The sequence below is a fragment of the Pseudocolwellia agarivorans genome (genome assembly GCF_002000085.1).
GTDB classification, from domain to species: Bacteria; Pseudomonadota; Gammaproteobacteria; order Enterobacterales; family Alteromonadaceae; genus Pseudocolwellia; species Pseudocolwellia agarivorans.
The window spans coordinates 1-115,343 of the sequence record NZ_MUZU01000012.1; the positions used below are offsets into that span (position 1 = coordinate 1).

Genomic DNA, 115,343 nt, shown 5'->3' on the forward strand with positions numbered 1-115,343 from the left:
GAGCGGTTAAATGCTGTTACTGTAAATCCTTTACTTGCCATATTAAGGATCAAGTTTTCGCCCATAACTGCTAGGCCAACAACACCTATATCTGATTTTGCTTTCATTAAATTGCACTCACTATGTCTGTTTATTTAAATGTGTTCTATTTAGAGTTAACACCCACTTATCTTATAACATGATAACACACGAAAGTTGTCAATATGAAGTGCCTATAAAAATTTAGTATTACCCAAATAAATTTAATTGTGGCTGTTGAAAGATATAGAGATATTGCAAAGAGGTGTGACGATGATGCCAAAAAAATAAAAAAAGCCGATACCTACGGGAGAAGTACCGACTTAAAAAGACGCGCTTAACGTTTAAAGCCAGACTCTTCTAAATAAAACGCTTTTAAATATTGTTTCCATTGAGCGAAAGTTGTTATTTCTTTCGCCTTTTCCCAGCCGTAACCTGCATAATAAGTTACCTGCCCTTTATTATCAGTTTTGGTGATGGCAAGGACATGACCAACATCTTTTTGGCCTAAACTAGGAATAAGCTTATATTCATCTACGCGTTTAGGATCAAGCACTACACCAGTACCTAAACCAGAACCTTCAATCTCTTCCCACGTAGATACTGTACCTGTCAGTTTATCCCAATTAGCAATAGCGGCTTCATCATGAGTAGTTAAACCAACGCTAATAGGTAAATTAATAGCTAACTCGCCATTTTTCCAAAAAGTAGATGTTGCTTTAAATACTCTCTGCCCTAATTTTATTTCTATTTCTTTCTTTTCTTGGTATTCAACATCAGCAATGACACGTTTATACGATAGTACAAAACGTGTTTTTTCTGGTGACTGCTCAAGAATTTCCCATTGTGTATAAGTTTCTAACGGTTCACGCTTTCCGTTTAACCATAATGCAGAACTACCACAACCGGCAGATGAACCAACATGATAGTTATCCAGCCCCTCTCCCCAGTCTTTGTGATAAGTCATATCTTGCTCTAACGCTTGTTTATACCACTTATTAACAATAGGCGTTTTAACACGTTTTAACCAGCAATCAACTCCAGCATTTTCGGCAAATTCTCTAGCAAAGGGTCCATAGGCACGAAAGGCAACTAAATCATTTTCCCAAGCAAAGTCATCATTACGTTCAGGTACATAACGGGCAAAAGTTGCGACTTTATTCGCTTCGATAACAGTTTCTATATTTTGCTCAGAACTGTTGTTTTGTGTCGTTGAATTATCCATTAAACCACAAGCTGACAATGTGCTAACAACAGTGGCTAGGATAAAAGTATTTTTTAAATTACTCATTTTGATCTCGCTTTATTTTTAATATAAACCAAAAGCTTTTGGTAAAAATTCGCTAATTGCAGGAATATAGGTAACTAGCATTAGTGCTATAAACATCGCTATATATAAAGGCACCATAGGTTTAATAATTTTATCAATGGTGGTATTCCCAACAGAACAACCCACAAAGAGTACGGCACCAACAGGAGGGGAACACAAACCTATAGAAAGGTTTAACACCATCATTATGCCAAAGTGTAGAGGCGACATACCTAGACTTTCAGCAACAGGTAAAAATATAGGGGTAAATATTAATACGGCTGGAGTCATGTCCATAAAAGCACCAACAATAATCAATATTAAATTAATAATTAATAAAATAATTAAAGGGTTTTCACTGATTGTCATTAACGTTTTGCTGATAATTTCAGGTATGTTTTCATAAGACAACATCCATGACATGGCAGAAGAGGCCGCGATAAGTAATAAAACAATTGCAGATATTTCACCTGCTTTAAGCAGTATTTCTTTAAGTTCACCTACTTTAACTTCTTTATAGACAAGTACCGCTAAAATTAAAGAATAGAAAACAGCAATAGCACCCGCTTCTGTAGCTGTAAAAATACCACCTAAAATCCCACCAATAATAATAAAAATCAACATTAGGCTTGGTACTGCAGCAACAACCTTTTTAACAACAAAAGATAAAGGTAACCGAGCTTCCGTAGGAAAACCTTTTTTTATGGCATAGCCCGCGCACACAATCATAAGTAGCGAAGCTAATAGTAAACCTGGTAAATACCCAGCAACAAATAATGCAGAAACAGATACACCGCCACTAGCAATAGCATAAATAATTAATATATTACTTGGTGGAATAATCATGCCGGTTGTTGAAGCACAGGCCGTAACCGCCGTTGCAAAATTTCGGTCGTACCCCTTTTTTTCCATTTCAGGAATAATAAAGCTACCAATAGCACTTGTTGTAGCAACAGCTGAACCAGAAATACTCCCAAACAAGGTACAAGACATAACATTAACTAAGGCTAAACCACCAGGCAACATACCAATAAGAGCCATAGCGCAATCAATAAGTTTTCGGGCAACGCCACCCCGCCCCATCAGTAATCCCGAAAGAACAAATAACGGTATAGCTAATAAAGCAAAACTGTCTAGTCCTCCAACCATGCGTTGAGAGATTGTTGTTGTTGCAGGAATAAAATCAATACTAAATAGCATTGCAACGGCTGTAGATATACCAATACAAAAGCTAATGGGTACATTGAGTATGAGTAAAAGAAAAAAAACTAAAATTAAGATTAAGCCACTAAATTCCATACTTTATTCTCCTACAGCTTTAGGTGAAATAAACTGTTCATTTTTAATAAAAAAGAGTTTTTCTAAAGCTGTTGTACAAAAAATAATTCCAGTTAATGGCATAACACTATAAACATAAGCCATTTTAACGCCTAAAACAGCAGAGAGCTGAACAGGATCTAATGTTGTAGTAACAAGATTAACACCACCCACAACGAGTACAGTTAATGAAAACAAAAACACCATAAGATGAACAAAACGCGCTAAATAAGCCTGCTTTTGAGCACTAAGTTTACGAGCTAAAATATCTAAACTTAGGTGTGAGTTTTGTTGATAACAATAAGTTGACCCTAATAAACCTAGCCAAATCAGCAAAAATCGAGATATTTCGCCAGACCCCGAACTAGGAGACAAAAGCACATAACGAGAAAACACTTGCCACAACACAGTTGCGACAATAGAAACCATTAAGATAACAACCAAATAGCTTATTGCTTTGGTAAACCAACTATTTAAATTTTTCATTGTTTAGCCTTAATACGCATTAGGTACTGACCTACGATTGAATCTTTATAAGCATCATGCAAATGAGCTACCGCATCCATAAAAGGTTTTTTATCTGGATAATGTACATTTAAACCAGACTTTTTCATTTCCGCTAAAGCATAGTTTTCAGCTTCTAACCATAATGTTTTTTGTTTTTGCACGGCATCTGTCATGGCCAACTTTAACCAGTGTTGTTCTTGATCAGATAAGTGACTAAAAATATGCTGGCTGATAACCATTACATCGGGAATAGAAGTATGTTCATTAAGAGAGAAATTTTTACACACTTCATAATGTCGGGCAGAGTAAAAACTTGGAGGATTGTTTTCAGCACCATCAACCACCCCTTGCTGTAAAGCAGCATATAGCTCGCCCCAACTGATAGGTGTTGCAGCGCCACCAAAGGCATCAATCATTTTAACGGCATTTTGGCTATTCATAACACGTATCTTTAAGCCCTTAACATCTTCAGGGCTACGTATCATTTTATCGCACGAGTAAAAACTACGGCTACCTGCGTCAAAATACCCTAAACCATACAGTTTTGCGGGTTGTAATGAATGTAATATGTCTTCGCCGATATCGCTTTCTAATATATTCCAACGATGTTCTCTACTAGAAAAAACATAAGGCAAACCAAACAAACGCATATCGTCAACAAAACTTTCTAAAGTAGCAGCAGAGACTTTTGTCATAGCTAAACTACCGATTTGAAGTAACTCAACGAGTTCACGTTCTGAACCTAAAGTACCGTTGGGGTATAGCTTAAGACTCATTTCACCATGAGAATAATGTGCTAATCTTTCTGACATAAACTCTAATGCTTTATGTACAGAATGCTTAGTATCTAATGTATGTCCTACTCGTAGTACCGTTTTGCTGCTTTTATTATCACAACCAACAAGTAACACGGTAAAAATTATTACGGCAACTTTTACATACCTAATAAATACCATAACGATAAATTCCCCATATTCGTTTTTTATTAGTTATTTTATTTGTGTTCTATTTTTATAATTTTATTTTTATTTCGAGCTTTAAAACTCAAAGTGAGTTGATGTTTAAATGCCTAAACTAAACATCAACTCAATACAAGCCGTTACTATTAACGAAGTTCAGACGCTTGATACTTATCCATATCATTGTAATCTAGGTTTTCACCTGCCATTCCCCAAATAAATGAGTAATTTGAGGTACCTGAACCACAATGGATTGACCAAGCTGGAGAAATCATCACTTGTTCATTACCTGCCCAAATAACGCGTGTTTGTTTTGGTTCACCCATAAAATGAGCAACAGCTTGATCTTCTTTTACTTCAAAATAAAGATAAGCTTCCATACGACGGTCATGTTGATGCGCAGGCATAGTATTCCAAACACTCCCCGGTTTAAGAGAAGTAAGCCCCATTTGTAGCTGACAAGTATCAACAACACCCTGAACGATTAATTGTGCAATTGTTCTTTCGTTAGATGTTTCTTGTGAACCCATATGTAAAACATTAGCATCAGCCATTGTGATTTTTTTAGTCGGAAATGATTTAAATGCTTGCGCTGAATTTAGATAAAAACGTGCAGGGGCTTTAGCATCAACACTTTTAAAAGTAACTTCTTTAGTGCCTGAACCAATATATAAGGCCTCTTTGTGTCCTATACTATATTCTTGGCCATCAACAATAATAATACCAGCCTGACCAATATTAACAGCACCTAATTCACGACGAGATAAAAAGGTTTCACTCTTTAGAGGATCAATAGAGTCTAAAGTAAGCGCTTGATCTGTAGGTACAGCACCACCAATAATATAACGATCGTAGTGGGTGTAAATTAAGTTTATTTTATTATCTTCAAATAAATTATCACCAACAAAAGCTTCGCGTAATTCTTCAGTATTGAAGTTTTTAGCTTCGTTTGGCCCAATGGCATAGCGTGTTTCAAATTGAATAGTCATAAAAAATACCTTATAAGTTAACGGGCTAACCAGCCGCCATCGACAGCCAAAATATGGCCATTTACGTAATCACTCGCTTGAGTGGATAAGAAAATTGCAGCACCAACCAATTGCTCTGGTTCGCCCCACTCTCCTGCAGGAATACGCGCTTGAATTTGTTGATTGCGCTCAGGGTTGTCTTGTAGTGCTTGCGTGTTATCGGTCCTAAAATAACCAGGAGCAATTGCATTTACTTGAATGTTTTGACCTGCCCATTCATTAGCTAACGCACGCGTAATACCTGCTACAGCATGTTTACTTGCTGTGTACGCAGGAACAGTCATACCGCCTGAGTAAGAAAGCATTGAAGCAATATTGATGATTTTTCCGTAACCATTTTTAATCATTTCTCTACCGATCAATTGGCTTAATTGGAAAACTGAGTTGACATTAACATCAATAACTTTTTTAAACTCATTCATAGGGTAGTCAGTTGCTGGGAAACGTGAAATTGTGCCGCCATTGTTAATTAAAACATCAACTTGGCCAGTAATAGCTAAAGCATCTTTAGCTAATTTTTCCACTTGTTCTTCACTCGATAAGTCTGCTGCTAAATCAAAAGCGGTACCATTTGCTTCTTTAATAAGCTTTAATGTTTTATCTGTCCCGCCAAGTTTTGAACTTGCACAAATCACCGTAGCTCCAGCTTTTGCCAAGCCAACAGCAAGTGCTTGACCTAAACCACGGCTTGCGCCTGTAACCAAGGCTGTTTTACCTTGTAACGAAAAAAGTTGGTTTTGCATTACATTCCTATTTAAATATCAATAATTCACGATAACATCATGTTATCATACAAGGTGACAATTATGAATACATATTTATAATCAACATGTTTTTTCACTTTAGCCATTGTTATATAAAGAATTAAAAACATACACGTAGATAAGGAGATAATTAATTTCATACTTTACTCTTGTCAATATAAGTTTTTAACTTATACTTGTATGACGTCATATACAGTATATAAGAATACATAAAATGGCTCTATTAATAACTACATATAATCGTTTTAAGGGGATCTCATGTCTTTAGCAAAAACACTGTCTAAGCTCAGTGTATGTTTTTTAGTATTTAGCACGGTATCTTGCGCTACAACGCAAAAGGCAACAATTAGTAGTAACTTAGATAAGCAATCTGTTTATCAAGCAATGACTAAAGTTACTGATTGGCAAATGGCTAAATTTAACAATAAAACTTATTTATTTGAGGGCTATGACAAAGGCGCCCATATGGCACCTACAGACGAAAGTAGTCATCCTCAAGGTTGGGTTTATGCTTCATACTATGTAGGTATGGCTCGTATGGCAGAGTTAGCAAGCTCAAAAGGTAACGACAAGTACTCTGAACAACTGCTTGATATTGCTAAACATGGTAAGTATTTATTCGCACCAAGAATTTATAACGCCGACGACTACGCGATTGGCCAATTATATTTAGACTTATATAAAAAATACCCTAACGAAGAAATGTTAACGCCCCTTAAAGTTATTTTTGAAATAATTTTACAAACGCCTTCAACAACCACGTTAACTTATGAAGATGTAACTCAGACTTCAGTTCACGATGGCAAATTACTACAAGATGAATTTGGTAACAGAAAATTCCAACTACGTCCGTGTAAAAACAGATGGTGTTGGGCAGATGCCCTATTTATGGGTCCTCCAGTATGGATTAATTTAAGTAAAGTAACGGGTGATTCACGTTATTTAGAATTTGCTGATAAAGAATTATGGGAAACTGTTAATTTACTATGGGATGACAAAGATCACTTATTTTTCCGTGACTCTCGCTTTTTCGACAAAAGAGAAGCAAACGGTGAAAAAGTTATTTGGGCTCGAGGTGTTGGTTGGGTAGCTGCAGGACTAGCACGTATTCTTGAGCACTTCCCTGAAGATCATCCTAGCCGAGCTAAATATGAAGATATTTTCCGTAAAATGATGACACGTTTGGCACAAGCTCAACAACCAGATGGTTTATGGCGTCCTTCAGTACTAGATCCAAAAACTCAGCCATTTAAAGAAACAAGTGGTACCGGCCTAATGGCATTTGCTTTTGCATCAGGTATTAATCAAGGCATATTAGATAAAAAAACCTTTATGCCGGTAGTAACAAAAGCTTGGTCAGCGCTTGTTGATGCAGTGCAACCTAGTGGAAAATTAGGTTGGGTTCAACAAATTGGTGATTCACCAGACAATGTTTCCGCTGAAGATACCCAAATATATGCAACAGGTGCCTTTTTGTTAACTGGTAGCGAGCTGTACAAATTGTCGAAGTAACACATCAATCATTCGACTTAGATAGCTGAACAGCAGTTCAGCTATCTTCATTTATTCTTCGTTAGTTACACCCATTCTACTTTTATAATCACTAATAAACTGTCATTTATTATTTCTAAATGATTATCTATCTTATTAAAAACATCTCGCTAAAATTAATTCCTATAGACACGCTTTGTTAATGTAAATAACAATCTTTAAGTACGTGTTTACCAGCCAGATAAATTACTCTATTTCCTTTCTATAACAGCAAGCATTATAAGGTGTTAGTTGGCGCTAATAGCTATTATTAACAAGCAATAATAAACAGAGAGTTAATGAGGTTTATATAAATAAGTGATGAATGATGAGATATATACCCGTTATCATTCAAGATGGAGGTTTCAGTGGGAACTAAAAACAATTTAGGCACAGATTTCACGTTCCAAACAAAATCTAAGGTCTACATCCATGTAGAAACCTGACTAAAGTTAATAACGAAGCATAAATTGTTTTTAGGCCCATCGAAGAAGCGCTTGAGCAAAATCACTTCATCAACAACGCTTTTTATAAGGGAGTAACCATTATTACAAAGCGTTGCCTTGAATTGATATCGCTCTGTTAAATAACTAAGTTAGCTTCATAAATGAGTGTTATTGAGCCTTAATAGCATAAAGTGTTCCATAAAGCGGGGGCTGTTCAGAATAAGCACCAATACTATATTTTAGAATAGTATAAACCGTATTTGGGTTATCGTATTTAGGTCCGGTATTTCTTAAGTCGCTGATATTCTTATACAGCATATTTGCATCGCCTGCTGGTGAATGAATACTTGCATTACCCGCAGCAAAAACAGCCCAGCCGTTATGGCTTGCATTATGTCTATGCCATTCAGGGATACGAATAACATTATTCTCAACTAAGTTATGACCTAAATCACCTTGATGAAAATTCACATCAACTTCTAAATTATTGTTATACACCACAACATATTTTGCTCCCATTTCAATAGCAAGATGACGTATACGCTTAATAGTATTACCCGTTACTAAAAGGTATTGGCCTCGCATATCAAAATAGGCATTACCCCGACCACCTTTGTTGTAGGCTCGGTCAACAAAATTGTTACGGAAAGTTAAATGTGTTGTTGTTTTTTCTGTGAGAATGGGATCGGTGCCCGACTCTAAAAGTTTACAATTATCAACCCAAGAATCAGATGTTGTGCCCGACATTTTGATTAAACCTACGTATAAATCGTCTCGGTCAACATCGTTATTCATAACACCCTGAACCCATTTATCGCTATAACCCGTATTATCTTTGGGTTCTAAATTCGGCACAAGGTAAAACATAGTTAAATCTTCTACCCCTGCATTTTTAATATCATGCATTACTATTCCATAACGCTTTGATGCCCAACCTTCCCATTTTTGACGAAAATTAATATTAATCACCACATCTTTAGGGTTGCCAGTTTCACCTCTAAGAATAATATTAGACTTTAAATACACAGGACTATTCAGGGTATAAGTGCCCGCTTTTAAAATAACAACGCCATTTTTTACCTTATCAATAGCTGCTTGTATATTATCGGTACCTGGACTTATTGTTGCTGCAACAGGTGTCGAATGACGCAAAGGGATACCGCCACGAACGCCCGCCTTTGCCCACTCAACCATATCGGGATAGAGAGGATCGACCTTAGATTCATCAAACACTAAACCGGGGTCACCGTAACGAATATCAGTTAATTGCTCTTTGATTAAATTGTCATTTTGTGCGTTAACACTAAAAGACAAATTAAGTACAAGTATTGGAATAAGTAATTTAAAAACGTACATCTCTCGTTTCTTCCTATCTATATTTTAAGTGAATAAAGCACAGCGCCAGTATAGGCACAGACTTATGTTTTAAATGCTATTTATCTAATAATGCCAATAACTTACCTAAGTAATTTTGAAAATGTATAAATTTAAATTAACCCAATGGATATTTTACTACTCTTTTGGCTGCCCCTACCTAATGAGTAAAGCAAGTAATTAAATACCTTTCAATTCGTCAATGACTAAAATTTACACATCCCTTTAATTAAATGACTAACAAGTATTTATGTTTTAGCATAAAAGAAGTAAGCTTATATGATAACGTATAAGTGTCAACTCAATTAATAAGATTAAAGCACTACCTAAACAGTGACCTAATGACTTAACTATGAGGTAACAATGAAAAAAAATATAACGATCAGCTTCACTTGTCTGTTAGCCAGTTTGTTATTTTGTGCCGCTGCATTTTCGTCAAACAACATAATCATAAAAAATACAAAATTTGACATCGCATATAAATCATTAAGCACACTGAATTGGCAATTAGTCTTTGAAGATATAGGTACAGGTAATTGGCAAGAAAATTGGGGACTCGATGGTTTAAAAGCTAAGGTCGACAATAGCCCAAACGGTATGACAATTTCAGCCGGCCCTAAGTGGCAAGATGATACTCACCATGCCACTTTATGGACTAAAAAAAGCTTTAACGGCGATATCAAAATTGAGTATAACTTTACCCGTTTAGATCACAACAATCGTGGCGTTAATATTCTTTATGTTCAAGCAACAGGACGAGATATTGGCCCTTACAAAAAAGATATTTTTGCTTGGTCTAAGCTTCGTGAAGTACCAGTTATGCGTTACTACATAAATAATATGCACCTTTATCATTTAAGCTATGCGGCATTTAGGATTGATAATAATGATGAGTCTACTGATTATTTAAAATCACGCCGCTATATGCCACAAGATACAAAGAGCTTCCCTCGTACCGGTTTTGGGCCAACATTTGCCAAAACCGGTTTTTTTAAACCCGGAGTTTTACATCATATTACTTACATAAAAAAAGGGACTGATGTTTATTTTCATGTGGTTAATCCCGAACAAAGCAAAACATTCTATTTTGATGGCTCAAGCCTCCCAAGCATTGAAGAAGGCCCTATTGGTCTTCGTTTGATGTATACCCGCAGTTCTTTATTTAAAAATTTCCGTGTAAGCGAATTAAAAGATCAAACGGTTAAGCAATCAAGTGCGCAAGATAAACCTTAACTAAAACAAATGATTTGTTATAAAATTTAAGATAGGACACCATAATGATTAGCATCACAAGTAGAAATAAACCTCACGGGAGTATGTGCAGGCTCACCTTTGCGTTAACTTTTAGTACCTTAATTATCACTGGCTGCTCAAAAGAAGCGGAGCTGAAACCACAACTCCCAGCAAATGTTCAAGCCAACATATCAGTGAAGAAAAAGCCTAACCTGCTTTATATTTTTCCAGACCAGCTACGCCTCTATTCAATGGGATTATGGAACCAATCAGGTTATGACAAAGTACTAAGAACTAAAGGCGACCCCGTTTATACGCCAGCAATTGATCAATTAGCTAAAGAAAGCGTCGTATTTACGCAAGTAGTAAGCAATCATCCCGTTTGTAGCCCTCATAGAGCTATGCTGATGTCGGGTATGTGGCCAAGTCAAAATGGTGTTGAAGATTTAAATACCAAAGTAAACCGTACGCAAGGTCTTCGTGAAGACATAACCACTTTTACTGACGTACTTAATGATGCCGGTTACGATACCGCTTACGTTGGCAAAGTACATTGGCAACGTATTCGTAAAGTATTTGATAAAGATGGAAATTATGTAGGGAGTGAAGAGGCTCCTGGTGGCTACGTCCCTAACCCATTTGATAATTATATTCCCCCAGGAACAGGTAGACGCGGAAACGAGTATTGGTTCCAATCTATTGGCGATATTCACAACAACAACAAAACTTACTCTTCTGAGCCTGAGCTAGTAGGTGGTCATAAAGATGGTGACTTTCACAATCCTCATCAATTTTCTGTAGATGTAGAAGCCGATGTTATTGTTAAATACTTAAAAAACGAGAATGGTGAACGTGATCCTAACAAACCATTCAGTATAGTTTGGGCGCCAAATCCTCCTCATAATCCTTATTCAAGTATTGAAGATACTAAAGCCTCAGTTTATGAGCAGTACTATAAAGGTTTACCTGCAGATGAGTTATTAGTTCGAGATAATGTTAAAGCAAATAAATCAAGTAGTGTTCTACCATGGAATGGTGATTCTAGAGCGATTGCCAACACACCACAAGCTGAAACAGCCGTGCCTATTTATCTCTCCCATGTTACCGCCGTCGATCAACAAGTAGCAAAAGTACTACAAGCATTAGAATCTGCTGGAGAAGCTGAAAACACCATCATTGTATATACCACTGACCACGGTGAAATGATGGGCAGCCAAAATTTAATGGCGAAAAACTATATGTACGAAGAGAGTTTTCGTGTGCCATTCATCCTAAAAGCACCAAGTATTGAACACAGAATTGATGACTTAATGTTAAGCACAGTAGACATTATGCCTACCCTACTCTCTTTAATGGGCTTAGCCGATAAAATTCCAAATGCCGTAGCAGGAACTGATTATTCAGCGGGTGTTAAAACAGGTCAATACAATCAAAAACCAGCCTCTGCCTTATACCTGAATATGAGCCGAAAAGGTGTACGTACTGACCGTTACAGCTATGTAGTGATCAAAACAGGTGAAACAGAGCTATACGACAACATCAAAGACCCCTACCAATTGCAAAGCTTGTTGCCAAGTGACATTCCAGAAAAAGACTACATATTTCTTAAAGAACAGTTGGGTTATTGGCTAACTGAAGCGCAAGACAATTGGGCTGAGCAACGCAAGCATCCGCAGTTGATTAGTTACCCAAGCAGTTAATTTTAATTAAAGTGGATAAGCGCTACAGCTTTATGTTGTAGCGCTAGCTAAAAATAGAGCCAACGACAGGTAGAACAATATCTTGAAATCAAATTATAAAACGTTATTTAATACCCTAATAACAGCCGCTTTTTTTTTAATAACACCTATTTCTATCGCTGAAACTAAATATGGCAATTATCTTGATTCAAGAATTGGTGATGTTAATAACCAAACCTTTGACGCCTTACTTTATTACCCGGATAAAGAGTGGCTTTACGACTTTGATACACCAACGCCATTTACTGGTATCGCTATAGATTCAGGCAGCATAGAAAGCAGCTCAGATTATTACATGTCGGCCCCTCAATCTATGCGATGGAATACATCACAAGGCGCTTCACTCACCCTAAATGTTAACATCAATCTAAAAAAATCGTGGCCAACACACTACTACTTAACGGCAGGTGTTTTTCAAGCTGATATTCCTACAGGAAAAAACAAACGAGCATTTAAAATAGAACTATTGTCTGCAAACAATTCAGTTATCGCTTCACGCAATATATATATGCACAGAGGTGGGTGGAATATTCTCTGTTCTAATTTGAAATTTTCATCAAATCAAACAGTTGATAAAATAAAGATAACCCAAATCCAAGGAACCTCAGGTGCCGTTTTACTAGATAACGTAATGATCAGTGCATTTCAAAACAGCAATGATGTTTTCATGAGTAATGGCACAGTTGAAGTTGAAAACCCTGAACTGACCATGGACAAAGCTAAAAATTATCCGGCAACCACATTAACTAAAGCACAAAAAAAAGCTTTTTTAACCATCGCCGAAAAGGTTATTCCATTCCCCAAAAAAGTGTCAAAAATTTCTATTCCAAAACTTAAAGAATACATAGCACTACATGCATTTTATAACATAAAAACTAAAGGAGATTACGCAAGCGGTGTAAATCCTTTGTACTATTGGCGAAGTGTTACTAAAAAGGAGTCCGATCCATTTATTCATTACACGCAAAATCAATTGCTGTGTAAAAAAATGAAAGAAATAGGAAAGGCTTGGTATCAAACAAGAGATAAAAAACAAAAGGCTGTATTAGCAAGAATAATAACTGACTTTGTTCGCCTTGCAGTTACTTTTGGCGATATGCCTAATCCTTGGTACAACGGACGTGGCTTTGCTGATGGCGTGTATTACGCCAAAGACCTACTGGAAGAAGCGGGTCTGCTCGATCGTATAACAACGCTTATTATGCAGCAATATGGCGTAGACCAAGTATTATTTAATGAACAACGCTGGGACAATCCGCTGGCATTAAAAGGAAAACATGGGCCTGAATTCTTTTGGCAAGGCACTGCAGACCATTTAAATACCACCTCAAAAAGCATGATCTTAAGTATTTTAACTGCGGCCGATACGTCTGAAAAAGCACGAAATTTAACACGTTTTAAAAGTTGGATGGACAATATTGTATTAAGTTATTCACCCAGTGTAGAAGGCACATTAAAACCCGATGGTTCTTGGTATCACCACTGGGGTAACCGTTACGATAACTATGGCTGGGTCGCTGGTTGGCGAGGTGCTACCGAATTAGTATGGTGGATGAGCCATACCCCGTTTGCCGTTGATAAAACAACAAAAGCGCGTATGAACCACATGGCAGATATCCACTTTGCCGTTATGGATAAGCAAGGCCATAACGGCCCGCAAGATAAAATGCATAAAGTACCTTCTGACGGTTTTATGAACTTAGCTATGGCCGGTTCTCCCGATGGACTCGAAGAGATTGATCCTATTCCAGCAAGCTATTGGTTAGCCTACCCGCAAGAACCTTCGTACTCAAAAAATAAAAAATGGGTTAAGCAAATAAAAGCAAAAGGTATTAAACCCGCAGCTATAAAAGATACAACCCTCACTCTAAGTTACGAATCAGCTATTTATCACAGAACAGGTGATTGGCAGGTATTTACCCGAGGGATTTCTAAAAAACACTACCATACCCAGTACCAGCGCAATGGCTATTTATTTTATAACATTGGCGGACTTTCTCTCGTAAAAGAAGGTGAAGCATCAGGAATGCAACGTTATTACGGCGCCCCACTTTTACAGCGTCATGGTGACGATTTAGATAATATTACCGCTGGTTATAATTTTAGTAGAGCACCAGGAGTAACCTCTGTCATTTCAAATTATAACGATCTAAAACAGCTTTATTATCAAAGAGGAACGTCTGATTTTGTTGGCGGCACATCAATGACCAACGATATAGCGGTGTTTATACAAGAATTTGATGCAAATAAAAACGACAAATATGCAAGTACCGTTGCATCAGGGTTACGCTTCAAAAAATCATATTTCATTTTTGGTAATGACATTGTTTTATTAGCCAGTGGCATATCAAATAATGGTAGCAATACCGATGTAGAAACAGGTTTACTGCAAGAAGCTACAAAAACCGATAAAAATGAATTTACCTTTGCTAATAACCTTACAACAACGGCAACATCTTATAATGAAAACTACTCATCAAGCGATGTGCCTTGGATGTTTAACAACTCTTTAAATATTGGCGTATACCTATTACCAGATCAAAACTTTACATTATTTAAAGGTTCACAAACCTTTGGCCCGTTAACTGGCAATATTATTAGTACTTACTTAACTCATTCAGAACAGGAAAAAGGTTGGTACGAATATATTCTACGTGTAAATACCAATCAAAGCGGTATGCAGCAATTAGCCGTCTCCATGAAAGAAGATGAACCTGAATATAAAGTACTTCAACGTGATGAAAATGCGCATATTGTTCGTAGTAAACAGTATTCTTCAACCGCCTACGCTATCTTTAATAGTAGCAACTTAGAACTTCCGCAAGGAATACTAAAAAGTATTGATAAGCCTGCGGTACTCATAGTAAATAAAAAGAAACATGATGTTAGCTTATCTGTTTCTTACCCCGACAAGCGAATTGATGAAACAGACACTAATCCATTAGGTTGGAGTTTAGCAACAGATATAACTATAGTACTAGAAGGTGAATTAAGTTTGATTAATTCGCAGCAAAAGAACGTTTCTGTTGTAGCTGATTCAATTAATAAAACCACAACCGTTATAACTACAGTTAAGGATGGATTGCCGTTAAATATAAACCTTAAGAATATGTAATATAAAGGTAATAAAATCTAACAGGCAATAATAAGTATTTTACGGCCTGTTACGTTTTTAATTATAAGAGGCACTAATAACTTCTTATATAGTTTTATCAGTAACCGTGTTCATTGAAAAACCGAACGACACACCATAAACATTATAAATTCAATCAGTTAAAGTAGTTTTACATGGTAAAAACTATTAATGATTTTCAGCAATATCTGTTTTTATTCTTTTACAGTACAACAGGTAAATAACAAGCTTATTAGTATAAAACCTTTATTTGAACACTCCTTTATTATTGTCTTAAAAGCAATAGTCATTCGTATTTAACCCCATATATAAGCTTATTAAAACCAGTAATAATAACTCTACTTTAAACAAAGGTGATTTAATTACTTTACGGTAATTAAACAAAATTTTCACAATAATAATGGAGAACTTACTTATGATTATTTTGCACGGTTTTTCCGCTAGCAACTACTACAACCTAGTGAAGCATGTACTTTTATATAAAGAGCTGCCATTTCAAGAAAACCTTCTTTATGGTGGTAGTGATGAGTTACTGACGATAAGCCCTGCTGGCAAAGTGCCCGTTATTACAACAGCTGAAGGTCTTTACCTTTCAGAGTCGAGTGTTATTTGTGATTTTATCGAAGAAACTTACCCTGCCACTCCGCTATATCCTGAAAATGCGGGAGAACGTGCAGTAGTTCGTCAAATAATGAAAGTAGCAGAACTTTATTTTGAACTGCCAAGTAGACGATTTATACCGTATGTGTTTTCAGGGACTGAAGTTCCCGAATCAATTAAAGCTGAAGTTCGCCAAGTATTAACCCGTGGTGTTACTGCCTTAAATCGCTTATGTAAGTTTTCACCTTGGGTTGCAGGTGAACAATTCACCATGGCCGACATCTACGTTTATCACGTAAATACCATTGTTAACGCTTTTGGCTCTAGTCAACTTGAATGGGATGTACTTGCAGAGATATCAGGAATGAAAGAGTGGAATGATTCAATGAGTCAATCAGCTATCGCCCAAAGAGTAGAGGCAGATCGTGTGGCAAATATGCCCGAGTTTATCCAAAAAGTGAAAGCTCAAATTCAAGCAGCACATGCTAAATAACATCTAGCTATAAAAAAATTACAGCCAATACAATAACGTTATTGGTTCAAAAAATTAAATTATTTGCAGGAGCAAAAATTATGACAAATACAAATATACAACTTACTTCAACAATCAGCGAAGACAATAAACTAACACTTGCCCTACAAAACATCGAAATGCCACAACCTGGTGTCGATGAAGTTGTAGTTCGCATTGAAGCTGCACCATTAAACCCGTCTGATTTAGGCGTTATGTTCAGCGCTGCAGATATGACAACAGCTGTGCAATCAGGCACTGAGCAAAGCCCAGTCATTACTGCAAATGTTCCAGAAAAATTTATGCCAGCACTTAAAACGCGTGTTGGTAAAGCGACACCCGTAGGTAATGAAGGCGCAGGAACGGTTATAGCAGCAGGCTCATCGCCAGCCGCACAAGCATTGATGGGCAAAACTGTGGCTGTAATTGGCGGTGGATCGTATCGTAAATTTATATGTGCCAATGTACAAAACTGTTTAGAATTAAAAGCAGGCACTACAGCTAAAGAAGGTGCTTCCTCTTTTGTTAACCCACTTACCGCATTAGCCATGGTTGAAACAATGCGTTCTGAAGGTCATAAAGCGATTATTCATGCGGCAGCGGCATCTAACCTTGGCCAAATGTTAAATCGTATTTGTATTGCTGATGGCATCGATTTAATTAACATTGTACGTAAACCTGAACAAGAAACCTTGTTACGTGATATGGGCGCTAAATATGTTATTAATTCAAGTAGCGAATCTTTCCTTGCTGATTTAACAACAGCGATTATTGAAACAGGTGCAACGATTGCCTTTGATCCTATTGGTGGCGGCCAGTTAACCAGCGATATTCTTAATTGTATGGAAGTTGCTGCTGCGCGTGATATGAAAGAGCACAGTGTTTATGGCTCTGATACTTTCAAACAGGTTTACATTTATGGCGCACTAAACCGTGGCCCTATTACACTAAATCGTAACTTCGGTTTTGCTTGGGCTGTTAGTGGATTCTTATTATTCAATGCGCTAGGCAAGTTAGGTGCTGAAACAGTAATGACAATGCGTAAACGTGTTGCAGATGAAATTACCACTACCTTTGCTAGCCACTACACACATGAAGTGTCATTAGCTGAGGTATTACAATTACAATATATAGCTGATTATTCTAAACAGGCGACAGGTGAAAAGTACTTAATTAAACCTCAAGCTTAATTCATCTTAAACATACGTAAAAATAGCAGTTTATTAACGGCTTAATTTTAAAATAGATAAAGCAGATACTCATTCGGTATCTGCTTTTGTTATTTTCAGGTTCTGGAGTAATTAACTTGAGCTAACTATTCTGCTTCCTCTTTTTTAATAGCATAAAATGTTCCATGAATTGGCGGCTTTTCAGAGTAAGCGCCAATGCTATATTTTAATACGGCATACACTACATTTGGATCAGAATATTTAGCTCCCTCGCCTCTTAAATCTGTTATGTTTTTATAGAGCATATTTTCACTGCTCGCTGGTTGGTGTTGGCGCGAGTTACCCGTTGCAAAAACTTTCCAATTGTTATGATTAGCATCTGCTCTATGCCATTCAGGTACTCTAATGGTATTGTTTTCAACCAAATTATGGCCTAAATCCCCTTGATGAAAATTAACATCAACTTCAATATGGTTGTTAGTTACCACCACGTATTTAGCGCCCATTTCAATAGCAAGATGACGTATGCGTTTAATGATATTGCCTGTTACTAAAATATATTGGCCTCGCATATCAAAGTAAGCATTTCCTCGTCCACCTTTGTTGTAAGCTCGATCAACAAAATTGTCACGAAAGGTTAAATGCGTTGTAGTTTTTTCAGTGAGTATTGGATCAGTGCCTGACTCCAACAATCTACAATTATCAACCCAAGAATCAGATGTAGTGCCCGACATTTTGATTAAGCCTACGTATAAGTCGTCTCGGTCAACATCGTTATTCATAACCCCTTGAACCCACTTATCGCTATAACCCGTATTATCTTTGGGTTCTAAATTAGGTACGAGGTAAAACAAGGTTACATCTTCTATTCCAGCACTTTTAACGTCATGCATCACTAAACCATAACGTTTTGACGCCCAACCTTCCCATTTTTGACGAAAATTAATATTAATCATCACATCGTTAGGGTTACCTGTTTCACCTCTAAGGATAATATTAGACTTTAAATACACAGGAGTATTCAGGGTATAAGTACCCGCTTTTAAAATAATAACGCCTGCGCTTTTTACGTTATCAATAGCTGCTTGAATATTATCAGTACCTGGGCGGATTGTTTTTACGATAGGGGTTGTATGACGTAAAGGAATCCCTCCCCTTACGCCCGCTTTTGCCCATTCGACCATATCTGGGTAACGAGGGTCAGCCCTAGCTTCATCAAATACCCAACCAGGATCGCCTAGTTGAGTATTCTTTAAAGGGTGTTTAACTACGTTTTCACTGTGCGCATTTCCACTAAAAAACAAGTTAAGTATTAGTGCTAATGAGGGGGCTAAAAGAAGTAATTTAAGCATGTGCATTTGGTGTATTCCCGTTTGTTATGCCCGTGATGACATAAGAATGTTCATCACGGACACATAAATTATCGTTGGTGGGTAGCATGTTAATTTATTTAATGAGCAACCTTAGACAACAAAACTTCCGCCGTTAAACCATCTTTACAATCAAATTCAATAACAGTTTCAGTTGAATTAGCTTTGATAATTTTGGCTTGCTTTTGCTTAACGGTTTCAATTTCTTTTAACTGCTGATCAATTTTCCATTGACCACGTAAAGTCAGGCGAATTTGAGTGGTTCGGCTTGGCCAGAAAAACCATTCGCGATTATAAATAGATAACTCAACGCGACTGCCATCAGGCATTAAATCGTCTTGCCCGTCATAAATATTTAAATCTGGATCAGCAACCGATAACTGTAACCCCTTGTTCGTTTCTTTTACGATAAAAGTGGCCGGTCTGTTTACCTTACTTACCACACCTTGGGGTAATTTGCCCTGCCCATTAAATACCGCATAAGCTGTCGTTGAGCTTTTAGGTGACTCAACAATATGAGCATTTTTATCTTGTTGTAGTACACGGTAAGGAAGCTGATTATTTTGAACTTTCATGCCATTTGTAAAGCGCTTCATATCAGCAGGAGTACTACTCGGCATAACCACATATTCATAGTTAGCGTTATTAGGTTTTACGCCATGATCGAATAACAAGGTAGTAAAGTTACCTTTTACTGTTTGTAGGTTTTTATAATCAGGATTGGCTTGCTCTGTACGTTGCATAACAAGCTGAGTGCCATTAGGTATTTGTGGAATGTAATATCCAGTATTACGACTATCAACTATCCACAAAGGCTCACTGTCTGATATTGCTTTAGTATAAGGAAAGGTTTTTTCATCAAGTAGGTTAGAAGTCAATTTACCTATATTTTTTCCTTTACTATTACCTTTAAGAAAAGGGTTTTGCAAAATAGTGGTTTCTACTGCATGTTGAGCTATATCACTTTTAATATTTGATCCTATCGCAACAATAAAGTCTTTAAATAAAAAGTAAGATTTAATACCCGTGAAACCTTGCAAGCCAAACATGTCATGGCCTTTAAAAGGAAAGGTAAATACGGCGTTGCCCTGAGTAGATTCAGCGCCACCCACAAAAGCTTGGTCTGAGAACGGGTATTCGCCACCTTCGTCTTTAACTTGACCTGGCTGTGTTTGAATTTGCTCGTAAGGTACATTAACTGAGGTAACTCCAGGCCAACGGTGCCAATCGTAACCTTTATGCCACGTTGATTTATTATCCGCTTGTGTACTGTCTAAATGATCGGGATAAGAAACATCTAAATAGCCATAGCCAATAAATGTTGGATAAGCAAACCAACCCCAGCTTTCATAAGGATAAACATATTTACTGTGACCACGCACAGTCGCCATCCAGTTGTCATTATCTCTAAGCGTAGCTAATGCGCTATAAGGTAAAATGCGACTAGGAGCATAGTTATAATCACCAATATCCCCTGCTTGCTTAAGTTTATTTAACCAGTATTTATCAAACGAATTAGTGCTTTTTTTATTGTTATAAAGGTTTTGATATAAGCCTGCCATTTCAGCATCAAATGTTGGCGCACTAAGGGCAATTAACGCGGGTAAATCATACATAGTTGAAGCAAAAGTATAATTAGTAAAGCGTGTATTAGTAAAAGCTTTTCCACCTATATATTCCTTCGTAAACAAGGTATCAAATAGCGTATTGGTAATTTTTCTCATTCGCCAAAAAGCTGCTTCTTTTGCTTCAAAAGGCGTGTCATTCAATAAATACAATACGGCAGCTGCAGCTTTAACAGCTCTACCACCATAGCCTTGTGAATGTCCGCCATGATGGAAAGTAAGTCCATCAGGCTTAAATACTTCATCAAGCGCGGGTGCATAAGCCGTTGTAATATTTGAAAAGTAGGATGAGTAATGTTCTAAATCACGAATTTTTTCAGGTGAGTTTTTCATGGCTAATGCCATATATAAACGAGGCAGTAAAAAACCTTGAGTATCATCAGCATCTGCAGCCTTTCTGCCTTCAACGCCGTAAACAACATCTTCACGGTAAACTTGCCCAAAACCATAAAACCATTTCATGGTGGCTATCGCTTGTTCTAAACGCTCGTGTCTTGCAAGAACATCGCGCATCAATAAGAATGCTGGACCTATTTCTCTAATCTCATAAGCATAATGGTGAACCCAGCCAAGTCCAGCACCTTCTGCAAAACCTTGTTCAATGCCATAATCAAATAAATCAATAAACATGTTTTCTAGTTTAGCTTTATCGTTTTTAGAGGATGAAGCCCTATAATGTTTAGCAATGTCTATCAATAAATTATTAAAGTCCCAGCGCCATTCCATTACACTTTTATTCAGCTTTTTACCTAAACCTGTTTCAACAAAAAACTCGGGGAAAAGGCTCGTTTTCACCAAAGGCTTACCATAAATTTGGTCACCTTCGCGTGTAATTTCAAATTCATTGAATTTTTTGGTAATAGACGAAATAGACTTTTTAGCAAATGCTTTTCTTTCGTAATTAGGAAATATAAATTCTTCTGTTTTGTCAGTTAAGCCATTCACTTGCGCTAAACGGTTTTTAGTTAATTCTTTTAATTGAAACGAAGGTTTGTAGCCATGGAACATCATCATTTTATGATCATAGTTTGAAACTAATCTTTCATGAGGATCAAGGTTAGGTAATTGAGGGTTTGGGCCAACCGTTTTAGGATTCATGGGGACGGATAAGCCTACAGTATCAAAATAGAAAACCCCCTTTCCTGTAGATGGTGCTCGAATTGTTAGGGTGTCCATATCAGGATGAGGAACACCTTGCATGTCGCCTCGATCATAGTTGATAGCAACAGTACGCCAGCCAGTAAAACCTAATTGCAGATCAAACTCTACGTCAACGTCATTACCACGGCCAAATTCTAAGCTTAGCCGTTGAGTAGTTGCTTTTTCATTATATATCCACATGAAAAAGCCTCTTGGTGTTTCCAGTACTTTTTTAGCGTCGTAAGTACTGTGGCCCGCTTTTAAATACTTAAAGCGGCCAGTAGATGGAACTTTAGAGAGATCTTTAGGTTTTCTATAACCGATAGGTGTACGAACCGTAATGGCATCATTTCCTTGCCAATCCCATTTTAAAGCATATTTGCCATGCTTCATGCGCTTACTATCAAGTTGAAGGCCAGCACCAGTAGCAGACCAATAATTAGGGAGCCCTTCTTCAAAGCTTTCCATAACCTTAATAGGGTATTCTACGATGTTTTCAGATTCAGCATTACTTTTAGCCGCTGTTATACCGACCGCTAATATAAACCAAACCAGTCTATTGAAAATACGTTTCATCTACTTAACCTTTTGATTTTCAGCTACAGCATCAAACTATCTTACATCAGATATAAGATAAGATAGTTTAAAGCTGAAGTTTACTATGCAATTTAAAACACTAATAACCACGAGGTTTTCGCTATGCACCTTTTAAAATATTATCGAAATCTTTTAAAAATTCGTTAATTATCGATTCATCATCTTGAGATAAAGCAAAGTTCGGCTTACGACAATAATCGTCGGTAATAATGCCGCGTTTGTGTAATATGGTTTTCTCAACTTGAATAATATATTCACAACTTTCCATCCAAGGACGAATATATTCTAAAAGACGCTGATGTAAACTGTTTGCAGCCTCATGATCTCCAGCTATCCATAGCTTATAAATGCTCATATATACTTCGGTAAATGAACAACCGGGCATAACCCCTTTTCCACCCACAGAAAGCACATCTGTCATGTATAAACCTGCATACCCATTAAGTATTACCGCATCAGGCAATAACGTTAACAACGCTTGTATGTATTCAACAGGAGGATTGCACTCAATTTTAAATACCGCATTAGGAAATTCTTTCGATATTTCCGCTAGCTGTTCTGCAGGAATAGGCACGCCTGTTTCAGTTGGTGCATATTGCACTAAAACTGGAACATCAACCGCCTGTAATACTGCACAGATATGTTCTTTTACCTGAGCATTATCAGGTTTTAAGAAAAACGGCGGTAAAAGCATTAAGCAATCAGCACCTGCTTCTTGATAAATTTTTGCTTGTTTAACCGCAAGTTCTGTTGAATGTTCAGTCACTGAAATGCATCGATACATATTTTTATCCGCTAACGTGCTAATAAAAATATCCGTTAACTGCGCTTTTTCAGCATCGTTAAGTTTATAAAACTCACTAGCGATACCGAATAACGTAACACCATAACAACCTGTGGTTATCAGGTGTTCAAGCATAGTTTTAAAACTATTTAAATCAACATTGCCTTCTGCAGTAAAAGGCATTGCAGCAATAGGATTAATACCAAAAATATCTTGAGGTTTTTTTACCTGTGTTTTTAAATTAGTGTTCATAGATCATCCTCTCTATTAAGTTAACACTGCACCTTCGGCTGCTGACGCGGCACGGTCACGGTAAATATCTAAAAACCCTCTAGGGACTTCTTTTCTTACAGGTTTCCATAATTTTTTACGCTCTTCTAGTACAGCATCTTCAACATGTAAGGTTAATTCACGTGTCTCAATATCAATACTAATTTCATCACCTGCTTCAATAAGTGCAATCATGCCGCAATCCGCAGCTTCAGGTGATAAATGACCAACAAATAAGCCCCTATTTGAACCAGAAAAACGTCCATCTGTTATTAATGCGCAATGGTCAGATAAGCCCATCCCTTCTAAATATTTCATTGGCTCATACATTTCAGGCATACCCGGTCCGCCTTTTGGCCCTTCATAACGAAGAACTAATACACTACCTTTAGCAATATTACCTTCCATAATTGCTGCAACCGCTTCATCTTCTGAATCAAAAGTCACCGCTGGACCACTAAATTTAAACATGTGTTCAGGTACAGCAGCAGGTTTAATTACTGCCCCCAGTTTAGCTAAGTTACCACGTAGTATTGCTACACCACCTTCAGCATTAAACACATCAGATAATGGACGAATAACTTCACGTCTTGTTGAGTCTGCAACGGTATTTAATGTTTCTTCTTTGGTACCAGCAACAGTTAAGGCATTTAGTCTAAGTAATGGTCTTAGTTCGCGCTCAACCGCCGCTATCCCACCTGCTTCGTGGAAATCGATCATGTCGTATTCTGACGCCGGATAAATGGAAGCAATAGTTGGAATCTTGCGACTGATTTCATCAAACGTTTGTAATGATAATTTACCTAATCCAGCTTCATGATGTAGTGCTTGTAAATGTAAAATAGCATTAGTTGAACCACCCGTAGCAACTAGCAAACAAATAGCGTTATAAATAGAGTCGCTGTTTATAATTTGACGTGCTGTTATACCTCTATGGGTTAAATCAACAATCTTCTTACCTGTTGCATAAGCAATCGCCATGCGGTCTTTAGAAATAGCCGGTACGGTTGCACTTTCAGGTAGCATCATGCCTAAAGTTTCAGCCAAACAACACATAGTATTTGCGGTTCCGTACATGGTACAAGACCCTGGACCTGGTTCAGCAATATCTTCAATTTTACGAAATTCTTCTTCGTCAATTAAGCCACGTTTTTTCCAACCAATAGCTTCAGAAACAATATTCCCATCCCAATGTTTTCCTTTATATTCAGCAGGATACATTGGACCACCATTCACCATGATTGCTGGAATATCTAAACGCGCAGCAGCCATTAACATAGCCGGTACAATTTTGTCACACGAGCCAGCTAAAACAATCGCATCAAAATTATGAGCACGTGTCATAACTTCAATAGAAGCTGTGATCACTTCACGAGCAGCTAAAACGAAACGCATACCTAAATGACCCGCAGCAATACCGTCACATGGTGCTATAGTACCAAAAGACATAGCAACACCACCGGCCGCCTCAATACCTTTAATAACGTTAGCCGTTACATCATTTAAATTAACATGGCCAGCTGTTGCATTGGTGTAACTGTTTACCACCGCAATAACAGGCTTACGTAATTGTGAATCTGTGTGTCCCATCGATTTATATAAAGCGCGTTTTAATGCTCCGCTATCGCCTTTTAAAATGTCGTTATGGTGAGATTGAGCGCCGCAACCGCCACCGCAAGAATTACAATTACTCATGTGTTTTTCCTTAGAAATGATGTATCAAAATGATGTATGGGCTGACCGTTAAATGGCAGCTCACAAATATAGCCATGACCAAACTGAGATGACTTAAGTCCTTCTGCAGCTGTGGTTATAAATAACTGATCAAGATTTTCACCAATAAAACAGCAACTCGTTACTTGAAGCTCTGGTAGGTGAATAATATCGGTTATCGTTTTATCTTGAAGCGAGTATCGAACCACTTGGCTCGCGCCCCATTGTGCCGACCAAAGTCCGCCTTGTTTATCTAGGCAACCGCCATCAGGGAAAACACCTTCAGGCGTTGATACCCAATGTTGTCGAGTTAATTTTTTATTATTCGTTGTGCTGTTTTCTAATAAACCGTGCTCAAGTGTGCAATGCTCAATCTGATTATTTAATGAATCAGCAAAAAAGAACTTACTATCATCAATAAAGGCAAAAAGATTAGGCACCAAAATATTACTTTCAAGGCACTGTAACCTGCCATCAAAAGCGTAAAGTGAACCGTTATTATTTCTCGCCTCATTATCCATAGTGCCAAAAAACAAGTGTCCTTGAGGTGAAATGCCGCCGTCATTAGCGCGATTCGAAATCCCTTCATGGTCAGGAAAAGGTTGCACACAATCAATTTTATGGCTGTTAATATTAATCAGCACAATACCGAAACCTGCTAGACCTATTAATACTTCTGGATCGTTAGTTTCTGCAATAAAACTAACCTTGGCACTCAGTGTTATTTGCTTAAACGCTTGCTCGGATTGATGACTCAATGATTGATAACTAAATAGCTGTTGTTCTTCTATATCTAACCAAAAAAGTGTCGATGTAGCTTTATGCCATAAAGGGGATTCCCCTAAAGAGCAGTGTGTATCAAATTTTTTAATAGCGTGGTAATTATTCATCAGCCATCACTGCGCTGCGACCACCATCAATCACAATAGTCGTACCGGCAATAAACGAAGCTTTATCGCTGACTAAAAATAAACAAAGTTCCGCAACATCTTGCGGTTTACCAATATAACCAACGGGATGTTGAGCAATAGTTTTATTTCGAATTGCTTCAGGATCATCATGGCTATCAAACCAATCTTGATTGCCTTCTGTATCAATAAAACCAGGTGCAATACCTACGGTTCTAAAATCTCTACCCCAATCTAAAGTCATACTTTGAACTAAACCTACTAATGCATGTTTACTGATACTATAAGGTGCACAACCCGGTAAGCTATTAAAAGCATGATTGGATGTCATTACCAAAAAAACGCCCTTGCTAACGGTTAATGCATGACGAGAAGCTTTGGCTAAACACCAATGAGAACGAAGATTAAGATCAAAATTCTTATTCCAATCATCTAATGAACAATCGACACCAGAAAACACATTTTTGCCTGCATTAGAAACAACAGCATCTAACCGCCCAAACGCTTCTTGCGTGTAATTAACTAGCTGCTCTATTTCTTCAAGGTTGCACATATTACATTGACGATAAAAGTATTGATCCGGATAACGTGCTTGAAATGATGAGCTGTCAATTGCACTAAAAGGTCTTTGCCCACAACCAACAACGATGTAACCCTGAGCTAAAAAAGCTTCAGCTATAGCAAGGCCTATGCCTTGACTAGTACCTGTGATCAAAGCCACTTTTTGTTTAGTACTCATTATATTTATATCCTCGTTATGATGGTGTTTTTAACCATCATCATAATAAATCAGTTTTTATTGGTTAATTAGCCGTATTCATCTGCTCAGAAGCATTCTGCCAAGATGCAACATACTCTTTGGCCGTTAACGTTATTTGCTCACTAGATATTCCCGGTCGATAAAGACCTGACCCCAAACCAAAGCCATTAGCACCTGCACTCAAGTACCCTTTCATTTGCTCTGCATCTGCAGAAATCCCGCCTACAGGGATGCACATAATATTAGCAGGTAATACAGCACGTAATGCTTTAACAACTGACGGAGTAAGCATTTCACCCGGAAATAATTTAACAATTTCTGCACCTGCATCAATCGCTGAAAACGCTTCAGTTACCGTCATAGCGCCGGGCATAACAACACAACCAGCATTAACCGCTTTATTAATAATAGCGGGATTAGTATTAGGTGTAACAATAAGACGAGCGCCTGTTTCAATAACGTCATCAAGTTGTTTCATACTCGTTACTGTGCCAGCCCCTACCCAAGCTTTATCACCAAAAGTATCAACAAGTTTAGTAATACTCACTAATGCATCGGGGCTATTTAAAGGAACTTCTATAAACCGATACCCTTCATTAAATAAAGTTTGTGCGATAGAAATCACTTCATCAGGCTTAACACCACGTAAAATTGCAACCAAAGGTAATGATTTAAATGCAACTTGGTAATTTAATGATTCAGTTGTCATAGGAGATCCTTGTGATAAATTTGAAAAACTTTTTCCATACCTGCCAAGAAACATTGATCTGAATCTACTGAAATGGCGTTATGTTCTAAAATATTTAGTGCCTTAACATAAAGTTCAGATAACTTATTATCTCCAACAATATAGACCGTACTGGTAAAGGTTAAATCAGCTAACTCATTGCCAATTAATATGCCTGAAAGATACGAGAGCACTAAACTCTCTGGCACTTTATGAAATAAAGCCTGCGTTCTGGCCATAAACAAAGCATGACTTAATGACATTGAGTGGCCAGCCATTACGCCACTTGAAAAAACTTTAAAATCAATATCTTGAGTTTGCGTAACTAAATTCCGACCTAATATAGAATATTCACTTAATAAGGCGTAAAGCTCGCCAGTCATATAAGTACGTACACTTGTTAACTCATTAGTCTGCCATTGAACATGTTTACTATGTGTACCAGGAAAAATAGCATCAAACTCATTTAAGTTAAGTTTAGCTGCCAGGCCAAATGCTTGAACTTCTTCTCCACGCATAACATCCTGACGATCATGAATATCGTTATGGCAAACACCTGGAATAATAAGCACTTTATTACCTCTAGACAGAGAAAAAAGAGTGCAACCTGTAGATAATGTTTGAATATTTAACGGCGTATTTACATAAGGAACTTCTTTCCAGCCATTTTTTGACCCCACCATACCAGCCATTAATACAGGCACTTGACTATGCTTTTCAAACCAAGGCATCAATAAATCAACCAACACCTGTTCAAAGCCTTCAGCGGCTATACTTATAAAGCCTTTTTCAGCATAAATTCGGTCAATAACTGCGCCGTTTTCCCCAATTAAATGAGCCCGAAAGTTTGTTGTTCCCCAATCTACAGAGATCCAATTAACAGCCATTAACCACCCTTGTATTACTTAAATCCACACCTTGTATTACAAGATATATTTATCGCAAAATAAAGTCAATATTTAAAAAGACAAGTGTATTTAACATATGAGTCGCAGCATGTTACTGAGAACTTTTTTATATTTTCTATCTGTTTGTTTTATATTATTTAAATTTCAAAAAGATGAAGGTTTTTAGTATAAAAAGTGTTAAGGGGAAGATTAAAAATAGATGGGAAATAAATAACATTCGATAAGTAATACCGAAAGTTATTAACGTGATTTATACAATATAGCTCTGTGGATGAAGGTAAAAAACAAATAAGGATAATAACCCAATCGATTTTATTAACGACTAGGTAGTTAAACAACTCAACCTATATGTGGAATATAATTAGGTTCCGTTTCTTGCCTTTTACGAATAGCATTTAATACAATAACTCTTGTCTGCTCTTTGGCTTCATCTGGTTGGCGTAAACGTATAGTTTCCATCAACTTAATGTGATCAGCAATTGCAGGCATACTTTCTGGCAAGTTTTCATCCATTGTACGATTAAAAGATAATATTAACCCTTTAGAAAGTACGTCACCAATAGCTATCATAAAAGGATTATGAGATGCGATTAATAACGCCCGGTGAAATTTAATATCGCCTTGATTAAATAAGCCTCGGTCTCCTTGCTCAACCCCCTTTTGCATTTCATTACAGGCTTCTTCCATATGAAGCAGGTCTATAGCTGTTGCATTGAGTGCGGCTAGTGCTGAAGTATTTGGTTCAAAAATAAGACGTGCGGCCATTAAATGAGAAGTGTCATTATGATTTACTTCTATGTTACTAAGCCAGCCAAGAATGTCATGGTCGAGCCAATTCCACGTTTCACTCGCGTTAACAATACTCCCTTTTTTAGGCATAATAGTGACCATTTTTTTAGCTGATAAAGCTTGTAAAGCACTACGAACAGTTGTACGTGACAACTTGAAACTTTTAGCTAGCTCGTTTTCACTGGGTAAAAGAGTTCTCTCTTTGTATTCTGAGCTGAGTATTTTTTTAGCAAGTATCTCTGTTAAATTGGCGGTCGCTGTTTTTGTTTCCATATAAACTTATGCAAAAGAATGAATATCAGTTAAGGAGGCTACCTTGATGTTAAGGCAAGTGCAATATGTAACGTTACTATTTAACCTCAACTCGAGATAAGCAAAGTTACTTAAAAAGCTATTTTTACGCCTAACTTCGTTGAATTTCTATCTAATAGCCCGCTATTAGATAGAAAAAATCGCCTTGGTTATACACAAAAACATCAATGTTGAGAGACTAATATAACTTAGGAGAGTAACGATACATATTAAGATTTGAATAAATAAAGCTTTTAATTCGCTAACATTCATTAACCCGAATTTAGGTTATTTAACTAATTAGCTATATCAATTTAAAATACCAAAAATAACAAGAATCTTATTCAATAAACAATAAAGTTATTGTTTGAGCTCATATTGTTAGTTAAAGCTCATAGGGTATAAAGTGCCATGTTCAGGCTTTTCTGATCGTTGATTAACTTCATTAAAGGTAATAACTTCATATAGCACGTCTGATAAAGGGATATTATTATACCCAGAACGTTTATGACCCGTCACATTCTTATAGATGAGGTTATTAGGTCCGGGGGCTTGATGTGTATCAGCTCCACCCGTTGATAAATTATGCCATTTATGAACGAAAGGGATTTTTATTGAGTTTTGTTCAATTAAGTTAAAACCCAAATCAGCGTTATGAAAATTAACGTCTACTTCAAACTCGTTTTGATATAGCACATTATATTTAGCTTCTTGCTGCAGTGCTACGTGCCTAATTTTTCTAACTCGCTCTTTCGTTACTAAAATATATTGACCTCGGATATCATAATAACAATTCCCTTCTCCCCCTTTGTTATAACAACGATACACATCATTGTATCTTAAAGTTAGGTGTCTTGTATTCGTGCCAATCCAAACGGGATCGGTACCAGATTCAAGTATTACAGTGTCTTGCATCCAAGCATTTTTTGTTGAACCGTCGAATTTTACTAATCCAACATACAAACTATCATCTGATATAGGGTTTACTCTATCAGGATTTATCACATTCAATTTTTGTTCATTTCTAAATGGCCAAGCTTCATTAGCGATGGATTCTCCTTCTTCATTATAATTATAACGATCTACTGGCTGATAAGTACCTGCTGAATCCTTTACCTGGTATTTAATTGTTAAATTTTCGATACCGGTGTTTTCTACATTATCGAAATTAAAGGCGAATATTTTACGTTGCCCGTTTTCTTTCCATTTATGATTTAAACGCACAATAATAATCGTATTATTTTTATCTTCACCACGCAAAACAATACCTGATCTCATATTTAATGGTTGATCAAGATAATGAGTACCGCTTTCAACTAAAACAAAAGCGTACTTTTTATTTTCAGGAATAGTAGCATTATCAATTTTACCTTGAAGTGCGTTTATGTCGGTATCAGACACAAATTTTGTAGCCACTTTAACCAAGGACTCGCTGCATGGTATTCCACCTTCTACACCAGCCAATTTCCACATAGATATAGATGAAAAACGAGTATCATTTTTTGTAGGATCATAAACCCAATTAGGATCACCTATACGGTTAGCATCAACGCAGGCATTGGTACTTACAGGCGTTTCTACAGGCGTTTCTACAGGCGTTTCTACAGGCGTTTCTACAGGCGTTTCTACAGGCGTTTCTACAGGCGTTTCTACAGGCGTTTCTACAGGCGAATTTTGCACTGAATTCGTTTGACAACCAGTAAAAAAAATTGATAAAAAGCTAATAAGTAAAGTTGATTTTTTAATATTATTCATAGCAACTCTTATATAATTCAATAGGATAAATAAAAATATCAGTGTAGTAACAAGGTTAATCATTCAATCAAAATATAATATTTATTAAATAACAGCTGAAAAATTAACGATTAAATTAATTTGATATTTGACAAAAGATGGGGGATAAAACACACAGAAATTAAAAAGCCCCTCTTATACCAAGAGGGGCTGTGTGTTAATTAAACTTCATTGGATACAAAGTTCCATGTGCTGGCGTTGCCGATACTTGGTTAACATCATCAAACGTAATAACTTTATAAACAGAACCCCACCAAGGTACATTGTTTTTACCTGCTCTTTTGTGGTCAGTAGAGTTTTTATACGTTGTGTTATTAGGTCCTGGAGGTTGGTGTTGAGCTGCTGCACCTGTAGATATATTATTCCAAAAATGTACATGCGGTAATTTAATTGAGTTACCTTCAATCAAGTTATAACCTAAATCTGCATCATGAAAATTCACATCAACTTCAAAGTTATTTTTGTAAAGCACATTAAATCTTGCTCCTTTTTGCACCGCAACATGACGAATTTTTCTTACTCGCTCTTTTGCAACTAATATGTATTTACCTCTAATATCATAATAACAATTCCCTTCCCCACCTTTGTTATAACAACGGTAAATATCATTGTGTCGGAAAGTTAAGTTTCGAGTATTAGGATATGCGGCAATAGGATCGGTACCTGCTTCAAGTAAGCGAGTATCTTGTACCCACGAATTTTTCGTATTACCCGTAAACAGCATAAAACCAACATATAAATCGTCATCTGCAATTGGATTTTTTTTATTAGGGTTAGAGGCTTTAACTTTTACATCATTAATCCACGGCCATGCTTCGCCAGGAACCGTTGTATAATTTTCAGTATAATTATTACGGTCTAAAGGTTGATAAGTACCATTTGCGTCTTTTACTTCATATTTAATGGTTAAGTTTTCTATACCTGAGTTTTCTACATTTTCAAAAATAAAAGCAAATCTTTTACGGTCATTTCGTTCAAACTTATGTTTTAAACGAACTATTATTTTTGTATTTGTTTTACTTTCACCACGTAAAACAACCCCTGTTTTCATCTTGATAGGTTCAGTTATATAATAAGTACCGCTTTTAATCAGTATATGTACAGGCTTTTTATCAGCAGGTTCATCAACAAGGTTTAATATGCCTTGAATAGTATTAGTAGGCCATACAATATCAGCCTGTGGCACCGATTCTTTACAAGGAATACCGCCTTGAACTCCCGCGTTTTTCCACTGTTGCATAGCAGAAAAAGCCGGATCATTTTTTGATGAATCGTAAACCCAGTTAGGATCACCTGTTCGGTTAGCAGTATTACATTGCGCAAAACTCAATGAACTAAAAGCAACTGAGGCTAAAGCTAATGTAAGTATGGGTGTAGATGGTATCTTATATTTCATTTTAAAATCCTTATAGTTTTTATGATTTATTTAAGATTTTTTCATTAGTTGTTTTATTTGATATTTTGATACTACCGCCAAATATATGATATCTGACAAGGAGGTAAATTACAGTATATTTAAAAGAAGTCAATATCAGTTAAATACCATTGATCAAAAAAAACTGTATAAAAAAACATATAAAATCAACATAAAAATATAAAAAAAACAAATTAAAACAAAAGATTAAATTAATAAAAAAAAGAAGAGTGATAGAGAAATTGGAGGGCTTTAAAATTATTTAGCATAAACTTGTATTATAACAAGATAAATAGTGTCTGTTTTTTAAAACCAAATAAATTCAATATCCGAAACTAAAAAATAATACACTTAGATTAAGATAATAAATTTATGAAGTTTTTACTTATGGGTATTCGCTGCATATTGCAAATACGAACTTAAGAATGACTTATACCAATCACAATACCCCATTGATCATTTATACTTGTTTAAATGGCCAATTACATCGTTATTTATTTAATAATTGAACAACTAGTGATTAAAGTAGATATCCAGCCTACAAGAGAGGTGCTTAGGTTCGGTTTGGAGCGATAAGCCTGCGTATTTGACCATTTATTCTTTCTATAAAATAGGTCAATTCATTCATGCATTTGGTATAAAAGCGTTTATGTTGATAAAAAAACATGCCAGTAATAAATAGGTGGTAGCGAAGATAATTGAATGTTTATCCATACTACCTCAAGTTCGGGCTAAATCCGGCATCTTGAGGTGCCATGGGTATATACAATAACAGTTAAAAATAATTTCTATTGTGTCTGATCATGTCGGTAATTTCTAACACGTAATCAGTACCTCTTTCAGAGTAAGGCAATAAACCTGTGGCTAATATCTCTGGTGTTAACGGTAGTTCTTGTAGTCTTAACTGCCCTCTTATAGTTCTAAAAACGCTATAAGCGGTATTGGTATTAATATTGTGTAAATACTTGGTAATAGCTTCTTCTACACTGCTAAATGCGGCAACTTCATGAAAAGCACCTTCATTTCTACTTCTTGGCACCATGCCACAGCCTTTTTCAAAACACCACATACCAAAAAAGTTCAAACCTATTCTAGCAAAACGAGATGTTCCCCACGCTGATTCATTTGCAGCTTGCGCTAAAACGAGAGGAATAGGCACAATATCAACTTTGAGTAATAGTTTATCTATTTGTGCCAGTACACCAAATTGTGTTTTACTTTTGTATTTAAGACTCAATTTAGCCAAAAAGCTTTTGTCTGCTTTAGTTAATTTGGGATCGATTAAGTAACGTTCTTTTATTGCTAACAATTTATTTCTTTGACTTAAGATCTTATTATTTTGTTTTTCTACCGCTGGTTTAATAAAGGCAAAGAATGTACGTTTTTTTTCTTTAACATCTTTAATTTTAGAAAACTTAGGCAGTTTTACATTATGCAACGGTTTTTCGATCGGGATAATTTTTACGTCAGGCGCTTTTTTAATTGAAGTATCAACAGGTGGTTTCATAAACGTAAAAGGAGCAATTAATGCCGCGATAAAAAACCCTATTAACAACCAACAGCTTGCTACTTTAAAATAATGTAAAGCTCGATTCGTTTGATCTACCATATAGTATTAAGCAGAAAAATTTCCACTATCTCCTTGAATTGGGCCTTCAGACGCATTGAGTTGCACACCAAAAATTTCGCGATACAAGATCCCTTTAGTGTTATAAAAAAGAGGAGCTAAATACGTAAGTGCAAATAATAAAAATGCTGCGCCAATAATTTCAAAGCCAGACTTAAATAATAATAGCAGAGGAAAAGTAGACAGTAATAAAGCCATAAATAAAATGCCATAAATAGCGAGTAACTTAAAAAACTGAAAACGTAATGATTTAACACTTAATATAATCGCTTTAATTGGCATCATATTTTTTTCAATGACTAATGGCACAGTTAAAGACAGTGTTACTAATAAAAAGATCCCAGGTAAAATCAATAAATTAAACCCAAGTGATGATAATGTTGATGAAAGCAAAGCACATATAGCAATAACAGCACCTTTATTTAAAAAAGAAAAGACTAATTTAGGCTGAGTTTTTAACCCTACAGCATGAAATACGCCCATCATTTCAATTCCGGCAATAAAAGGAGAAACGGCTAAAGTAACTAACACATTAATAATGTACTGCGCTTTCATATCCTTTAGAGCATTTTCGACTCCACCTAAATACTGACTAGCAATAAATACAATGAATAATGATATTACGGTACAAATTAGTATACCTACAATAATAGGGAGCCTTGATTGACTAGTAATACTCCATGCTTCTTGCAGCACTGACTTTATATCTATTGAGTATTGGCCTTGCTTTGCACTTTCAACGTTACCACCCACATTGATCATTTGATTTTTTTCCACGAAAAAGAATACCTATTTATAAGCTGCGATATTAGGGTCACGCAGTATACCTATTATTAGTTTATGTTTCAGCTAGAACCGTTTAGAAGCTGTAACGGTTCAAAATAAAATTATGATTGTTTTATGTTTTTAAGTACTTGTTCAAAATATGATTTGCCTTTTTTTTGCGCTAAAGCAATATTATTGTCTGGAATATTTTCAGGATTTTTATAGGTTGATAATACTCGCGTTAGGCTTTCTTCTCTTAAAATATGAATAACAGGATACGGCGAACGATTAGTGTAATTTTCCGCATCGTCAATACCCACGCCATCAAAATAATAATCAGGGTGAAAAGTCGCAAATTGAAATACGCCATCATATTCTGAATCAATAAGCAGTTCGTTAGCATAGTCCACAAGTTCTAAGTATTGCTCAAACGACTTAAAACCTTGATCAAATATCACTAAGCTTGTTTCAATTTGAATATTACGTTGTAAATAATGACATTGCTCAAAAAGCTCTGTTAGAGCTAATTTAAGCTTTTTCTGATGAGATAAATAATAATAAATCGTATCATTAACCAGTTCTTTTTTTGCAAACGGACAAAAGTTAAGCCCAACAATAATGTCTTCTATCCATTGTCGTGTTTGTGATATTTCACGGGGTTCTTTATTCATTTTATATTCGTATATTTATTAAAGTTAAATAGTTAACCTGAACTCGGCTTAACATTAGCTAGATTGTTGTAATTGCCACATATTGTAATAATGTTCTTTCTTAGTGATTAAGGTTTGATGGTCGCCCTCTTCCACAATTTCACCTTTATTCATTACAATAATATTGTCGGCATCTACAATAGTTGATAAACGATGAGCAATCACTAAACTCGTATGACCTTTTGCGACCGTTTGAATAGCACGTAAAATAGCTTGTTCTGAATGACTATCCAGTGATGATGTCGCTTCATCAAACACCAAAATAGCAGGATTTTTTAATATAGTACGTGCAATAGCAACACGTTGTTTTTCGCCACCAGAAAGCTTTAAACCACGCTCTCCTACTTTAGTTTGATCTCCGTCGGGTAACGACGCGATAAAACTTGATAAATGTGACAACTCTATCGCTTTTGCAACCTCTGCATCTGTCGCATTGGTATTACCGTATTTAATGTTTTCAAATAAGGTGTCGTTAAACAACACCGTATCTTGAGGCACAATACCAATATTTTTTCTTAATGAATGCTGGCTAACTTGATCAACAGCCTGATTATCTATTGTTATTTCCCCCTGATTCACATCATAAAAACGAAATAACAATTTAACTAAGGTTGACTTACCTGAACCACTTTCACCTACAACCGCGACTTTTTGACCCGGTTTTATTGAAAATGAGATGTTTTTTATAATGGGCCTTTTTTCATCATAAGCGAACGACACATTTGAAAACTCAACCTGTCCGCCATTAATAGTCAACTCTGTAGCATTGTCTTTATCTTTGACTTTGGGTGTTTTTAATAACAAACCAAACATATGTTCAATATTCGCCAGAGATCCTTTAACTTCTCGGTAAATAAAGCCAAGAAAGTTAAGAGGAATAAACAACTGCATCATAAATGCATTTATCAAAACAAAGTCACCTAAAGTCATGTGCCCATAAGTAACCTGATAGGCCGCTAACCCCAGCATTGCTGTCATTGATACTGAAATGATAATGGCTTGACCACCATTTAAAGCAAAGAGCGATAAACGATTTTTCTTTTTAGCTTCTTCCCAATTTTCTAATTGATGATCATAGGCCTTAGCTTCATATTCTTCGTTAGTAAAATATTTAACAGTTTCGTAATTAAGTAGGCTATCTATTGCTCGCGTGTTACTCGATGAGTCAGCTTTGTTGGCTTCTCTAATAAATTCAGTACGCCAGTTAGTGGCTTTCACCGAATATAAGATATAAAGCGTAATTGAAGTTGCGGTAATTAAAGCAAACCATATTCCGTAATTTACAAATAAAATACCAATAACCATGACGATTTCTAATAAGGTGGGAATAATATTAAAGACCATAAAACGCATTAAAAAACTAACACCAGAATTACCACGATCAATATCTCGTGATAATCCCCCTGTTTGACGATTTAAATGAAAATCTAAATCAAGATCATGTAAATGCTTAAATACCTTTAAACCAATGCGTCTAATGGCTCTTTCGGTTACACGACCAAATAAAGTGTCTCTTATTTCTGCAAATAAAACGATCGATAGTCGAACAAGGCCATAAGCGGCAACTAGCCCAAATGGTACGAGGTAAATCTTGCTTTCTTGTTGTTGATCTAATGTATCAACCACATCTTTTAATATAAAAGGTAAATAAACACTCGCGACTTTAGTTAACACTAAGCACAGTAAAGCTAGGGCTATTCTGGCTTTAAACTCCATCATATAAGGAAGTAACATTTTAATTACTCGCCAATTAATCTCTGTGGCTTCATTTTCATTAAAACGACTTGGACGCATATTTAATTTACCTTAAAAAATAATGGGCTAACCATATAGTGTTTGAGTTTTCAGTACAATGGGATACTGCGAGTTTAGTATGAGAAAGCTTTACTACTGCCGCACAGCATTTTATGCTGAGTAGTAATATTGAACATTACCTTAAAAAATCAGCCAGCTTTTTAATTAACCTGAATTCGGTTTAATCAGTTAAAGATGAGAACACCTATGTTAAAAATTTTATCGACACTCTTTGATCGGTGTTTGTTTACTCTTACTTTTATTGTAGGTGTGCAACTTCCTGAATTTATTCAGCAATATTCACAAAGGCTATCAGGACATTTAAACGAAGCATTATTACAATTAAACGAATACCAGCTAATTGCTAACCGTCATTTTGACGGAAATTTAAAAACGATGATAGAGAAGTATTTACTAAACAGCGAACCTTCTATTAAAGAAACCGGTGAGATCATTATGAATACATCAACTCGAGCATCAGATTTACAAGCGCATTTATTTAATATACAAGAAACTGATTACATTAAACGAGTTTATTACTTTATTACAGAATTTGATGAGTCTATGGTTCAAGCCACCTTTGAGCAATACCAGCTCGCTATTCCTTTAAACTTACCCGCTTTTACAACAGGCGTAGGCTTTGCTTTACTAATACTTATAATGGGTCATTTATCTTTTTATCTGACAAAAACCACTACACGCTCAGTAATAAATAAAATGTCAAAAAAATCGGTAACACCAATCATTGAAAGTAAAAACAACTCAACCGATACCTAAACAACCCGAATTCGGGATAAATATATTCGAATATAAAAAAGGCTGCAATAATGCAGCCTTTTATAAAAGTATATGAAAACGAATTTCTTATCCGTTACCGTCTTCAACACGACTTTTAAGCTTTTGACCCGGTCTGAACGTAACTACCTTACGCGCAGAGATAGGAATATCTTCGCCTGTTTTAGGGTTTCTACCCGGACGTTCACTTTTAACACGCAGATCAAAATTTCCAAATCCCGAAAGTTTGACCTGCTCACCGCTTTCTAACGTCTCACGTATTTCTTCAAAAAATATTTCAACCATATCTTTTGCGTCGCGTTTGCTAAGACCGACCTTTTCATACAAATGTTCTGCTACTTCTGCTTTGGTAAGCGCCATTGCTCAATCCCTCAGTGATGCGTTTAATTGAGTTTTTAATGAATCTACCACTCGATTTACAACATCAGAAATGTCTTTTTCTTCAAGTGTTTTCTCATCATCTTGTAGTATCATGGCTATCGCGAGGCTTTTAAAACCTTGCTCTATGCTTTCACCACGGTATACATCGAACAAGTTTAGATCAATTAAATAATTTCCGCCAACCTTTTCAATAAGTTGTAACACTTTTTTTGCATCAACCTCTTCTTTTACTACTACTGCGATGTCACGTCGGTTAGACGGAAAGCGAGATATAGCAGCGGCTTCAGGAATTTTAGCTGTTAAAATTTCAGACAATAATAGTTCAAAAATTAATGTTTTACTGTTTAAGCCTAATTTACGTTCTAATTCAGGATGTAAGGTGCCAACATAACCAACAAGAGCACCATTACGATAAATACCTGCCGTTTGGCCTGGGTGTAATGCGCTCACTTCTGCTTTTGAAAATTCATAAGCCGAAGCATCAGCTGTTAATGAAAGTAATGCTTCAACATCAGCTTTTATATCGTAAAAGTCTGTTGCAGCTTTTTCCATATCCCAATGTTCTTCATTACGTTGACCTGTAATAACACCGGCAAGCATGTTGTCTTGTCTTACACCGTTTTCAGCAGACTCGTCAGGAACAAAACGTAAACCAGTTTCAAATAAACGTAGTCTGTTTTGTTGACGGTTTTGGTTATAAGCAACTGATTGTAATAGCCCTGTCCATAAACTTAGGCGCATTACTGACATTTCTGAAGAGATAGGATGAGGTAATGTCATCACTTCTTGATCAGGATGTAATAAGGCTTGAACTTTAGGGTCAACAAAACTGTAAGTTATAGCTTCTTGATAACCGCGATTAACTAAAGCATTACGCAATTTGCTTACACTTAAGTTAGCTTCTTTATTGGCACACATGCTTAATGTTGCTTTAGGCGAAACATTAGGTATGTTGTTGTAACCAAATATACGAGCAACTTCTTCAATTAAATCAACTTCGATTTTAATATCAAAACGGTAAGCTGGAACAGTAACTTGCCATACATCATTGTCAAAGCTAATAGTAAAACCTAAACGAGTAAGAATATCAGCAACTTGTTTATCACCAATGTGGTGACCAATACGAGAGTCTAATTTAACTCTACGTAAACTGATTTGCTTTTCTTGAGGGATATTATCGTCAGACTTAGCTTCAGTAATAGGACCAGCTTCACCACCAACAATTTCAAGTAGTAATTCAGTTGCACGATTCATCGCATCAAGTTGTAATTGCGGATCGACACCACGCTCGTAACGATGAGAAGCATCGGTATGTAAACCGTATTGGCGTGCTTTACCTAAAATAGCTAATGGGCTGAAAAAAGCACTTTCTAAGAATATGTTTTTAGATTCAGATGTAACACCTGAGTTTAAACCACCAAAGATACCTGCCATTGCTAATGCTTTATTATCGTCTGCAATCACTAAAGTTTCAGTTGAAAGCGTGACTTCATTTTCATCTAATAAGGTTAATTTCTCTTCTTTATTAGCGAAACGTACGTTAATGCCACCTTCGATTTTATCTAAATCAAAAGCATGCATTGGGTGACCTTGCTCTAATAAAACGTAGTTTGTTACATCAACTACTGGATCGATTGAGCGAATACCACAACGTCTTAATTTTTCTACCATCCATAAAGGTGATTGAGCGGTTACGTCAATATTTTTAATCACACGACCTAAATAACGCGGACAGGCTTTTTCAGCAGACAATGTAATAGTTAACTCGTCAGTGATCGTAGCCGCTACATCATTAATAGCAGGTTCAGTAACCGCTAAACCATTTAATACACCTACTTCACGCGCTAAACCTTTAAGGCCTAAACAATCACCGCGATTAGCCGTTAAATCAACATCAATAGTTACATCGTCTAAATCTAAATATTCACGAACACACAGTCCTAATGGAGCATCTTGCGCTAATTCAAGAATACCGTCAGAACTATCAGCTAAACCAATTTCTGATTCGCTACACAACATACCGTGAGAAGGTACGCCACGTAATTTAGCTTTTTTAATTTTAAAGTTGCCAGGTAAAACTGCGCCAACAGTGGCTACAGCAACTTTAAGCCCTAAACGACAATTTTTAGCACCACAAACAATATCAACTAACTCACCGTCGTTGAAATCTGGTCCTAAATTAATTTTTGTTACTTGTAATTTATCAGCATCAGGATGTGGTCCACATTCAACCACTTCCCCGATAAGTACACCGGTAAATTCACCAGCTACAGGTTCAACAGCATCAACTTCTAAGCCAGCCATTGTAATTTGATGAGACAACTCATCTGAAGATAAAGCAGGATTAACCCACTCTCTTAACCATGATTCACTAAATTTCATTGTTGGCTTTCCTACTTGAACTGTTTTAAGAAGCGAAGATCGTTTTCAAAGAATGAACGTAAGTCATTCACACCATAGCGAAGCATAGTTAAACGCTCTACACCCATACCAAAGGCAAAGCCTGTGTATACTTCTGGGTCGATACCAGCAGATTTCAATACATTAGGGTGAACCATGCCACAGCCTAATACTTCTAACCATTTGCCATTCTTACCCATAATATCAACTTCTGCTGAAGGTTCTGTAAATGGGAAATAAGATGGGCGGAAACGGATTTCAACTTCTTCTTCAAAAAAGTGATGTAAGAAGTCGTGTAAAATACCTTTAAGATGAGTAAAGCTAACGTCTTTATCTACCATCAAACCTTCAACCTGATGGAACATAGGTGTATGTGTTTGATCGTAATCGTTACGGTATACTTTACCCGGAGAAATAATTCTTAATGGTGGCGCTTCTTTTTCCATTGTACGAATTTGTACACCTGAAGTTTGCGTACGTAACACAAGCTTAGGATTAAAATAGAAAGTATCGTGATCTTGTCTTGCTGGATGATGCTCAGGAATATTTAACGCATCAAAGTTGTGAAAGTCATCTTCTACTTCAGGGCCTTCTTTAACAGAAAAACCTAAGTCACCAAAAAAGCTTTCAATACGTTCGATAGTGCGAGTAACTGGATGCAAACCACCTAACTCGTTTCCACGACCAGGTAATGTTACATCTATAGATTCAGCCGCTAGCTTTTGTTTAATCACTTCAGCACGTAATAATTCACCACGCTCAGTTAGTAATTTTTGAACGTGCTGTTTAGCTATGTTAATTACTTGCCCTGCTTTAGGTTTTTCTTCTTTTGGTAATTTACTAAGCCCTTTCATTTGCTCTGTAAATAAACCTTTTTTACCTAAAAAGTTAACACGTACTTGATCAAGTGCAGCAGGATCGGTAGCAGCAGCTATTGCTTGTTCTGCCTGCAAGATAATATCGTCTAAATTCATGATTTCCTCTAAGCACCCTACTGGAAAGTTAAGGCTTTGGGTAGACTAATTTGATTAATAAAATGGAGACCGATTCTACACAATTACGATGAAAAAATGTAGTAAAAATAGGAGTTTTTAATGATTTACGCGTAAATATACCGCTATTGATGATATGGAAAAGATAAAATGAATTTACAGCCACCTAAAGAAGACCTTTCTACCTTACATGTAGCCAAGTGCCAGTCACAAATTCTTTTCACTATGGCTAGCCCTAAACCAAATCCAGCACCTGAACTCGTCTCACTATTATCACTGAGAGATTCAAGTCGATAAAAGGGTTTAAACACTTTACTTACTTCATTTTCAGCAATGCCTACCCCATCGTCTTCAATCACTAAATGTAACTTTTTAGTATCAGTTTCTAATGAGATATTTATAGTGTTGTTAGCATATCGCGTCGCATTCACTAATAAGTTTTGGATAACTCGCTCAATGAGTTTGGCATTACATACATATAAAAGTGAAGTAGGAATATTTTTACTGATATTAAGAGGACGAACAAAAACCAACTTACTTAACTGCTGATTAACTAATGTAGATAAGTCTACTGATGACTTTTCAATTTGTTGATTTACATTTTCAAGCCGAGCGTAACCTAACATTTCATCTATAAGCGTTTCTATTTCTTTAATATCTTTTTCCATCTCTTTAACGGCTAATTTGTCTTCAGCAGGCAATAAAGCTAAAGCAAACCTTAACCTCGACAAAGGTGTTCTCAGTTCATGAGAAACCGCATTAACAAGGTGCTTTTGATCAGAAAGAAGTCGTTTTATGCGATGAGCCATTTGATGAAAGGTTAAAACAATATGATTAATAGGCGATATTGAATGCGGTATAAGTTTAACTTCATGTTCACCGTCAGCAATCGCGGCAGCCATTGTATTTAGCTGATGTAAGTCTCGCCATAACGGTTTTATCCAAATAGCAACTACTCCTGCTAAAAGTAAATATGAAAACGCAAGAATAATCCATTTTATATACACATCCGCAGGTGATATTTGGTGATTAACAAATGGCCCTATTTGATACAAACGTGTTTCATTAGCCACTTTGACGTAAAACACAACATCGTCTTGCTCATTGTATTGAGCAACTGAATGCCCTAAGTTTAACTGGTTAAGTTGTTCGTCTAACCATGCTACATCTGAAATAGGAATAACACTCACTGGAACTTTTAATGATGATGAGACTAATTCAATTTCATGTTCTGATGGAGAAATAAGATGAGGTAATAACTCGATAAAATGCTGTGACTTAACAATTTCATCGCTTTCGTTAGCGTAAAGTGACCATAACTGTTCAGACACAAGATTAATGACTAATAATCCGCAAATAATAACAACATACAAATTAATAAATAAACGATTCAATACAATCCCTTAAAAGCAACACTTCTGAATCTTACATAGTGAGGTAGCCCAGGTAAAATTATTGACTAATCCCATGCAGTTTTACTCAATAAATATCCTTTACCCCAAACCGTTAAAATTTTAGTTGGGTTATCGGTATTATCTCCTAATTTTTTTCGTAAGCGAGACACTCTGACATCAACACTGCGATCAAGTCCATCATATTCTCTACCTATCATCTTTTTATGTATATATTCGCGGCTTTGAGGTTCTCCAGCATGGTGTGCTAATAACCAGAGCAATTCAAATTCATGACTTGTTAAATCAATAATTTCTTGATTTAACATAACTGTTCTTGATGGTTTATTTATAGATAAGCCCCCATAATTAAGCTGTTCAACGTTCGCCTTTTTAAGGTTTGCATTACGTCTGAGCAGCATATTTATTCGAGCTAATAAAACATGGGGTTCAACAGGCTTAATAATATAATCATCAGCGCCTATTTCTAATCCTAATACATGATCAAAGTCACTGTCTTTAGCGGTAAGAAAAATAATTGGTTTTTCAAATGAACTTCTAATTTTACGGCAAATACTAAAGCCATCAAGCTTGGGCAACATTACATCTAATATCACTAAATCTAATGAGTTTTTTTGAATATAGCTGATCGCTTGATCGCCTTGGTTTAATACAGATACCTGAAAGCCACTTTGCTCTAAAAAAGTTGAAATTAATTTAGATAATCTCATATCATCTTCAACTAATAATATGTGCTTCATTAAAATAAACTCCATTGCGATCGCAATCGTCTTCTATACTTAGTTGAATTGCTCGCATTCACTTTTACATGCTGTTTAGCCAACACTTTATCTTGGTCTTTTAAGGTAAAAATAATATCTTGAATTAACGACAATTCTAATTTTTTCTTAATTTGACGCTTCTTTTCCCAACAAGTAATTAAGTCATCGTCTTGATATAAACATGCATCGATTGCCAATCCTGTTTGCCACATAACATAGGCTGTCATTTGACAAAGATCTCCCCTTGTTTTTACAACACAAATAGAAGGTGAAATAGACATATTAATAACACTTGATGCTTCAGAACTTTGTAATATGGTCGACGTTATTTCGTCTTGAGCTACAACTTTACTAATCGTTAAATGAAACATGATTAAGGTTAAAAACATTTTTTTAAAATTCATAGAAAAAACCTACAAACATTAAATCGACATAGCGTTCTTCAATCAGTGGGCTCAAATAAGTATTGCTGTCTAATTTTTTCCTTTTTAGATAGGTTTTAAACATCCAATCTGAAGAGAGTTTGTATGCGTAACCAATACTTAAATAAGGATTAATACTCGATTTTCCTTCAAAAAAATCTCGTTCATAAATCGAATCAGAATCATCAATACCATAATAATAATCAACTAAATTAGCACTATTCCATTGTAAGCCTAAAGTTAACTCTAAAGACGACTCAGCAGTGACACCGAATAGTTTTGAAACTTCTACGTTACCGTTAAAGCCATCATAAACACTGTTAACATCATGCAAGATTTGTAATTCTGCATTGATTGAATCAGATACAAACCAATTAAGCTGTATACCTGCATCTAATGCCCATTTTCTTTTTTTTACTTTATCTGGACTAATTTTAATACTTGCACCAAAACTCGGTACAGACTCTACAAAGTCGTTAGATAAATTAGGGATAAAAATATTTTTAGGATGCCATCGAGTAAAAAAAGCTTTTTCAACGTTTGCTTTAGTAATAATACTTAAGGTTAGTTGCTCACCTTCTATTAAGGTATAACCTAACGTGTTATTTTGAAAAAAAACACGTTCACCATAATAACTAATACTTGGCACTACAATTAATGGGATATTTTTACTGTCGTACAAAGGGTTTGTATAAACTCCTGCTCCTACACCTACTGATAATTTCCATTGACCAACAGGTGCGCATAAAGCACTTTCAGATTCACATTGAGCAAAACTAGAAGTACTTATGATGTACTGACAAAAGATAAAAAGAATGGAGAAAAAATATTTCAACGGCATCGCTTAAATAAGGTTTATTGGTTAATTTAACACGACTTAAGTTCAATTCCATCTGCAATTACATCAAATTACAATTATACCGTTTTCATTCTCAGAAATGATTACCGACTTACTACATATAAAAAGATGAAAAACGTTTTTATAAATCTATTATCGAAATGAAATTTCATAATAATAAATGTTCTCACTTATATAAAATAATTTATTTAAAAGTAGACACTCTTTAGCAAACATTATACTTTTATGATGTATTAAAACTTAAATAGGTATTTGAGCTATACTTTTTTAACAAACGAATAAATTAATGTTTAAGTTTGTCACGCCGATATAAATATCAATAAAGTATTTATAAAAAATACAACCTAAACGATATGATAAATAATAAAATGGAAAATAATGTATGCTCTCTTTTTTAAATAAACCCAAAATCGCCCCTAATGAGACAACAATAGACAAAGCAGAGTTAGAAATTTTAAAAACGAAAGCTAAAATAATTGATGAATTAATTGCTGACAATTTCCAACAAAAAATATCGACACTCTCTTCCAACTCTCACTTAACTAACCAAGCATCATTAAACCATTTAGACAAAATAGAAAACAATTTCCAATTAATTAATCGCTTAGCTGAACAAGCTTCTGGTATGGCGGATTTATCAGCAAACTCTGTATCTTCAGCACAAGAAACCTCATCTAAAAGTGCAATGAGCATAGAGCAATTACAATCATTGTCTGAAAAAATCACTACTGCCGAAAAAAACATTTCTGAATTTACCGTCTTATTAGAAGGCTTGACCAATAACAATAAAACGATTTCTCAATCATTAGAAGCCATTAAAAGTATAGCCAGCCAAACTAACTTACTTGCCCTAAACGCTGCAATTGAAGCGGCTAGAGCAGGAGAACACGGTAGAGGTTTTGCTGTTGTTGCTGACGAAGTAAGAGCTTTAGCCAGTATATCAAATGAGTCGGCAGAACAAATACATGAAGGCATGGGTAAAATAATGGGGATTTCAAATGATATCATCACACAACAAAAAATTGTTGTAGTAAGTATTGAAGAAAGCCTAGAAATAACATCAAATATTGTCACCGATTTAGGGCAGGTTCATTCGCTTTCTGTAGACAGTAGCAATGCGGCAGAAGCCGTTACAGCGCAAATGCAACAACAAGTAGGCGAAACTAATCACATTTTAGAAAACATAGCAGATATGCTTGATGAGTCTAAAAATGCTATTGAACAATCAAACAACAATACAATATTAGCTGACGAACTTATGCAAGAACTGCACTCGTTAGATAATATAAAAAACTAGCCCTATTAGTTATAAACGCTAGAATATTTTAAATTGGAATAATAAAAAACCACATTATAGAATGTGGTTTTTTAATCGTTATAAGAATAAACTTAAGCTAGCTCACCTAATCAACCAGCTGATATTCATCTCTTAAAATATCAATAACTTCTTGTTTAGGATTATCAGAAATTACAATTTTACTCTTTGTAATTTTCTCAGCAATAGCCGTATAAGTATCAGAAATAGCCATTAATGCCGATTCAGGTAACTCATTATTTTTTGCTAATGCTTCTCTTTCAACCATTCTCTCTTTATTCAATAAAACATCGGGATCAGGAAAGTGGTTTAATAAAAACTGACGAAAGCCTTCTTTAGAATTCTCAACGATATTACCTTTTTGGTATTCGCTAGCATCCCAAATACGTGATGAATCAGGAGTACCAACTTCATCCATATAAATTAACTTTTCATTGCCGGCTTTATCTTTGACGTAACCAAACTCAAATTTAGTATCAACAAATACTTGGTCAATTTCAGCTAATGCATCTGAAATAACATTAAAGCCTTCAGTTAATAGTTTTTCGTATAACGCTATATCGTCAGTCGATTTGAAATTAAAAGCTTCAAAATTATCAACAATGTTCTTACGTGTGATATTTACATCATCAGCTTCAGGAACATCTGGAATTCCTTTCAAAATACCTTTTGTTGAAGGCGTTTGAAGTAATTTAGGTAGCTTAGAATCTTTTTGTAAACCTTCTGGTAATTCAATACCACAAAAGTCGCGTTCACCTTTACTATATGAACGCCACATTGAACCCGTTATGTATTGACGGCAAATAGCCTCAATCATTACCGGTTTGGCTTTTTGAACAATCCATACGAAAGGATGTGGAATATCTAAAATATGACTATCAGCTAAACCTTTCTCTTTAAATAATTTAAACCAATGATTTGAAATAGCGTTTAAAGCAGCTCCTTTACCCGGTACACCTTTTAAGCCCCCCTCGCCCTTCCATATACAATCAAACGCTGAAATACGGTCGCTGATCACCATAATCGCTAAGGCAGTATCTTCTGCTACGTTGTAGCCTTTCTCTTTTATTAAACGTTTACTATCTGCTTCAGTTAACCAATATACTGAACGCACTTTACCACTATGTACTGGTGCGTCAGTACGGATAGGTAAATCATTGTTTACCGCTAAAACTTTGTCAGCAAGACTCATGGCAATAAATCCTTCATATATTAAATATAAAATAATTGTAGCGAATAATATCTATGTGAAAAAATAACATTGGCTAAAACTATTTATCTATCATTCACAAAACAGAATAGAAAAAGGACGCACTAGGCGTCCTTTCTACTAATCAACATTTCAATCTTAAACTAAAGAAGCTTTCGCTTTTTCAACTAAGAATGTAAAAGCTGCTTTGTCGTATACTGCAATGTCAGCTAGGATCTTACGATCGATTTCAATAGCAGCCTTTTTAAGACCATTAATGAAACGGCTGTAAGATAAACCATTTTGACGAGCTGCTGCGTTAATACGAGCAATCCAAAGTTGACGGAATTGACGCTTACGTTGACGACGGTCACGGTATGCGTATTGGCCAGCTTTAGTTACGGCTTGGAAAGCAACGCGATAAACGCGACTACGAGCACCGTAGTAACCTTTAGCTTGCTTTAGAACCTTCTTGTGACGTGCACGTGCTTGTACACCACGTTTTACTCTTGCCATTTTCTATATCTCCTATTAACCGTGACGTAAAAGTTTTTTAACTGATTTAATATCAGAAGCAGCGATCATGCATTTAGCACGCAAGTGACGCTTAACTTTAGTACGGCGCTTAGTCAGAATATGACGAAGACCAGCTTGTTTGAACTTATAGCCAGTAGCTGTTTGTTTAAAGCGCTTTGCAGCACCTTTATTGGTTTTCATTTTAGGCATTTTTACTAACTCCGCATTGGATGCCAAATTTAAGTAACCTAGGCGAAAACTCATTTAGCTAATTTTACAATTAGTTACTTAAGCTTTACTTGTAAGCCTGGATTACCAGTGTCTGATAATAGTGGTGAATAAGTCAGCAAGCTCACTTATTACTTTAACGACCAAATATTATCTATTTTTTAGGGGCTAAAACCATCACCATTTGACGCCCTTCCGCTCTACGAGGGAAAAACTCAACTACAGTTAGTTCTGCTAAATCGTTTTTAACGCGAGTTAACAAATCTAAGCCTAGTTCTTGGTGGGCCATTTCACGACCTCGGAAACGTAAAGTTACCTTGATCTTGTCGCCATCCTCTAAAAAGCGCTTCAGGCTGCGTAGTTTTACCTGATAGTCGCCTTCATCTGTACCAGGTCGGAATTTAATTTCCTTAACCTGTATTTGTTTCTGCTTTTTACGAGCTTCTTTTTGTTCTTTGGCTTTTTCATACAAGAACTTACCGTAGTCCATCACTCGACAAACCGGCGGCTGTGCCGTTGGGCTTATTTCTACTAAATCCACACCGGCTTCTTCAGCTTGATTCATAGCTTCATCTAGAGTAACAATCCCTCCAGGTTCGCCATCATAACGGATCAAACGTACTTCTGTACCTGTAATTAATTCATTCAAACGATGAGCTGGCTCTTTTTGCCCGCCTCGTTGACCACCTTTAATAGCCATGTTCCTCCAAAGAACTTTGTTCCCATATTTTATTACGTAAGTGTAATATATGGATTATAAAATATTATTATACCTGTTTATGCTCTTGAGTTAACTTCTTCCGTTATTTTCTCAATAAAAGCATCAACAGACATTGTACCTAAATCTTCACCACTTCGAGTTCGTATTGCTATTTCGCCGGATTCCATTTCTTTATCACCAACAACTAACAAATACGGAACACGCTTCAAAGTGTGCTCGCGGATTTTAAAGCCTATCTTCTCATTTCTCAAGTCTAGTTTTGCTCTAAATCCACTTTCTTTCAGTTTTTTTACTACTTTTTTGCAATAATCGCTCTGTTTGTCCGTAATATTCATTACAGTAACTTGATTTGGCGATAACCACGTTGGAAATTTACCTGTGTATTCTTCAATCAAAATACCAATAAAACGTTCTAATGAACCTAAAATAGCACGATGAATCATTACAGGTGTGTAACGTTCGTTATCTTCACCAACATAAGTTGCGCCTAAACGCTCTGGTAAAGCAAAATCGAGTTGTACTGTACCACATTGCCAGTTACGACCTAAACAATCTAATAAAGTAAATTCAATTTTAGGACCATAGAAAGCACCTTCTCCCGGAAGATACTCAAAAGTAATACCTAAATCAGTTAATGCTTGCGCTAAACCTTGCTCAGCTTTGTCCCATATTTCATCGCTACCAATACGTTTTTCAGGACGTGTTGATAGTTTAACAATGATATCTTCAAAACCGAATGATTTATAAACATCGTAAACCATTTGAATACATTTGGTTACTTCGTCTTGAACTTGGTCTTCAGTACAGAATATGTGTGCATCGTCTTGTGTAAAACCACGAACGCGCATTAAGCCGTGTAATGATCCAGATGGTTCGTTACGATGACAACAACCAAACTCAGCCATGCGTAATGGTAAATCACGATATGATTTCAAACCTTGATTGAATATTTGAACATGCCCAGGACAGTTCATTGGTTTTATTGCATATTCACGCTTCTCAGACGTTGTTGTGAACATGTTTTCAGCGTACTTGTCCCAATGTCCTGATTTTTCCCAAAGCACGCGATCCATCATTAACGGACCTTTAACTTCGTCATAATCATATTCATGAAGTTTTTCACGAATAAATTTTTCTAATTCTGTATAGATAGTCCAACCATCGTTGTGCCAAAACACCATTCCCGGCGCTTCTTCTTGCCAATGAAATAAATCTAATGTTTTACCAATTTTACGGTGATCACGCTTTTCAGCTTCAGCTAAACGTTGAATATAAGCTTTAAGTTGTTTTTTATCAGCCCATGCTGTTCCGTAAATACGTTGCAACATTTTATTGTCTGAATTCCCGCGCCAATAAGCGCCAGCAACTTTCATTAATTTAAAATGATGACAATGACGCATGCTTGGTACATGAGGACCACGACACATATCGATATATTCAAGGTGATGATATAAAGCTGGTGTGTCTGACTGATCAATGTTTTCGTCTAAAATTTCTAACTTGTATGTTTCGCCACGCTCAGTAAACGCATCATAAGCATCTTGCCAAGAACCGGTTTTCTTAATAACTTCATAACCCGTTCTCGCTAATTCAGTCATGCGTTTTTCAAGCTTAACTAAATCGTCTTCAGTAATAGATTCTTCTAAATCAACATCGTAATAAAAGCCATTATCAATAGTAGGACCAATAGCCATTTTAGTATTTGGCCACAATTGCTTAATTGCATGGCCTAATAAATGTGCACAAGAATGGCGAATAATTTCAAGCCCTTCATCATCTTTACTAGTAATAAGTTGTAGAGATGCATCGTTTTCAATTAATTCGCACGCATCAACAAGTTTTCCGTCTATACGACCTGCGATAGTTGCTTTGGCTAAACCTGGGCCGATATCAAGAGCAACATCCATAATAGATACTGCGTTATCGAATGAGCGTTGAGAGCCGTCAGGAAGAGTTATTACTGGCATGAAATATCCTTTGTACAGTGGCGACACACACTAAGTGCCGCTTGCTTTAGTTTTATCAATGTTAATATTTGTAGACACCGTATTTATTGAATAAAATCTATTAAATAAAACCATATCTTGCTTAATTTTTTATTTTATTCCGGCTAGGGAATAAATGAGCACGGAAATATAGTGTAATATGGCGCTAATTGCAATAAATATAAGGTTTTTGTTATCTATATTCTTCATAAAAACAAAGTAAAAAACAATTACGCCCTTTTGTGTTTTTTAACCATTTTATCTCTTGTGATCAGTTTATGTTTTTCTTCGCAAAGTTTTGCGAAAAATGTAGCCTCAAATTTTACAACAGAGCCTTTAAATGATTCATCTTGGAAAACATGGAAAGAAAATAAAAACATCAAAGTAGATTATCAACAAATTGAAGGCAGCGACTTAATTGAGATAAAAGCACAGGCGGCTATTCAATCTAGCCTTGCTGGATTTCTTCTTTTTATACAAGACACAGATAACATTACGCAATGGCTTGATAACGCGCACTCTAGCAATGTACTAAAACAAATATCACCTCAAGAAAATATATTTATTACCTCATTCAAAAATTATTGGCCAATAACTGAAAGGTACATGGTAGTAAATTCTCGGTACTGGCAAAATGAAGATCTAACGCTTGAAATTGAAGTACATAATGTGGAAGAGAGTGAATATGTAAATAACGAGATGATTCAAATAGAAGTAATAAAGGCGCATTGGAAGATTACACCGGTTGACCGTCAAAATATTAATATTGTATATACGATTATTGCCGATCCTAAAGGCGCTATTCCATTTTGGTTAACTAAACGCATATCGCTAAATAGTTTATGGAAAACCATGAACAATATGCAAAAACAACTCCCTTTGTCACCTTGGCAAAAGCATTCACTATCTAATATAAAAGAACATCAAAAGAAATAATTTTGATGTTCTTATCTAACTTTATAAGTTACTGCCTTTTAAGTATATCAAGCGCTATCGCTTCAGCGACTTTAATACCATCAATACCCGCAGATAAAATACCGCCAGCATAACCAGCACCTTCACCCGCCGGATATAAACCATCAACGTTTAAGCTTTGGTAGGTTTCTTTATCACGTGTAATTTGAATAGGTGAAGAAGTACGCGTTTCAACTGCAGTAAGCGTTGCGTGCTCCATAGCAAAACCTTTTATTTTCTTTTCAAAAGCGGGTAACGCTTCTCTAATTGCTTCAATTGCATAAGGAGGTAATGTTTCGCTTAAATCGCAGTAGGTAACACCTGGCTTGTAAGACGGTTCAACACTACCATGCTCGCCTGATTTTCTGCCGGCTAAAAAGTCGCCAACCAATTGCACAGGTGCATCATAGCTTTCGCCACCGAGTTTATAGGCAAACTCTTCTAATCGTCTTTGTAATTCAACACCCGCTAAAACATTTTCGGTTTCGTCACTATCGCTACCATAAGAGAAATCTTTAGGATCGATCCCTACAACAATCGCACTATTTGCGTTACGTTCATGGCGTGAATACTGACTCATACCATTCGTTACCAAACGCCCTTCTTCAGATGCTGCGGCTACAACGGTTCCACCTGGGCACATACAAAAGCTGTAAACAGAACGACCATTTTTACAGTGATGAACCAGTTTATAATCAGCAGAGCCCAAAATAGGATGACCTGCGTTTTTACCAAAGCGAGCATCATCAATAACCGATTGCTCATGCTCAATTCTAAACCCAATCGAAAATGGCTTAGCCACCATGTACACATTTTTATCGTTTAGCATTTTAAAGGTATCACGGGCGCTGTGCCCTACAGCTAACGCCACATGTTCAGTATGTATAACTTCACCTGTTGCTAGCTTAACCCCTACCACTTTGCGTTTATCTTCATTTTCTTCAAATAAAATATCGTCTACACGCTGGCTAAAACGAATTTCACCACCTAATTCAATAATTTTGGCGCGCATTTTTTCAATCATGGTGACTAGTTTAAATGTACCTATATGCGGCTTACTTACATACAAAATTTCTTCTGGTGCGCCAGCTTCAACAAACTCATGTAATACTTTACGGCTGTAATGCTTAGGGTCTTTAACTTGGCTATAAAGCTTACCGTCAGAAAAAGTACCTGCTCCACCTTCACCAAATTGAACATTTGATTCTGTGTTTAATACTTTTTTACGCCAAAAACCAAATGTATCTTTTGTGCGTTCACGTACTTCTTTACCACGCTCTAAAATAATCGGTTTAAATCCCATTTGCGCTAACACTAACCCAATAAATAATCCGCATGGACCAAAGCCAATCACTACAGGCCTTTGTTCTAAAGTTTTTGGGGCTTCGCCAACAAAATAATAATGAGTGTCGGGGCTAGCTTTTACATTATTGTCATCAACAAACTTTTCAAGCAATTGCTCGTTAATCGTAGTGTCTACATCTATGGTGTACATCAAAATAATGGTATTTTTTCTACGTGCATCGTAACCACGTTTAAACACATTAAAACTCACTAACTGATCAGCATTAATTGACAGTTTATCTAAAATAGCTTGTTCTAATTCTTCAGGTTGGTGATTAAGATCTAACTTTAGGTTGGTCAAGCGAAGCATAAAATATCCAAAACAGCGTACCCCGTAGGGTAAAATAACAACTAATGCCTTTATTTTACCCCAAGAGCATGGTGATACCAATTTAATTAATGAAATCAGTAATTGAATTTGTTTATGTTCAAGGTATGATCGCCTGCAAAATATTTCATCAAATAAAAGGAAAAAACGTGGCGTTTGTTGTTACCGATAATTGTATAAAATGTAAATACACTGATTGTGTAGCCGTATGTCCGGCTGATGCTTTTTATGAAGGGCCTAATTTTTTAGCTATTAACCCTGATGATTGTATCGATTGTGACTTATGCCCAGTTGAATGCCCTGCCGATGCAATATTTCAAGAAGACGAAGTACCCGAAGATCAAAAAGAATTTATTGAATTAAATGCTGAACTGTCGAAAGTATGGCCTAGAATAACCGAAGTAAAAGCCCCACCAACAGATGCAAAAGAATGGGACGGCGTACCCAATAAAATTGAACACCTCATTATTGATAGCCAATAATATTAATTCCCTTACTGTTTAATGGTTTAGTTAAACAGCCCATTTTGCCTAGTGCATTTTATAAAAATTACACCATACTTGAATAAGGTTTGTTGATCTTTCGAATACCTGAAAGTTCAACACCCCCTAATCAGCAATTACAGTTACGGACGATAACACTTAAGGAATTACTAACCCATATTGGTGTAAACCAAAATCTAGGAGGCAACATGCCCCAAGATATTTCTAACAAGCGTATTACTTGTCCTCATTGCGGACATCATCTACATGTAACTTTAGACACATCATCAGGCGATCAAGACTACTACGATGAATGCCCGTCATGTTGCCGAGAAATTCACTTTAATTTACATATTGATGAATACCATCAAAAAATTCAGCTAGCTGTAAACAGCGACGATGAATAACGTGATACAAAAACATCACCTAAATTATTTAGCTTGAGTTAGCTCACTTAAATTTAAGCGTTCGATTGTTTTTACAATCGTGATAGTTTGCTGATCAAATTCTAGGTTCACTTCATCATTCACATTAAGCTTACCTAAATTTGTTCTCGTTAACGTTTCAGGAATTAAATGCACGCTAAAAGTATTGTCTTTAATTACACCTATCGTAAGACTTGTACCATTTACCGTAATAAAGCCCTTCTCAAAAATATACTTTAACCAAGGTGACTCACACTTAAAATACAACGCAGTATTGGTTTCAGTTACTTTTTTACGTACCAAAGTAGATTTATATTGAACATGACCACTAACAATATGACCGCCAATTTCATCGCCTACCTTTAAAGAACGCTCTACATTTACCCAATCATGTACAGATAAGTTGCCTAATGTAGTTACGCGTAACGTTTCATCTATAATATCAAAAGCGATTGTGTAACTGTTATCCGCTTGTTTATTATATTCAACCACAGTTAAACAAACGCCATTTATAGCGATACTTGCGCCAATTTCTAATTTATAAACCAGTGTAGAAGGCACACCAATAACTAAACGACTTAATTGACTTTCAGTTGTAATAGAAATAACTTCAGCTTGAGATTGCACTATACCCGTAAACATATATGATCCATGATATTCAAGTTATTCCCCATAGTATCAAACAACGTAAATAACTAAAATAAAACAAATAATTTATACAGCAACGTTCGGAAGAAAAGATCTAATGCATTGGCACAAATTTACAAGCAACACAAAAAGCTTAATGAAACTCGCTTACCCCATATTAATAGCGCAACTCGTACAAAATCTAATGGGGTTTGCCGATACAGTAATGGCTGGCCGAGTAAGTGCCACCGACATGGCAGCAGTAGCAATAGCCAGCAGTATTTGGTTACCTCTTATATTATCTGTTGCTGGTTTAATCATGGCGTTAGCCAGTATTGTGTCGCAATTTGCAGGCGCTAACAAATTTGACCAAGTAGCCAAAGCAACCCAGCAAACCGCATGGATTGCCCTTGTTATCGGCTTACTTTTTATCGCCCTGTATTTTGCCATAGCTCCTTTTATTTTTGAAAACGTATCGTTAGACCTCGTTTTAAAACAACTGATGTTTGACTACCTAACCTATATCATTTGGGGCGCTCCGGGGTTTTTCTTATACCTCGTATTAAGAAACTACTCAGAAGGCTTGTCTCATACCAAACCCACAATGATCATCAGCCTTATTGGCTTAATTGTTAATGTTCCAGCCAATTACATCTTTATTTATGGTGAATTTGGAGCACCTGCCTTAGGTGGCGCTGGTTGTGGTATTGCTACCGCCATAGTGTATTGGGTTATGTTTTTAAGCACATTAGGTTACACCTACTTCGCAAAAGCATTATCGCATGCGCCATTATTAACCAAGTTTCATCCGCCGAGTTGGTCGCAAATAAAAGGAATTTTGGCAATTGGTATCCCTATTTCATTATCGTTATTGTTTGAAGTAAGCTTATTTTCAGTAGTGGCAATTATACTTGCGCCTTTCGGTGCTGAAATAGTGGCAAGCCATCAAATAGCCTTGAGCTTTTCAGGGCTAGTATTTATGGTGCCATTATCTTTATCAATGGCGGTTACCATTAGAGTTGGCTTTGCCGTAGGTAAAAACAAGCACGATGAAGCCAAAGACATTTGCAGCTACTCGGTTATTTTTGGCGTAATAATCGCCCTATTAACCGCAACGTTATCACTCGTATTCCGTAATCAAATAGCCGCAATTTATACCATTGACCAGCAAGTTATCGACCTAGCTGTTAGCTTAATGTTTGTAGCAGCCCTATTTCAGTTTTCAGACGCCATTCAAGTAATATCTGCAGGAGCACTAAGAGGCTACAAAGACACCCAAGCTATTTTATACATTACTTTTTGTTCATACTGGATAGTAGGTTTAAGTGTTGGCTTAATACTTGGTTTAACCGATTGGATAGTGCCAAATATGGGTGCTAAAGGCTTTTGGATTGGCTTTATCGTTGGACTAACCACCGCAGCCGTATTTTTAGCTTGGCGCTTAAAAGTAGTACAAAGAAGATACGAATATGCATAGCATTAACGCAAATTGATGTTTAAATAATCATTCAATACTGTATTTTAATTGTAAAGCAACAAACAGCTTGCAACTGTTAAAACAGATCGCTAACATATCGCCTCGTTCGAACACGCTAATAAATTTACATAGTTAGCCGTTTAAACAAAAAGCTCGCTTAGCTCAGTTGGTTAGAGTACTTGCATGACATGCAAGGTGTCACTGGTTCGAGTCCAGTAGCGAGCACCATATTCAGGTTCTTAGAACCTAAAAAACGCAATATCTTATAAAATAAGAATTGCGTTTTTTTATGCCTGGACTTTAATTTTATAGCGTTGTCGGTGCTTTATTCTCTAGCCAGTTTTGTTCTTTTAATCGATTCCACGCAGCAATAATATGAGCAGGCTTCATTTGAGCTTTACGTCGACTCCAGTTATGAACTTGTTTAACTAAGCTCTCACTAGTTACGTCATTCCCATCTGACTCTTGTGTTAAAACCCAATGAACAGTAGAAAGTAACTCCATACCATTTTGAGATTCAAAACCTTCAATAAGTTTAGCAACTCTATCAAATCTTTCTTTAGTGTCTTTGTGTGTGCCTAAATAAGCTAATGCTTCTTGCGCTGCATCTTTTTTTAATTCAATTGGAGTTTCTGGTTTATTTAAACCATCAGCATAGCCACTAATGAAATGCCCTTCCATTTTATCTAAAACATGACGTAATACATCAGCATAAGGGCCAAAGTGATGCTTTTGAAAAACCACTTTATTTAAAGGCTCACCCACAGCAGTTAAAAAATAAACAAGTTTCTGCACTTCTAATAAAGATAAACGATAGTTAAAACCTGTTGATACATACCGATCAATCAAACCTATAACAGCAGCACGGCCAATCGTCATTTTAGGGCGCTTAGTATTATTAGGCATAACTTCTGCTTTGGGTGCCTCTTGAGGCGGATATAATAGCCAATTAACTTCAGGAAATTCAGCTAATGAACTTTGTATTAATTGTTCTACATCTTGCCAAGGCAACCCACCTAAACCACTGCCTAATGCAGGAATAGCAACTGACTTAAGGTTTAACCTTTTAACTTCAGCTTTTAAACTATCTAAGCCCTGCTCAATATATTCAAGTTTAGATTTTCCTTTCCAGTGGGCTTTAGTTGGAAAGTTTATTATAAAAAATGGGGGGCTCATTGAATTCAAAGGAACTGATAATACCTTGCCTGTAATCATAGAATGATCATCACAAGCTTTTTTATATTCTTTAAAGTTTTCAGGAAATGCTTTTTTAAATTGTAACGCCAAGCCCTTTCCCATAACTCCTACAGTATTAACCGTATTAATAATGGCATCAGATTGGTCGTGTAAAATATTACCTTTTTGATATGTAATCATATTAGTCTCTAGTAATACCACTCTGGTCGCACAATAACTTCTGGTTTATGTACAACGCCTTGTAGTAAAACGGTCACCTCATCTGCTATTGCTTGATTTTTAACACCTATTTGTTGAATACTTTGCCATTGAACTGATTCAAAAACTAAAAACTCAGCCTGTTTTTCTTCTTTAAAATCTTGCCAATATCGTTCATTGATTATTCTATTAAGATCTAATTCACTAATACGTATAAAATCATCAATTTGCTCAGCATAATCTAAATCCGCATGAATATCTGTGAAGAGGCAATTTTGGTTAGTTAATCTAATTGTATCAATATCACTTATAAAGTGCAGTATTCTTTCTTGCCCGCCTTGAAAGTCATCATGACCTTTATGAATAACAAAAAGCATAACTGAACGAGGACAAAAATTAAAAGGAACATACTGCCCAATAGTTCCGCCAGCAGGAAACTTAATAAACTGATGTTGGCGAAAGGAGCTGCCATAGAATAAATTGATACAATAAAATTCTTTATGTTATTGTCAGCTTAATATCAGAATATGGTTGTGTAGGGAATATATGGAAGAATCAATTAATGCAAACTTTGAAATAGGGAATAACAAGAATGTATCAGGAGTGCTAGCCCCGACCTCTAAAGAATTTAAATGTTGGTCTTCTGAACTTATCCCCCTTAACCCACACTCAAATATATATGGTAAAACACATACAGGACAACCAGTAACTCTACTAAATTGTATTTTTCGTAAATACACTCAATATTCGGTTGGCAGCTCTTGCTCTTTATTTTCACATACGATGATATTAGGAAATGAACATGTTTTTCCTGAAACAGATCTTTTTGACTCTATATCGTTAACAGTTGAGAACCCTCTTAAATTATTTCAAGACATTGATTCATTTGGGTATATACATTCTCCAAAAGAAGCATTAATAGAGGCACTTAATGAAGAAAAGTATACTCCTCACTTTAATATTGAAAATAACCCACGTATTGCATATTTCAATGGTGATTCTGAAATTTTTAGTCAATGTACAAAATTAGGAACTATTACTGCAACCCACGCACACAGTATGAGACTTAGGGGAAGTGTAGAAGGTGCTCAACTAAAAAATAAAGTTTTTATAACTATCGACTTTACGGTTCCGTGCAAATTAGAAGTAGCCTTCAAAAAAGCCAACTTATTAGCTTTGTTTTTGAGATTCATTGCTAGTCAAGGATTACATTTTAAAAATATCCAAGTAAGAAAGTTGGGTGATAAACTTCATGAATACAATGTGCATCATGACTACCGTAATTGGGGCCAAGAAGAGAGTAAAGACAGCTATCACTCAGATCCTTTGATCAATGTAGTTAACGATAATTTTGGTAGTATACTCAAGAATTGGTTTGAGAAAGATGACAGAGAAAATGTTAGGCTTTGCTTTTATAATACTTTTTTTTCAGATTTATACTCATCAAGCAGACTTATTGGTGCAGCTAATATGTTCGACATATTCCCTCATAAATCTGAAAGCTTAGAAAAACAACTTAGTTCAGAAGAAAAATCACAAATTAAAGACTTAAAATCACAAATTAAGTTAAACTTTAAGCCATTTCCCGAAATAAAAAGTTCTTTACTTCAATCTATTAGTTTCTTAGAAAAAAAATCTCTTAAAGAAAAAGTGTTAGGGCGTATGTACATCATAAAACCTCAACTTGTTGGCAGTACACTTGACACTGTTGATTTTGAAATAGTTATAAAATATGGTGTTAAATGTCGAAATTATTTTGTTCATGGCTCGATAGATAGGCACTTGTCTCCAGAGTTATGCTTTCAATTTCAATCTTTTTTCACTGATCTGTTTGAATATATATATATAGTAAGTGAATTAATTGAGTGTGGTTGGAATAGAAAAGATGACAGAGTACTAACATGTCATCACCGTATTAGATCTTACGAAATAGAAATAGAGTCTGGCTCAAAAAAATTAGCTGAGATATTGAAAAATAAAAAAATATTCATATCCAAAAATTAAAATAATATTCCATGTTTGGTATGGGTAACTCGTTAAATGTATCAACCGCTGACGCTATTGTTTTAGCCAAATGCGCCAGCCAATTAAGAAAGAAGTAACTTTGTTATAAGCAGCATTTTTTTATGTTTTTTTACCGCTTCCACATGTGCATGGGTCGTTGCGGCCCACTTTAAGTTCTGCAATAAAGGGTTTTGTTGTAGGGTAATTAAAGTCTTCTAATTCACTAAGTTCATTGTTAGTAAATAATGCTTCTAGTATGTTTTCGTCACTTTGCTCGTTGAGCCGTTGGTTAGCAAAGATTAAGACAACCATAAATTTATACTTTTAAATTCATGGCTGTCCCAAACTTTTATATTTAAGTCTGCATAATCACGAAGAGCAACTAAGACGAGCAACTAAGATGTGACAAGCCCCCCACTTCAAAGAACTCAGCCGGTTTCAAGCGATAGTATTTATCTTCCACGAGCTTCGACTGTTCGTCATAAGGTTGTGTCATCACCGTTTGTAGCTCTTGAATGAGCGTATAATCTCCCAACGCTGCTTGCTGATAAGCTGGCACAAGAAACCACTCGCGCAAAATGTATTTTGGGTTAATACGTTTCATCTGCTTCGATATTTCTTCGCTTGTTCGGGGCGAAGCCGTATTCGTGTTACTCGCGCTAAAGAGTAGTGTTTTCCATTTTTCTAGCCACTGTGCCCAGCGTTTGTCCATTTCTGCATCTTTTGTATCATCGGTAGCATCAGCAGCGTTATTCGATACGTGATTTGGTATGTTATGGTAAAAGCTTTTCTTTAGCGGGTTAATGTCGTTGGGTATCGACGAGAGTTCGCGAAATAAAATAGTGTAATCAACAGGCGTTTGTTTCATGAGTATTTCTAACTCGCTAAGCACTGCGTTGAAAGGTGCTTCGTCGGCGTTTGTATCGTCAGAATCAATAACCAAGGTGCTAAGGCCTAGCTTGGCAGCCCACATTTTTTTCATTTGTGTGTGCATTACCTTCGAAAAGTCACCTTGAATTTCGTCGAGCGCTAGTAAATAGTCTTGATTCGACTCTTTATCAGGAATGAGTAACGGGCGTATTGCAGAACAAAACATGTCGAAGTTTTTTTGCGCTGCGCTTGGTTGGTTCATAAACGAGAAATGATGACCGCCGCCGGTCCAAGGTTGATAATACGGTTTAAACACATCGCAAAAACCGAATGGACCATAGTCAAGTGTAAAGCCCCCTACTGCGCAGTTGTCGCTGTTGAAGTTACCTTGACAGAAACCAACGCGGATCCAATTCGCCACTAGTGATGTAAGGCGGCCTTGAAATTCGCGTGCCAGCTGTACTACTTTTTCGGGCATAGGCAGCTGAGGTTCAATTACGCTAGTGTATTCACGATCAATCACGTGTAGTACAATTTTTTCAAGTTCTTCCATCGCTGTTGGGTGTTGGTTGAACCTAACGCGGCGAGCGAAAAGTTCGAGTTGACCAACACGCATGAACGACGGTGCAATACGTGTTGATATTGCGATGGGTTCATCAATATATCTATCGGGATTTTGTGAACGCGAACCCGGCGAATACCAAGGTCGTTGAACCTGCTCAGTTTTTGAAACATACAAACTTAAAGACCGTGATGTGGGTACGCCTAGTGCGTGCATGTGCTCTTGCGCCAAGAATTCGCGAATACTTGAACGCAACACCGCGCGACCGTCTGCGCCTCTGCAATATGGCGTTTGACCACCACCTTTTAGCTGCATTTCCCAGCGTTGATCGTTAATAACGGCTTCAAGTACAGAAATTGCACGACCGTCGCCATAGCCGTTGCCTGTTTGAAACGGACACTGCTGAATATACTCTTGACCATAAATAGAAAGTGCGTAGCCCGTCGCCCAACCAAATTTTCGCATTGGCTTTGGCACATCAGTCATATCACCTGAGAACAGTCGAATAAAATCGGGAGACTGCGCCATACTGTCGGCAAAACCAAGTTCACTAAAGAAGGTTTTGCTGTGCGCTATATATTCAGGTTCTTTAATTGGCGTTGGATTAACAGGAACATAATGACCAGTAAAGACTTGTCGTGGTTCGTGGTCAACACCGTTTTCTGTTGCATCAGGGTCACAGTTGAGCGTGTCCATGAGGGAGTAGTTTGCCAACTTTGCAAGATCGTTGATCGTCGATATAGTCGAAGAGTTTTTCTGTGGCTGTTTGTTTGTCATCGTTGTAATACCAAAGCCGTAAAGATAAAAAGAAATATAAATGTTTATACTGGGTATATTACCCCATTATTTGCGCCGATATCGGTACTTGTTATTTAACGGCTAAATAACAAACTAAGTCGTGGCTTTATTTTATTATTCGCGATGTTGCTTGTTATTAGGTAGGTAAATCGCCATATTTATTGGTATAACTGCTTATAACAACAAAAATAATTTTATAAAGGGTCTTCGACATGCTCACTCTCACTGCCATACAATGCCGCATTATTGGTGTTATGTTAGAAAAAGAAACAACAACTCCAGAGCAATATCCACTGTCTTTAAACAGCCTTAGCATTGGCTGTAATCAAAAAAGTAGCCGTGACCCCGTCATGTCTTTGTCTGAAAGTGATGTACAAAACGAAATAGACGCGCTACAACAAGCCAACTTATTAATGGTTGATCACCAAGCATCAGGCCGCGTGAATAAATATATTCATCGTTTTTGTAATACCGAGTTTGGCGATTTACAGTTTACGCCGCAGCAAAGAGCAATTATTTGCGTATTACTTTTACGTGGACCACAAACACCAGGCGAACTTCGTACGCGCACGAATCGTTTGGCTGATTTTGCTAATGTTACTGAGGTAGAAGCCACGTTAGCCCAACTGCAAAACTTAAACGGCCAAGTACTAGTGAAAAAACTTGCTCGAGAGCCGGGTAAACGTGAGTGTCGTTACTTGCATTTGCTTTCACCTAGTTCTCAAAGTGCAGAGGAAGAAGCAAGCGGTGAAGACAACACTTATGAAAGTAATGTCAGAACTCATGCAGGAAACGATACTAGAACTAATATCGAAAAAAATTCCGTTGAAGACGGCGAGAAAAAACAAGAAAACACGCCATTACACCTCAGAGTTACCGCGTTAGAACAACAAGTTGCGGCATTAACCGAGCAAGTAGCATTGTTAACACTGATGATAGAAGATAACGGCTAAACAGCTATAAGCAAGCCTTTAAAGGGAGCCTATACACTTTATTTATAAACTCCCTACTTTGAGTAAAATGGCTGTAGTAACTCTATTATCAGCCGTTAGCTCATATGTCGCTGTAATGATTTTTTATGGTACCTGAGAAACGCCATAGAGATTAAGATTCGTTTTAAATGTTTTGTGATAATTTTATACCTTAAACTAGCTCCCATATATTAATCATATTTAAATATGGTTTTATAAAGTTTTCTTTATCTACCTTGCGCCAATGCATAAAAGTATTTAACCTCCAATAATCTATCTATTTAATGTTTGAATCTTATGTTTCCTTTATCTGTTCTTGATCTAGTACCTGTAAAAGTCAATAAAACACCTGCTGATGCACTAGCCGATTCACTCGAATTAGCACAACATGCTGATGCTTTAGGCTACTTACGGTATTGGGTGGCAGAACACCATAATATGGTTGGAATAGCGAGCGCTGCAACGTCTGTTGTTATTGGTTATTTAGCGGCAGGGACTAAAAATATTAGAGTGGGTGCTGGTGGAGTAATGCTTCCAAATCATTCGCCTTTAGTTATTGCAGAGCAGTTTGGTACTTTAGAGTCATTATATCCTAATAGAATTGATCTAGGTTTAGGCAGAGCCCCCGGAACCGACCAATTAACATGGCAAGCTTTGCGTAAAAATCCAAGATCTTCTGAACAGTTTCCACAAGATGTTCTAGAGCTACAAGGATATTTTGAGCCGGTAAAAGAAAATCAATCCGTTCAAGCGGTTCCTGGTGGAAACTTAAACGTTCCCCTTTGGATGTTAGGCTCTAGTTTATTTGGTGCACAATTAGCGGCTCAACTAGGTTTACCTTATGCATTTGCGTCACACTTTGCCCCTGCGTCATTAGATCAGGCATTTGAACAATATCGCCGTCTATTTAAACCATCTAGTCAATTAACTCAACCTTATGCTATGCCATGTATTTCTGTGATTGTGGCTGATACCGATGAACAGGCTGAATATTTATTTACCAGTATGCAACAACGCTTTTTAGGCATGATTAGAAATCAACGAGGTAAATTATTACCCCCCATTGATAATATTGAAAGTTGTTGGGATCCAATGGAAAAAGCACAAGTTCAAAGTATGTTAAGTTGCGCCTTTATTGGTAGTGCAGCAACCGTGAAAGATAAACTTCAACACTTTATTAATAGAACTCAAGCTGATGAATTAATAGTGAGTGCCGGCATTTTTGATCAAAGTGCTAAACTACATTCTTATAAGCTGTTAGCAGACATTGGTAAACAACTGATGCATGCATAACCCTTAAATTTTATTCCCCTTCTGCTTGAAGCGTAAATATAAATGGGTAAACATTGAATGAGCGGCCATAGTTGTAACCAGTTCGGTGCTGCGCTTTCAAGAACTTCTTCGGGTAGGTAACCTTTTTGAAAGGTAGACAGTGTAGTTATAATAGTTGACAGATTTAACTCATGTTTATCTTTTAATACCCTTAAATACATTATTTAAGGGTATTTATTAGTGCTTATCCGTACACACTAACTATTCAATATTTTAAGCGGTAGCGACAACGCTCCGTTATCTGTTTGCCCTACTAACCAAATAATGGCACTTAAACCACCTACGGTTAATACGTACCACACACCTGAAACGATTTGCGCGTAACGGTTAAGTGGTAGTAGTTGGCTTAGGTGTCGGCGTTTGTATTCAAAGAATATTTCAACACAACCAATAGCGAGTAAAAAGCCTAACAGTGCTAGACCAAACTGGTAGCTGAGATAAATACCGAGTGCTGCGCCTAATATACATGCCACTAAACCAATGCGTGAATTTATAGAGAATGCGATGCTTTTTAGTACGTGTCCGCCATCTAATGGTAATACAGGCAGTAGGTTAAATAAGTTAAGTAGTGCGTTAAATACGGCGATGCCTGCCAGTATTTCTATGTCGGTTATCCAATAGCCAATTAACGCGGCTACCGAGAGGATCAAACCAAAGAATGGTCCCATGATGGATATAACAACATCTTGCCAGCGGGTGTTAATTTTGTCGTCGCTAAGCGCTAAACCACCAACAAAAGGAATAAGGTAAATACCTTTGGTTTTTAAGCCAAAGTATTTCATGGCTTTGATATGACCATATTCGTGAAACACTAAACAAAGGATTAGTGCGATGGCGAATTCAATTGAAAACAACCAGCTGTAGGCTGCCAAGCTACCTGCGGCAAATAATACTTTAACAATTTTGGCGCTTTTAAGGAGTTTTAAGCCTAAGCCTGCCATACCTACAAAGCTGAACTTAAAAGGTTGTTTTTTATTTTGGCTAACGTCGCGTTGTTCTATGTCTTTTTCGTTGAGTGTGTTTTCTTCAACAAGTTCGTCGTTAATCAGTAGTTTAAATTGCAGATCAAATGGTTGCCATTGTAATGAACCATTAAGCTTTACGTGAAGTTCGCCCTGTTCATTTTGCAGAAGAAATTTATGTTCAAAGTTGCTGTCGGCATTGGCATCAATTTGCGATACACATTGGTTATCCCAAAACAGTTGTTGCCACCCTGCCATTGAACCTTCTAAACGTAATGTTTTACCTAAACATTCTATTTCTAATAACTGCACTATAAACTCTCAATAATCAAAACATTGCCTGATTATCGCTATATTTACTCATGCCGCAAGAAGAATAAAATCTAATTGAAGTAAATTACTCTTTTTCAATCCAATTGATTGCACTCAGCCGAGTATCAAAAAAACGTATATCGCCTGCTATAAACCAGTTACTAGCTTTACTTATTAGGTTTTGCCAATTTTCATTGCCAAAAATAGCTACACGATGAAGTTCACCTGAATGTTTAATTCCCATAATTAAGTCGTTCCATGCAGATCGAAGTGTCCATCCGTCAAATTGTGTTACATCAATTAACACATCAAGCTGAGGATGTTGTTCTGCGTTAAATATTGACACTATAATTGGGGAAATCATTTCGTAATCTTCTATCGATAATTTACCTACAGCTTTAAAAGATAAAAAATAACCGTTTGGTTTACGCTTTATTGTAATAGTTAAACTATGATGGATATTTTTCATAATGAAATACCTCAAACTAAGCAAACATAAATTAACTATAGTTGAAAGTTATACATTAGGATCTGTTATCTTTTAAGAGGTATAGTGACAATAAAAATAAAGGATGTGGCTTTATTCAGCAGTATGAAGTATTTGGTAAATAGTAACCTGCGCTTAACCTAATACATTGTATTCATAAGGGGGTTGTTATCATTACTGTATTAAAAGCTAAATAACCATACAACCGATTTATACATTACGCTAGCCATTACACCTCCAACTAAAAAAAACATATAAATAAACCAAGCAGAGCCCGCTGATGGGTCCGATCTTTTATCATATTCGGTGATGATAATGCCAATTTGAATAAACAAGTACACATTAAAAACTAAGCTCGAAATATAGTACTCGCTAAATAAAGCTAAAATGCCCGGAAAAATAGATAATATAAAAAAAATATTATTCGAATATTCGTTTTCACTCGATGAACGTATTTCATATAACTTAACCAACAATACGCTAATAATTGCAGCTAAATAAATAAGTGAAGGAGTTATGTTTTCAAGTAAGGTGGTTTTCGGGCGGGCCTCTATCGGCATCACTATATCTTCAGGTATATCACTGTAAGTACTTTCTGCGATGTATGGCACGGCTGGTGTTGTCCATAAATTTGTTAAATAGTCCCATAACAAAACACCACCATAACCAATACTAAAAAGGAAAAACCATACAATGAGAAAGTAATATAATTGTTTTAACGGTAGGCTATATCGAGCTTTTTTCTCGAACAGTTTTGCTAATAATCCTCCTAAGGCGCTCACACTACTTAATAATAAGAGTGCATACCAAAAGGTATCAAGATAGAAGTAAATAAAACACGGAGCTATCACTAAAAATGACAGCTCAAATTCTAAGTCACTTTGACTCTTTTCTTTGGTACTGAACATCACTTTATAAATAACAAAAGGCTGAAGACAGAGCAGAAGAATGCTCAGCGAAATGATCGACATGATTAAAATTCTTTTTTAAAGTGTAATAACGACCAATCAAACAAGGTTTACAGCTGATTTTAACCTAAAATAAAACGAACAAAAACAAGGATTAATCTTGCTTAAAAGCGTTCAGTTTTTGAAGATATCGATTCAGTTTAATTAAGCCTGATTCAAGTTCAAACTTAACCACTTTTAAGTCTTTAAATTTAAGTGCGTTATTAAAATGTGTGCATATCATAGTTGCCATACCTTCAAGCCCTTCTGGCGCTGTTGTAACTAATTCTTCTAGTAATGGCGCGACAGTGTCCCAATGGTCATTAATAATACTTGGCGTTTCGTGAATGGTTGCCATGATATTGATGAGGTCTAAACGGTGGTTTTGTTTCATAAATAAAATCCTTTTTAAATAATGTGTTCTTTATAGTAAAACACGGCTTAGTGGTATAAATATATCAGCTGATACAATATAAAAATAAGACTTAATCATTGATATTTAAATATACGCCTGCTGCTTCTAACTGTTTTTTTAACATAACATTTTTAATCTTAATATCATCGTTATCTTCTAAGTATTTTTTATGCTCTGCAGATTTTGCAGTATTACCTAGTTCTTCATATATTAATAAAAGCTCCTCGTGAACACTGTTCAATCTAACTTTTTCTTGTTGAGTATTATCATTTAAATATCGGTTAAAAAGACTTATAGATTTTTCTAAGTCCCTTGAAACAAAACGGCCATAGCTATAATTCCATGCTAGAGCAAATATAGGATCAAGTTCACCACTTTCAGTACGCCTATTTAGCTCAGATATATAACGACTACCATCACCAGTATACAAGCCTATATATTCAAGCGCTTGCCAGTAACCTAATTTATAAGCTTTTTCACACCAACTCTCTAACTGTTTAGGAGCGTGCATTAAACTTTTTTGGCATTGTGCCATTACTGTAGTTTTAGGTAATTCAGAATTATTAATATCATATTTAGGAAAGAAACTTCCTGCATAAGAGGTTGTGCAGAAAGCTGTATATAAAAATAGACTGATTGTAATAGCTTTATTCATGTTAAAGCCCCCCTATTTTAAATCCATTTTCAGGTATATGAACTTGATAAGCTGTTACAGCATGCTTAAATGGGAAACCTTCACTATAAAAATATTTATTTTTAAGCTCTCCATCTTCATCGGAGTAACCCTCACAATTATTTATAGTGCGACATGCTTTACCACCAATAAAATCGATGAACTTGATTTTTAATATGCCTTGATCTATTACAAGAGTATCAAGACCAACTTGAAAATTAGAGCTAACAGCATGCCAACGATGCATAAAAGCTACAACACGATTTTGATTAGACTGTTTCAAAATATTACTTATATTTTGAGTCCAAACCATGTTTCTAACACTATGACTAGTACTACAACTTCCCGTTCTAGCCATTTCAAAATCACACGAATCATCTATTGCAATCATTTCATCCAACGTTAAATCAAGAGCAACGATCTTCAATCCAATTTCTCTAGCTGCTTTAACCAAGTCGCCGTAGCTTTTAGGGACTAAATAACCACGATTCCAATATTCATCAAAATATTGCTGTATAACTTTAAACCCTTTACCTGTACGTTGATATAGCTCTATCTTCTCTTGCATATAAAGAGGTAACATTTCTATTGCAAAATGTGTAAAACCTGCAGCTTTCAGTTGCCTAAGAGCTTTGATAGCTTCATATTTATATATTGCAGCGTTATGACTTGATTCACCAAGCATTAACAATCGAGCATTTCCAGCCATAGTTCTGTAGTTCACATCCGTGTTTATTTTATTCATTGTATTTCCTTATATTTATTTAAATATGCCTAATAACACTTAAAACTTACTCACACCAACCTGCACTTGATTTCATATCGTTAAGTTTGGTTTTATTTTCCGTTAACCATGAATCAATAGCTGATGAGTATTTGAACTCAGACCCCGTACCTGGCCAATAGTAAGTAGCGTTATTATCAACACAAAGCGCTATATATACTGGAGCAGAATTAAACACAACATCTTCTCCTTGCTCTACAAACATTTCATAGCGTATATGTTTATGCGTTTCGCCTTTATAAGTAGCAAGAACATCAGCAGAGTAAACGTGTTTTTCTAACTCATCATCTTCGTGCGAAACTTCAACCTTGGTGATTTTTACTTTAGCAAGGTAATGAACATTATTAATCGCTTGTTTAAAACCATTAAGATCTGAAGGTACGTCACTTTTAGCTGTAAATGATTGTGTGACACTAAAGAGAACAAATAAAAGAGTAAATGCTTTTTTCATTATGACTCACTTCCTGCAATTGATGATTTTTGAGTGTATATAGGTAGAGTTTCACAAGATTCGTCAAAATCTGCGGGCACTACAAAATCTGTCCATACTTCTTTTTTATATTTAGTTACATTAACACTATTATTTTGATTTCCACCTAACATAAATAAAGAGTTTCCATCTGCACTTTGTCCAACTACAAACGCAACATGACCACCACCACTTCTGGATTTTATGCCGATAGCACCGTAAAGCGGTTTATCAATTTTTTTACCAAAATCAATCCATTCTTTTGCCCTAAAAGCATTTTTAACGGGCTCTATATTATTTTGTTTCAAGACCCAAGCGACAAAGGAAGCACACCATGCGTTTTGCCCACCAGTATCATCGCTTCCCCAAAACTTTGATGCTTTAAAGTAAGCTAATATACGAGGGTTCGCATTCTTTTCACCAGAAACTTCGCTTTCACCTAACTCATTAATTGCTGTTTTCATCCATGTTGCATAAGTTGCCGGCATTTTTAATATAGCACTTGCTCTGTTAGCTTGGTTTATAAGCTTTTCATTTATTTTTCGATGAGTACGTCCATTAGGATCTACCTTACCATCAGGACGTAATTGGCCAAGTACTTTACGTTGAAACAGTTTAATCGCTTCAATGGTTTTAGAACTTGACGTATTCGTATTTAAAAGACCGTCTTCGATTAAGGGTTTTGTAGGTGGGATGAGCGTTAATAGTTTATTTAAAGCCGTTTGTACAACCTTTACATCACTGACATTATTAATGCCACCAAGGCCGACTGATTTAGTTATTTTGATTGTTGACATAGAAAAATCCTTTTTTAAGTTTGTATTATTTAAAACATGTTAGTTTCATATAGTGTGAATTCTGACTATATAACATGTGATACCCTGGAGTTTTACACCATATAACCATATGATTTAGCAGACAAATAAGTTATAATCAAGCTCGTTAGGGTTTATTTAGACCGTTTACATACAAGTGGTGAAAAATCAGTATTGCCAATGTTAATTGAGCAATTCATCGTAATCACATTCTGGCTAAGCAACGATAGTTCTAATTCAAATGTAAACGTTTGAGCGTCAATTTTTAAATTGTATATATCTAAAAAGCTAAGTTTTTTAAAATCATGTGTGATTTTTAACGCATCATCATATACAGCACAGATGTTTTTTCTTTTAATAAGGGCGTTACTACCCGCCGTTAAAAGCTCTAAACGCAAGCACGGATATTCACTTTCAGGGTGAAACTTGATCCATCGAAATAAATTGTCATTGACTCTCTCAACGTTCATTTCTATTGCATTGAGACTGACAAAGTTTTGTTCTTCACTGCTTTTAGATTCAGAACAAAAGAAAATAAAAAGACAATATATGCTAATAATAAATAGTTTCATTTTTCACCTATGAATTAATATATTTAGTACGAGCTTGCCTTCTAGCAGCGGGGACATTAGCCCAATTTTTCTCTTTTTTTATTTCATCTTTAAATAAAGCAAGATCATTATCCGCAACATGCTTTTGTAAAAATTTACGACTCGTTGGGTGATAATCCCCTCTAAATCTAAGATCTATCAGTACATTCTTTATTTTTACATGTAAAGTAGCCCAATCGGTTTTTCCATAGGTTTTAGTAGTAATACTTTTGTTACAAATCTTTTTTACATCGGCTTCCATTTCTTTGTATATAATTTCAAATAACTTTAATTGCGCTTTAGCGGAAATTTCGTAATCGAGTAAGTCATTTTCAATGATAAATAGCTCAGCATCTTTCCCTATTTTTCCCGCAGCAAGCAATATAACATTGGCAACTTCACAAGAAATTCCTGCCTGAATTAAGTGGGTACTTATTTTGCTCGCTGTTTTTTCTCGCATATCGTAGCCCCTGCCAATGGTTAGCCCTGAGCGTTCAGACGGTACATGAAAACATCGGCTATGGTAGCGTCCTCCTTCAGTTCCTTCTGCATCCCATGTTAAAACACCATAACTAGGTTGAGTGATTGATACTGTTGTATAAGAGTTTTTTAAAAAATCAACGAGCTTTCTAAAAGTGCCGCCATTAGCTGTAACAACGCCATCAGGCTTTGCCATTTTAAGCACATTTTTTTGGAAGTCATTAATCATACCTATATAGTCATCATCTACCTTGTGACTTAAAGTAGACAATGGGTATACATTACGCGCATAGGTATTTAACAAAGCGGTTATCAGTTTTACATCGGCTGATTTATTGGCTGAATTTAAACCAACATTAGCTCCCATTTGTAAAGTAAGCATAAAATCCCTTTTTTAATATTGACTGCTCTTTAATCTAAATATTCTAATAGGAAAAATTTAGATTATTTTTAATTCATTTATTTTTTACTTAGTGTGCGAGTTTACATTTTTATTAAATCCATTGGCACCACGGAATGTTCAGCTAGTGCATTAGCTGGAATATTTAATATATTCGCTACCAACGAGACCTCAAAGCACCAATAAAATCAAGTTAGCTGACCCCTTGATATTTTATTTTCCTTTCTTCTTCTGTAAATAGGAAATAATCTGAATTTGACTTCCTATACTTCATTAATTCTTTATGTATAAAACGAAACCCAACCCGCTTTTCTTTTCAACATTCATTCAAGTAATTCAGAAATAGTTGTAGCTCATTATTATCTTTTATATGCTTTTTGAAGAATACCTCCAAATCATTTAACGCATCATCACATTTATAATCTACTCTTAAAGTCATTAAGGTATCATTTATAAGAAACAACTTTATTTATTATGTTCTTACCATTTTTATCAGTAAATTCAATTATTATAGTTTCACAAAAAAAAAACTTATCCCAAAAATCAGGAGTTACATTTTTAATTCCATGCGCACGAGCATCATTAAACAAATGATATTTTCTATTCGCCTCATCAACAAAAATATAATCTGATGAATCTTGTAGGTTAACTTCAAAAAATTTTACTTTTTTCACTATTTATTACCTTTAGTATCAATTTTATGCCGAGACATCTTAACTGGTTCAGAAAAGTGTACTTTCCCTCTATTTTCAGGCTGCCAGAACTCCACAAAAGCCTGTGTTCCACCACCTGAATATTGTTTACCTGACTTTGAGCTTTGCGGTGCGACGTCACCAATAAACATTACAGTACCTTTGTCCATAGATACATTTGTATAATGAGTCATTTTGTTATACGCCCCATTACCGAAATTTTTGAGAGCCAATTTCTGTCTGGTATCATACCTTGAACTAGGCATGTCACCAATCGCAACATATGGGCCCGCAGGATTAGATCCACCACCAGAGAAACGAACCCCTTCGATAGGTGCTAATAATTTAATTTTAGCTGCAATATTGTCAGAAAAACCTTGATTGTATCTATCAACAACATCAAGTAACTCATAAGAATTAGCAGGTAGATTATCTAAATGTTTTTGGACTACAGTATTAATTTCTTTACAACTTAACCCAAACGGATCCACCCAATTAACCGGATTTGGTGCATATTGATAGTGGTTTATACCACCCACCAACCCTATAGGGTCTTGATGGATAAAGCGTTGTTGCTTAGAGCAATAATAACGAAAGCGATTATAATGCAGTTTCGATTCTTCATCAAAATACTGCCCTTGAAAACGTAACGAGTTACTAATTAGGTTAATATCCTCTTCTACATCACACTGCTTATTATGGTTTTTCTTATCAAAAGGTAGTTCTTTCTGATAACCAAAAGCATCGCTTTCATTTCGCCATACTTGCTGTGTTTTACTGTTGGTTAAACACAGTGGCGTTCCTAGTTGGTCTAGGTGGTAGTAATAAATCTCGTTGTTTTGGTTACCACTTGAACTTTTTATTAACGCAATTGGCTCAAAGGTGTTTGGCTGGTATATGTACCAAGTAAACTGTCCTTTGAAGTGTTCGCCTATTACTTGGTTTTCGTCCCAAATATAGTCGATACGACCTTGCTCGGTTATTTTAGCGCTGCGTCTGCCAAGCGCATCGTATTCATAATGGGTGAGTTGCCCGTTAATGTTGATGCTTTTAAGTTGATTGAGTCCATTAAAGCTACGTTGCTGATGTTCACCTTTGGCTAAGCTCGTCAGTTGGTTTCCGCTACCATCATATCGATAATCTGTCCCTAAAAAGCTAAGTAGTCTGTCGTTCTCTACTTTTATTTCATTATTAGCATAGGCTTTAGGCTCTTGTGCTGAAAAGTTTGGTCTAACAACGTTTTCTGCGTTAACTGCTTGAGCGGTGGCTTGGTTATCAACATTATCTTCTTTTACGTTAAGAGGGTTACCAAAGGCATCCCATTGATATTGCTCTTGGCTAATCTTAATCGTTGCTTGCGCGTCAGATGTTTGTGCTACTGGCTCTGAAGTAATCGTGGTGTTAAGTAGTTGGCTGATACTGTTATAAGTAAACGCTTTTTTCTTAAGCTTGGTAGCCTTTTCATCAGTATTTCCACTTACACTACAAACGTTAATTAATTGATGTTTTTTGTCGTATTGATAAGTACGTAACTCACTGAAGTTTTTTTGTTCTGATTGCCATTTTTGTTCAGCAAGTCTTGAAAACACATCAAATTGTTGTGTGAGTTCAATACCGTTACCTAAGGTTTGCTGTATCACTAAACCCGCTGCATTGTACTGACGAGTCATTAACGACTGTATGCTCTCGTCATCTTGTTCGCTTTGTTGATACGTAATACCACTGAGTTGCCCTTGCTCGGTATAGCTATAGTGCAATGTAGTGTTATCAGGTAATTTAACTGATTGACGTTGGCCTTTATCATTGTATGTGTAGTCAAGTTGCCAAGCGCCTTGCTGGCTTGTGCTAATTTGACCATTTTGATGATATTGCTGTGTAACAGTACGTTCGCTGTTATGGGCTCGTGTTATTCGGCTTAATTTGTCGTATTGATAAAAGTTATGTGTATTTCTCAGCTCTGCATTGTTAACTGAAGCGGTTCTAGCTCCAGCTTTATGATGTTCTTTGCTATTGACTGAACTATTGCCAATATTACGTCCAGCACTGGTTTGCTCGATAATACGACCTAAGCTATCACGTTTTAGACGAATAAAACGTTCACCGTTATCCGCAACAGAGATAAGCTTATCGTTAGCATCGTATGTATAAACTTGTTCTCGTCCATCAAAACCAATAAGTTTTGTAGGCTTTTCAGTTGGGCTGTATTCAAGCTGATAAGTCGCACCATCACTTCGCTCTATCGCGGTGAGGTTTCTTTCTTTGTCGTACTGGTATTTTAACCAACTACCATCACTAAAGGTTTTTTGGCTAGGTTGAGCGAGACCATCGTATTGATAGCTGGTTTGCTCTGTGCTTTCCGTCTGTTTATTCGTTTGTATAGCTTCTACAAACTCGTGGCTGGTTAACCGTCCAGATTCGTCATAAACATAACGTTGAGTAATTTTATCATCAGGGGTCGATTGGCTATAACTGATTTGCTCAGTAATTTGACCTTGTTCATTACGATTAAACTGAGTAATTAAGCCTTGCGAGTCTACCGTTGCAATGAGTAGTCCTAAAGTATTATAGCTAAAGCGAGTTAAGGTATTGCCTATTTTTTTCGCCAGTAATTCGCCAGTGTTATCCCAGTGATACTGAGTGATTACACCTGATAAATCTGTTTTTTTACGTAACAAACCTGCCAATGTGTATTCATAACGACGACTTCTACCATCTGGCATAATTTCTGATATTAAACGCCCTGTACCATCAAAAATTCGTTTGGTTTCTTGTCCTAGAGGATCTATGGTTGAAATACGTTTACCCAAACCATTATAAAGATAGCGGGTGATAGCGCCATCAGGTGTTATCACTAAGCTCAACTGACCTTGTTGGTTATAGCTAAATTCAGTAACATTTCCTTGGCAATCAATAGCTTTAACTTTTCGTCCTGCACTATCGTATTCATTATACGATGTGTGACCGTTTGCATTAGTAAAAGCAGTTAAAAGACCTTGTTCATTATGGATAAAGGTTTCAGTATTTCCGTTACTGTCTGTACTTGTACTTACCTTTCCGCGTTCATCTGTAAAAAACTTAAATCGGTATTGGTAAGTATCGTTATCGCCCCATTGCTTTATACATTGGGCATTTTCATCTGTTCCTTGCCATTCAAAGTGATGACTAAAGCCAGAAGAGCGAGTACGTTTTTTTAATAAGTAGCTAAGTTGAGGTTTAATAGCTGTTTTAGCGTCTTCTGAATATAACTCAACACGCTGTTTGTGATATGTGTATCTTTCAACGTTGCCTGAACTATTAGTAGCAGCAATTAAAGCTTGGCTGTCATCGTATTGATAATTTGCCAACAAGTTATTGTGAACGTGTGTTTTATTGTGCTCATCAATATAATAAGCAGCAATGCGTATAATATTATTATCTACATTGTATTGTAATTTTATGCCACGTTTGGGGCCTGGTGATAATTCAACAAGGCGTTGCTTATCATCATAATTTAATTGGATATACTGCCCTTGATTATTACTTATACTTTGTAATAACCAAGTTGGTTGTGGTTGCTCTTTTTTCTTTCTGCTCGACTGCCTAGTAGATGAAGTTTCATTTATAGATTTAGTTACTTGTTCAGTAAAGGTCCAGTGGCTATCATCACTTTTTATTAAGGTGTGTGATCCATCAGCTTGATGAACTAATGCCAGTCCTGATGATAGTTGATAGCTTGTTTGTCCGCGCTTAACCTTATCAAAAACATGTAACCTACCTTCTTCATCGGTAAGCTCTAACCAATATCTCCCTGGCTGTTTAGGACCCACTTTAGGTGGTTCCTGATACTTTTGTACCAACTGCATGCTGTAGTTGTGTCGCCAGCCATACCCTAAACCTAAGTTTTGTTTAATTTTACTTGAACGATATAAACGTCGCCAAACGATTGGCATTAAACCATTTAATTCAAAATCGATTAATGGCAGGATTTCTTCACCACTTAGCATAGAAATAGGATCTGAGCGACATTCTTGATCAGCTATAGGAACTTCTGTGGCGGTATTATTGCTAGAGGACCCCGCTTCACTTGAATTAAGTGATTTTTTACCTTGATTACTTTGGTTAACATTAGGCGTTTTAGCGCTGCTAGTAGAAGGCGCACTTCCACTTGAGCTATTCGTTTCATTTGAATAGTAAAGTGATGTTTTATCATTTTCGGTATAGACACTGAGTCGGTTTTGATTAATTGCTTCAAGTAACTTACTTGCGATTTGCCTTGCCGTTTTGTTAACAGAGATGCCAACCATAGCCAGTAAACCAAAGGCATGGTCAAGTGCATTAACATTTTTAGCTATATCGGGAGATATTTCGTTAACTAATTCTTGACCGTTATTCGTATTTTCAGTTGCAGCAAGAGTATAGCCTGCAGGAGCAGAACTACTTCTAGGAAGAATAATGACATGGCGATTATAGCCACGGAAATGAAATTTATTAACGTCCATATTTAACTAAGTTGTCCCTGTCCATGAGTAGAGCGTAAATCCTTGATAAAGTGCATCCGACACTTCTAACTGACCAGTAATTCCAGCCAACCATTCGCTTTGGTAACCATTATAAATGTGTAAAAAATTATATAAACCGGTAACACTACCTAACTCCCCTGTATATAGAGTGTTTTGGTAAATTTGTGTATTGGTTGATATATTATCAGCTAAATAAAAATACGCTTCTAACCACGATTGCTGCTCTTCGCTACCGTTACCAGGCAAATACAAAGAAGATATTGTTACTTGACTGTTTTTCTTGCTTACATTTTTATCATCTGCTTGTGTAGTCAAATAAGCAGATGCTTGTGAAAATAAACTGCTAATACCTTGCTTAACTTGTTTTTCAGGTACTATGTTTTGCAAACAAGTATCAATACTTAAGCCAAACGTACTCGGTAAAACATTGCAAATTACAGCGCCTTCCGAAGGGATTATACAACCAGTTTGTTCGGTTGATATTAATTTTTTACTTTCAGCTAGCTCGGGCATTTTATCATACAAACTATCTACGGCAAGCAATACTATGTTACTAGTTGTGTTGCTAGATAATAGGCTAACTGCTGACTTTAATGCAATTGAAAAGGCTGCTCTACCAAAAGGAAAACATTGACTTAATGCATGACTAAATAATTGTGGAAACGCTTTGCTAAGGGCATGTACAAAACGATCAAAATCTTCTGAAAGTTCATCATGAATATTTTTTTCAAAAGCAGGTAATAATAGAAAAACGGGTGAGTCTGATAAATTATTTTTTTCTGATGGAGGTAACTTTGCTAAAACCTGTTCAATTAAATGAACACAACGATCAATTTTTGGGGTGTTTTTTTCGTTTTGCTCTAAATAACAAAATGACGCAAGCGCTTGTTGCCCATCATCAAAACAATAAAAAAGGCTTTCATTTGATAGTAAGGATAAATTAAGCGCTTGTTCATTATCACTGTTAGCACCAATAAAAAGTTGAATATTTTCAAGTGCGACTATCATGTTGTTAACCGTTTTCTATCAAAAAGTGAATTAAAGTGACTCACTCTTTGTTCAGACTTTATAACATAATGTATATTGGCAAAATATCTATGCTTTTGACTCCCATTTTGTAAAGTGTTTATGACTGCTCCCTGATCAATTTGCATACCATTTAACATCTGAGTTGCAGTAAAAATATCGCTATTATTTTTCCATGCTGAAATAACTTTTGCACCATAATAAGATAAAGCTTTTATGCGTTTATCCTCATCACTTTCTAACTGAATCTCTAATGGGATCAATTGGTCAAGCTTTTCACCCAACATAAGTTTTAAACCATTAAAAGCAAACAATGCGTTATTTTTATCTTGTAAAAAGTGCCCTAAAAATGGAATAAATTTACGATATCCACTATATGACATGCTATTTATAACTACTGATATGAGATTAACGTCTGCACTCATTTTGTTAATAACTTTTGTGACCTCAGCCTCATTTAAAGAAATGATAAATATTTCAAAAAGATGACTGTTTATATAATTCAGCTCGATAAACTGCTTTAGAATTTCATAGCAACTGATTTTATTAGTTGTTAATACATTTAAGTACAAATGATTTAGTGGTGATAATTTACTTAAAGAAAAATGCTCGGAATTAATGTAAGGAATTATATATTTATTATAATACAGGCTTAATAAGCACTGATTATGTAGTGTTTCATATTCACTCGGACAAAAAGATATTACAAGATTCTGCAGTGAGTTAGCCGATAGATACAAGCAAAGTTCGGATGCAATATTTTGAATATGACGCTCTTGACACGACATTAATGATATAAAAAGTGGCTTATGAAGCTCTTTATTTAAATGTAATTTTAATTGTAATAAACACAATAAGTCAGCATCGTTATAGCCATGGTCGCTTTGTATAAAATTAAACACTTCACCCGCTGTTGTTGCGGTAAATAAACAATTTGGAGTTAATCTTTGCTTACTAAGTAAAGACATATACAACAAAAGTTGTTTAGTATTTTCATCTAGATTAACTTTAAAGCTATAAAATGTAGACAGCATTGATCTACGCTGCGCTAATAGAACTTTAAACAGTTCAGTTTTATCGTCCTTTTGGTATACCGGCTCTATATTATTAGTTTCTTGTAGTTGTAGCATAAAACTAATTAACCGATAAGGACTGTTGGGTTGCCTACAATAATTTTACCGCCATGAGCTGTACCATCACCAAAACGAGCGGCTGGTTTACCATTAATTTTAACTGAACTAGAACCAGCATTTATAGTATCTGGTGGACCAACACAAACCAGCTTGTCACCTTTTCTTGCTGCAGGTAAACCGCCAATAAGTACATTCGTTGAACCTATTACTATAGGTCCGCCCACATGTGGAACAGGACCGGGGTTAACCTTAGGGCACAAATGCATATGTGTTACGGTTGCTGCTGGCATTCCCATAATAGTTCCTTAATATAGTGAGTTAATCTTCGTGGTCTAACGGAATGATAACGAGTGACCCTTGCTCTAATGCTGTAGCTAATAGATTGATTATTTTATCTGTGTGTTGATTAGCTTGTTGGTAATCGTCATTTACGTAATAGCAAAATAATTTATTTACAATATTTGGTACATTTTTCCATTGATGCAAATTTTGTAAAAACTGCTCTCCATAACTAGCACAGCTAACAAATTGAGCTAAAGGAGGTGCAAGAAGAGGATCAGCTGGCTTATCTTCTGGCTTACACACTAAATGGGGGTATCCAAACTGACACAAAACATAATGTCCTTTGCACAAACGATCTAAACGCCCAATATTTGGGTAATGGTAGTTAAACATATTAATTAAGCTTAATTTGAGCAGCTTTTAAGGCAATACTAGTGCCATTTACTTTAACATTAGTCCCTTTGACTGTGATATTAGTGCCTTCAATACTAATTGCCCCACTACTGCTCATTTTTATTGAAGCACCACCTGTTTTAAAAACTATTTCACTACCCGCTTCAATATTAAGAGTTTTCCCCACCTTTAATGTATCATTATTACCTATATCACTCTTTCTATCGTTGCCAATTTTAAGTGTGTTATTATTTTTAATATCTGTTAATCGGTCGTTACCGATCTTAAGCGTATTATCGTTAACTATCTCAGTAAGTCGATCATTACCAATAGTGTCTTTTTGATCATTTTTTACATAAAGCTCATGATCTTTTTCTGCCTGAAAGAATAATAATTCTTTGCCTATATCATCTTCAAAGCGAACTTCATTAAAGTTATCCGCACCACCATTTTTAGTACTGCGTGTTTTAATACCACTTTGTGTTTTTTTAGCCGGTAATGCATAAGGAGGCATTAAATCTGCGTTGTAAACAGCCCCACTGATAATAGGCTGATCTGGGTCACCATTGATAAACTCAACGAGTACTTCTTGACCAACTCGAGGAAAAAAGAAGGCTCCCCATTTATTACCAGCCCAGTTTTGTGCAACCCTTATCCAACATGAGCTTTTGCCATTAAACTCGCCTTCACGATCCCAATGAAATTGTACTTTGACTCTGCCATATTTATCTATATGTTGTTCATCACCAGGATCACCTGTTACAACAGCTGTTTGAACACCACTTATTAACGGTTTATTAATTTTTACCGTAGGTCTATAAGGGGTATCTTTAGGTACACATTCAAAATCATTTTTGTATACAGCATTACTAGAACTTTGATTTGCTCCTGACTGATTAGGCTGAGTAGCTGAAGTTCTTATCGCTGTAATTAAATAACTTTTACCTTTATAAGTACTATCTTCGTGATCTTCAAACGTAAAGAATTTTGCAATAGAAAAACTACGACAATCGCCCTGCCCTGAGCATTTATGCATATCTTTTTGAATGGCTTCAAGCTGATTAATAGCAAAAGGTTGCGCACGTTTATTAAATTCAGACTCACCTAAATAATCAAAAACTTCGAGGCTGCCTTGCGCAGGTAAACTTGAAGTGTTTTTACTACCCGTAGGGTAAAGTGTTGGTTGTTCAAAGTCATAACCTTTCTGTTCATATCCACCGCTAACCATTGATAAACCACCTTGCCAATGCGCAATGTGTGATTTTGTTAAATGGCCAGAAAAGCATCTTACTTTAGCTTCTGCACATTTTTTATATACAGTAATATCATCAGCAAGGATTAGTGTATGTGCAGAACTACTATGTTCAAAAAAGTAAAAAATACCTTCTTGCTGCAATAGTCTTGCAACAAAATCTAAATCTGATTCTTGGTACTGAACGCAGTACTCATATTTTGGGTAAGTTTTAGTGGTTTTATCTTGAAATGCGACACTATGTTGTCCAAAAAGATCTGCAATAATATCGATAATTGATAAATTTTGGAATATTCGACAGTTGCTTCTTTTTTTCATAAAAGCAGCTGTAGGTACGATCACTGCTTGGTAGTCTATATAGTTTTCTTTTTCATCTGACGAAGCTGTTCTCATGCCTGCAGATTCTAAATGGCTAACTACACCATGAAAATAGCGTATTGCACCATTACTTTCTGCATTTCTAAGTGATACACATACTTTTTTCCCGACTAATGCATCCAATGCTATTTTAGTACCTACGGTAAACATAGATACTGTAAATGAAAAGAGTTGTGATATAGCTTCAGTACCACTTAAGTGTGTTAAATATAAAGTATCTTTACCTAATGGAGTGGCAATACTAATAATATTGTTTTTCTGAGTAGCCTTTTGCATTCCTTGCCCCGATGAATAAACGAAAAAACCTTAAGGGATTAATCCCTTAAGGTCCTAGATCAAAAACAAATTACATTTGTTGACCTTTAACACCACTGTAGCCGTAACGAAGCGCTGCAGTAACATTGTTTTTATCATCAGTAGGCGTAACAGCCATCATCATTTCTGTGTAGCTAATAGTGATAGTTTCTACAGGGCGATCGCCTTGAATTGAAACACTGTAGCTAGAAATCATTGCATCAGTAAGTTCAATTGACATAATTTCTTCAATTTTATCACCTTGTTTAGTGATATAGAAAATTGCTTTTTTACCTTTACCGATTGTTGCTTCTTCAAATAAATAAGTTGATGCATTATCTTGAAGTTTTGTAATAGTTACGTCACCAAGACGTGTAGCACTTGCTTCACGATCTTGAGCTGTACCTGTAAAAGAGCTAAGCTCACGACTAACATTCCAATCAACAGATAGAACTGTGATTTTATCCTTGTAGCCTTCAGCTGTAGTTTCGCCTTTTATTCCTTCATAATCCAAATACGTATTTGCTTGCATTGTTAATGCTCCTTTTGCTTGAGTTTTATCCATTAGTGGATAGGCTAAATTAAGTTTTAATACATTATTTAAAACTTAATAGTTCTTACGTAGTAAGAAATTTCCGTTTTATTTTGTAAATAAATTATCAATAAAATTCATTTAAAAAATACTACATAACCATAATTTAACGACGACAGAATATACTAAAAAAAAGGCAACTTCAACACTTTAAAATTTAATTTTTAACCTTTAAATACAACAACTTAAACTCGCTATTTCAGAAATTGGCGTACAAAAAACCATTGTCATTTATACGACAATAAAAAATTTAATTAAATCAAGTATTTTAAAAAAACACTTGATTTAAGACCTAACCTGATTTTATTAAATACGTGTGAAACGCTATTTTTGTCAGACAAAAATATTTAAAAATAATTAAACCGTATAATTAAACTCTTCATCTTTTACATTAACTGATATTTTCTTTGGCTTCTTCTCGGAAACCATTTTATTCAATAATTTAACTGACAAATCAGGCAGCATACTGTTCTGTAAAATATTATGGATATTACGAGCGCCAGATCCTGCGTCAGTGCACATAGAAACAATTTTATTGATAACATCATCAGTGTAATTAAACGATGCTTGGTAATGGTTTTCTAATCGAACACTTATTCTAGCAAGTTGCAATTTAGTAATATCATTTAGCGTATTTTTATCTAAAGGAATGTACGGGATAACATTAATTCGGCCTAAAAATGCTGGCTTAAAGCAAGTTAATAGGTCATCTTGTAGTGCTTTACGTAAACCAGAAATTGAAGGCGTTATTTCTTCGTCTTCAAAAAGCTCCATCGTTGTATCGGTACCTACATTTGAGGTCATGATGATAATGGTATTTTTAAAATCGATATCTCTTCCTTCACCATCTTTGATAGTACCTTTATCAAAAACTTGATAGAAAATATCTTGTACACCCGGATGAGCTTTTTCCATTTCATCTAATAAAATAACACTATAAGGTTTACGACGAACAGCTTCAGTAAGTACTCCACCTTCACCATAGCCTACGTAACCTGGAGGTGAGCCTAGTAATAATGAAACTTTATGCTCTTCTTTAAATTCAGACATATTGATAGTCGTAACATTTTCTTCACTGCCATATACCTGCTCGGCAAGAGTAAGTGCTGTTTCAGTTTTACCAACGCCACTTGGTCCTGCTAATAAAAACACACCAATAGGTCTAGTTTCATCACCAAGTTGAGCGCGTGAAGTTTGTACTGTTTTAGCAATAGCATCTAACGCGTGTGGTTGCCCAACAACTCTTTTACTCATGGTTTCTTTTAAATTTAAAACCATTTGAATTTCGTCATTCTGCATTTTACCTACAGGAATACCCGTCCAATCAGAAATAACTTCAGCAACAAGTTGTTCATCAACTTGCCAATGAACCATTGGATTTTTATTTTTCCCAAGCTCTACTTTTAATGACTTCAATTGTTGTAGCTTAGCTTTTTTATCTTCAACTTTTTCAGCTTGCAATTCAGACACTAATTCAGAAACTTCTTTAACTAACTCTATTTCTTTCTGCCATTGCTCTGTTAAAGGCTTAAGCGTTTTTTGAGTATTAAGTAATTCATCTTTAAGGGATTTTATTAATGCTTTATGATTTGCACCGGTTTTTTCTTCACGCTGCAATAAGGTTATTTGAGTTTGTATTTGTTGTTCTTTACGTTGAAGGATTTCAACACTTCCTGGTGTAGAAGCTTGACTCATTGCTACTCTTGCACAAGCAGTATCAAGTAAACTAACCGCTTTATCAGGTAACTGTCTGCCTGTAATGTAGCGGTGAGATAAACCAACAGCCGAACATAAAGCCTGATCTGAAATGACAATTTTATGATGACTTTCCATCACAGGTAGCAAGCCTCTCATCATTACCACAGCTTGCTCTTCTGTTGGTTCTTCAATTTTAACCACTTGAAAACGACGGCTTAATGCGGCATCTTTTTCGAAGAACTTTTTATATTCAGCCCAAGTAGTTGCAGCAATTGTGCGTAATTCACCACGAGCTAAAGCAGGCTTTAATAAATTAGCAGCATCGTTCTGCCCTGCTTGACCTCCACTTCCTATCATTGTATGTGCTTCATCAATAAATAAAATAACTGGCTGTGGTGAATTTTTAACTTCTGCGATCAAAGATTTTAATCTATTTTCAAACTCACCTTTCATCCCTGCACCCGCTTGTAATAAAGCAAGATCAAGTACATGAATTCGAACATTCGTTAGAGCAGATGGTACGTCTTTTTGAGAGATTTTAAGTGCTAAGCCTTCAACGACTGCTGTTTTACCTACACCCGCTTCCCCTGTCAAAATAGGGTTGTTTTGTCTACGTCTCGTTAAAATATCGATCATTTGGCGAATTTCGTTATCTCGCCCTAAAATTGGGTCTATTTTTCCCTTTTCTGCCTGTAATGTTAAGTCTTGGGTAAACTGATCTAGACTTGGAGTTTTACTCATTGTTGTATTTTGAACATTTTGCTCTGTACTTACAGGAGATATCGCTTGTTCTTTTGATTGATTAGCAAGCTGTGGCCAAGCATGAAGTAATTGTGCTGAATCAATTTTAAGTAATTGTTTAGCTGAACGAGAGATTAAATTACTAAGAGATTCGTCATTAAGTAAAGTGTAAAGAATATATGCTGAACGAATTTTAGTATCATTGAATTCAATACTTGTATTAAGCCAAGTTTGACGTAATAAAGTAACGATATGAGGAGATAAACTTGGCGCAGCACTATGACCCGTTTTAAGCGGCTCTAAACCTTGATGTAACTCGGCAATTAACTTTTCTTTATCTATAGAGAAACTGGCCATTATTAGTAATATGTCGCCTAATTCTTTTTCTAATAAGGCAAGTAACCAATGCTCCATTTCTACAGTAAACTGGCTACGGCTATGACATATAGCAGCACCTTTTTCTAGGGCTTGTCTACACTCTGGAGTTAGCTTTTCCACAAGTTTATTTAAGGTCATTGCTGACATTTTTTAATCCTTTAAGTTAAGTTTAATTATTACAATTTATATTTTTTTCTATCTATTATTCGTTATATATAAACAATTATTTACTATAATTTTTTTATAATGGTAATGAATATGAGTTATCAAATTTTTCTTTTCTTGAAACTAAACCTCCGCCCATTCCAAGAGGAACACTACCTTTAGAAAGTTGAACAATAGGCATGATGCCTTGCTTAATCTCTAAAAATAATTTGAATTTGATACCTATCCCTAAATAGGATCGAGCCAGAGATTTCACCTCTTTAACAATTTCGAGCCTCTTATCATAATTACTCAATAAATTATCACGTTGAGGTTTAATATAAATTTCTATTCCTGAATTTATATCCCAAACTCTACTGCCTATACTTGCATCAACACCTAATCGAGAAAACTGCCCTTCAGGTAGAGTTCTGGCAGCTAAACGAGTTTGCTCAGTTGGAGCTAATTTTTGCCATTTGCCTTTAAACTGTTTCACAGAAACGTCGCTCTGAGTAAAATGACTTAAAATACTAATGAGTCCATCAACACTCCTAATTTTTTTATTAAAAATGCCTGCATATAAAAGGTTATTACTTTTATTTCCAGCTAATTTACTAATAGCAAATGAAAAAGAATCAGGCGCATATTCTTGATTGCTTTTATAATTAACAGAAAATCGATACTTTTCCCAAGCTCTATAAAACAATGAAATTAAACGATGATTAAAAAGATCATAGAAATCTTTCATCCCTGTATCTTTAAGTTTTAATCTTTCTAAAACCAATTCAGAGTAATGTTGTGGTAATACTCCACTAGAACCAGTTAAACCCATAAAAGAAACTAACATATCTACTGAAATCACATCTTTAGATGTAGCATTTTTACTGACTTCTTTTATAGGCTGTCCCGGAAAACCAAGGTGTTGTTCAGCTTTAAATCTAACCAATTCATTTTTAGGTAAGCTATCATGACCGACTTTTCTGTACTGCGCCTTGCCCTGAGCTAATTGCTTTTGCAGCGCAAAAACAGCTTGGTAGAAGTCATGTTCAGATGGGTTATCAATTAAAGACTGGATACTCATATCAGAGGTACCTTACCTGCTCTACTCGGCCAGGTATGATAAATGCCATTTTGATCTTTGAAGCGTACACTTAAACGAGTAAAACTATTAATTGACGCAAATTGGGCAAAAACACGATCTAAAATAGTACAAAAGAAAAAGACATCACTCGTTGAATAATGTTCGCTGCTAAAAGTAAGTTCAATATCGTTTCCGCTGCAAAAGCCTATCATTCCATTTTGATTCACTCTTGCCGTAGCAGGCGTTACTTTTATTGCGTTTATACTTTCTATGAGGGTTTTATTTTCAGGTGAATTTTTAAAATCATAAAGTTTTAACATCTCTTTCAATGTTTTAACTGCATCATTCCCTGTAAAACTATCAAGAGACAAATGACTCACTAACTGCCATCTAGATGCATCAGTTAAGTCTGCACGTACAGGTTGAGTCGGAGCTAATAGGCACTTAACCTTTTTAATAATGTCTGCTCTGTCAGGAATAAACATTTTAGGTTCATTTGTACCAAAAGGTAGATGTGCAGGTAAATTACGATTACTACATAAAGCATTAACACTTAATAACCATGAACCATAATCTTCATCAGCAGTAAAACCTTTGAATTGATGATCAACCAAAGACAAATACATTTCAGTGCCAAATTCAGCATAACCACCAGCCCAGCTAGAAGCTTCTCTTCTTATATTCCAAAACAAACGATTTTGATCTAAGTAATTAGGATGTGTTTCACCATAAAAAGGCGTAACCAATATTTCGTTGTCTTTAGGATCATAAGCTGTAACATCACTAATACTAATAATTTCTGCCACTTCAGCGTCTAAATATCGAGGACTTAATTTAAATTCATATTGAGATGGCTCGACTCTTACTGGCTCTAGCTCTTGCTCAAACAGGTTAATAATAGGAGTACAGCCTAGAAGAAAATTATTCGCATTGACTTGTTTTTCAAGATCTTCAGAGCCTTCTTTTAGGTAAAAGAATATTTCAAACTGGTCATCAATACCTTGCCATTTAGTATCAAGTTCATCTAAATCGAAAAATAGAAATTTCTCAGGAAATATAAAGTTTTCAAGAAGTAAACGGTAACCAGATAATGTACGTTGGCTATAAGGAACAACTTGTTGTTCATCTTCAAAACCAACTGTTTTGATGTGTCTTTTCTCAAAATACTTAACGGTAGAAAAGTCATCTTTTTTAGCTATTGCAAAACCAATAACATGCTCAAACAATAACTGATATAAATGATAGGTTTGATGCTGTTGCCCATTTAAAAAGAAACGTAATTTATCTAAACCTAAAGTAGACATAGATACATCAGCAAATTCGCCTTTTAAGGTTAATTTAATAATAGATTTAGGTTTGCTATTCCATATAGGCTCTGGTGCATGAAAAGGTGCGTTTTGAAACTGGGCATCGGTAACATCTAAAGGCCATAATTTTGTATCGTAACAGGTTCTAAAATGGCATGTTTTCATGCCTTCAACCTGTGTTTCAACTTTAGTTTTCTTAGGTAATAACACCCCGGTTGTTGAAACGTTTTCAGTCACCATTTTAATAACAGTCATTGAAGGTACTGGTGCTTGATAATCTGGATAAAGTTGCCCTAATAAAGCTTCAGTAAGCTCAGGAAAGCTATCATCAAGCTTCTGTCTAATTTGTGCTGTAAGTAATGAAAAAGCTTCAATTAAACGTGAAACGTGCGGATCTTCAACTTGCTCATCACTGAGTCTCAGACGCCCAGCTAATTTAGGGTAATTAGTCGCAAATTCGGCTCCCATATGCCGAATAAAAGCTAATTCACGATTATAGTATTTTAATAAATCATCATTCATGAAATAACCTCGTTTACTTTCAATCCTAAATGTACGGGCTCAACTTCAGAATCAAACGAAATGTATTCGGGTTCTGGATCTGCATATAAAAGCGCATTAATTCGTAATCTCATTATGCGATCTAACGGTTGTTCTTTATCTACAATTTCAACTTCAACTTCTATAAAACGAGGCTCAAATCGTTTAATTGCTTGGGAAACTTTTTCACAAAGTAATTGCCTACCATCAAGACTAGAAACCCTCATACTTGAAAAATCATGTAAACCATAATTCAATAACGAATGTTCTAACTCTTGATAATTTTCAGGCCAAGTTAACCATTGAACCTTAGCATTTAGCAGGTTTTCGAGATCCCTTCTAACACTTGCTCTTAGCTGTTTTAAACTTTGGCCTTTATGTAATTCTTTAACATCATAATCATCAGGTGAATCGTCTATTAATCGATCTAATATTGATGCTTGTATGGCCTGATGCTTATTGTTCATAATTAATTCGACTAAGCTACTATTTCAAGCTTTTGAATGCTTGTCATAGGCAAAGCTTCTTCATTAACAAACCACATTTTTTGACCCACCCCTGTCATTACATCGGGAGCAGTTTCATTCCAATCAGTTTCACGACCTAATTTTTCTGCATCAGTTTTACTTGTGCCATAAACCATAGGAACATGGGCTTCACCACTGGGACCATTTTTAATACTAAGCTCAACTTTACGCCAAACTTGTTCTAATAAAGATGTCACAGGCTGAAAATGCATAAATTCAATTTCACTGAGTTGGGCAACATAAAACTTACCGTCAGTGCCAAATATCTCAACGAAGCCACCTAAACTATCGTCTAAATCTCTAACTTCAGTTGTATCCTTATCATTAACGGTGAGTTTTATTTCTGGTCTAGCAGATTCAAGGTTTAATGCACTTTCACTGATAGTTTTTTCTTCTCCTTGGGTCATCTCTAGTCTTAATTTCATAAAAGACTCTATGTGAGCGTCAGATTCAGAAAATATATTAGGAATAGCTTTACCCGCAATAAAGTCTTGTCGAGCTTGTTCTGCTCTAATCAGCTGTCTTAAGTTTGAAGCACCAATTAAAAAATCAGGGTGCTTTTGAACAATGTTATTGAGTAACTTGTCTGCTCGCTCTAATTCACCATTAATACATAACAATTCAATAAATGTACTTTTATAGTCAACATTAAGAGGATCTTCTCTTAATAATTCTTCAAGATAAGAAATAGCATCAGCTAATCGTCCTTCTTGTAGCATTTCCTTAATTTTATTCATGATTCGTCCTTTTATTGACTAACTTCTTGATGTTAGTTCTGTTACTAGTTTAATACTTGAGACCATTTGATCTAACTGAAAATACGGCTGTAGTTGAATACTTGAGTAATAATGGCCTGGTTTTCCTCTTATTTCTTTTACTTGTACCTTCGCACTTTGCAAAGGATATTTACTTCGTACTTCATCAGACGCTGTATCTGATGCCGCAGTATATTGATGTAACCATTGCTGTAATTCTCTTTCACACTTTTCTGCAGAATGAAATGTACCAATTTTTTCTCTACCTAATACTTTGATGTAATGAGCAAATCTAGAAACACACAAAATATACTGAAGCATAGAAGATAACTTTGCGTTAACTGAAGAGGATAGAGATTCATATTCCAATGGTTTTTGAGCAGATGCATTACTATAAAAAACTAGATGTTCGCTTCCTTGCACAGCAGAAAGCGAAATAAAACCATTATCAGATAGTTCTTTTTCTGTTTTATCACCTACTAGAAAATTAATTGAAGGTTTACTGCGCCCTCTATAAAGATCCGTTTCATATTCACAAACGGGTAAATCACACACTAAACCTTTAGTTTTTTTACCGGGTTGCATACCACGAATTTGCCCAAACCATCCTGATTCAGCAAATGAACGAATTAATACACTACCAAAAGCAAACGCAGCATTTCCCCAAAGGTGATCTTTTTTAGGATCTTTTATTTGCTCAATAAATTTAAAACTTTCACTTCTACTTCCATCATTTTTATAAGGCGAGCGCATTAAAATATTTGGTAAGGTTAAACCTATGAATCTCGAGTCTTCCATCTCTCTTAATGAATTCCATCGGATATATTCGGCCTGTTTAAACGTTTGAGAAAAATCGAATGATGAAGCCAGATCTGAAAACTCGTCAGCGCCAAAAAATGAAGGATCTACAGAAGTGATAAAAGGAGCAAACGCTGAAGCGGAAGCTTGAGAAATACCTTTTAACGTATCGATATCGTTAGTGGGTTTACCTGTTTTATTAAGATGAGATATATAGTAATCACCAATAAGTACACCAAAAGGTTCTCCTCCTGACATATCGTATTCATTATTATAAATGAGTTTAAAGAACTCACTTTGATCAAACTCAATCGCTTTAGCGATATCTTTAGACAAAGTTACCCAACAGCAATCAAGTACTTTAATTTTTACTTTCTGATTTTTATCGTTTTTCTCTTTCTGATCGATTAAATAAAACATTCCTCGCCAGCTAGCTTCAAGGCTTTGAAACTCAGAGTGGTGAATAATCGTGTTTATCTGTTTTTTTAATTGTTTATCAATCTCATTAATAGCATTACGCAAGATAGTTAAAACACTATCTCTTTCAAATGAATCAAGATTGTGATTTGCATTTTCTAACCAGATCAACAAAGACTTAATAGAGTTAGATTCCCTAAGAAATCGCTCCATTAAGTGTTTGTTTTTAAATTTTCGAGGAACAGAAGATACACGTGAATGTTCTTGTGTATCTTCATTAAATATTTCACTTTGAACAAATGAAATTGTTTCCTGCGTCATTTTGTTTCTATATCCATATAGATTTATAAAAAATAATTAACATTAACCAATGCTTGGTATTTTAGCGACCAATCTTAGAGATGCTGTTAACTCTTCCATTTGCAGCCATGGACGTAACCATGCTACAGCATTGTAACTACCAGGTTGTCCAGGAATTTCCTTTACTTCCACTTTAGCATCAGCCAAAGGATATTTAGCTCTAATATCTTGTCCGCCGCCTTCTGATGCGTTAACAAAAGATAAGATCCAACGATTTAACCAAGCTTCAACATCTTCTGCTTCCATAAAGCTACCGATTTTATCTCTGGCCATAACTTTTAAGTAATGAGCAAAACGAGAAGTTGCCATTAAGTAAGGTAAACGCGCTGATATTTCTGCATTTGCTGTTGCATCATGTGAAGAAAATGTAGGTGGTTTTTGACATGTTTGAGAACCAAAAAACACTGCATAATCTGTGTTTTTATAGTGACATAATGGTAAGAAACCTAATTTACTTAACTCAGCTTCTCTTCTGTCTGTAATACCAATCTCAGTTGGGCACATAAGATCTGGATCACCATCATCACTTGTAAATACGTGCGCAGGAAGTCCTTCAACTTTACCGCCACCTTCAGCACCACGTATTGCAGTACAAAAACCGTATTTACTAAACGCTTGTCCCATATTTGTCGCCATTACGTACGAAGCATTCATCCAACAATAGTTGTCATGCTTAGTCGTTTTTGAACGGGTACCTGTTTCATCAAGCTCAAGTTCTTCATAGCTAAACTCTTCAACAGGACTTGTTGCATGGCCATAAGGAAGTCGAGCTAAAACACGAGGCATAGTTAATGTTACAAAACGAGAATCATCACTTTCTCTAAATGAACGCCATTTCGTGTATTCTAATGATTCAAATACTTTTTCTAAATCTCTAGGCTTACTAAGCTCTGTCCAATCATCAAAACCAAATAATGAAGAACCAGAAGCTGAAATAAATGGACAAAAACCCGCTGCAGCAACGTTCGACATTAATGATAATGTTTCAACATCAGCAGGATGATTTGAAAATTCATAATCACCCACAACACAACCATAAGGTTCGCCACCGGGTGTACCAAATTCAGCTTCGTAAATTTTCTTAAAGATTTGGCTTTGATCAAACTCAACCGCTTTACTTAAATCTTTATGAAGCTCTTGTTTACTTAAGTTCATCATTCGAATTTTTAATGTTGCATTAGTTTCTGAATTTTGAACAGTATGATGAAGCCCTCTCCAGCTACCTTCTAGCTTTTGAAATTCATCATTGTGCATAATAGCAGCAAGTTGGCTTGAGATAGTTTCATCTAAAACTTTAATGGCTTGATTAAAAGTTACTGTTAAATTTTTGTTCCATTGAACAGTACCTTTTAATGCTTCTTCAGTTAAAGAGCGGATTAACTCTTCTGCTCTTGAAGATTCAGTTTGCTTAGTTGCACCTATCGCTTGATCTAAAATTGATAGACTTGTTTCTTCCGCGGCAGATTGATCTAATACTTCACTTTCCGTGCTCATTATTCAGCTCCTTTAATGTCTAGTTCACCGGCTAATTTATCTAAACTCGCGGTATTACTTAAAACATCTTCTAGAATATTTTCTAAATCTTCAGAACGATCGACTTTTGTCATTAAATCGCGAAGTTTATTTCTAGTTTCCATTAGTTTTTTAAGCGGCTCAACTTGATTAACAATTGCAGCTGGCTCAAAGTCACTTAACGAATTAAAGTTTAATCCAACTTTTAACTCTGTATCGTCATCCGACAATGTATTTTCAACAGCGATATCTAACTTAGGATTCATTCTATTTAGAACATCATCAAAGTTATCTCTGTCAATTTGCACAAAACGTCGGTCTTTTAATGGTTTAAGATTGGCTTTATTGTGACCAGAAAAATCACCAGTTATACCTATAACAAAAGGTAACTCTTTCTTTACTACAGTTCCCTCTGTCTCAACATCATATGTGATGTGAACTCGAGGTTTTCTGACTCTTTTTAACTTATCATGTATACCCATGTGATCTCCTTTCAATAACTAGTTTTGAGCAGTACAACACTGCTTTATTCTTCAGTTTTAATTCCTGACAATTTAAAGTAACCATTCCTTGCATCTCCGTCAGTTATAAGCTCCTGAAGTAATTCAGGTAAACTTAAACTACTCCATCGAACAACTTGTTCAATGGCATAAGACATTGGGGAATGAGGTTCGGTTTTTCTAAAAAATTCTGCAACTAAACCTAGCTGCTCAATCGCTTGAACTCTAGAATTCATTTGTTGAGTAATATTAGATTCAAAATGACCTTTATTTTCTTCAGAACCAACGGCTTCATCTGTAGACTCTGTGTCATTATTCATTTCGCTAGTATTAGATTTTTTTAAGATATCAGCAGCTATATGCTGGACTGAATTTGAACAAACTTTCAAACATTGGCTAATGTAGCTTGTTGGCTGAGGTTGCCCCAACATTGCTTTATCCATAGATCTTGAAAGCATTGAAAAAGCTTCTATAGCATTATTAATATCGTTATTTAATTCAATAAAAAAACTATCTGCAGATTCTTTAATAGATAATTCAACATCTTCTAAAGCAATGGATCCTGATTCAATTTTCTTGGCTTGTTTTTCTTTATCTAATCTATCTACATCTATGGCTTGTTCATACTGCCATGTTGAAAAAGGTCCTTCAGATTGACCATCAGTGATATAAATGGACTTAATCGGTTGAATTAATGAGCCTTCACTTTCAATACCATTTAGGCCAATAAGAGGGGCTAATCTTTCAGCTAAATCTTCTGGTTCAGGTGTTGGATAAAGCTCATCCCAATATTGCTCAATCAACTCATGAGCTAAAGTAAAACCAACAGTTAAACCTTTAAAACCATTTAGTCGGCATAATGCTTCAATTAACCAAGCAACTAACTCTAAATCTTTACAATCATTTTTTAAAATTTCAGGGACTTGTTCAATGATAGGCCGCCAATCTGTTGCAATAGCTTGCACGTTGTCTTCATCAATAAGAGCTTTGCGTTCTTTAGCTCGGGCGGTATTTCGAATTTCTTTAAGGAGATAATAATTAGAATTTGGAGTGACGTCTTCCCTTGGATCAACTCCTGTAGGGGCATCATTAGAAATAGGCTGTGTGAGATCAGTAATCTCGAAAATAGACGAATTCAATCTTATTTCTTCCTTGAAATTCTTACTTTTTAACCAGTAATTATAATAATACTGAGTTATTCTGCCGCAATAATAAACGATACAATTATTGATAGCAATATCTTTTATACGAATAGCGGGATAGTCGCATCCGAATCAGAATCCTCAGACATATTGTCGGTATCGCTTTTATTTTTAATTAAAATACAAGTAACATTATCTCGGGCGTTTCTCACTAAAGAGGCGTGCATCAAAGCCATACCAGCATCAATTATATTTCCAGGTTGCAAAACCTTTTCAATTTCTTTATCACTCACTTCTTTATTAAGTCCATCGCTACACAATAAAAATACATCACCTAACTCTAACTTATCTGACTTTATGTCTACATTGAGTTCACTATCAACGCCTACAGCACGTGTAATTACGTTAGCTAAAGGATGACTTTCTGCATCTTTAGCTAATATAACACCTTCATCAACCATATCATTTACTTGACTATGATCTTTAGTTACTTGTTGTAATACACCTTCTCTAAGTAGATATCCTCGGCTATCCCCTACCCATAATAGATGGTAATAATCATCCTTAATCAACAAGATAACAACTGTGCTGCCAGCTACTTTTCCTGAGAATTGTGTCTTGCTCATTTGCTGTAACATAGCATTACTTTCTTTAAGAGACTGAACAATTACAGTGGTGGTTATTTCATCAAGTGACAAGTACTCTATAGATTTCAATATAGTGTCTATAACCAATTGACTAGCTACATCACCAGCAGCATGCCCTCCCATGCCGTCAGCTACGACCCATACACCTTGTGTTGGTCGTTCTAAAAAAGCATCTTCATTTATCTTTCTAACCGTACCTCGGTGCGTTTGCGCATGACTAGATTGAAACATTACTATCCTTTAATAATTTCGCTGGTATTCCAACTGTATGTTTGCCATTCACCGTTTAGCATGGCTACAAATTGGCTAACTTGTGGTAATCCATCTGTTACAATAAAACAAGGTTCAACGAACTCTGATCCTAACGTCCACCAAATACTGTAAGCCCCATAGTTCTGGCTATATTGTAAATGCAGTAAATCTAAAACCTCAGGTGACATACTTCCCTGAACAACCCAAGCTTTTTTAATTTTATCGTCACTTTCTTGAGTTGAAAAAGTCGTTTTCTTAATGGATATATTTGATATTTTAAGGCTCAATTTTTCAAACCAAGCGTTCAAATTGAAATCATCTTCAAGCACTTCTAAAACAATAGGCTCAGCATTTTCGGTCCAATCATTTTCATGCCAAGCTCCTACTGCAGTGTTATTATGTTCAATCGCCACAGTAAAAGGAAAGTGCCTGCCAACAATATCAACACTTGGAATTAATGTCCCCATTATCGATGATTCACAACACACTTCAGGAGACAATGAAAAATGCCATATAGGACTAGTTAAATAACAATTTAACCAGTCTTGTCCTAATTGCTCTTTACTCACGGCAATAACGGCCTGTAGCCACTCATTCCAATGTTTTAAAAAATCACTATTGAAGTTACTTTGAACAAAATCCCCTTTAGATGGGATTTTGCCACAAAAACCTATTGTTTCTATAGGTTCTCTGGACATGAAAAACGCTCCAAGTTAACCATTGCAAATGGATTATTTACACTATTAGCAACAAATTGAATTTCAGCGTTATAACCACTTAAAGCTATTTTCAAAAGGCCATCTTTTTTGGTTTCTGGACGGCTATTATTCAAATCATCAAAAAATTTAAATAAAGACCACTCGCCAACATATTTTTTATTGATAGATCTTCCGCCATTTGGCGGTGTGAAAGATATTCGAGTTTCGCTATTCACACTAGGGCCAGGCCAAATAAACTCTTCTTTTCTTGTAGGTCCATGTCGGTAGCTTAGCTTCTGACCGTCTATTTCGATCATAATTTGACTTACGTTTTTATCAAGAGAACTAGCCTCTAAACTAAAGCCTATTAATGGTTCTTTTTGACCAGACTGAAAAAAAGCTTCTCTGATCAACTCTGCTTCTTGGTAAACTGTAAGTATCTTTTTGCTAATACCTATATCTTTAGTAAACCTCCATGGTTTTTTACTTGTATCGACATGTTCATCTAAGTATTTTTTCCAAAACTTATCTAAAGTTCCACCATATCCAAAGAAACGCGTAAAATCGTTGATTCTTACTTCTCGTGAAGAACTTCTAATAAATGGATATCGTCGACTAATAGCTCGTTTATATTCAGCAAGTACACTTGATTGCCATATTCCATTTAAACGTTGATTTTGGTTTGTTTTAGCAAAAGTTTTAGTTTCAGCCGCGATACCATCTAACCAGTTAAAGATAGGAAATGGTGCATTAGCTATTTGTTCATTTAACGTATTACCTAAAGTTAAAAATTGACTTTCTAGACTTTGATTCATATATTTTGTTGAATCTGTTGAAGAAATCACTTTAGATAAGTTACGCTCGATTGAACGTAATGTACCTTGAATATCATCTAGTTCTTTTAAATCAATTGACAATAAATCAGCGAAAGCTAATTCAACATCCTTACCGGGTAAATCAATCTCTACTTCAATCTGATCATCAGGTAATAAACGAGTAATTCTAGACTTCTTAGATTGAAAAAGAACATCTGACGCACTTTTAGCGATTTTTGCTGCAGCTTCACCATTTTTAGATAATGGAACTTTTGTTAACTGAACGTTCTTTTGAACCGCCGCAATAATACTTTTTATAGGTGCATCAGGGCTTGTTAACGCATAAGTAATCTCATGTGCTCCCTCTAATGTATTAAAAGACTTAACATTTAAATCACTTAATAAGTCTTCCCAATAAAAAATATAGTCTCGGATATATTTTGCTTCTAATTGAACGGTTATCTGAGCTTTTGTACTTTCATCAAGATCTCTTAAATCATCGCCATATACCCAGCTATCTTCAATCAAACGTTTAACGATTCTGTTTTTCTCAATATTGAAAATCCCATGAAAACCATTAAAAGTATATAAGCTTGGAATACCACGATTAAATGTTCTATCACTTAAAAAGGTAAATGCTCGTAAACTTTCTAAACTTAGAATATCAACCAGTTTAAAATCAGGAATACTACTATCACTAAAATCACTTTTTAAACGCTGATATGCTCTTTCTACTAAAGGCAGCATAGTCAAATCTTGTCGAGCTTGAGCAACAACTTCTTTATTATAATCGTTTCCTCTTATATTCATTTCCAGCATGGTCGATAAATGCTCATTTAATTGAGTACGAATATCGGCATTAATTTCCCCTGGAACATGACGATCTAAATAAGCTGAAAACCATATTTTCACATTATCCTCTTGATAATAATCTGTTTGATAAAGCATCAAATAGGTTTTAAGAGTCTCATATAAATAATTTAAATGCATTGCATTATCTTGCATATCACGGCTAAGGGATTTCATCAGATATGGTAATAAGTAAACTTCTAAAGCTCTTTTATATGCTTCAGTCGCTGGTTGTTTAAATTTATCCCCTTGATATAAACCAAGAGTATGAGCATCAGGAATTTCTTCATTAGCATAACCCACAGGTAAATTTCTAAGAGTAGATAGACCTTTTGTTAAAGTAATAATTTCAGATTCTGGACTTAAGCCACCAGAAGTAACTTCTTGATAATTTTCAATTGAAGCTTTAGTACGATCAACTAGTTGACTATTCCAGTCGTAACTTGACCACCATGCATAAGTAAAAAATACAGCTACTATGGATGACACGGCAATAGTTGCACGTCTTAATAAAACATTCTGTTTATCATGCTGACGATTAATAGAAGCTAAGTTCTTCTCAGGAAAAATAACATCTTCAAGTAAACGTTTAATAAAATAGCTTCTTTGATGCTTAATCGCTGCCGACTTCTTCTCAGCTTTGACACCAGTTGAAATTTGAGAAGATAGGTGATCAATAGGTATACCTTCTTGAGTCGCACTTGTTAAATATACCCCCCGGAGTAATGGTGCTTCTTCATAAGCATTAGGCGAAAATATTTCTTTTAAAAAGTCATCTGCAGCGCTTTGTAAAAGCCTTAGTTGTTTTGGAAATTCATAAATAGATGAACGACGATCAAGATCACGCTCATTCTTTAATCTAATGTTAATACGTGAATTAAGATTAGTTAGTAAGGTATGGAACTCTTTATTAAAAGTACTCACAATACTTTCTTCATCTTCTCCTACTTCTAAAGGAAAAGTTACCCCCCAAATTTGTTCACAATCTTCCTTGGTAAAATCATCAAAAAACTCGTTAAAACCGGCAATTAAATCAGACTTGGAAAATAGGACATAAACAGGAAACGTCATATTTAATTGATTTTGAAGTTCTTGTAAACGCTGCTTTATTGCTCTTGCGTGTAAATTTCTTTCTGTTTTAGTTTGATTTAAAAGCTCAGCCATTCCCATAGTAATCACCACGCCATTTATAGGACGTAGCGGTCTAAACTTTTTCAATAAACCGAGGAAGCCTTGCCAAGCTCTTGAATCACGTTTGGAATGACTATCTTGCGTAGTGTATCTACCCGCGGTATCGATTAACACAGCCTTATTAGTAAACCACCAATCACAATGTCTTGTTCCGCCTACACCTTCAATCATATCAATACCCATTTTTTCTTTTAATGGGTACTCTAAACCTGAGTGATGAATAGCAGTTGTTTTACCCGAACCTGGGGGACCAATCATAATGTACCAAGGTAAATCGTAGATATTCTTATTATCTGAAAATTTTGTATTTTTCAATATATCTAATGCTTGCACCATCTTTTTATGCAATACATCTATTTCACCTTTAACAGCTTCATCAGAAGTGTTTTCTTGTACGTTATCCTCACCATGGATCAAGTTATTAACCATAGCTTCATTCTGTTTTTTATCTTTTGCTTTATGAGTATATTTAATGCCTCCCCACACAATAATAATAAGTAATAAAAAGATAATTCTTGCGGATATACTTATTAATGGTTCATAACCAGCAATTGCTAAGAGAGGTCCTCCAAACCAAATAAGTAAAGCTAAACAAATGAAACCCAAAATGGTAATTACCAGTTGGGATTTAAATATTTTTATAAATTTTTTAAACGACATTTACAATTCCTTTGTATTGAAGCTAGAACAACAAGTCTATTTCAATTCTTCTATTTAACGCACGATTCTCTTCACTTGTGTTTGAAGTTCGAGGCTCTGTTTCACCTTTTCCCTCAGGCCATAAGCGCCCACTTAAAGAAGCATTATTAGCTAGGAAATTACCTATTGAAGTAGCTCTAGCTAGCGATAAATGCCAATTTGATGGGTATTTAGTCGTAAAGATAGGCTCGTCGTCAGTATGCCCTGTGATCAAAATTTTACCTTTAGTTCCTTCAAGTGTGCGTGCTATTTTTGCTAAAACAGTTTCAAAATCGACTCGAGGTTGAGTGCTACCACTAGCGAAAAGCACTCCTGCACCAATTCTAATACGAACACGATCAGTAAGTTGTTCAACTTCTAATAAATTACGACTAATTTCAGTTTGAAGTAATTGTTGTAACATTAGTGCTTCATCACGGTTAATACTACCTGCAGCATTATCGTCAGTCTTCTCCCAAGGTACCAAAGTCACTAAATTTTTATAAACGCTAGAAGAGTAATTATTAATACTGTAACTAAAGCCCATATAAATAAATAGCATAACAACGCCTAAAAGCGCACCTATCACCCATAATGGAAAAGGCTGTTCAAAACCTTCATCTTGGGCAACTTTATCGCGCCACCCAGGTGAAAGATCTCGGTTTAATTCGCCTTTAAATGCTTGAACAGCGTGATAAGCTTTATCTCTTAAGTCTTCCAGTTTTTGGGCACCTTGAGGCTCAAGCTTCATTTTTCCGACAAAGCCAAGCGTTATGCATAAATACATCAGCTCTAATAAACGGTATTTTTCAGACGAGTACTGGAGTGTATTTTCCAGTAAAGTAAAGAAGTGTTCACCACCAAAAGTTTCGTTATGAAAAGTAGACAATAAGCTATTAGCCGCCCACTCACTTTGTTGTCCCCAAGGCGTAGTTAAAACAACTTCATCAACAAAGCTACATAAACAATAACGTGCTGATTGAATATCATCAGGATGAACGTCAGCCGTTCTAAGCAATTGCTCATAATGTTTAATAAGCTCAATACACTGAACTTTAAGCGCATCAACATCATCGTTGTGTTTTGAATCTCTTAATTTAATACAAATAGATAATAATGTGCCAGCACTATCAACGATTGGATTACCTGACATAGCAAGTAATGTATTTTGATTACGATAATCAGGTTTTGCTTCTTGAACGACAGTACGTGCACTATTAGCAACGTTTCGTTTACTTTCTGTATTTTTTTGTGAAGCCGCGCCTCTTCCTGGTCGTGGCTTGACGATCGTTTGATCACTCATTATATCATCCCTAATGTTTTTATTATTAGCCGTTCACAGCCCATAGCTCTATTTTAAGATCTGGATAATTACCTGATAAGTGCATAGCTATTCCGCCACTATCTTTTAATTTAAACCAATTTTTGCTTGTTTTATCTAACTGGAAATAATGATAACCAGAGTGGTAAGGCACTTGTCTAGGAGCTGTAGCTAACTCAATAATACCAATACCTGGTAATTGGCTATTAACCAATTCTCTTATCGTTTCAACTGATCCTATTTTGATTTGAGCTGGTAAGCGTTTTCTAATTTCGTTCGAAGGTAAGGCAGCACTAACCGCAATAATAAAATCAGCGCTATCTAACAAACTTTTATCATGTAAAGGCGTAAAGTGAATACCGTATTTACTTTTCTCTAATGGTAACTCCAATGCCGTTTGTTCTAATACACTACTTAAACTTTGATTCATATTAAGCATGACTTTGCTAAAGGTGTGAGTCAAATTATCATGTTGATATTTAGGGAATTTAGGTGGACGTTTACTCGGCGAACTAAAAGTTGCGAGTTCACCAGCTAAACTAATTAAATTAGCATATAATTTTTCTGGATGAACACCTAAAAGGCTACCTAGATGTTCAAAAATAGGTTGATATCTATTTAACAACTGTAACATTAAAAAATCAGAAATTGAGCTCGAAACACCTTGCGACTGAGTTAATCGAGCAGCAATAGCTTCAGCTCTTTGTTGGATCATACCTTGAGTTTCTTTCACAAGATTTGTTAATCCTTTAATTTTTTCGATAGTAACACAAGATGGAATAAACTTATTATCAAGTCTAATAACTCCTTCATCTGACACATCAATAATTCTTGCTATAGCAATAGAAACATAGCCAGATCTGTCTTCATTTTCTAACTTTAACTTACAGTGAAGCTTTCCTATCTGTAAGACTTCCATAGCATCAGAGCCAACACTCGTATCTATAATGTTATGGTCGTTGTAAAAGTAACGCGTTATTTGATTATCAGAAACATCAGATATATTTAAACCTGTACTTTTATTTATAGGTAAAACTATATATACCAATTGATTAATTGTCGTTGCCGGTATAGTAATAGCGTCAGGTAATGGATTTTGCTCAGGTAATATGGCTAATGTGTTATCTTGAAAAATACACTCTATGTTATCTAGGCCAAATTGCCCTAAAGAAAGTAAACGGTGATCAACTTCAAAACTATAAACTCCCCAAGCTAATGGATTAATACGGTCTCTAATTCTAGAATGTTGAAATTGTAAATATCTTTCTTGTTGCTGCATGTGTTGAGGACGTAAAAACATTCCTTCAGTCCAGGCAACGGGGCTAAAATCACTCATAACCTTCCCTAATTATTGCTAATTTTATTAATTACTTATTGCTTGGGTAAATTGCTAATTTTTCTATATTTAACGTTATATTTTTATACCCAGTAGGATCAGCTTCAACAACTGCCCGCCATCTTGAACCATCAATATTACGATACGCAACAACAAAACCAATATATCGAGTGTTCTTATTAAGTACCATTTTATGTTCTTTTAATTGTTCAGGCTGTAACTCTAATTCATCTTTTTTTAATAAGTCAGGGCCTAAGATCTTTTCAGGTGACTCATACAAAGTAAAAAAATCTTGAGTATCAAAAATAGTGCGTGAAGATAATTCAAAGACCTTAACCACAACGGGAGAAGCTCTACCACTTTTATCAGGATTAATATCTTCTGATACGTTAAACGTTAAATCTGTTGAAGGTGGTACTATTGCATTAATTGTTGCACAACTTGTTAAAATAACCGCACTAACAATAAAACCAATAACGCATAATATTTTTTTTAAAATCATTTTTTTACCTAACTAATCTATAAAGAATTAATTTTCTTATCGTATGCTCTAACAAAATCATCTGACAAAGCCGAGCTTCCTTGATTGGATATTTCATTTGTTATATCCGAATGTAATGTTTTATATAATTTCCAATACCTTAATTGTTTATGGCCCGGTAAAACATTATCCAATACAGAGTCATTCAAGTCTCTATTTTCGATTCCATTAGGATCAAGTTGACTTAAGATACCTTTAATTTCCCCTAATGCACCTGCCGTTAATGCTATATCATGTTTTTTTGTATCATTAAACGCTTCAGTAACAGCTTTATGTGCAGGTAAAAAGCTTGTACTTTTACGTAAAAATAAGTTTTGAAATACATCATCAATCGAAGCTGAAAATTTTAGAGGGTTATTTTCTTTTTGCTGAAAAGTTGTTTGATTAACTCTAAATTCATTTTTAAGGTTAGAACGATTTCTTAATGATTCCATAAGCCCTAATAACATTAGCTTCATACATTCACCCATTTCATGCATTAGCTGATCCGTCACAGTATCAGATGTCATATCAGGTGAAACACCTAAACCTTCTAAAAATGCTTGTTGACCACTTGTATTTGAGGCCAATGTCGAACTCTGCAATACAGGCTTTTTCACAATAGGCTCTTCAAAAGTCATTTGAGGGGTTGAGGCTACTTTTTGATGCACTTTTTGTGGCACAGCTTCTGGTGTGTGTTGTTTAACTGGTTGATGCACAGCAGTTTCTAGGTCAATAGATGGAATAGATGTTGTTTTAGTAGAGCTAATGTTTAAAAAATCTTCATCCCACTCTTCAGGGATCGATTGAGGGGCTTCAAAGTAGTCATCTAAATTATTATTTACAACAGGCATCGATTCAACTGTATTTGTATCGAGTGAAAATAAGTCGTCTGCAAGTTTTACACTATTAATACCTTGTATTTCAGAAGAAGCTAACTCTTCAGGAACATAATTATCTATAGGCGTTTGATGTGAAATGTCATTAGAATTAAGAGAATTTTGTTGCTCAACTAATGTAACTGAAACCTCATAATCACCAAAGGTGAGTAAATCATCCTGCGCGAGTTTATGTGCTTTATCTTTACCTAAAGCTTCAACAGACCTATTAATAAATAAGCCATTAGTCGACAAGTCATAAATAAAAAAGCCATCGACTTGTCGCTCTACCTTTGCATGTACGCCTGAAACAACTTTTTCAGGATCAGGTAAATGCCAATCATTGTTTTCAGAGCGCCCAAGGGTTATTGAATCTTTTATCGATTTTTTCGATATTTGTTCAGGTGAAAGACGGTGATAGCTAACAATTTCAAAAATTAATTCCATTTACTTAAACAACCTATACAAAATTAGTGTTCGGCTAAATCAAGCCAAAACATTGATAAAAACACATACAAAAAATGACTTTAAAAGCATTACGTTCAATCGAACATTTTATATAATTCATTCCCCCTTTTAACCAGTTTTTGTGCAGTTTTAAACTGTTTCTTTTCCATTGATATATTGGCAAAACTTAAATAAGAAGCTGCTAATTTTTTCTCAATAGCAATTAAAGGCTCAAAACCTTTTGGTATTTGTGCTGCTAATCTCATCACACTTTCATCAAGTATTTCTAATTCTTTATAAGTGGTTATATCGGTAAATTTATCGTTGAACTCATCAAATGTCGTTTTATAAAAGAACTTTGCAGCCTCATACGGATAAGTAGGATTTTTTCCTTCAATCATATTTTTCTTGAAATTTGCAAGGGAGTTAACTGAAGCTTCCATCTTTTTACCAAAAATTAATAAAGGCTCTGCATCCTCATAGTGATTAAACGCTAACTCTCCTACTTTTATCAATTCACTTATTTTACTTGCGTCATGTAGGTTAACAGCAGCATCAAAATTAGTTCGGTATAAATTAAATGCATCAATATTAGGTTGAAATTTAAAATAAGGATTAATGTAAAGCAAATCTTGAATAATTGCTTCTATATCGTTATCACCAGCCTCGCCATACCGTCCTTGTGTTAATAATAAATTCAAACGCCCAGATAGCGCATCTGTAGTTGCTTGACGATTTATTTGTATTTCATTTTGTAATTGCTGAAGACGAAAAGAGTCAGGAAAAATAGCTAACGCATCGTTTATTATGACTTCAATTTGTCCATAATTTTTATAAACACTATTCGTTTTATTAGGAACATTCATAATACGCTTTTCAACTACATCAATGATATCTGCTCGATGCTCTCTTAATAAGCCCTGCTTAAATAATTTATATTCTGAAGGAATACTTTCTAAAGTGGAAAGCACTTCTGAAGAAGAAAGTGCTTCAAAAGCTTTCCTCTCTTTATCATATTTTTCAGCTAACGCAATCTGTGCGGATAAATCATCTATCGACTTTTGTTTAACTAAATAAGTTTGCACGAAAACAAAAATTGCAATAGCGCCTACAGCACTTATAGCTAACTTTGGCCATAATTGTTTTGATAAACCGTTAAGTATTTCATTGATATTTTTACTTCGTTCCGCTTTATGTAAAGCTAAGCCTTTTTTCAGGCTTGGCCATAAATACCAACTTAAGTTTGATGGTTTAGCAAGATGAGTGCTTTTAATATCTACTTTATCTGCAGTAATTCTTTGGTAAGGATGTTTACTTGATAAAAGCTCATAAACAACACAAGAGAATGCATAAACGTCATCTGCTACACAAGGTGGTTTATCTTTAAGTTGTTCATAGCTTGCATAAGCTGGAGTATATCCACTCAATGGAGATAATTGTTCATGATTTTGTAAGGCATACTTATCAATGTTTAATTGAAACGATTGGGCAACACCAAAATCAAAAACTTTAATATCGCCTTTCCTCGTCAAAATAATATTTGAAGGTTTTAAATCGGTATGAACAATACCAAGATTGTGCGCATAACTTAATGCATTCGCTATTTGTTCTACTATTTTATAAGCACCTTTAAAAGGTATACCTAAAGGTTTAGAACGTTTAATAACTTGCTCTAAAGTTTCACCGTCTAACCATTCCATAATAATAAAATGGAAGTTATCCTGAGAGTCTACATCATAGACCCTAATAATATTTGGATGAGATAATTGTTGGGTTTGGTGAGCTTCTTTAACTAAAACTTGTTTAGCCTCAGGAGTAGCCGAAAATTGCTGCAATAATACTTTAATAGCTACATAAGGTTCCGCAACACCAGCAGATTCAAGCTTTAAGTCTTTAGCGCGATATATGTCACTCATGCCACCGCTACCAAGCTTGGACTCGATGACATAGCGTTCTTTTAAACACTTTCCGATTAAGTTGATTTCTGTGGTTTTGGGATTTGTATCAACTCCTGCAACGAGAGTTTTATCATCAATACTAGATGATTCAGAATCATTTATGTCCATATAAAGGTACTTCTATTGCTTAGTTAAAGGCTGGAAAAATCTATTTTAGAGCCTATTATAAATAGGCCAGTATTGTGCTATTTAAATCTTTAAATTTCAATAAAAATTTGTCAAGACTATAAAGAGGTTCCGTTTAGCCTGAAATTATTGCTATACATCCAAAATATTATTTTTTTAAATTTATGTTTTGATTTTGCAATTAATTATTGCCTACAATAGTGCTGTTTATTCTCATATTTCATTATACTTTCCGTATTTTAAAGCCCCAAATATAGAGGAAAATCACCAATATTTTCCTCTATATAAAAACAGTCTTGAAATTAAAAAAACACGAGAAAAGTAGCTTTACCTGCCATGAATAAAATAAGTTTAGTAATCAATAAAACGCAGCCATACATTCCACTTCAGTTTTTGCACCTAAGCCTAAACCATTTGTACCAAAAGCACTTCGCGCTGGGTATGGCTTACTGAAGAATGATTGATAAACCTCGTTAAACGCTGGCCAGTCAGCCATATCAGCCAGCATAACGGTGCATTTAACAACGTTTTTCATGGTTAGGTTGTGAGCTTTGAGTATGGTTTTAATGTTGTTCATCGTTTGTTTAGCTTCGGCTTTTATACCGCCTTCAACTAATGAAAGTGTTCCGGGTGTTATGCCCAGTTGCCCTGAAATATACAAGGTATTGTCTACCCTAACAGCTTCTGAAAATGGCATATTTGACGATTTAGCAAATACACTGCCTGAATTTAAGAACTCTACGTTAGCTTTTGAACTTGCATAAAGGTGCGGTGTAAATAAAAGTGTCATTAGGCTAATCGCTATTGATAGTTTTTTCATTTTATATCCCTTTTTATTATGTGTTGATGGCGATTAAAATATGATACCACCATGATGTTTCTTAATATTTTATTTGCCTTCTAATCGCCTTACCTGGCATGGCGCTTCGAATTAATATTCCATTTTCAATAATAGGTGTGCCATTAACAATAACGGTATCCATCCCTTTAGACGTTAATGTGGGTTTCGCAAAGGTTGCTCTGTCGGTAAATTCAGCAAAATCGAAAATAACAATATCTGCATCGGCTCCCTCTTGAATACGACCTTTAAACTTCATTTGTTCAACACTTGTTTCTAGTATTTGTGCAGGTATTAACGACATTTTTCTGATGGCTTCACTTAATGATATTTTTTTACTTTCTTTAACAAACTGAAGAATAAAACGCGAATAACTACCTGCTGATCGAGGGTGAGTTTGAGCGCTTTCAGGTAATGGCCAAACATCACCAAAAATCATTCTATGGGTTGTTGCATCCATTATCGGCATTCCGTCAGAGGCTACCGCTCCATTAGGAAATAACTGAGAAATTTCATATAAGTGTTGATCAGATTCCGAATGCTCAGGGTCTAAATAGTTGAAGATAATGATAGATCGAGGACTGTTATCTTGTAGCTCTTTAAAACTGGTTGGAGTTAGCTGTTTTCCGTTAAACGAGAAGTCTGTTTCGCTCGCATTACCTAAGCGTTCTTTCCAATGTTCGCCACGAAACATTTGCCCACCTATAGCCGTACTTGCGGCAGAATAAGGGTAAGCTTCAACTGATATTTTTACTCCTTGTTTTTGTGCATTAAGTACAAGTTCGGCCACGTCTTCTATATCGCGAGCGCTGGTGCTATTTAAATGAGAAATATGTGCATGAGCACCTGTACTTGCGGCAGCAGAAATTAATTCTTGATAAGCTTCAAAAGCACTTTTAGGTTCTTGTGTACTGGCGAAACGTATGTGATTAAAGGTAGAAACGTTATATTTAGCGGCTAATTTATGTAGTTGGTAATATTCTTTTCTATTCGAGTTGGGACTATACCCTGCCAGAATACCTACCCCTAGTGCGCCAGCATTTATGGCTTTTTCAACTAGGTTAATAATTTCAGTTTGCTGTGCTTTTGTCGCAAGGTTTCTACTCCAGTTAGGTAAAGAAAACACTCCTAAGGCTTCGCCCGGAACACCATTAAAGGTTGCGCCATCTAACACCATAGCACGCGCCATCGACCAATTAGCTGAAGCGCCATAGTTAATCGGTCTTCCTTCTTTGGCGATATTCTTATAAAACTTATCAACCTCTAACACGCCAGCTTCTAATTCTAATGCGGTTGTTACGCCGTCAAATGCCTGTAAACGTGCGTTAGGTAATAATTGCCCATGAGCATGTAAATCAATAAATCCCGGAGATACCACTAAACCTGTCGCATCAATCGTTTTTTTACCTATTATAGATGTTGTTGATATTTTAGTAATTTTGCCTGCTGAAATGCCTATCCATCTTTTTGCATCTAACCCTGTTTCTGGATCGATAACGCGACCATTTTTAATCACTAAATCGTAGTTATTAGCTAAGCTTACCGAGCTAAAACCAATAGATGTAACCATAACTAGCGATGTAATAAATGTGCTTTTATATGTTTTCATTTTTACCCTCAATGGCGAATGAACTTTACTATGTAGTAATAATACTTATAGCTTAGTTGTTAATAAAACTCATGCCTAAGTTTCAACGACATAAAAACAACACATTCAAGATAGTTTATTTTTTATTCAAAAAATTAGCATTATATCAACAAAAATTCATGGAGATATTTATAAATGTACTATGCTTAAAACACATGACAAGTTAAGTCAGTTTAAAGAAAAGCAACCAACTGGGATGTTAACAACATGAAAATAAAAGACTTTCAACTCAAAGCTTTATCTAGCACCATAATAACTATTATGTCTACTCATCTTTATGCACAAGAAACAGCAAATATTGAACGCATAGAAATAACAGCTCAAAAACGAACACAAAACATTCAAGAAGTTCCCGTTTCTGTGAGTGCATTCACGGGTGAGCAGCTTACAAAAAATCATGTAACCAGTTTGGTTGACGCGTCAGAAATGATGCCTAATGTAGAAATATCAAGTACCAGCTCAATGCCCCAAATATATATGCGTGGCATAGGTGCAGGTATTAATTACGGTTTTGAGCAATCAGTAGCTCAATTTAGAGATAATATTTATATAGGCCGAGCCATTATGGCGAGAGCGCCAGTTTTTGATATAGAAAGAGTTGAAGTACTTAAAGGCGCGCAAAGTATTATGTTTGGAAAAAACGCCACAGCCGGTGTTATTTCAACCATGACTAAAAACGCCATTAATGATACAGAAGGTGTGCTCAGTGCAAGCTACGGTTCATATTCAACCTTGAGTATTGAAGGAATGTTTAATACCGCAATAAGCGATAATTGGTCTGCGAGGATCGCTGGCGTTATAAAAACAACCAATGGTTTTACCAAGAACAATCTTGATAATAACCAAATTAGAGGCGTAGATCATATAGACGGGCAGGAAAATTCAGGCGTAAGGCTATCACTACAAGGTGAACTTGATAACGGCCTATCCGTTGGTATCAAGGTTGAACATTCAGAATCTGACTTCGAACTGAGCTCAAGACAATATTATGTAGACAACAGCGCATTAGCGGCGGCTATAGATAAAGGCCACTCAACGGGGCTTACCGCTTTGTTAGATCCAAACGCAATAATAGATAAAAGAGTAGAGTTTGATGACACCGCAGGCGATCAATCACCTTTTAATGACAATCTTGAAAGCGATACCGCGGTTTTAACCCTAGAATACGATTTAAATAACAATACCCTCACCTCAATAACCAGTTATCAAGATTACACTTGGAATAACGCTTACGATCCTACTTATTCAGAACAAAATTGGGTTGCTCTTGATAGAACCGAAAACTTTGATCAAGTCACTCAAGAATTACGCTTTGTCACTCCCGAGGCACAAGTCGGTGAGTTAGATTACATTGTAGGTTTGTACTATACCCGCCAAAATTTAGATCTTAACCAAAATGCTGATATGTATCAGTTTCCATCCGCCCCTATTCCTGATAGTCGTTATGGATTATTTTCTGATTTTGAAATGGATGAATGGAGCGTTGCTGCTTTTACTTCAGTAGGTTGGCAAGTAAATGAAAAGCTAAAATTTGATTTAGGAGTACGTTTTGATAAAGAAAACAAAACCGTTACCTCGTTACAAAAAACCTATACTGCTGATTTTGGCATACCTGAAGCGAATGCCTTAGGTTTAGCTGATCAAATTTTAGCTGCATTTGGTGCAGGTAATCATTTACTTAATGAAGACCGCGATGAAACTCACTTATCCCCTAGTTTAAAAGTAAGTTACCAAGAAAACAAAAATTTAATGTATTACGCCAGCGCAACCGTTGGTAATAAAGGGGGTGGATTCGACGGCACTTTATTAAATAACACGGGTATTTTAGGTACTGCCTCTCCTACTGGCGAGGCTTATAATAATCGTAACCCTGCAGTTACTCCTTCTAATTCTTTTGAATATGAAGATGAGAAAGCAACAGCATTTGAAATGGGTATTAAGTCTGACATTTTAGATGGCAAAGGACGCATCAATGTTGCTTACTACTACACCAAGTTTGAGAACATGCAAGTGTCTGCATGGGATGGTAAAAGTTATGTGGTTGATAATGCGGCCAAATCTATTGTACAAGGACTTGAAACAGACCTTACCTTTATTTTAAGCGATTATTGGTTTTTATCAGGTGGCGCAGCTTACCTAGATTTTGAATACGACAGCTTTGAAAACGGCGTAGCTACGGTGTGGCAAGATAAAGTTGAAGGATTAAGAGGACAAAATTTAACGGGCAGACGTGGCGTTTATGCACCCAAAGTTACTGCAAGTTTATCAATAAATTATGAAGATGAATTATCATCGTCAATTTTATTATCGAGTAATTTATTTGTTAATTATTCCTCAGAATTTTATACAGCTTCAGACCTTGATGAACAATCTAAGCAAGATGCGTTTGCTAAATTAAATTTTCGAATTGGCTTAAGTGATTCAGCTGACGGGAAGTGGAATATAGCCTTTTTAGCGAAAAACATAACCGATGAACAAGTTATTCGCACATCGCAAGATTTACCCGGCAATGCATTTGCTTATTGGGTGTCTATTGACCCACCGCGTACGTACACGATTACAGGTACTTATAGTTTTTAGGTTATTAGAAACGTAGCAGAATATTATTTAAAAAGATGAAAACGAATAGAAAATCAAGCATAACCTTGGATTATGCTTGAATTTTAATGTTAACCGAAGTGGTTAAAAACAATTTTATTACCATCGAAATCACGAAAATAAGCGCCATAAAAAACATTAGGAATACGTTGACCCGGCGCGCCATCGCAAGTTGCTCCTAAAGCGATAGCTCTATTGTACATTTCATCACATTTTTCTTTTGAGCCTGGTGAAATAGCAAGCATGTTACCATTACCGCAGTTTTGTTCTTTTTCATTATATGGGATACAAATGGCAAGTATTAACTCTTCCATACTCTTACCAAAAAATATAATACGTTCATTTTTTATCAATGTTTTAGCACCAAGAGGAGCTAAAAGTTCATTATAAAAAGTTTCTGATTTTTCTAAATCGGTTACACCGATAGTTGCATAACTGAGCATGGGTATTCCTTAATTATTATAAATATTTTAAATAAATAGTCGCTGACTACAACAGGTTAATTATAACCGGTTAATAAACGCCATGTAGTAGACCTGAGTAACAGTCGTTATATTTCCAACTAATAACAATAAATAAAAAATTAAATAGCAAATATTACAAAATTGTTTTCTAACACTTTGAAAGTTCCCCCTCTTATATGTGCCAATTTATTGAAATACTTTAATAGCAATAGATTGGTACTAACTGTATTTTCAACACTAAATACAAGTCTGACGGATTATTAACATTTAATTTCATATAAAAAGCTTATTAAAGTGTAGATATTCTATAAACTGCTATATAAAATCAAAACATAACTTTTAAGTTCTAGTTAAATTCCCCCTCTATATTTATGGAAAATAACGCCAATATTTATAATATTTACTTAAAAAACACTTAATCAGTTGGCCTATCTCCCATCATTCGTTAGAATTGACTCACTATTTACTTTTAAAATCTACGGATTTATATGCAAGCCTTTTTTGAATTTTTACCCCTTATAATTTTTTATGTTGTGTGGAAGTTAGCTGATATTTACTGGGCAACAGGCGCATTAATCGCTATGTCAGCACTTCAGGTCTTATTTTATATTGTTCGCGGTAAAACAGTCCCAACAAAAACCTGGATATTTTTTGGTTTAATCACTATTTTTGGTGGCCTAACTATATTGATGCACGACGATACATTTTTGAAATGGAAGGTCACTATTATTAATGGTGTTTTTGCTGCTGCACTTATTGTGAGTCAATATGTATTTAAGAAAAATATTATTAAACAATTTTTAGGCGAGTCTCTTACATTACCCGAAAATATTTGGAATAAACTTAACCTAAGTTGGGCGTTATTTTTTGCCTTTTGTGGAGCACTAAATTGGTATATCGCCTTTAACTTTGAACAAGAAATTTGGGTTAACTTTAAAGTATTTGGCCTAACAGGCTTAATGATTGTATTTTCAGTATCTTCAATTTTCGCCTTATATAAGTATTTACCTAAAGAAGAATCTGATAGTTAGCAATTATATTTCTTATTTACTTAATAAAAGAGTCAACAATGTATTATTTAATCTATAGTGAAGATATCGAAAACAGTTTAGCATTACGTATGAGTGTTAGAGAACAGCATCTTGAACGTCTTAAGAACTTACAAAACGAAGGTCGTTTATTAGTTGCAGGTCCTTGCCCCGCAATTGACAGTGAAAATCCCGGTGATGCCGGGTTTACTGGCTCATTAGTTATTGCTGAGTTTAGTGATTTAGAAACGGCACAAGCTTGGGCTGATGTAGATCCTTATATTGCAGCAGGTGTTTATAAAAAAGTAACGGTTAAACCTTATAAAAAAGTATTACCTGCCTAAAAGATAAAAAGAAGAGAATAAATACTTATGATAAAACGATTAATAGCCATAGCTACACCTATTTTATTCTCTTCTACTTTAGTGTTCGCAGATACAAAAGATCCTATTTTTGCTAAATGTTTATCTAAAGAAACAAATAACAGTAAATACTCTCAATGTTTAGATACAGTCAAAATTAAAATAGATAGAGAACTTGAAACATGGGTAAATAATCAATTATTTATTCTTGAAGAAATAGCGAGAACAACAGGTAGAAAATCAGCATATGACATGTTCAAACGCTCGCAAAAAAACTTTGTCACCTTTAGAGATAACAATTGTAAATGGCAGTTTTTAGCCGAATTACCATCAAATGTATCAGCTCCAACCTATAAAGAATGCTACATATTAACGAGTAGAGATAGAATTAAAGAATTAAGCCGCATTGCTAAGTAATTTATGAAACCAAGTTAATGAATTTATTATTTAACTTGCTATGGTACGTCTCTCATCGTTATGCTTTTGTTCAGCCCCTCCTCCCTTATTTCGCTTTTAATCTTTTGTTATTGCTTTGTGATAATTTTGTGATAGTTGCTCTCTAGTATGTTAATTGATTGTTACTCACATTAATTATTAATAAAAACATATTGGGAAAATTTATTATGAACATATTTAAGAAAGCGATATTAACAACTATTGCAAGCACGGCTTTATTGTCGAGCAGTGCAAATGCTGCAATAGTGGAAGTTGAAGTCAGTAATTTATTTGATGCGGGTGGTTTAGCACTAACGCCAGTTTGGTTAGGTTTTCATGATGGGTCTTTTGATTCTTTTGATGCTGGTACAATGGCTTCAGCATCTTTACAAGCCTTAGCTGAAGGTGGAGATGTTTCAGGTATCGTTTCTGATTTTTCATTAAGTAATTCAAGCGGACAACAAGGTGTATTAACTGCACCCGCAGGTTTTGCAGGCGCTCCAGTATTTGAGCCTGGTGAATCAGCAACATCTGCTACTTTTAACATAAACTCGACTGACAGCGGTTATTTTAGTTTCTTATCTATGTTAATTCCTACTAACGATGCTTTTATTGGTAACGATAATGCTATGGCTTATTCGTTATTTGATACTAACGATAATTTCGTTGGTTTAGATATTCTAATATTAGGTAATAATGTTTGGGACTCTGGTACAGAATTAAATACAGGCTACGGTTCTCCATTTTTAGCTGGAGCCAATGCACAACCGAGACAAGACGAAAATGGCGTTGTTAGCCAACACTCTGGTCTAACTGTACTTGCGGGCGGTTTATCTATTTTTGGTGGTAATACACCCGCTGGTTATTCTATTGATGCGGCAGCGGCTGACTTTACAGCACGTGGCTTTGAAGTCGCACGTATTACAGTAAACCAAGTACCTGTTCCAGCAAGTGCAGGATTATTTGCTATGGGAATATTTGCTCTAGCGGGCTTTAAGCGTAGTAAAAACAGTGTAAAAGCATAATTATTTTACACTTACATTACATAACTCAAGTTCGGGTTAAAAACTAAAAAAGGTGATAGAACTTTCTATCACCTTTTTTATTTAGTAATTGTATATAAAATTGATGTTACCCAGTAATTAAAGGCTCGAGACTTTTAACGACATCATCAATCGCTTTCATTTGCTCTAAATAAGGTTGTAGTTTATCTAAGGGTAATGCACATGGACCATCACACTTAGCTTGTGTAGGATCAGGATGAGCTTCTATGAACAAACCAGCAATACCTATCGCCATACCACTTCTGGC

At 35.7% G+C, this 115,343-nt stretch carries 100 protein-coding genes and 1 tRNA gene (1 of these 101 running past the window's edge); 21 read left to right on the top strand and 80 right to left on the bottom strand.

Going from position 1 to position 115,343, the window contains the following annotated elements; genetic code table 11:
- From B0X80_RS16400 to B0X80_RS16430, 7 genes are all read right to left on the bottom strand, one after another.
- Positions 1–107: NAD(P)-binding domain-containing protein (locus tag B0X80_RS16400; protein ID WP_139345340.1), on the bottom strand; the 107-nt coding region annotated here is incomplete at its 3' end.
- Positions 108–355: 248 nt separating this feature from the next.
- Positions 356–1,309, bottom strand: a complete 954-nt coding sequence (locus tag B0X80_RS16405; protein ID WP_245825480.1) for a DUF4861 family protein — start codon at positions 1,307–1,309, stop codon at positions 356–358.
- A gap of 18 nt (positions 1,310–1,327) precedes the next feature.
- Positions 1,328–2,626, bottom strand: coding sequence for a TRAP transporter large permease (locus B0X80_RS16410; RefSeq protein WP_077342261.1), 1,299 nt, complete (start codon positions 2,624–2,626; stop codon positions 1,328–1,330).
- A gap of 3 nt (positions 2,627–2,629) precedes the next feature.
- A complete protein-coding gene (locus B0X80_RS16415) occupies positions 2,630–3,130 on the bottom strand; it encodes a TRAP transporter small permease (protein ID WP_076418151.1) in 501 nt (166 codons plus the stop codon).
- Complete coding sequence (locus tag B0X80_RS16420; protein ID WP_076418152.1) at positions 3,127–4,107, bottom strand: TRAP transporter substrate-binding protein; 981 nt, start codon at positions 4,105–4,107, stop codon at positions 3,127–3,129. Before B0X80_RS16420 ends, B0X80_RS16415 begins: the two co-directional genes overlap by 4 nt.
- 149 nt (positions 4,108–4,256) lie before the next feature.
- The gene (gene kduI, locus B0X80_RS16425; protein ID WP_077342263.1) at positions 4,257–5,099 is read right to left on the bottom strand and encodes a 5-dehydro-4-deoxy-D-glucuronate isomerase; all 843 of its coding nucleotides are present in this window, start codon (positions 5,097–5,099) and stop codon (positions 4,257–4,259) included.
- 17 nt (positions 5,100–5,116) lie between these two features.
- Positions 5,117–5,881, bottom strand: a complete 765-nt coding sequence (locus B0X80_RS16430; protein WP_077342265.1) for an SDR family oxidoreductase — start codon at positions 5,879–5,881, stop codon at positions 5,117–5,119.
- Positions 5,882–6,160: 279 nt separating this feature from the next.
- Here B0X80_RS16430 and B0X80_RS16435 point away from each other — a divergent pair, with 279 nt between their 5' ends.
- Positions 6,161–7,414: a glycoside hydrolase family 88/105 protein gene (locus B0X80_RS16435; protein ID WP_077342267.1), complete on the top strand. Its 1,254-nt coding sequence runs from the start codon at positions 6,161–6,163 to the stop codon at positions 7,412–7,414.
- Between the two features lie 632 nt (positions 7,415–8,046).
- Here the strand turns inward: B0X80_RS16435 and B0X80_RS16440 are convergent.
- A complete protein-coding gene (locus B0X80_RS16440; RefSeq protein ID WP_077342268.1) occupies positions 8,047–9,234 on the bottom strand; it encodes a right-handed parallel beta-helix repeat-containing protein in 1,188 nt (395 codons plus the stop codon).
- 381 nt (positions 9,235–9,615) lie between these two features.
- Here B0X80_RS16440 and B0X80_RS16445 point away from each other — a divergent pair, with 381 nt between their 5' ends.
- The 5 genes from B0X80_RS16445 (at position 9,616) to B0X80_RS16465 (ending at position 17,658) form a co-directional block, all read left to right on the top strand.
- Complete coding sequence (locus tag B0X80_RS16445; RefSeq protein WP_077342270.1) at positions 9,616–10,485, top strand: DUF1961 family protein; 870 nt, start codon at positions 9,616–9,618, stop codon at positions 10,483–10,485.
- A gap of 44 nt (positions 10,486–10,529) precedes the next feature.
- Positions 10,530–12,185 carry a sulfatase family protein gene (locus B0X80_RS16450; RefSeq protein ID WP_077342272.1) on the top strand — a complete coding sequence of 552 codons (1,656 nt, stop codon included), beginning with the start codon at positions 10,530–10,532 and terminating at the stop codon, positions 12,183–12,185.
- 82 nt (positions 12,186–12,267) lie between these two features.
- Entirely contained in the window at positions 12,268–15,339 is a 3,072-nt protein-coding gene (locus B0X80_RS16455; RefSeq protein WP_077342274.1) for a chondroitinase family polysaccharide lyase, read from the top strand.
- Between the two features lie 433 nt (positions 15,340–15,772).
- A complete protein-coding gene (locus B0X80_RS16460) occupies positions 15,773–16,450 on the top strand; it encodes a glutathione S-transferase family protein (RefSeq protein WP_077342276.1) in 678 nt (225 codons plus the stop codon).
- A gap of 80 nt (positions 16,451–16,530) precedes the next feature.
- Positions 16,531–17,658: a zinc-binding dehydrogenase gene (locus B0X80_RS16465; protein ID WP_077342278.1), complete on the top strand. Its 1,128-nt coding sequence runs from the start codon at positions 16,531–16,533 to the stop codon at positions 17,656–17,658.
- Positions 17,659–17,783: 125 nt separating this feature from the next.
- Here B0X80_RS16465 and B0X80_RS16470 read toward each other — a convergent pair whose 3' ends face one another.
- The 15 genes from B0X80_RS16470 to B0X80_RS16540 all read right to left on the bottom strand — a co-directional run bounded on the left by B0X80_RS16470 (position 17,784) and on the right by B0X80_RS16540 (position 37,623).
- Entirely contained in the window at positions 17,784–18,989 is a 1,206-nt protein-coding gene (locus B0X80_RS16470; protein ID WP_139345341.1) for a right-handed parallel beta-helix repeat-containing protein, read from the bottom strand.
- A gap of 98 nt (positions 18,990–19,087) precedes the next feature.
- Positions 19,088–22,348: a chondroitinase family polysaccharide lyase gene (locus B0X80_RS16475; protein ID WP_077342282.1), complete on the bottom strand. Its 3,261-nt coding sequence runs from the start codon at positions 22,346–22,348 to the stop codon at positions 19,088–19,090.
- Positions 22,349–22,469: 121 nt separating this feature from the next.
- Positions 22,470–23,405 carry a dihydrodipicolinate synthase family protein gene (locus B0X80_RS16480; protein WP_077342284.1) on the bottom strand — a complete coding sequence of 312 codons (936 nt, stop codon included), beginning with the start codon at positions 23,403–23,405 and terminating at the stop codon, positions 22,470–22,472.
- Between the two features lie 15 nt (positions 23,406–23,420).
- Positions 23,421–25,118 carry a dihydroxy-acid dehydratase gene (gene ilvD / locus B0X80_RS16485; protein ID WP_077342286.1) on the bottom strand — a complete coding sequence of 566 codons (1,698 nt, stop codon included), beginning with the start codon at positions 25,116–25,118 and terminating at the stop codon, positions 23,421–23,423.
- Entirely contained in the window at positions 25,115–26,026 is a 912-nt protein-coding gene (locus B0X80_RS16490) for an SMP-30/gluconolactonase/LRE family protein (RefSeq protein WP_077342288.1), read from the bottom strand. The genes ilvD and B0X80_RS16490 overlap by 4 nt, the downstream gene beginning before the upstream one ends.
- Entirely contained in the window at positions 26,019–26,783 is a 765-nt protein-coding gene (locus B0X80_RS16495; protein WP_077342290.1) for an SDR family NAD(P)-dependent oxidoreductase, read from the bottom strand. Before B0X80_RS16495 ends, B0X80_RS16490 begins: the two co-directional genes overlap by 8 nt.
- Before the next feature lie 64 nt (positions 26,784–26,847).
- Positions 26,848–27,513 (bottom strand): 2-dehydro-3-deoxy-6-phosphogalactonate aldolase, encoded by a 666-nt coding sequence (locus B0X80_RS16500; RefSeq protein ID WP_077342292.1) that lies wholly within the window; start codon positions 27,511–27,513, stop codon positions 26,848–26,850.
- Positions 27,510–28,418: a 2-dehydro-3-deoxygalactonokinase gene (locus B0X80_RS16505; RefSeq protein WP_077342294.1), complete on the bottom strand. Its 909-nt coding sequence runs from the start codon at positions 28,416–28,418 to the stop codon at positions 27,510–27,512. The genes B0X80_RS16500 and B0X80_RS16505 overlap by 4 nt, the downstream gene beginning before the upstream one ends.
- 360 nt (positions 28,419–28,778) lie before the next feature.
- On the bottom strand, positions 28,779–29,501 hold the full coding sequence (locus B0X80_RS16510) for a FadR/GntR family transcriptional regulator (RefSeq protein ID WP_077342296.1): 723 nt from the start codon (positions 29,499–29,501) through the stop codon (positions 28,779–28,781).
- Between the two features lie 399 nt (positions 29,502–29,900).
- Positions 29,901–31,274: a superantigen-like protein SSL4 gene (locus B0X80_RS16515; RefSeq protein ID WP_077342298.1), complete on the bottom strand. Its 1,374-nt coding sequence runs from the start codon at positions 31,272–31,274 to the stop codon at positions 29,901–29,903.
- A 196-nt stretch (positions 31,275–31,470) separates the two neighbouring features.
- Positions 31,471–32,709: a hypothetical protein gene (locus tag B0X80_RS16520; protein ID WP_077342300.1), complete on the bottom strand. Its 1,239-nt coding sequence runs from the start codon at positions 32,707–32,709 to the stop codon at positions 31,471–31,473.
- 793 nt (positions 32,710–33,502) lie between these two features.
- Positions 33,503–34,336, bottom strand: a complete 834-nt coding sequence (locus B0X80_RS16525) for a glucosaminidase domain-containing protein (RefSeq protein WP_077342302.1) — start codon at positions 34,334–34,336, stop codon at positions 33,503–33,505.
- Positions 34,337–34,342: 6 nt separating this feature from the next.
- Positions 34,343–35,131, bottom strand: a complete 789-nt coding sequence (locus tag B0X80_RS16530; RefSeq protein WP_077342304.1) for a hypothetical protein — start codon at positions 35,129–35,131, stop codon at positions 34,343–34,345.
- 110 nt (positions 35,132–35,241) lie between these two features.
- Complete coding sequence (locus B0X80_RS16535) at positions 35,242–35,790, bottom strand: DUF1415 domain-containing protein (protein ID WP_077342306.1); 549 nt, start codon at positions 35,788–35,790, stop codon at positions 35,242–35,244.
- A gap of 54 nt (positions 35,791–35,844) precedes the next feature.
- The gene (locus B0X80_RS16540; RefSeq protein ID WP_077342308.1) at positions 35,845–37,623 is read right to left on the bottom strand and encodes an ABCB family ABC transporter ATP-binding protein/permease; all 1,779 of its coding nucleotides are present in this window, start codon (positions 37,621–37,623) and stop codon (positions 35,845–35,847) included.
- Positions 37,624–37,830: 207 nt separating this feature from the next.
- On the opposite strand from B0X80_RS16540, the gene B0X80_RS16545 reads away from it, so the two are divergent.
- Positions 37,831–38,400, top strand: coding sequence for a DUF2937 family protein (locus tag B0X80_RS16545; RefSeq protein WP_175623969.1), 570 nt, complete (start codon positions 37,831–37,833; stop codon positions 38,398–38,400).
- An 87-nt stretch (positions 38,401–38,487) separates the two neighbouring features.
- Here the strand turns inward: B0X80_RS16545 and B0X80_RS16550 are convergent, their stop codons facing one another.
- From B0X80_RS16550 to B0X80_RS16580, 7 genes are all read right to left on the bottom strand, one after another.
- Positions 38,488–38,778, bottom strand: a complete 291-nt coding sequence (locus B0X80_RS16550; protein WP_076418055.1) for an integration host factor subunit alpha — start codon at positions 38,776–38,778, stop codon at positions 38,488–38,490.
- A 3-nt stretch (positions 38,779–38,781) separates the two neighbouring features.
- Positions 38,782–41,181 (bottom strand): phenylalanine--tRNA ligase subunit beta, encoded by a 2,400-nt coding sequence (gene pheT, locus B0X80_RS16555; protein WP_077342312.1) that lies wholly within the window; start codon positions 41,179–41,181, stop codon positions 38,782–38,784.
- A gap of 11 nt (positions 41,182–41,192) precedes the next feature.
- Complete coding sequence (gene pheS, locus B0X80_RS16560; RefSeq protein ID WP_076418053.1) at positions 41,193–42,173, bottom strand: phenylalanine--tRNA ligase subunit alpha; 981 nt, start codon at positions 42,171–42,173, stop codon at positions 41,193–41,195.
- 143 nt (positions 42,174–42,316) lie between these two features.
- Complete coding sequence (locus B0X80_RS16565) at positions 42,317–43,585, bottom strand: ATP-binding protein (protein WP_077342314.1); 1,269 nt, start codon at positions 43,583–43,585, stop codon at positions 42,317–42,319.
- A gap of 65 nt (positions 43,586–43,650) precedes the next feature.
- Positions 43,651–44,343: a response regulator gene (locus B0X80_RS16570; RefSeq protein ID WP_077342316.1), complete on the bottom strand. Its 693-nt coding sequence runs from the start codon at positions 44,341–44,343 to the stop codon at positions 43,651–43,653.
- Complete coding sequence (locus B0X80_RS16575; protein WP_077342318.1) at positions 44,343–44,768, bottom strand: DUF3019 domain-containing protein; 426 nt, start codon at positions 44,766–44,768, stop codon at positions 44,343–44,345. Before B0X80_RS16575 ends, B0X80_RS16570 begins: the two co-directional genes overlap by 1 nt.
- Positions 44,758–45,621, bottom strand: coding sequence for a MipA/OmpV family protein (locus tag B0X80_RS16580; RefSeq protein WP_175623970.1), 864 nt, complete (start codon positions 45,619–45,621; stop codon positions 44,758–44,760). Before B0X80_RS16580 ends, B0X80_RS16575 begins: the two co-directional genes overlap by 11 nt.
- A gap of 406 nt (positions 45,622–46,027) precedes the next feature.
- On the opposite strand from B0X80_RS16580, the gene B0X80_RS16585 reads away from it, so the two are divergent.
- A complete protein-coding gene (locus tag B0X80_RS16585; RefSeq protein ID WP_077342322.1) occupies positions 46,028–46,942 on the top strand; it encodes a methyl-accepting chemotaxis protein in 915 nt (304 codons plus the stop codon).
- A 106-nt stretch (positions 46,943–47,048) separates the two neighbouring features.
- Here the strand turns inward: B0X80_RS16585 and B0X80_RS16590 are convergent, their stop codons facing one another.
- The 5 genes from B0X80_RS16590 to thrS all read right to left on the bottom strand — a co-directional run bounded on the left by B0X80_RS16590 (position 47,049) and on the right by thrS (position 51,581).
- Entirely contained in the window at positions 47,049–48,152 is a 1,104-nt protein-coding gene (locus B0X80_RS16590; protein ID WP_077342324.1) for a phosphoribosylaminoimidazolesuccinocarboxamide synthase, read from the bottom strand.
- Positions 48,153–48,308: 156 nt separating this feature from the next.
- A complete protein-coding gene (gene rplT / locus B0X80_RS16595; RefSeq protein ID WP_076418046.1) occupies positions 48,309–48,665 on the bottom strand; it encodes a 50S ribosomal protein L20 in 357 nt (118 codons plus the stop codon).
- A gap of 15 nt (positions 48,666–48,680) precedes the next feature.
- Positions 48,681–48,875 (bottom strand): 50S ribosomal protein L35, encoded by a 195-nt coding sequence (gene rpmI / locus B0X80_RS16600; protein ID WP_077342442.1) that lies wholly within the window; start codon positions 48,873–48,875, stop codon positions 48,681–48,683.
- A 172-nt stretch (positions 48,876–49,047) separates the two neighbouring features.
- Positions 49,048–49,593, bottom strand: coding sequence for a translation initiation factor IF-3 (infC, locus tag B0X80_RS16605; protein WP_089024907.1), 546 nt, complete (start codon positions 49,591–49,593; stop codon positions 49,048–49,050).
- Positions 49,594–49,670: 77 nt separating this feature from the next.
- Positions 49,671–51,581 carry a threonine--tRNA ligase gene (thrS, locus tag B0X80_RS16610; protein WP_077342326.1) on the bottom strand — a complete coding sequence of 637 codons (1,911 nt, stop codon included), beginning with the start codon at positions 51,579–51,581 and terminating at the stop codon, positions 49,671–49,673.
- 285 nt (positions 51,582–51,866) lie between these two features.
- Between thrS and B0X80_RS16615 the strand changes: the two genes are divergently transcribed.
- Positions 51,867–52,535, top strand: a complete 669-nt coding sequence (locus B0X80_RS16615; RefSeq protein ID WP_175623971.1) for an START domain-containing protein — start codon at positions 51,867–51,869, stop codon at positions 52,533–52,535.
- A gap of 28 nt (positions 52,536–52,563) precedes the next feature.
- On the opposite strand, the gene B0X80_RS16620 is transcribed toward B0X80_RS16615, so the two are convergent.
- A complete protein-coding gene (locus B0X80_RS16620; protein ID WP_077342330.1) occupies positions 52,564–54,207 on the bottom strand; it encodes an NAD(P)/FAD-dependent oxidoreductase in 1,644 nt (547 codons plus the stop codon).
- Between the two features lie 167 nt (positions 54,208–54,374).
- On the opposite strand from B0X80_RS16620, the gene fdxA reads away from it, so the two are divergent.
- The gene (fdxA, locus tag B0X80_RS16625; RefSeq protein ID WP_077342446.1) at positions 54,375–54,707 is read left to right on the top strand and encodes a ferredoxin FdxA; all 333 of its coding nucleotides are present in this window, start codon (positions 54,375–54,377) and stop codon (positions 54,705–54,707) included.
- 209 nt (positions 54,708–54,916) lie between these two features.
- A complete protein-coding gene (locus tag B0X80_RS16630) occupies positions 54,917–55,114 on the top strand; it encodes a CPXCG motif-containing cysteine-rich protein (RefSeq protein ID WP_077342332.1) in 198 nt (65 codons plus the stop codon).
- Positions 55,115–55,138: 24 nt separating this feature from the next.
- Here the strand turns inward: B0X80_RS16630 and B0X80_RS16635 are convergent, their stop codons facing one another.
- The gene (locus tag B0X80_RS16635) at positions 55,139–55,774 is read right to left on the bottom strand and encodes a riboflavin synthase subunit alpha (RefSeq protein WP_077342334.1); all 636 of its coding nucleotides are present in this window, start codon (positions 55,772–55,774) and stop codon (positions 55,139–55,141) included.
- Positions 55,775–55,877: 103 nt separating this feature from the next.
- On the opposite strand from B0X80_RS16635, the gene B0X80_RS16640 reads away from it, so the two are divergent.
- Together B0X80_RS16640 and B0X80_RS16645 are read left to right on the top strand one after the other, a co-directional pair.
- On the top strand, positions 55,878–57,236 hold the full coding sequence (locus B0X80_RS16640) for an MATE family efflux transporter (protein WP_077342336.1): 1,359 nt from the start codon (positions 55,878–55,880) through the stop codon (positions 57,234–57,236).
- Positions 57,237–57,387: 151 nt separating this feature from the next.
- Positions 57,388–57,464: transfer RNA gene (locus B0X80_RS16645), tRNA-Val, on the top strand.
- 78 nt (positions 57,465–57,542) lie between these two features.
- Here B0X80_RS16645 and darG read toward each other — a convergent pair.
- Both darG and darT read right to left on the bottom strand, forming a co-directional pair.
- The gene (darG, locus tag B0X80_RS16650) at positions 57,543–58,613 is read right to left on the bottom strand and encodes a type II toxin-antitoxin system antitoxin DNA ADP-ribosyl glycohydrolase DarG (RefSeq protein WP_077342338.1); all 1,071 of its coding nucleotides are present in this window, start codon (positions 58,611–58,613) and stop codon (positions 57,543–57,545) included.
- 8 nt (positions 58,614–58,621) lie between these two features.
- Complete coding sequence (gene darT, locus B0X80_RS16655) at positions 58,622–59,116, bottom strand: type II toxin-antitoxin system toxin DNA ADP-ribosyl transferase DarT (RefSeq protein WP_077342340.1); 495 nt, start codon at positions 59,114–59,116, stop codon at positions 58,622–58,624.
- A 61-nt stretch (positions 59,117–59,177) separates the two neighbouring features.
- Here darT and B0X80_RS16660 point away from each other — a divergent pair, with 61 nt between their 5' ends.
- A complete protein-coding gene (locus B0X80_RS16660; protein ID WP_077342342.1) occupies positions 59,178–60,635 on the top strand; it encodes an ApeA N-terminal domain 1-containing protein in 1,458 nt (485 codons plus the stop codon).
- A 120-nt stretch (positions 60,636–60,755) separates the two neighbouring features.
- Here B0X80_RS16660 and B0X80_RS16665 read toward each other — a convergent pair whose 3' ends face one another.
- Both B0X80_RS16665 and B0X80_RS16670 read right to left on the bottom strand, forming a co-directional pair.
- A complete protein-coding gene (locus tag B0X80_RS16665) occupies positions 60,756–60,947 on the bottom strand; it encodes an SEC-C metal-binding domain-containing protein (protein ID WP_077342344.1) in 192 nt (63 codons plus the stop codon).
- A gap of 70 nt (positions 60,948–61,017) precedes the next feature.
- Positions 61,018–62,844: a protein adenylyltransferase SelO gene (locus B0X80_RS16670; RefSeq protein WP_077342345.1), complete on the bottom strand. Its 1,827-nt coding sequence runs from the start codon at positions 62,842–62,844 to the stop codon at positions 61,018–61,020.
- 233 nt (positions 62,845–63,077) lie between these two features.
- Here B0X80_RS16670 and B0X80_RS16675 point away from each other — a divergent pair, with 233 nt between their 5' ends.
- Positions 63,078–63,818 (top strand): YceH family protein, encoded by a 741-nt coding sequence (locus B0X80_RS16675; RefSeq protein ID WP_077342347.1) that lies wholly within the window; start codon positions 63,078–63,080, stop codon positions 63,816–63,818.
- Between the two features lie 315 nt (positions 63,819–64,133).
- The gene (locus B0X80_RS16680) at positions 64,134–65,129 is read left to right on the top strand and encodes an LLM class flavin-dependent oxidoreductase (protein WP_077342349.1); all 996 of its coding nucleotides are present in this window, start codon (positions 64,134–64,136) and stop codon (positions 65,127–65,129) included.
- Positions 65,130–65,365: 236 nt separating this feature from the next.
- Here B0X80_RS16680 and B0X80_RS16685 read toward each other — a convergent pair whose 3' ends face one another.
- The 37 genes from B0X80_RS16685 to B0X80_RS16865 form a co-directional block, all read right to left on the bottom strand.
- On the bottom strand, positions 65,366–66,442 hold the full coding sequence (locus B0X80_RS16685; RefSeq protein ID WP_077342351.1) for a site-2 protease family protein: 1,077 nt from the start codon (positions 66,440–66,442) through the stop codon (positions 65,366–65,368).
- Between the two features lie 85 nt (positions 66,443–66,527).
- Positions 66,528–66,911 (bottom strand): SpoIIAA family protein, encoded by a 384-nt coding sequence (locus B0X80_RS16690; protein ID WP_076418022.1) that lies wholly within the window; start codon positions 66,909–66,911, stop codon positions 66,528–66,530.
- A gap of 200 nt (positions 66,912–67,111) precedes the next feature.
- Complete coding sequence (locus B0X80_RS16695) at positions 67,112–67,900, bottom strand: hypothetical protein (RefSeq protein ID WP_139345343.1); 789 nt, start codon at positions 67,898–67,900, stop codon at positions 67,112–67,114.
- Between the two features lie 91 nt (positions 67,901–67,991).
- On the bottom strand, positions 67,992–68,270 hold the full coding sequence (locus B0X80_RS16700) for a hypothetical protein (RefSeq protein ID WP_077342355.1): 279 nt from the start codon (positions 68,268–68,270) through the stop codon (positions 67,992–67,994).
- A 91-nt stretch (positions 68,271–68,361) separates the two neighbouring features.
- Positions 68,362–68,946, bottom strand: a complete 585-nt coding sequence (locus B0X80_RS16705; protein WP_077342357.1) for a hypothetical protein — start codon at positions 68,944–68,946, stop codon at positions 68,362–68,364.
- 1 nt (position 68,947) lies between these two features.
- The gene (locus B0X80_RS16710) at positions 68,948–69,709 is read right to left on the bottom strand and encodes a ChaN family lipoprotein (protein WP_077342359.1); all 762 of its coding nucleotides are present in this window, start codon (positions 69,707–69,709) and stop codon (positions 68,948–68,950) included.
- Between the two features lie 46 nt (positions 69,710–69,755).
- Positions 69,756–70,199, bottom strand: coding sequence for a hypothetical protein (locus B0X80_RS16715; RefSeq protein WP_077342361.1), 444 nt, complete (start codon positions 70,197–70,199; stop codon positions 69,756–69,758).
- Positions 70,199–71,014 carry an NlpC/P60 family protein gene (locus B0X80_RS16720; RefSeq protein WP_077342363.1) on the bottom strand — a complete coding sequence of 272 codons (816 nt, stop codon included), beginning with the start codon at positions 71,012–71,014 and terminating at the stop codon, positions 70,199–70,201. The genes B0X80_RS16715 and B0X80_RS16720 overlap by 1 nt, the downstream gene beginning before the upstream one ends.
- A gap of 152 nt (positions 71,015–71,166) precedes the next feature.
- Positions 71,167–71,604 (bottom strand): hypothetical protein, encoded by a 438-nt coding sequence (locus B0X80_RS16725; RefSeq protein WP_077342365.1) that lies wholly within the window; start codon positions 71,602–71,604, stop codon positions 71,167–71,169.
- 7 nt (positions 71,605–71,611) lie between these two features.
- Positions 71,612–72,484 (bottom strand): lysozyme family protein, encoded by an 873-nt coding sequence (locus tag B0X80_RS16730; RefSeq protein WP_077342367.1) that lies wholly within the window; start codon positions 72,482–72,484, stop codon positions 71,612–71,614.
- A 464-nt stretch (positions 72,485–72,948) separates the two neighbouring features.
- Positions 72,949–73,176, bottom strand: coding sequence for a hypothetical protein (locus B0X80_RS16735; RefSeq protein ID WP_077342369.1), 228 nt, complete (start codon positions 73,174–73,176; stop codon positions 72,949–72,951).
- Positions 73,176–77,672, bottom strand: coding sequence for an RHS repeat-associated core domain-containing protein (locus B0X80_RS16740; RefSeq protein WP_077342371.1), 4,497 nt, complete (start codon positions 77,670–77,672; stop codon positions 73,176–73,178). The genes B0X80_RS16735 and B0X80_RS16740 overlap by 1 nt, the downstream gene beginning before the upstream one ends.
- Before the next feature lie 6 nt (positions 77,673–77,678).
- Positions 77,679–78,701, bottom strand: a complete 1,023-nt coding sequence (locus tag B0X80_RS16745; protein WP_077342373.1) for a hypothetical protein — start codon at positions 78,699–78,701, stop codon at positions 77,679–77,681.
- Positions 78,698–79,849, bottom strand: coding sequence for a hypothetical protein (locus tag B0X80_RS16750; protein ID WP_077342375.1), 1,152 nt, complete (start codon positions 79,847–79,849; stop codon positions 78,698–78,700). Before B0X80_RS16750 ends, B0X80_RS16745 begins: the two co-directional genes overlap by 4 nt.
- An 8-nt stretch (positions 79,850–79,857) precedes the next feature.
- On the bottom strand, positions 79,858–80,148 hold the full coding sequence (locus tag B0X80_RS16755) for a PAAR domain-containing protein (RefSeq protein ID WP_076418012.1): 291 nt from the start codon (positions 80,146–80,148) through the stop codon (positions 79,858–79,860).
- 22 nt (positions 80,149–80,170) lie between these two features.
- Positions 80,171–80,527, bottom strand: a complete 357-nt coding sequence (locus B0X80_RS16760; protein ID WP_077342377.1) for a hypothetical protein — start codon at positions 80,525–80,527, stop codon at positions 80,171–80,173.
- 1 nt (position 80,528) lies between these two features.
- Positions 80,529–82,433, bottom strand: coding sequence for a type VI secretion system Vgr family protein (locus tag B0X80_RS16765; protein WP_077342379.1), 1,905 nt, complete (start codon positions 82,431–82,433; stop codon positions 80,529–80,531).
- A gap of 70 nt (positions 82,434–82,503) precedes the next feature.
- Complete coding sequence (locus B0X80_RS16770; RefSeq protein WP_077342448.1) at positions 82,504–82,983, bottom strand: Hcp family type VI secretion system effector; 480 nt, start codon at positions 82,981–82,983, stop codon at positions 82,504–82,506.
- Positions 82,984–83,400: 417 nt separating this feature from the next.
- A complete protein-coding gene (tssH, locus tag B0X80_RS16775; RefSeq protein ID WP_077342381.1) occupies positions 83,401–86,007 on the bottom strand; it encodes a type VI secretion system ATPase TssH in 2,607 nt (868 codons plus the stop codon).
- Positions 86,008–86,101: 94 nt separating this feature from the next.
- Entirely contained in the window at positions 86,102–87,085 is a 984-nt protein-coding gene (tssG, locus tag B0X80_RS16780; protein WP_077342383.1) for a type VI secretion system baseplate subunit TssG, read from the bottom strand.
- Positions 87,082–88,914 (bottom strand): type VI secretion system baseplate subunit TssF, encoded by a 1,833-nt coding sequence (tssF, locus tag B0X80_RS16785; RefSeq protein WP_077342385.1) that lies wholly within the window; start codon positions 88,912–88,914, stop codon positions 87,082–87,084. The genes tssG and tssF overlap by 4 nt, the downstream gene beginning before the upstream one ends.
- Entirely contained in the window at positions 88,911–89,399 is a 489-nt protein-coding gene (gene tssE / locus B0X80_RS16790) for a type VI secretion system baseplate subunit TssE (protein WP_077342387.1), read from the bottom strand. Before tssE ends, tssF begins: the two co-directional genes overlap by 4 nt.
- Positions 89,400–89,410: 11 nt before the next feature.
- Positions 89,411–90,196: a type VI secretion system accessory protein TagJ gene (locus B0X80_RS16795; RefSeq protein WP_077342389.1), complete on the bottom strand. Its 786-nt coding sequence runs from the start codon at positions 90,194–90,196 to the stop codon at positions 89,411–89,413.
- Positions 90,197–90,214: 18 nt separating this feature from the next.
- The gene (tssC, locus tag B0X80_RS16800) at positions 90,215–91,750 is read right to left on the bottom strand and encodes a type VI secretion system contractile sheath large subunit (RefSeq protein WP_077342390.1); all 1,536 of its coding nucleotides are present in this window, start codon (positions 91,748–91,750) and stop codon (positions 90,215–90,217) included.
- Between the two features lie 42 nt (positions 91,751–91,792).
- Positions 91,793–93,283 carry a type VI secretion system contractile sheath large subunit gene (gene tssC / locus B0X80_RS16805; RefSeq protein WP_077342392.1) on the bottom strand — a complete coding sequence of 497 codons (1,491 nt, stop codon included), beginning with the start codon at positions 93,281–93,283 and terminating at the stop codon, positions 91,793–91,795.
- Entirely contained in the window at positions 93,283–93,783 is a 501-nt protein-coding gene (tssB, locus tag B0X80_RS16810; protein ID WP_077342394.1) for a type VI secretion system contractile sheath small subunit, read from the bottom strand. The genes tssC (B0X80_RS16805) and tssB overlap by 1 nt, the downstream gene beginning before the upstream one ends.
- A gap of 44 nt (positions 93,784–93,827) precedes the next feature.
- Positions 93,828–94,940: a type VI secretion system protein TssA gene (tssA, locus tag B0X80_RS16815; protein WP_245825481.1), complete on the bottom strand. Its 1,113-nt coding sequence runs from the start codon at positions 94,938–94,940 to the stop codon at positions 93,828–93,830.
- Between the two features lie 104 nt (positions 94,941–95,044).
- Complete coding sequence (locus tag B0X80_RS16820; RefSeq protein WP_077342396.1) at positions 95,045–95,821, bottom strand: PP2C family protein-serine/threonine phosphatase; 777 nt, start codon at positions 95,819–95,821, stop codon at positions 95,045–95,047.
- Positions 95,822–95,823: 2 nt separating this feature from the next.
- The gene (tagF, locus tag B0X80_RS16825; RefSeq protein WP_077342398.1) at positions 95,824–96,540 is read right to left on the bottom strand and encodes a type VI secretion system-associated protein TagF; all 717 of its coding nucleotides are present in this window, start codon (positions 96,538–96,540) and stop codon (positions 95,824–95,826) included.
- Entirely contained in the window at positions 96,522–100,055 is a 3,534-nt protein-coding gene (gene tssM / locus B0X80_RS16830) for a type VI secretion system membrane subunit TssM (protein WP_077342400.1), read from the bottom strand. Before tssM ends, tagF begins: the two co-directional genes overlap by 19 nt.
- A 22-nt stretch (positions 100,056–100,077) precedes the next feature.
- Complete coding sequence (gene tssL / locus B0X80_RS16835) at positions 100,078–101,376, bottom strand: type VI secretion system protein TssL, long form (protein WP_077342402.1); 1,299 nt, start codon at positions 101,374–101,376, stop codon at positions 100,078–100,080.
- 25 nt (positions 101,377–101,401) lie between these two features.
- Entirely contained in the window at positions 101,402–102,730 is a 1,329-nt protein-coding gene (gene tssK, locus B0X80_RS16840; RefSeq protein ID WP_077342404.1) for a type VI secretion system baseplate subunit TssK, read from the bottom strand.
- Positions 102,731–102,761: 31 nt separating this feature from the next.
- Entirely contained in the window at positions 102,762–103,232 is a 471-nt protein-coding gene (tssJ, locus tag B0X80_RS16845) for a type VI secretion system lipoprotein TssJ (RefSeq protein ID WP_245825482.1), read from the bottom strand.
- Positions 103,233–103,249: 17 nt separating this feature from the next.
- Entirely contained in the window at positions 103,250–104,575 is a 1,326-nt protein-coding gene (gene tagH / locus B0X80_RS16850) for a type VI secretion system-associated FHA domain protein TagH (protein ID WP_077342406.1), read from the bottom strand.
- A gap of 95 nt (positions 104,576–104,670) precedes the next feature.
- Positions 104,671–106,641, bottom strand: a complete 1,971-nt coding sequence (locus B0X80_RS16855; protein WP_077342408.1) for a serine/threonine-protein kinase — start codon at positions 106,639–106,641, stop codon at positions 104,671–104,673.
- A 376-nt stretch (positions 106,642–107,017) separates the two neighbouring features.
- Entirely contained in the window at positions 107,018–107,479 is a 462-nt protein-coding gene (locus B0X80_RS16860; protein ID WP_077342410.1) for a RidA family protein, read from the bottom strand.
- Positions 107,480–107,540: 61 nt separating this feature from the next.
- Positions 107,541–109,106, bottom strand: coding sequence for an amidohydrolase family protein (locus B0X80_RS16865; protein WP_077342412.1), 1,566 nt, complete (start codon positions 109,104–109,106; stop codon positions 107,541–107,543).
- Positions 109,107–109,352: 246 nt separating this feature from the next.
- Between B0X80_RS16865 and B0X80_RS16870 the strand changes: the two genes are divergently transcribed.
- Positions 109,353–111,725 (top strand): TonB-dependent receptor, encoded by a 2,373-nt coding sequence (locus B0X80_RS16870; RefSeq protein ID WP_077342414.1) that lies wholly within the window; start codon positions 109,353–109,355, stop codon positions 111,723–111,725.
- 89 nt (positions 111,726–111,814) lie between these two features.
- Here B0X80_RS16870 and B0X80_RS16875 read toward each other — a convergent pair whose 3' ends face one another.
- Positions 111,815–112,186 carry a VOC family protein gene (locus tag B0X80_RS16875; RefSeq protein ID WP_077342416.1) on the bottom strand — a complete coding sequence of 124 codons (372 nt, stop codon included), beginning with the start codon at positions 112,184–112,186 and terminating at the stop codon, positions 111,815–111,817.
- A gap of 509 nt (positions 112,187–112,695) precedes the next feature.
- Here B0X80_RS16875 and B0X80_RS16880 point away from each other — a divergent pair.
- The 4 genes from B0X80_RS16880 (at position 112,696) to B0X80_RS16895 (ending at position 115,057) form a co-directional block, all read left to right on the top strand.
- The gene (locus tag B0X80_RS16880) at positions 112,696–113,238 is read left to right on the top strand and encodes a septation protein A (protein WP_077342418.1); all 543 of its coding nucleotides are present in this window, start codon (positions 112,696–112,698) and stop codon (positions 113,236–113,238) included.
- 38 nt (positions 113,239–113,276) lie between these two features.
- Positions 113,277–113,579, top strand: coding sequence for a YciI family protein (locus tag B0X80_RS16885; RefSeq protein ID WP_077342420.1), 303 nt, complete (start codon positions 113,277–113,279; stop codon positions 113,577–113,579).
- A gap of 27 nt (positions 113,580–113,606) precedes the next feature.
- Complete coding sequence (locus B0X80_RS16890) at positions 113,607–114,014, top strand: lysozyme inhibitor LprI family protein (RefSeq protein WP_077342422.1); 408 nt, start codon at positions 113,607–113,609, stop codon at positions 114,012–114,014.
- 206 nt (positions 114,015–114,220) lie between these two features.
- Positions 114,221–115,057: a spondin domain-containing protein gene (locus B0X80_RS16895; protein WP_077342424.1), complete on the top strand. Its 837-nt coding sequence runs from the start codon at positions 114,221–114,223 to the stop codon at positions 115,055–115,057.
- Positions 115,058–115,163: 106 nt separating this feature from the next.
- On the opposite strand, the gene kdsA is transcribed toward B0X80_RS16895, so the two are convergent.
- A protein-coding gene (kdsA, locus tag B0X80_RS16900) for a 3-deoxy-8-phosphooctulonate synthase (protein ID WP_077342426.1) crosses the window boundary here: on the bottom strand, positions 115,164–115,343 show its 3' end. The gene runs 663 nt beyond the window's last position; 180 of the gene's 843 nt are visible here — the last part of the coding sequence; its start codon lies off the right edge, out of view; it ends in the stop codon at positions 115,164–115,166.

Excerpts from the sequence above, each read along its gene's own strand:
- B0X80_RS16880 (WP_077342418.1), top strand. The coding sequence starts at position 112,696 with ATGCAAGCCTTTTTTGAATTTTTACCCCTTATAATTTTTTATGTTGTG.
- B0X80_RS16740 (WP_077342371.1), bottom strand. The coding sequence starts at position 77,672 with ATGGACGTTAATAAATTTCATTTCCGTGGCTATAATCGCCATGTCATT.
- tssF (WP_077342385.1), bottom strand. The coding sequence starts at position 88,914 with ATGAATGATGATTTATTAAAATACTATAATCGTGAATTAGCTTTTATT.
- B0X80_RS16870 (WP_077342414.1), top strand. The coding sequence starts at position 109,353 with ATGAAAATAAAAGACTTTCAACTCAAAGCTTTATCTAGCACCATAATA.
- B0X80_RS16720 (WP_077342363.1), bottom strand. The coding sequence starts at position 71,014 with ATGTCAACAATCAAAATAACTAAATCAGTCGGCCTTGGTGGCATTAAT.
- tssG (WP_077342383.1), bottom strand. The coding sequence starts at position 87,085 with ATGAGTATCCAGTCTTTAATTGATAACCCATCTGAACATGACTTCTAC.
- tssC (WP_077342390.1), bottom strand. The coding sequence starts at position 91,750 with ATGACGCAGGAAACAATTTCATTTGTTCAAAGTGAAATATTTAATGAA.
- B0X80_RS16795 (WP_077342389.1), bottom strand. The coding sequence starts at position 90,196 with ATGAATAAAATTAAGGAAATGCTACAAGAAGGACGATTAGCTGATGCT.
- B0X80_RS16700 (WP_077342355.1), bottom strand. The coding sequence starts at position 68,270 with ATGAAACAAAACCACCGTTTAGACCTCATCAATATCATGGCAACCATT.
- B0X80_RS16695 (WP_139345343.1), bottom strand. The coding sequence starts at position 67,900 with ATGTCGATCATTTCGCTGAGCATTCTTCTGCTCTGTCTTCAGCCTTTT.
- B0X80_RS16510 (WP_077342296.1), bottom strand. The coding sequence starts at position 29,501 with ATGGAAACAAAAACAGCGACCGCCAATTTAACAGAGATACTTGCTAAA.
- B0X80_RS16855 (WP_077342408.1), bottom strand. The coding sequence starts at position 106,641 with ATGGACATAAATGATTCTGAATCATCTAGTATTGATGATAAAACTCTC.
- B0X80_RS16440 (WP_077342268.1), bottom strand. The coding sequence starts at position 9,234 with ATGTACGTTTTTAAATTACTTATTCCAATACTTGTACTTAATTTGTCT.
- B0X80_RS16770 (WP_077342448.1), bottom strand. The coding sequence starts at position 82,983 with ATGCAAGCAAATACGTATTTGGATTATGAAGGAATAAAAGGCGAAACT.
- B0X80_RS16515 (WP_077342298.1), bottom strand. The coding sequence starts at position 31,274 with ATGAATAATATTAAAAAATCAACTTTACTTATTAGCTTTTTATCAATT.
- B0X80_RS16755 (WP_076418012.1), bottom strand. The coding sequence starts at position 80,148 with ATGGGAATGCCAGCAGCAACCGTAACACATATGCATTTGTGCCCTAAG.
- B0X80_RS16690 (WP_076418022.1), bottom strand. The coding sequence starts at position 66,911 with ATGAAAAATATCCATCATAGTTTAACTATTACAATAAAGCGTAAACCA.
- tssJ (WP_245825482.1), bottom strand. The coding sequence starts at position 103,232 with ATGATTTTAAAAAAAATATTATGCGTTATTGGTTTTATTGTTAGTGCG.
- B0X80_RS16465 (WP_077342278.1), top strand. The coding sequence starts at position 16,531 with ATGACAAATACAAATATACAACTTACTTCAACAATCAGCGAAGACAAT.
- B0X80_RS16420 (WP_076418152.1), bottom strand. The coding sequence starts at position 4,107 with ATGGTATTTATTAGGTATGTAAAAGTTGCCGTAATAATTTTTACCGTG.
- B0X80_RS16820 (WP_077342396.1), bottom strand. The coding sequence starts at position 95,821 with ATGTTTCAATCTAGTCATGCGCAAACGCACCGAGGTACGGTTAGAAAG.
- tssB (WP_077342394.1), bottom strand. The coding sequence starts at position 93,783 with ATGGGTATACATGATAAGTTAAAAAGAGTCAGAAAACCTCGAGTTCAC.
- B0X80_RS16575 (WP_077342318.1), bottom strand. The coding sequence starts at position 44,768 with ATGAATTTTAAAAAAATGTTTTTAACCTTAATCATGTTTCATTTAACG.
- tssL (WP_077342402.1), bottom strand. The coding sequence starts at position 101,376 with ATGAGTGATCAAACGATCGTCAAGCCACGACCAGGAAGAGGCGCGGCT.
- B0X80_RS16730 (WP_077342367.1), bottom strand. The coding sequence starts at position 72,484 with ATGCTTACTTTACAAATGGGAGCTAATGTTGGTTTAAATTCAGCCAAT.
- pheT (WP_077342312.1), bottom strand. The coding sequence starts at position 41,181 with ATGAAATTTAGTGAATCATGGTTAAGAGAGTGGGTTAATCCTGCTTTA.
- B0X80_RS16745 (WP_077342373.1), bottom strand. The coding sequence starts at position 78,701 with ATGATAGTCGCACTTGAAAATATTCAACTTTTTATTGGTGCTAACAGT.
- B0X80_RS16760 (WP_077342377.1), bottom strand. The coding sequence starts at position 80,527 with ATGTTTAACTACCATTACCCAAATATTGGGCGTTTAGATCGTTTGTGC.
- B0X80_RS16480 (WP_077342284.1), bottom strand. The coding sequence starts at position 23,405 with ATGAACACTAATTTAAAAACACAGGTAAAAAAACCTCAAGATATTTTT.
- B0X80_RS16660 (WP_077342342.1), top strand. The coding sequence starts at position 59,178 with ATGGAAGAATCAATTAATGCAAACTTTGAAATAGGGAATAACAAGAAT.
- B0X80_RS16545 (WP_175623969.1), top strand. The coding sequence starts at position 37,831 with ATGTTAAAAATTTTATCGACACTCTTTGATCGGTGTTTGTTTACTCTT.
- tssH (WP_077342381.1), bottom strand. The coding sequence starts at position 86,007 with ATGTCAGCAATGACCTTAAATAAACTTGTGGAAAAGCTAACTCCAGAG.
- kduI (WP_077342263.1), bottom strand. The coding sequence starts at position 5,099 with ATGACTATTCAATTTGAAACACGCTATGCCATTGGGCCAAACGAAGCT.
- tssK (WP_077342404.1), bottom strand. The coding sequence starts at position 102,730 with ATGAGTGATTTTAGCCCCGTTGCCTGGACTGAAGGAATGTTTTTACGT.
- B0X80_RS16885 (WP_077342420.1), top strand. The coding sequence starts at position 113,277 with ATGTATTATTTAATCTATAGTGAAGATATCGAAAACAGTTTAGCATTA.
- B0X80_RS16710 (WP_077342359.1), bottom strand. The coding sequence starts at position 69,709 with ATGAATAAAATAAACACGGATGTGAACTACAGAACTATGGCTGGAAAT.
- B0X80_RS16585 (WP_077342322.1), top strand. The coding sequence starts at position 46,028 with ATGCTCTCTTTTTTAAATAAACCCAAAATCGCCCCTAATGAGACAACA.
- tagH (WP_077342406.1), bottom strand. The coding sequence starts at position 104,575 with ATGGAATTAATTTTTGAAATTGTTAGCTATCACCGTCTTTCACCTGAA.
- B0X80_RS16715 (WP_077342361.1), bottom strand. The coding sequence starts at position 70,199 with ATGAAAAAAGCATTTACTCTTTTATTTGTTCTCTTTAGTGTCACACAA.
- B0X80_RS16495 (WP_077342290.1), bottom strand. The coding sequence starts at position 26,783 with ATGAGTACTAAACAAAAAGTGGCTTTGATCACAGGTACTAGTCAAGGC.
- B0X80_RS16505 (WP_077342294.1), bottom strand. The coding sequence starts at position 28,418 with ATGGCTGTTAATTGGATCTCTGTAGATTGGGGAACAACAAACTTTCGG.
- B0X80_RS16445 (WP_077342270.1), top strand. The coding sequence starts at position 9,616 with ATGAAAAAAAATATAACGATCAGCTTCACTTGTCTGTTAGCCAGTTTG.
- tagF (WP_077342398.1), bottom strand. The coding sequence starts at position 96,540 with ATGTCCAGAGAACCTATAGAAACAATAGGTTTTTGTGGCAAAATCCCA.
- thrS (WP_077342326.1), bottom strand. The coding sequence starts at position 51,581 with ATGCCAGTAATAACTCTTCCTGACGGCTCTCAACGCTCATTCGATAAC.
- B0X80_RS16705 (WP_077342357.1), bottom strand. The coding sequence starts at position 68,946 with ATGAATAAAGCTATTACAATCAGTCTATTTTTATATACAGCTTTCTGC.
- B0X80_RS16550 (WP_076418055.1), bottom strand. The coding sequence starts at position 38,778 with ATGGCGCTTACCAAAGCAGAAGTAGCAGAACATTTGTATGAAAAGGTC.
- rplT (WP_076418046.1), bottom strand. The coding sequence starts at position 48,665 with ATGGCAAGAGTAAAACGTGGTGTACAAGCACGTGCACGTCACAAGAAG.
- B0X80_RS16460 (WP_077342276.1), top strand. The coding sequence starts at position 15,773 with ATGATTATTTTGCACGGTTTTTCCGCTAGCAACTACTACAACCTAGTG.
- B0X80_RS16640 (WP_077342336.1), top strand. The coding sequence starts at position 55,878 with ATGCATTGGCACAAATTTACAAGCAACACAAAAAGCTTAATGAAACTC.
- rpmI (WP_077342442.1), bottom strand. The coding sequence starts at position 48,875 with ATGCCTAAAATGAAAACCAATAAAGGTGCTGCAAAGCGCTTTAAACAA.
- B0X80_RS16665 (WP_077342344.1), bottom strand. The coding sequence starts at position 60,947 with ATGGTTGTCTTAATCTTTGCTAACCAACGGCTCAACGAGCAAAGTGAC.
- ilvD (WP_077342286.1), bottom strand. The coding sequence starts at position 25,118 with ATGAGTAATTGTAATTCTTGCGGTGGCGGTTGCGGCGCTCAATCTCAC.
- B0X80_RS16670 (WP_077342345.1), bottom strand. The coding sequence starts at position 62,844 with ATGACAAACAAACAGCCACAGAAAAACTCTTCGACTATATCGACGATC.
- B0X80_RS16475 (WP_077342282.1), bottom strand. The coding sequence starts at position 22,348 with ATGAAACGTATTTTCAATAGACTGGTTTGGTTTATATTAGCGGTCGGT.
- B0X80_RS16675 (WP_077342347.1), top strand. The coding sequence starts at position 63,078 with ATGCTCACTCTCACTGCCATACAATGCCGCATTATTGGTGTTATGTTA.
- B0X80_RS16470 (WP_139345341.1), bottom strand. The coding sequence starts at position 18,989 with ATGCTTAAATTACTTCTTTTAGCCCCCTCATTAGCACTAATACTTAAC.
- tssE (WP_077342387.1), bottom strand. The coding sequence starts at position 89,399 with ATGAACAATAAGCATCAGGCCATACAAGCATCAATATTAGATCGATTA.
- pheS (WP_076418053.1), bottom strand. The coding sequence starts at position 42,173 with ATGAATTTAGACGATATTATCTTGCAGGCAGAACAAGCAATAGCTGCT.
- B0X80_RS16490 (WP_077342288.1), bottom strand. The coding sequence starts at position 26,026 with ATGAATAATTACCACGCTATTAAAAAATTTGATACACACTGCTCTTTA.
- B0X80_RS16890 (WP_077342422.1), top strand. The coding sequence starts at position 113,607 with ATGATAAAACGATTAATAGCCATAGCTACACCTATTTTATTCTCTTCT.
- infC (WP_089024907.1), bottom strand. The coding sequence starts at position 49,593 with ATGGCTATTAAAGGTGGTCAACGAGGCGGGCAAAAAGAGCCAGCTCAT.
- B0X80_RS16520 (WP_077342300.1), bottom strand. The coding sequence starts at position 32,709 with ATGAAATATAAGATACCATCTACACCCATACTTACATTAGCTTTAGCC.
- B0X80_RS16415 (WP_076418151.1), bottom strand. The coding sequence starts at position 3,130 with ATGAAAAATTTAAATAGTTGGTTTACCAAAGCAATAAGCTATTTGGTT.
- B0X80_RS16540 (WP_077342308.1), bottom strand. The coding sequence starts at position 37,623 with ATGCGTCCAAGTCGTTTTAATGAAAATGAAGCCACAGAGATTAATTGG.
- B0X80_RS16620 (WP_077342330.1), bottom strand. The coding sequence starts at position 54,207 with ATGCTTCGCTTGACCAACCTAAAGTTAGATCTTAATCACCAACCTGAA.
- B0X80_RS16895 (WP_077342424.1), top strand. The coding sequence starts at position 114,221 with ATGAACATATTTAAGAAAGCGATATTAACAACTATTGCAAGCACGGCT.
- B0X80_RS16875 (WP_077342416.1), bottom strand. The coding sequence starts at position 112,186 with ATGCTCAGTTATGCAACTATCGGTGTAACCGATTTAGAAAAATCAGAA.
- B0X80_RS16630 (WP_077342332.1), top strand. The coding sequence starts at position 54,917 with ATGCCCCAAGATATTTCTAACAAGCGTATTACTTGTCCTCATTGCGGA.
- B0X80_RS16860 (WP_077342410.1), bottom strand. The coding sequence starts at position 107,479 with ATGAAAAAACTATCAATAGCGATTAGCCTAATGACACTTTTATTTACA.
- B0X80_RS16750 (WP_077342375.1), bottom strand. The coding sequence starts at position 79,849 with ATGCTACAACTACAAGAAACTAATAATATAGAGCCGGTATACCAAAAG.
- B0X80_RS16525 (WP_077342302.1), bottom strand. The coding sequence starts at position 34,336 with ATGGTAGATCAAACGAATCGAGCTTTACATTATTTTAAAGTAGCAAGC.
- B0X80_RS16430 (WP_077342265.1), bottom strand. The coding sequence starts at position 5,881 with ATGCAAAACCAACTTTTTTCGTTACAAGGTAAAACAGCCTTGGTTACA.
- B0X80_RS16590 (WP_077342324.1), bottom strand. The coding sequence starts at position 48,152 with ATGAGTCTTGCTGACAAAGTTTTAGCGGTAAACAATGATTTACCTATC.
- B0X80_RS16680 (WP_077342349.1), top strand. The coding sequence starts at position 64,134 with ATGTTTCCTTTATCTGTTCTTGATCTAGTACCTGTAAAAGTCAATAAA.
- B0X80_RS16765 (WP_077342379.1), bottom strand. The coding sequence starts at position 82,433 with ATGCAAAAGGCTACTCAGAAAAACAATATTATTAGTATTGCCACTCCA.
- B0X80_RS16435 (WP_077342267.1), top strand. The coding sequence starts at position 6,161 with ATGTCTTTAGCAAAAACACTGTCTAAGCTCAGTGTATGTTTTTTAGTA.
- tssM (WP_077342400.1), bottom strand. The coding sequence starts at position 100,055 with ATGTCGTTTAAAAAATTTATAAAAATATTTAAATCCCAACTGGTAATT.
- B0X80_RS16535 (WP_077342306.1), bottom strand. The coding sequence starts at position 35,790 with ATGAATAAAGAACCCCGTGAAATATCACAAACACGACAATGGATAGAA.
- B0X80_RS16635 (WP_077342334.1), bottom strand. The coding sequence starts at position 55,774 with ATGTTTACGGGTATAGTGCAATCTCAAGCTGAAGTTATTTCTATTACA.
- B0X80_RS16450 (WP_077342272.1), top strand. The coding sequence starts at position 10,530 with ATGATTAGCATCACAAGTAGAAATAAACCTCACGGGAGTATGTGCAGG.
- tssC (WP_077342392.1), bottom strand. The coding sequence starts at position 93,283 with ATGAGCACGGAAAGTGAAGTATTAGATCAATCTGCCGCGGAAGAAACA.
- B0X80_RS16410 (WP_077342261.1), bottom strand. The coding sequence starts at position 2,626 with ATGGAATTTAGTGGCTTAATCTTAATTTTAGTTTTTTTTCTTTTACTC.
- B0X80_RS16570 (WP_077342316.1), bottom strand. The coding sequence starts at position 44,343 with ATGAAGCACATATTATTAGTTGAAGATGATATGAGATTATCTAAATTA.
- B0X80_RS16865 (WP_077342412.1), bottom strand. The coding sequence starts at position 109,106 with ATGAAAACATATAAAAGCACATTTATTACATCGCTAGTTATGGTTACA.
- darG (WP_077342338.1), bottom strand. The coding sequence starts at position 58,613 with ATGATTACATATCAAAAAGGTAATATTTTACACGACCAATCTGATGCC.
- B0X80_RS16500 (WP_077342292.1), bottom strand. The coding sequence starts at position 27,513 with ATGACAACTGAATCATTAAATTACCAAGTTGCATTTAAATCATTACCT.
- B0X80_RS16405 (WP_245825480.1), bottom strand. The coding sequence starts at position 1,309 with ATGAGTAATTTAAAAAATACTTTTATCCTAGCCACTGTTGTTAGCACA.
- B0X80_RS16725 (WP_077342365.1), bottom strand. The coding sequence starts at position 71,604 with ATGAAACTATTTATTATTAGCATATATTGTCTTTTTATTTTCTTTTGT.